General features: G+C 51.1%; 81 protein-coding genes, 1 riboswitch and 1 other annotated feature (1 of these 83 running past the window's edge). Of the genes, 58 read left to right on the top strand and 23 right to left on the bottom strand.

The window, feature by feature from the left end:
• Together ACTJKB_RS27595 and ACTJKB_RS27590 are read left to right on the top strand one after the other, a co-directional pair.
• Positions 1–3,737: invasin domain 3-containing protein (locus ACTJKB_RS27595; RefSeq protein ID WP_440837519.1), on the top strand; the 3,737-nt coding region annotated here is incomplete at its 5' end.
• A 79-nt stretch (positions 3,738–3,816) separates the two neighbouring features.
• Complete coding sequence (locus ACTJKB_RS27590; RefSeq protein WP_440837518.1) at positions 3,817–3,987, top strand: hypothetical protein; 171 nt, start codon at positions 3,817–3,819, stop codon at positions 3,985–3,987.
• 5 nt (positions 3,988–3,992) lie between these two features.
• On the opposite strand, the gene ACTJKB_RS27585 is transcribed toward ACTJKB_RS27590, so the two are convergent.
• From ACTJKB_RS27585 to ACTJKB_RS27575, 3 genes are read right to left on the bottom strand one after another with little or no spacing between them, the layout of a single operon-like run.
• Positions 3,993–4,496, bottom strand: a complete 504-nt coding sequence (locus ACTJKB_RS27585; RefSeq protein WP_440837517.1) for an arsinothricin resistance N-acetyltransferase ArsN1 family A — start codon at positions 4,494–4,496, stop codon at positions 3,993–3,995.
• 20 nt (positions 4,497–4,516) lie between these two features.
• Positions 4,517–5,299 carry an arsenite methyltransferase gene (locus ACTJKB_RS27580; RefSeq protein ID WP_440837516.1) on the bottom strand — a complete coding sequence of 261 codons (783 nt, stop codon included), beginning with the start codon at positions 5,297–5,299 and terminating at the stop codon, positions 4,517–4,519.
• A gap of 58 nt (positions 5,300–5,357) precedes the next feature.
• Positions 5,358–5,807 (bottom strand): MarR family winged helix-turn-helix transcriptional regulator, encoded by a 450-nt coding sequence (locus ACTJKB_RS27575; RefSeq protein WP_440837515.1) that lies wholly within the window; start codon positions 5,805–5,807, stop codon positions 5,358–5,360.
• A gap of 132 nt (positions 5,808–5,939) precedes the next feature.
• Here ACTJKB_RS27575 and ACTJKB_RS27570 point away from each other — a divergent pair, with 132 nt between their 5' ends.
• The 5 genes from ACTJKB_RS27570 to ACTJKB_RS27550 all read left to right on the top strand — a co-directional run bounded on the left by ACTJKB_RS27570 (position 5,940) and on the right by ACTJKB_RS27550 (position 9,187).
• Complete coding sequence (locus ACTJKB_RS27570) at positions 5,940–6,293, top strand: ArsR/SmtB family transcription factor (protein WP_440837514.1); 354 nt, start codon at positions 5,940–5,942, stop codon at positions 6,291–6,293.
• 30 nt (positions 6,294–6,323) lie between these two features.
• The gene (locus ACTJKB_RS27565; RefSeq protein WP_440837513.1) at positions 6,324–7,613 is read left to right on the top strand and encodes an arsenic transporter; all 1,290 of its coding nucleotides are present in this window, start codon (positions 6,324–6,326) and stop codon (positions 7,611–7,613) included.
• A gap of 21 nt (positions 7,614–7,634) precedes the next feature.
• Positions 7,635–8,054: an arsenate reductase (thioredoxin) gene (arsC, locus tag ACTJKB_RS27560; RefSeq protein WP_440837512.1), complete on the top strand. Its 420-nt coding sequence runs from the start codon at positions 7,635–7,637 to the stop codon at positions 8,052–8,054.
• 12 nt (positions 8,055–8,066) lie between these two features.
• Positions 8,067–8,498 (top strand): protein-tyrosine phosphatase family protein, encoded by a 432-nt coding sequence (locus ACTJKB_RS27555; RefSeq protein ID WP_074085050.1) that lies wholly within the window; start codon positions 8,067–8,069, stop codon positions 8,496–8,498.
• A gap of 203 nt (positions 8,499–8,701) precedes the next feature.
• A complete protein-coding gene (locus ACTJKB_RS27550; RefSeq protein WP_440837511.1) occupies positions 8,702–9,187 on the top strand; it encodes a DUF2975 domain-containing protein in 486 nt (161 codons plus the stop codon).
• 136 nt (positions 9,188–9,323) lie between these two features.
• On the opposite strand, the gene ACTJKB_RS27545 is transcribed toward ACTJKB_RS27550, so the two are convergent.
• Positions 9,324–10,397: an LLM class flavin-dependent oxidoreductase gene (locus ACTJKB_RS27545; RefSeq protein ID WP_074111059.1), complete on the bottom strand. Its 1,074-nt coding sequence runs from the start codon at positions 10,395–10,397 to the stop codon at positions 9,324–9,326.
• 139 nt (positions 10,398–10,536) lie between these two features.
• The gene (locus tag ACTJKB_RS27540; protein ID WP_440837510.1) at positions 10,537–10,752 is read right to left on the bottom strand and encodes a hypothetical protein; all 216 of its coding nucleotides are present in this window, start codon (positions 10,750–10,752) and stop codon (positions 10,537–10,539) included.
• Between the two features lie 136 nt (positions 10,753–10,888).
• Between ACTJKB_RS27540 and ACTJKB_RS27535 the strand changes: the two genes are divergently transcribed.
• The 8 genes from ACTJKB_RS27535 to ACTJKB_RS27500 all read left to right on the top strand — a co-directional run bounded on the left by ACTJKB_RS27535 (position 10,889) and on the right by ACTJKB_RS27500 (position 25,253).
• Entirely contained in the window at positions 10,889–12,673 is a 1,785-nt protein-coding gene (locus tag ACTJKB_RS27535) for a sensor histidine kinase (protein ID WP_440837509.1), read from the top strand.
• On the top strand, positions 12,673–13,761 hold the full coding sequence (locus ACTJKB_RS27530) for a response regulator transcription factor (RefSeq protein WP_440837508.1): 1,089 nt from the start codon (positions 12,673–12,675) through the stop codon (positions 13,759–13,761). Before ACTJKB_RS27535 ends, ACTJKB_RS27530 begins: the two co-directional genes overlap by 1 nt.
• A gap of 105 nt (positions 13,762–13,866) precedes the next feature.
• Positions 13,867–15,180: an ABC transporter substrate-binding protein gene (locus ACTJKB_RS27525; protein ID WP_440837507.1), complete on the top strand. Its 1,314-nt coding sequence runs from the start codon at positions 13,867–13,869 to the stop codon at positions 15,178–15,180.
• A gap of 34 nt (positions 15,181–15,214) precedes the next feature.
• Positions 15,215–16,102, top strand: coding sequence for a carbohydrate ABC transporter permease (locus ACTJKB_RS27520; protein WP_440837506.1), 888 nt, complete (start codon positions 15,215–15,217; stop codon positions 16,100–16,102).
• Positions 16,102–16,932 (top strand): carbohydrate ABC transporter permease, encoded by an 831-nt coding sequence (locus tag ACTJKB_RS27515; RefSeq protein ID WP_440837529.1) that lies wholly within the window; start codon positions 16,102–16,104, stop codon positions 16,930–16,932. Before ACTJKB_RS27520 ends, ACTJKB_RS27515 begins: the two co-directional genes overlap by 1 nt.
• A gap of 32 nt (positions 16,933–16,964) precedes the next feature.
• Entirely contained in the window at positions 16,965–18,575 is a 1,611-nt protein-coding gene (locus tag ACTJKB_RS27510; protein ID WP_440837505.1) for a cellulase family glycosylhydrolase, read from the top strand.
• A 275-nt stretch (positions 18,576–18,850) separates the two neighbouring features.
• Entirely contained in the window at positions 18,851–22,498 is a 3,648-nt protein-coding gene (locus ACTJKB_RS27505; protein ID WP_440837504.1) for a discoidin domain-containing protein, read from the top strand.
• Between the two features lie 34 nt (positions 22,499–22,532).
• Positions 22,533–25,253 carry a glycoside hydrolase family 3 N-terminal domain-containing protein gene (locus tag ACTJKB_RS27500; RefSeq protein WP_440837503.1) on the top strand — a complete coding sequence of 907 codons (2,721 nt, stop codon included), beginning with the start codon at positions 22,533–22,535 and terminating at the stop codon, positions 25,251–25,253.
• A gap of 38 nt (positions 25,254–25,291) precedes the next feature.
• Here ACTJKB_RS27500 and ACTJKB_RS27495 read toward each other — a convergent pair whose 3' ends face one another.
• Positions 25,292–26,482, bottom strand: coding sequence for an oxalate decarboxylase family bicupin (locus ACTJKB_RS27495; protein WP_440837502.1), 1,191 nt, complete (start codon positions 26,480–26,482; stop codon positions 25,292–25,294).
• A gap of 171 nt (positions 26,483–26,653) precedes the next feature.
• Between ACTJKB_RS27495 and ACTJKB_RS27490 the strand changes: the two genes are divergently transcribed.
• From ACTJKB_RS27490 to ACTJKB_RS27475, 4 genes are all read left to right on the top strand, one after another.
• Positions 26,654–28,210 (top strand): tetratricopeptide repeat protein, encoded by a 1,557-nt coding sequence (locus tag ACTJKB_RS27490; protein ID WP_440837528.1) that lies wholly within the window; start codon positions 26,654–26,656, stop codon positions 28,208–28,210.
• 51 nt (positions 28,211–28,261) lie between these two features.
• Positions 28,262–28,527 (top strand) — a binding site (T-box leader).
• Between the two features lie 84 nt (positions 28,528–28,611).
• Positions 28,612–30,297 carry a glutamine--tRNA ligase/YqeY domain fusion protein gene (locus ACTJKB_RS27485; RefSeq protein WP_440837501.1) on the top strand — a complete coding sequence of 562 codons (1,686 nt, stop codon included), beginning with the start codon at positions 28,612–28,614 and terminating at the stop codon, positions 30,295–30,297.
• Positions 30,298–30,394: 97 nt separating this feature from the next.
• Positions 30,395–30,589, top strand: a complete 195-nt coding sequence (locus ACTJKB_RS27480; protein WP_440837500.1) for a DUF2933 domain-containing protein — start codon at positions 30,395–30,397, stop codon at positions 30,587–30,589.
• Between the two features lie 364 nt (positions 30,590–30,953).
• Positions 30,954–32,216 carry an Nramp family divalent metal transporter gene (locus ACTJKB_RS27475; RefSeq protein ID WP_440837527.1) on the top strand — a complete coding sequence of 421 codons (1,263 nt, stop codon included), beginning with the start codon at positions 30,954–30,956 and terminating at the stop codon, positions 32,214–32,216.
• A gap of 167 nt (positions 32,217–32,383) precedes the next feature.
• On the opposite strand, the gene ACTJKB_RS27470 is transcribed toward ACTJKB_RS27475, so the two are convergent.
• The 3 genes from ACTJKB_RS27470 to ACTJKB_RS27460 form a co-directional block, all read right to left on the bottom strand.
• Positions 32,384–33,691, bottom strand: coding sequence for an ABC transporter substrate-binding protein (locus tag ACTJKB_RS27470; protein WP_440837499.1), 1,308 nt, complete (start codon positions 33,689–33,691; stop codon positions 32,384–32,386).
• A 108-nt stretch (positions 33,692–33,799) separates the two neighbouring features.
• Positions 33,800–34,636: a carbohydrate ABC transporter permease gene (locus ACTJKB_RS27465; RefSeq protein WP_440837498.1), complete on the bottom strand. Its 837-nt coding sequence runs from the start codon at positions 34,634–34,636 to the stop codon at positions 33,800–33,802.
• Complete coding sequence (locus ACTJKB_RS27460; protein WP_440837497.1) at positions 34,636–35,526, bottom strand: carbohydrate ABC transporter permease; 891 nt, start codon at positions 35,524–35,526, stop codon at positions 34,636–34,638. The genes ACTJKB_RS27465 and ACTJKB_RS27460 overlap by 1 nt, the downstream gene beginning before the upstream one ends.
• A gap of 141 nt (positions 35,527–35,667) precedes the next feature.
• On the opposite strand from ACTJKB_RS27460, the gene ACTJKB_RS27455 reads away from it, so the two are divergent.
• The 3 genes from ACTJKB_RS27455 to ACTJKB_RS27445 all read left to right on the top strand — a co-directional run bounded on the left by ACTJKB_RS27455 (position 35,668) and on the right by ACTJKB_RS27445 (position 40,203).
• Positions 35,668–37,485, top strand: coding sequence for a sensor histidine kinase (locus ACTJKB_RS27455; protein ID WP_440837496.1), 1,818 nt, complete (start codon positions 35,668–35,670; stop codon positions 37,483–37,485).
• 27 nt (positions 37,486–37,512) lie between these two features.
• The gene (locus ACTJKB_RS27450; protein ID WP_440837495.1) at positions 37,513–39,093 is read left to right on the top strand and encodes a response regulator; all 1,581 of its coding nucleotides are present in this window, start codon (positions 37,513–37,515) and stop codon (positions 39,091–39,093) included.
• A gap of 102 nt (positions 39,094–39,195) precedes the next feature.
• A complete protein-coding gene (locus ACTJKB_RS27445) occupies positions 39,196–40,203 on the top strand; it encodes an HD-GYP domain-containing protein (protein WP_440837494.1) in 1,008 nt (335 codons plus the stop codon).
• A gap of 19 nt (positions 40,204–40,222) precedes the next feature.
• Here ACTJKB_RS27445 and ACTJKB_RS27440 read toward each other — a convergent pair whose 3' ends face one another.
• On the bottom strand, positions 40,223–41,377 hold the full coding sequence (locus ACTJKB_RS27440) for an N-acetylmuramoyl-L-alanine amidase (protein WP_440837493.1): 1,155 nt from the start codon (positions 41,375–41,377) through the stop codon (positions 40,223–40,225).
• Between the two features lie 171 nt (positions 41,378–41,548).
• Between ACTJKB_RS27440 and ACTJKB_RS27435 the strand changes: the two genes are divergently transcribed.
• The gene (locus ACTJKB_RS27435; protein ID WP_440837492.1) at positions 41,549–42,550 is read left to right on the top strand and encodes a TIR domain-containing protein; all 1,002 of its coding nucleotides are present in this window, start codon (positions 41,549–41,551) and stop codon (positions 42,548–42,550) included.
• Positions 42,551–42,554: 4 nt separating this feature from the next.
• Positions 42,555–42,794, top strand: a complete 240-nt coding sequence (locus tag ACTJKB_RS27430) for a hypothetical protein (protein WP_074085027.1) — start codon at positions 42,555–42,557, stop codon at positions 42,792–42,794.
• A 71-nt stretch (positions 42,795–42,865) separates the two neighbouring features.
• Here the strand turns inward: ACTJKB_RS27430 and ACTJKB_RS27425 are convergent, their stop codons facing one another.
• A complete protein-coding gene (locus ACTJKB_RS27425; protein WP_440837491.1) occupies positions 42,866–43,564 on the bottom strand; it encodes an ArsR/SmtB family transcription factor in 699 nt (232 codons plus the stop codon).
• Positions 43,565–43,658: 94 nt separating this feature from the next.
• Between ACTJKB_RS27425 and ACTJKB_RS27420 the strand changes: the two genes are divergently transcribed.
• Positions 43,659–44,279: a flavin reductase family protein gene (locus tag ACTJKB_RS27420; RefSeq protein ID WP_440837490.1), complete on the top strand. Its 621-nt coding sequence runs from the start codon at positions 43,659–43,661 to the stop codon at positions 44,277–44,279.
• Between the two features lie 12 nt (positions 44,280–44,291).
• On the opposite strand, the gene ACTJKB_RS27415 is transcribed toward ACTJKB_RS27420, so the two are convergent.
• Positions 44,292–45,398 (bottom strand): LLM class flavin-dependent oxidoreductase, encoded by a 1,107-nt coding sequence (locus tag ACTJKB_RS27415; RefSeq protein ID WP_440837489.1) that lies wholly within the window; start codon positions 45,396–45,398, stop codon positions 44,292–44,294.
• A gap of 359 nt (positions 45,399–45,757) precedes the next feature.
• Between ACTJKB_RS27415 and ACTJKB_RS27410 the strand changes: the two genes are divergently transcribed.
• The 12 genes from ACTJKB_RS27410 to ACTJKB_RS27355 all read left to right on the top strand — a co-directional run bounded on the left by ACTJKB_RS27410 (position 45,758) and on the right by ACTJKB_RS27355 (position 60,550).
• Positions 45,758–47,350 carry a copper amine oxidase N-terminal domain-containing protein gene (locus ACTJKB_RS27410; RefSeq protein WP_440837488.1) on the top strand — a complete coding sequence of 531 codons (1,593 nt, stop codon included), beginning with the start codon at positions 45,758–45,760 and terminating at the stop codon, positions 47,348–47,350.
• A 163-nt stretch (positions 47,351–47,513) separates the two neighbouring features.
• The gene (locus ACTJKB_RS27405; RefSeq protein ID WP_440837526.1) at positions 47,514–48,797 is read left to right on the top strand and encodes an SLC13 family permease; all 1,284 of its coding nucleotides are present in this window, start codon (positions 47,514–47,516) and stop codon (positions 48,795–48,797) included.
• A 165-nt stretch (positions 48,798–48,962) separates the two neighbouring features.
• Complete coding sequence (locus tag ACTJKB_RS27400; RefSeq protein ID WP_440837487.1) at positions 48,963–49,637, top strand: Na-translocating system protein MpsC family protein; 675 nt, start codon at positions 48,963–48,965, stop codon at positions 49,635–49,637.
• A 148-nt stretch (positions 49,638–49,785) separates the two neighbouring features.
• Positions 49,786–50,175 (top strand): response regulator, encoded by a 390-nt coding sequence (locus ACTJKB_RS27395; protein WP_440837486.1) that lies wholly within the window; start codon positions 49,786–49,788, stop codon positions 50,173–50,175.
• A gap of 136 nt (positions 50,176–50,311) precedes the next feature.
• Positions 50,312–52,576, top strand: coding sequence for a PAS domain S-box protein (locus tag ACTJKB_RS27390; RefSeq protein ID WP_440837485.1), 2,265 nt, complete (start codon positions 50,312–50,314; stop codon positions 52,574–52,576).
• 476 nt (positions 52,577–53,052) lie between these two features.
• Complete coding sequence (locus ACTJKB_RS27385; RefSeq protein WP_440837484.1) at positions 53,053–54,129, top strand: bifunctional 3-deoxy-7-phosphoheptulonate synthase/chorismate mutase; 1,077 nt, start codon at positions 53,053–53,055, stop codon at positions 54,127–54,129.
• Between the two features lie 224 nt (positions 54,130–54,353).
• Complete coding sequence (locus tag ACTJKB_RS27380) at positions 54,354–55,805, top strand: SulP family inorganic anion transporter (protein WP_440837483.1); 1,452 nt, start codon at positions 54,354–54,356, stop codon at positions 55,803–55,805.
• Positions 55,806–56,007: 202 nt separating this feature from the next.
• Entirely contained in the window at positions 56,008–56,145 is a 138-nt protein-coding gene (locus ACTJKB_RS27375) for a hypothetical protein (protein ID WP_440837482.1), read from the top strand.
• Positions 56,146–56,299: 154 nt separating this feature from the next.
• Positions 56,300–56,977 (top strand): deoxyribose-phosphate aldolase, encoded by a 678-nt coding sequence (gene deoC, locus ACTJKB_RS27370; protein ID WP_440837481.1) that lies wholly within the window; start codon positions 56,300–56,302, stop codon positions 56,975–56,977.
• 128 nt (positions 56,978–57,105) lie between these two features.
• A complete protein-coding gene (locus tag ACTJKB_RS27365) occupies positions 57,106–57,612 on the top strand; it encodes a GNAT family N-acetyltransferase (protein WP_440837525.1) in 507 nt (168 codons plus the stop codon).
• A gap of 247 nt (positions 57,613–57,859) precedes the next feature.
• Positions 57,860–59,152, top strand: a complete 1,293-nt coding sequence (locus tag ACTJKB_RS27360; protein WP_440837480.1) for a homocysteine synthase — start codon at positions 57,860–57,862, stop codon at positions 59,150–59,152.
• A gap of 207 nt (positions 59,153–59,359) precedes the next feature.
• Positions 59,360–60,550 (top strand): hypothetical protein, encoded by a 1,191-nt coding sequence (locus ACTJKB_RS27355; protein WP_440837479.1) that lies wholly within the window; start codon positions 59,360–59,362, stop codon positions 60,548–60,550.
• A gap of 97 nt (positions 60,551–60,647) precedes the next feature.
• On the opposite strand, the gene ACTJKB_RS27350 is transcribed toward ACTJKB_RS27355, so the two are convergent.
• The 3 genes from ACTJKB_RS27350 to ACTJKB_RS27340 all read right to left on the bottom strand — a co-directional run bounded on the left by ACTJKB_RS27350 (position 60,648) and on the right by ACTJKB_RS27340 (position 63,145).
• Positions 60,648–61,169 (bottom strand): hypothetical protein, encoded by a 522-nt coding sequence (locus ACTJKB_RS27350; protein ID WP_440837478.1) that lies wholly within the window; start codon positions 61,167–61,169, stop codon positions 60,648–60,650.
• Positions 61,170–61,382: 213 nt separating this feature from the next.
• Entirely contained in the window at positions 61,383–62,183 is an 801-nt protein-coding gene (locus ACTJKB_RS27345) for a polysaccharide deacetylase family protein (RefSeq protein ID WP_440837477.1), read from the bottom strand.
• A 95-nt stretch (positions 62,184–62,278) separates the two neighbouring features.
• The gene (locus tag ACTJKB_RS27340) at positions 62,279–63,145 is read right to left on the bottom strand and encodes a helix-turn-helix domain-containing protein (RefSeq protein ID WP_440837476.1); all 867 of its coding nucleotides are present in this window, start codon (positions 63,143–63,145) and stop codon (positions 62,279–62,281) included.
• Between the two features lie 9 nt (positions 63,146–63,154).
• On the opposite strand from ACTJKB_RS27340, the gene ACTJKB_RS27335 reads away from it, so the two are divergent.
• The 8 genes from ACTJKB_RS27335 (at position 63,155) to ACTJKB_RS27300 (ending at position 74,784) form a co-directional block, all read left to right on the top strand.
• Entirely contained in the window at positions 63,155–63,328 is a 174-nt protein-coding gene (locus ACTJKB_RS27335) for a hypothetical protein (RefSeq protein ID WP_440837475.1), read from the top strand.
• A gap of 49 nt (positions 63,329–63,377) precedes the next feature.
• On the top strand, positions 63,378–63,911 hold the full coding sequence (locus tag ACTJKB_RS27330; protein ID WP_440837474.1) for a hypothetical protein: 534 nt from the start codon (positions 63,378–63,380) through the stop codon (positions 63,909–63,911).
• 3 nt (positions 63,912–63,914) lie between these two features.
• Positions 63,915–67,964, top strand: a complete 4,050-nt coding sequence (locus ACTJKB_RS27325) for a glycoside hydrolase family 2 TIM barrel-domain containing protein (RefSeq protein ID WP_440837473.1) — start codon at positions 63,915–63,917, stop codon at positions 67,962–67,964.
• A 29-nt stretch (positions 67,965–67,993) separates the two neighbouring features.
• Positions 67,994–70,468 (top strand): GH36-type glycosyl hydrolase domain-containing protein, encoded by a 2,475-nt coding sequence (locus ACTJKB_RS27320; protein WP_440837472.1) that lies wholly within the window; start codon positions 67,994–67,996, stop codon positions 70,466–70,468.
• A gap of 375 nt (positions 70,469–70,843) precedes the next feature.
• Positions 70,844–72,799 carry a heavy metal translocating P-type ATPase gene (locus ACTJKB_RS27315; protein ID WP_440837471.1) on the top strand — a complete coding sequence of 652 codons (1,956 nt, stop codon included), beginning with the start codon at positions 70,844–70,846 and terminating at the stop codon, positions 72,797–72,799.
• Positions 72,800–73,003: 204 nt separating this feature from the next.
• Positions 73,004–73,945 carry a thioredoxin-disulfide reductase gene (gene trxB, locus ACTJKB_RS27310; RefSeq protein ID WP_074085008.1) on the top strand — a complete coding sequence of 314 codons (942 nt, stop codon included), beginning with the start codon at positions 73,004–73,006 and terminating at the stop codon, positions 73,943–73,945.
• Between the two features lie 93 nt (positions 73,946–74,038).
• A complete protein-coding gene (locus ACTJKB_RS27305; protein ID WP_074085007.1) occupies positions 74,039–74,272 on the top strand; it encodes a glutaredoxin family protein in 234 nt (77 codons plus the stop codon).
• Positions 74,273–74,370: 98 nt separating this feature from the next.
• Positions 74,371–74,784 carry a GNAT family N-acetyltransferase gene (locus tag ACTJKB_RS27300; RefSeq protein ID WP_440837470.1) on the top strand — a complete coding sequence of 138 codons (414 nt, stop codon included), beginning with the start codon at positions 74,371–74,373 and terminating at the stop codon, positions 74,782–74,784.
• On the opposite strand, the gene ACTJKB_RS27295 is transcribed toward ACTJKB_RS27300, so the two are convergent.
• Both ACTJKB_RS27295 and ACTJKB_RS27290 read right to left on the bottom strand, forming a co-directional pair.
• Entirely contained in the window at positions 74,765–74,962 is a 198-nt protein-coding gene (locus ACTJKB_RS27295; RefSeq protein ID WP_440837469.1) for a hypothetical protein, read from the bottom strand. The genes ACTJKB_RS27300 and ACTJKB_RS27295 overlap by 20 nt on opposite strands.
• 132 nt (positions 74,963–75,094) lie before the next feature.
• Positions 75,095–76,255, bottom strand: coding sequence for an ROK family protein (locus ACTJKB_RS27290; RefSeq protein WP_440837468.1), 1,161 nt, complete (start codon positions 76,253–76,255; stop codon positions 75,095–75,097).
• A 393-nt stretch (positions 76,256–76,648) separates the two neighbouring features.
• Between ACTJKB_RS27290 and xylA the strand changes: the two genes are divergently transcribed.
• The 9 genes from xylA (at position 76,649) to ACTJKB_RS27245 (ending at position 91,088) form a co-directional block, all read left to right on the top strand.
• Entirely contained in the window at positions 76,649–77,968 is a 1,320-nt protein-coding gene (gene xylA, locus ACTJKB_RS27285) for a xylose isomerase (RefSeq protein ID WP_440837467.1), read from the top strand.
• Positions 77,969–78,096: 128 nt separating this feature from the next.
• Complete coding sequence (xylB, locus tag ACTJKB_RS27280) at positions 78,097–79,593, top strand: xylulokinase (protein ID WP_440837466.1); 1,497 nt, start codon at positions 78,097–78,099, stop codon at positions 79,591–79,593.
• Between the two features lie 91 nt (positions 79,594–79,684).
• A complete protein-coding gene (locus ACTJKB_RS27275; protein ID WP_440837465.1) occupies positions 79,685–81,226 on the top strand; it encodes a response regulator transcription factor in 1,542 nt (513 codons plus the stop codon).
• A 151-nt stretch (positions 81,227–81,377) separates the two neighbouring features.
• Complete coding sequence (locus ACTJKB_RS27270) at positions 81,378–83,150, top strand: sensor histidine kinase (protein ID WP_440837464.1); 1,773 nt, start codon at positions 81,378–81,380, stop codon at positions 83,148–83,150.
• A gap of 127 nt (positions 83,151–83,277) precedes the next feature.
• Positions 83,278–84,258 carry an ABC transporter permease gene (locus ACTJKB_RS27265; protein ID WP_440837463.1) on the top strand — a complete coding sequence of 327 codons (981 nt, stop codon included), beginning with the start codon at positions 83,278–83,280 and terminating at the stop codon, positions 84,256–84,258.
• A gap of 13 nt (positions 84,259–84,271) precedes the next feature.
• Complete coding sequence (locus ACTJKB_RS27260) at positions 84,272–85,171, top strand: carbohydrate ABC transporter permease (RefSeq protein ID WP_440837462.1); 900 nt, start codon at positions 84,272–84,274, stop codon at positions 85,169–85,171.
• A gap of 198 nt (positions 85,172–85,369) precedes the next feature.
• Positions 85,370–87,118, top strand: a complete 1,749-nt coding sequence (locus ACTJKB_RS27255) for an ABC transporter substrate-binding protein (RefSeq protein ID WP_440837461.1) — start codon at positions 85,370–85,372, stop codon at positions 87,116–87,118.
• Between the two features lie 112 nt (positions 87,119–87,230).
• Entirely contained in the window at positions 87,231–89,633 is a 2,403-nt protein-coding gene (locus ACTJKB_RS27250; protein ID WP_440837460.1) for a glycoside hydrolase family 95 protein, read from the top strand.
• Between the two features lie 315 nt (positions 89,634–89,948).
• On the top strand, positions 89,949–91,088 hold the full coding sequence (locus ACTJKB_RS27245; protein ID WP_440837459.1) for a transglutaminase domain-containing protein: 1,140 nt from the start codon (positions 89,949–89,951) through the stop codon (positions 91,086–91,088).
• Positions 91,089–91,091: 3 nt separating this feature from the next.
• Here the strand turns inward: ACTJKB_RS27245 and ACTJKB_RS27240 are convergent, their stop codons facing one another.
• The 3 genes from ACTJKB_RS27240 to ACTJKB_RS27230 all read right to left on the bottom strand — a co-directional run bounded on the left by ACTJKB_RS27240 (position 91,092) and on the right by ACTJKB_RS27230 (position 94,643).
• Positions 91,092–91,403: a DUF3889 domain-containing protein gene (locus tag ACTJKB_RS27240; protein ID WP_440837458.1), complete on the bottom strand. Its 312-nt coding sequence runs from the start codon at positions 91,401–91,403 to the stop codon at positions 91,092–91,094.
• 163 nt (positions 91,404–91,566) lie between these two features.
• Complete coding sequence (locus ACTJKB_RS27235) at positions 91,567–93,060, bottom strand: amino acid permease (protein WP_440837457.1); 1,494 nt, start codon at positions 93,058–93,060, stop codon at positions 91,567–91,569.
• A gap of 135 nt (positions 93,061–93,195) precedes the next feature.
• Positions 93,196–93,410, bottom strand: a riboswitch (Lysine riboswitch).
• A 99-nt stretch (positions 93,411–93,509) separates the two neighbouring features.
• Positions 93,510–94,643: a virulence factor gene (locus tag ACTJKB_RS27230; protein ID WP_440837456.1), complete on the bottom strand. Its 1,134-nt coding sequence runs from the start codon at positions 94,641–94,643 to the stop codon at positions 93,510–93,512.
• 238 nt (positions 94,644–94,881) lie between these two features.
• On the opposite strand from ACTJKB_RS27230, the gene ACTJKB_RS27225 reads away from it, so the two are divergent.
• Both ACTJKB_RS27225 and ACTJKB_RS27220 read left to right on the top strand, forming a co-directional pair.
• Positions 94,882–95,871: an MBL fold metallo-hydrolase gene (locus ACTJKB_RS27225; protein ID WP_440837455.1), complete on the top strand. Its 990-nt coding sequence runs from the start codon at positions 94,882–94,884 to the stop codon at positions 95,869–95,871.
• A 120-nt stretch (positions 95,872–95,991) separates the two neighbouring features.
• The gene (locus tag ACTJKB_RS27220) at positions 95,992–97,617 is read left to right on the top strand and encodes an ABC-F family ATP-binding cassette domain-containing protein (RefSeq protein ID WP_074084993.1); all 1,626 of its coding nucleotides are present in this window, start codon (positions 95,992–95,994) and stop codon (positions 97,615–97,617) included.
• A gap of 104 nt (positions 97,618–97,721) precedes the next feature.
• On the opposite strand, the gene ACTJKB_RS27215 is transcribed toward ACTJKB_RS27220, so the two are convergent.
• Positions 97,722–97,907 carry a hypothetical protein gene (locus ACTJKB_RS27215; RefSeq protein ID WP_036694961.1) on the bottom strand — a complete coding sequence of 62 codons (186 nt, stop codon included), beginning with the start codon at positions 97,905–97,907 and terminating at the stop codon, positions 97,722–97,724.
• A gap of 138 nt (positions 97,908–98,045) precedes the next feature.
• Here ACTJKB_RS27215 and ACTJKB_RS27210 point away from each other — a divergent pair, with 138 nt between their 5' ends.
• Together ACTJKB_RS27210 and ACTJKB_RS27205 are read left to right on the top strand one after the other, a co-directional pair.
• On the top strand, positions 98,046–98,915 hold the full coding sequence (locus tag ACTJKB_RS27210; RefSeq protein ID WP_440837454.1) for a cation diffusion facilitator family transporter: 870 nt from the start codon (positions 98,046–98,048) through the stop codon (positions 98,913–98,915).
• 212 nt (positions 98,916–99,127) lie between these two features.
• Entirely contained in the window at positions 99,128–100,204 is a 1,077-nt protein-coding gene (locus ACTJKB_RS27205) for a C40 family peptidase (RefSeq protein ID WP_440837453.1), read from the top strand.
• A gap of 312 nt (positions 100,205–100,516) precedes the next feature.
• On the opposite strand, the gene ACTJKB_RS27200 is transcribed toward ACTJKB_RS27205, so the two are convergent.
• Both ACTJKB_RS27200 and ACTJKB_RS27195 read right to left on the bottom strand, forming a co-directional pair.
• On the bottom strand, positions 100,517–100,891 hold the full coding sequence (locus ACTJKB_RS27200; protein WP_440837452.1) for a hypothetical protein: 375 nt from the start codon (positions 100,889–100,891) through the stop codon (positions 100,517–100,519).
• Between the two features lie 314 nt (positions 100,892–101,205).
• On the bottom strand, positions 101,206–101,334 hold the 3' portion of the coding sequence (locus ACTJKB_RS27195; RefSeq protein ID WP_025709419.1) for a DUF1328 domain-containing protein. The gene runs 39 nt beyond the window's last position; 129 of the gene's 168 nt are visible here — the last part of the coding sequence; the start codon falls outside the window, past its right edge — the gene reads right to left on this strand; it ends in the stop codon at positions 101,206–101,208.

Here is a 101,334-nt window from a genome sequence, read left to right as displayed (position 1 = left end):
GTACGAGTCAGACGGCAGTAACGGTGAAGCTGAAGGATGCACAGGGCAATGGGCTGACGGCCGGAGGGGCGACGGTGTCAATCACATCGACCGCGGGATCGGTGAGCACCGTAACGGACAACCATAACGGAACCTATACAGCGATGCTGACGGCACCGGTAACGGTGGGGACTGCAACGGTCAGTGCCACTGTCGGTGGAACTGCGCTGGGCAGTACGGCAACGGTACAGTTCGTGCCCGGAGCACCGTCCAGCGTGAAGAGCACCATAGCCGTGGGCAATAGCTCGCTGGCAGCAGATGGGACGAGTCAGACAATCGTGACGGTGAAGCTGAAGGATGCGCAGGGAAATGGGCTGACGGCCGGAGGGGCGACGGTGGTAATTACGTCGACCTCGGGATCGGTGAGCGCCGTAGACGACAACCATAACGGGACTTATACGGCGATGCTGACGGCACCAACAACGGTGGGGACTGCGACCGTAAGTGCCACCGTCGGCGGCAGTGCGCTAACTGGAACAGCAACAGTCGAATTTGTAGCCGGAGCACCATCCAGCGTGAAGAGCACTATAGCAACAAGCGATAGCTCCCTGACGGCCGACGGCACGAGTCAGACGGCAGCGACGGTGAAGCTGAAGGATGCACAGGGTAATGCGTTGACGACGGGAGGGGAGATCGTGGCCATTACGTCGACCTTGGGATCGGTGAGCGCCGTCACGGATAACCATAACGGGACTTATACGGCTACGCTGACGGCACCGGTAGCGGTGGGGACCGCGACCGTAAGTGCCACTGTCGGTGGAACTGTTCTGGGCAGTACGGCAACGGTACAGTTCGTGCCCGGAGCACCGTCCAGCGTGAAGAGCACCATAGCCGTGGGCAATAGCTCGCTGGCAGCAGATGGGACGAGTCAGACAATCGTGACGGTGAAGCTGAAGGATGCGCAGGGAAATGGGCTGACGGCCGGAGGGGCGACGGTGGTAATTACGTCGACCTCGGGATCGGTGAGCGCCGTAGACGACAACCATAACGGGACTTATACGGCGATGCTGACGGCACCAACAACGGTGGGGACTGCGACCGTAAGTGCCACCGTCGGCGGCAGTGCGTTGCCGGGAACGGCAACGATACAGTTTATAGCTGGCGCACTTTCACCAGAGACTGGCATCATCGCGGCGGGTGATTTTTCGCTGATCGCCGACGGGACGAGTCAGACAGTGGTAACGGTGAAGCTGAAGGATGCACAGGGAAATGCCTTGACCACAGGAGGGGCAGTGGTGTTGATCACATCGACCTCAGGTACGGTGAGCACCGTCACGGACAACCATAACGGGACCTATACGGCGACATTGACGGCCTCAACTACGGTCGGGACCGCGAAAATAAGTGCCTCTGTCGATGGCATGTCGCTGGCCTCAACGGTAACGGTTCAGCTTGTACCAGGTGAAGTAAGTGCATCTCACTCCACAATTACCGCAAGTAGCCTGGTCGTTCGGGCGGATGGACAGAGCCAAGCCTTGATCTCTGTGAAGCTTAAAGACGGCTATGACCATCCGCTTGCAGGAAAACAGGTGCGGCTTCAAGCTCAAACTGGAAGCTCTGTCATTACAGAAGTTTATGGAAACTCTGTCACCAAAGAAGTGTATGGACTGACCAACGCGGTGGGCCTTGCCACATTTGCGGTCAACAATGTTGTGGCGGAGAAAGTGACTTATTTTGCAATGGATGAAGCAAGCGGTACAGCGCTGGATCAAACGGTGAATATTACTTTTACGTACGACCAGCCTCCTGTTATCGAACTGAGCATGGATCAGGCAGAACCAACCTTTGGCAGCGTAAATGTTGCGGTAACGGCGTCTGTATACGGTGAATTCAACCAGGTTTCCTCCATAAAATGGGCAGCAGGAAGCCGTTCGATCTCCTATTTTGATACACAGGGTACAGAAATTACAGACCACTTCACCGTACAGGAGAATGGAATTTATTCAGTCTATGTGGCAGATAAGGCAGGCAATGCGAATGTAAGCTTGATTGAAATCCGGAATATCGTTCCTTTGAGCAGCAATGCGGACTTGAAGGTCTGGCAGCTGATAGGACTCGGCGGGACGGTAAAGTTTGATTTTGACCCCGAGAAGTCAAGCAGCAGTCTGGAAGTAAACCATCCGGTGTATGGGTTGAAAATGCTTCTGACTCCTGCAGATGTCTATTCTGCCGTCTATGTGAACGAACTCCGGGTAGACAGTAATTCGCTAACCAGAGAGTATGTTCTTGCAACCGGTCAAAATAAGTTCGAGGTCCGTGTCAAAGCGCAGGACGATTCAATGAAAACCTACACGCTTAACGTGACACGCTTAGCCGACTCCAAGCCGGATTCAACACCAACACCAACACCAACACCAACACCAACACCAACACCAACACCAACACCAACACCAGCACCAGTCCCGATCCCAGTCCCAGTCCCGACGGCTCCTTCGAATTCCCCAAGCTCTTCGAATCCGCCATCACCGGATAAAATGCCTGTGGTTCGGGTTAATGATCAGAAAGTAACGGGGATTGTCACAGTTCAAACAGATACGAATGGAGCAAAATCCATCGACGCTCTGCTGGATTTGGATCACCTGCGTCAGGTAATCGATCCGCTGCCTAATGCCGCTGAAGCTAATCTCTCAATTTCAATCGAGGAAGGGGCAGACAATCTCGCACTAAGACTTTCCGGGGATACAGTCCCGATTCTGGCCGGGAAAGTAGCCACAATCACGTTCACAACCCAGCATGGCCAATATCGCCTGCCACTAAATGAAATCGTACATCGGGAGTCTGACTGGACGAAGGATATGGAAGTGAGGCTCTTGATGGGGCACGGCCCAGCGAAAGAAGGACTGCAGAAGGCGGTAAATGCCGGCGGGTATCAACTGGTGACTGATCCGGTCCACTTTACCGTCCAGATCAAGCGTAATGGCGAGACTGAAGAAATATCCAGCTTCAATCATTTTGTAGAAAGAGTTATTTACCTGCCTTTGGATGCCGGTGCTGCTTCAACGGCTGTGGTATGGGAACAGAATGCGGGTGTGCGTCCGGTGCCGACAACATTCATCACAGTGGATGGTCATCGGTCTGCTGTGATTCGAAGCCTTACGAACAGCACTTATGCAGTAATATACAGAACGTCCGAATTCACAGATATTCAGGGACACTGGGCTGAAAATGAAATTGCCAGTATGAACAGCAGATTGATCGTTCGGGGGACGGATGGGTCAGAATTTGCACCTGAAGCTATGGTTACCAGGGCTGAACTCGCTGCAATGCTGGCAAGGGCACTTGGGCTGCCGGAAGGAGGGAATCCAGCGGGTTTCCTCGACGTAAGCAGTGACAATTGGTACAGTGGCGCCGTAGCAGCATCACAAGCATATGGAATGATGGATGGCTTCGGAGATGGTACATTCAGACCGAATCAGGCGGTATCCCGGCAAGAAGCGATTGTAACGATTATTCGGGTATTGCGGCTGGCAGATGCAGCTCTGGTGATAAGTAATAGCGGAGCACAAGCCGATTTAGATGTCTATACCGACAGTGGCCGAATTGCCGGCTGGGCAAGTGGCGCTATACAGTCAGCCATTCAATCCGGCTTGATAAAAGGGTACGGAAATGAATTGCGGCCGCAGCAGTCATTAACCCGTGCTGAGACTACTGTCCTGCTGTACCGGATGCTGCTCCAAGCAGAACTGATGAATCACTAAAGCGTATTTTATAGATTGAAAACACCCCTTCGCACAGCCCTTGGAGTAAACCTCAGGTTTATCCAATGGAAGTGAAGGGGTGTTTTGGTATGACATGGGCGTGTACGCTTATCCGAGGAACTTGAAGGCATGTGGGATTTCGCTCCGCTGGGCGCATCGGCGGCAGATCCCCGCACAGCAGTCTATACGCACTGCCTGCCGGTACCCGGCTGCTGTTGTGAAGCATTATTACGGCAAGCTGCGAAGTTGATGGGGCTACAGCAGTTTCTCCATTACCATAACATCGATAAATGCTCCATCCATAACACCCTGTTTCTCAAACACCCCAACCTCGCGGTAGCCCATTTTCCGGTACAGGCCTTGGCCTGCATCATTGAAGGGAAAGGTGAACAATACAATTTTATGAAAAGCGTTGCCTTGCGCGGCGGCTTCCAGCTTCTCAAGCAAGGCGCTGCCAATGCCTTGCCCGCGAACGCTGCGCTCAATGTACACGGACAGGTCGGCTACCCCGCTATAAGCGCAGCGGTGAGAGTACGGATTGAGGGAGGCCCAGCCGATCACTGAATCTTCATGCTCTGCGACAAGTACACTGTAGCGCCCCTGATGATTCTGAAACCAAGTCTCCATATAGGCTGTATCCTTCAGTCCGGTTTCAAGTGTGGCTATCCGGTCTTCGATGCCCTGGTTGTAAATGCGGAGGATACTTGCTGTGTCCTCTTTCACAGCGGGGCGAACGGTAAGCGTAGAGCTTATCTCCATGTGTATCTCTCCTTGTCTCCTTATTTCTTCGCTTGGATTACTGCTGAAACGATATACTGATCAATACTTTCGCCCGGAATCCAGTCCTTAATAAAAGCTTTGGATTCATCCTTGGGCTCGATGGAAATCTCCGTGAACCCGCTCTCCCGCAGTATAGCCTCCAACTCCGATATGGAAGAAGCGCCGGAGATACAACCCGAATAAAGCTCGCCTAAGTCGTTCCTGATCTCAGGAGGAAGCTCAGCCGTGGTCACGATATCTGAAATGGCGAGGCGGCCGCCCGGCTCAAGGACCCGGAAGGCTTCACGGAATACCTGCGGTTTGTCCGGGGAGAGATTGATGACGCAGTTGGAAATGATAACATTCACGGAATGGTCGGCCAGCGGAAGATGCTCAATTTCACCCAGGCGGAACTCGGTATTTCCGAACTTCCCTTTCACCGCATTATTCCGGGCGCGGCTGATCATTTCGGGCGTCATATCGACACCAATGACATGCCCCTGGTCGCCTACCTGACGCGAGGCCAGAAAGCAATCGAAGCCTCCGCCGCTGCCGAGATCAAGCACGCGCTCTCCCGGTTTAAGCTCAGCAATAGCCTGGGGATTGCCGCAGCCAAGGCCCAAATTTGCACCTTCGGGAGCTGCTGCGAGCTCACTGCCGGAATATCCAAGCTTCGCGGAGATGGAATCGAAATCTGACGGGAAACCACAGCAGGAAGAGGCAGGCATCTCAGTTTTGACGGCAATTTGCGAATAGCGGCCCCGTACATTTTGGCGGATTTGGTCATCGGAAAGCTGTTTCATTCTTCAACACTCCTTTAGATGATAATATTTGCAAAATGCAAGTATAAGTCAAGAGAAATCACCCGGTAACGGGCGCACAGCATTTGCTGGATTTCCCCATGGCTTCATTGAAAAGCTTCACTGATCGTAAAAGAGTCTCTTGCTCGAATTCACTCATATACGAAAAGACCTCATCCAGATATGCATTCATTTGGGTATCAATGGTTGTAGCGGCCATCTTGCCGGGCACCGTAAGCGACAGTGTGTAGACTCGCCGGTCGCTGGGGTCCGGTGTTTTTTGGAGCAGATTCATTTTGATTAACGCTTGGACCTGCCGGCTGAACGTCGTGACATCTGTGCCCAGTGTTTCTGCGATCTGCTGCATAGAAGGATTATGTCTACGGTCCACCTCATACAGGATATGGCTCTGGGCAGGGGAGAGATCGCAGCCGCCGACGGTGCAGCAGTTCTTGTTCAGCAGTCCCAGGCGCCGGGTCATGATCTGAAATATCTCACGTGCATTTTCCAAGTAAGCTCACCTCGTAAATCAGTTATACAATATTTAATTGCACGTTGCAATGTTTATTTGAGGATTGTCAATGTTGCGATCCTGGTTTAGTATATAAGCACGGGCTTATATGTCTAGGATGGAGGGATTATCATGGAGGAAGCTGCCGGTATTGCGGATGTGACTGAGCTGGCTGATGACCTGAAGCTTTTGGGTGATCGGACGCGTCTCTTGATGCTGGCTTTATTAAAAGAGCGCGAATGGTGCGTATGCGAATTCGTTGAGATTTTTGACATCTCACAGCCTGCCATCAGTCAGCATCTGCGGAGATTGAGAAGCAAGGGCATCGTCAAGGAACAAAAAAGGGGCCAATGGGTACACTATTCGCTTAACATAGAAGATAAACCCCACATCCAGGCCGTGCTTCAGCTTACGCCGGATACTCCTGCGATTCTGGCCATGCTGAATAGAACGCCGGTGACGGTTTGCTGCGAAATATTGCATTAATCCAAGCGGATGTACACAGGAGGAAGAATTTTGGGAATCTTAGCAGGTCTTATCTTTATAGTAACGTTGATTTTTGTGATTTGGCAGCCCAGGAATCTGTCCATTGGATGGTCGGCCTGCGGCGGGGCGATTATCGCTTTACTTGTGGGTGTAGTCAGCTTTCACGATGTATATGATGTCACCCTGATCGTATGGAACGCAACACTTGCCTTTATTGCGATCATTCTGAATTCCTTAATCCTCGACAGAATTGGTTTCTTCGAATGGGCCGCCTTACATATGGCGAGAGCGGCACGCGGGAATGGCATCCGGATGTTCATCTATGTCACCATTCTTGGTGCGGTGGTGTCCGCATTTTTTGCCAACGATGGTGCGGCGCTTATTCTGACTCCAATCGTATTGGCGATGGTCCGTGCGCTGAATTTTGATGAGAAGAAGGTATTTCCGTTTATTATGGCCAGCGGGTTCATTGCGGATACCACTTCATTGCCGCTTGTTGTCAGTAATCTGGTTAATATTGTATCAGCGGATTTTTTCGGGGTAACCTTTATGGAATATGCCGGCCGGATGTTAATGCCTACTTTGTTTTCTTTGGGGGCAAGTATTCTGGTGCTATACCTCTTTTTCCGTAAAAGCATTCCGCGGTCCTTTGAAAGCTTACAGCTGAAACGTCCGGCAGATGCGATTAAAGACAAGAAGATGTTCAAGCTATCCTGGGTTATGCTTGCGGTCCTGCTGGTAGGATTTTTCGTCAGTGAATTCCTGAACATTCCGGTATCTGCCGTGGTGGGAGTGGTCGCAATCTTTTTCCTGCTGATGGCAAGAAGAAGTCCCGCAGTACCTACCATGGAAGTGGTGAAAGGTGCGCCATGGGCGATTGTATTCTTTTCGATTGGGATGTATGTTGTCGTGTATGGACTGCGCAATGCCGGTCTGACGGACGTTCTTGCCGATGTGATTCAGGCTGTAGCCGATCAAGGCCTGTTCGCTGCAACGATGGGGATGGGCTTTATTGCTGCCATCATCTCTTCGATCATGAACAACATGCCTACCGTGATGATTGATGCTCTGGCCATTGATGCTACGCATACCTCGGGACTGATCAAGGAAGCCTTAGTCTATGCGAATGTGATCGGCTCAGATCTGGGGCCGAAGATTACACCGATCGGCTCTCTGGCAACCCTGCTGTGGCTGCATGTGCTTTCGAGCAAAGGGGTGAAAATATCCTGGGGAGCGTATTTCAAAACAGGCATCATTTTGACCATTCCCACGCTGTTCATCACGCTGCTTGGCCTCTATATAACGTTGACCCTATTTTAAACTCAAAGGAGACTGAAACGCATGGATAAGAAAACCATTTACTTTTTGTGTACAGGGAACTCATGCCGGAGCCAGATGGCTGAAGGCTGGGCCAAGAAATACCTGAGCGATGAATGGAAGGTGTACAGTGCCGGTATTGAAGCTCACGGTCTGAATCCGAAAGCCGTTCAGGCGATGAACGAAGTGGGGATTGATATATCGGGACAGACGTCTGATATTATTAATCCGCAGCTGCTTAATAACGCTGACCTCGTGATCACATTATGCGGGGATGCCGCTGATAAGTGCCCGGTTACCCCGCCAAAGGTAAAACGTGAGCATTGGGGATTCGATGACCCGGCAAAAGCGCAGGGTACGGATGAAGAGAAGTGGGCTGTTTTCCAGCGGGTACGTGATCAAGTGGGCGCTCGCATTAAGCAGTTTGCGGAAACCGGCGAATAAAGGAGTATGATTATGGCGAATTATCACGAGCTCATTCCGGGCAAAGTCTATATTGGCGGAGAGAATGCACTGTTCGAGGCTCTGCAGGAGCAGGAGATTAGCGATGTATTCGATCTGAGGGATACCGGAACGGAAGCGGAAGGATTTCCGGCAAAGGTAACCCGTCATCATTATCCGATTGTGGAGCATGAGAGCGGCCAGGAGGCTTCGGTGCAGGCAGCTATCCATGCGGTTACAGCGGCTGTGAATAGCGGCAAAACGGTTTATTTTCACTGCGCTGGAGGCCGTAACCGTACAGGAACTGTAGCAACGGGAGTCCTGCTGGAGCTGGGGCTGGCATCCACGGTACAAGAGGCGGAAACACTCGCCACATCCAAACGTCCGGATATCCATATCAAGCAGGAAATGCGCGATGTGCTCCATGGCTTTTATCCGCCCCAATAAGCTATTTCGAAAGTTAGAGGCCGTCTCCCTGGGAGATGGTCTTTTTACTTCCGGTTCCTGCGAATCCGGAGGAAATGTCCGGAAATTACGGGCAGATAAAATAACAATAACAATATGATTAAATACAATATTAATTTGTTTTAAAACGATAAATCATATGCTAAAATCATGTTGTCATTACATAAGTGGAGGAGGTGTTTTAAATGAATGTTAGGCGAGGTTCAACCACTTTCTTAAAGGTGATTATTGTTCTGGCTGGAATTGCAGTGCTTGCTTTGTGTATATTTTTAGTACCCCGTATAGCGAATTTCGCAGCGGAGTTGTATCCAAATGTTTACCTAATGAAATATCTCCTTTTCATCGTGATGTATGGAGCGGCTGTGCCTTTTTATTTAGCGCTCTATCAGTCTTTCAATCTTTTACGGTACATTGACGAGAACACAGCGTTCTCTGAATTATCTGTGAAAGCGTTAAAGAACATCAAGTGCTGTGCGATGACAATCAGTGGTTTGTATGTATTAGGTATGCCGCTCTTTCGTTTTATAGCGAAGAAAGTTGACCCTCCTGTTGGATTTTTGGGACTCATCATCATATTTGCTTCGTTGGTTATCGCCGTTTTTGCTGCTATCCTCCAAAGGCTTCTACAAGAAGCGATTAACTTCAAATCAGAGAATGATTGGACGGTCTGAGGTGGCGAAAATGACAATTATCATTAATATTGCTGTTAGAATTTAACATAGCCATGTATTAAAAAAAAGGGATGCTGTACAGCCATTGATGATACGCATGGCGGATACAGCATCCCTTTAATTGTAGTTGCGGAGTTTACTGTGCAGCTGCTCCCCGGGCAAGCTCCTGGCGGACGATCGGCGCAACCTTGGTGCCCAGCAGCTCGATGGCACGCAGGACTTCACGGTGCGGCATAGTCCCGACGTTGACATGCAGGAAGAAGCGGGTAACGCCGAGATTCTTGTGCAGGAGCAGAATCTTCTCGGCGACATATTCGGAATCTCCTACATAGAGGGCGCCGCGCAGACTGCGGGCATCGTCATAGGTCGCACGGTTGTAGGCTTGTCCCCAGCCCCGCTCGCGCCCGATGACATTCATCTGGGCTTGCGTGGAAGGATAGAACAAGGCGGCTGCCTGCTCGGTGGTTTCGCCGACAAAGCCATGCGAATGTGTGGCGATCTGCAGTTTGTCCGGGTTATGACCGGCCTTGGCGGCAGCCTCTTTGTACAGCTTGACCAGCGGTGCGAAGCGCTCCGGCATGCCGCCAATGATGGCGAAGGCGATAGGAAGGCCAAGCATGCCTGCCCGGATTGCGGATTCGGGATTACCGCCGCTGGCGATCCATACCGGTAGCGGGTCCTGGACAGCACGCGGATAGACAGGAAGATTATTTATAGCCGGACGATGGCCGCCGGGCCAGGTTACTTTTTCCGAGGCTCTGATCTTCAGCAGCAGTTCCAGCTTCTCTTCGAACAACTCGTCATAGTCATCCAGACTATAGCCGAAGAGCGGGAAGGATTCGATAAATGAACCCCGGCCCGCCATAATCTCTGCACGGCCGTTAGAGAGGCCATCCAGGGTAGAAAAGGCTTGATAGACGCGTACGGGATCATCCGAGGACAATACAGTTACAGCGCTGGTGAGCCGGATCTTCTTCGTCATAGCCGCTGCAGCGGCAAGCACTACAGCGGGGGCACTGCCGGCGTAATCGGCACGGTGATGCTCCCCGATACCATATACATCCAGTCCGACTTGATCGGCAAGTACAATCTCTTCCACGGCTTCACGCAGTCTTTCGGCATGACTGATGACTTCGCCGGTCACCGGATCCGGTGTAGTTTCCAAAAATGTGCTGATGCCTATTTCCATACGGTTATCCATTTCGGGCATTTCAATCCGCCTCCTTTATTCGTATCTTTATATTACTATACTTTTTAATGTTTCTCAACTTTAGTAAGTGATTGTGAAACAAAAAAATACCCGCCACCCAAGGCAAGCAGGGGCGGCAGGCAGATGCAATAGTGCGGCTTTAGGATTTCTTTTTGCCAACGGCAAGCTGTACAATCATGATGACAAGAACGAGCAGGGCAATGAGCTGGTCTGTACTCATAGGGGTCCGACCTCCAATCCTTGGCAGGATGGCTCTTCGGACCGCATCTCCTCTCCCAAGAAGCTGCTTCGTTCCCCCTTTACAGACTATGAGCTCGTGAAGGAGAATATTACGTATATTGGATTCTATATCCATCCTCCTGATCTTGCTGTCATACGGCTATCAATATTGTACAAAAACAGATCAATATTTGAACCTATGTGATTAGGAATGAACCGTTTATACTAAAGGGAATAAGGCATTTTATCCGCAGGTTAGGAGGTAGGCATTTATGAAGCGAATCAGTCTGCGTTTTCGGCTTATGATCCTCATGACCTGTCTGACTACGCTTCCAGTTGTCACGGTTACCTGGATTGCGACGATAAACACTCGTGAGTCAGTGGAGAAGGAAATGATCGGTGCTAATGAATCTAGAATGCTGTGGGCGGATCAATATTTAAGTGAATTAATTGATCAGATTGACGTCCTGTTCTATACTCTCCAAATTAACAAGGAGTTGATTTACAAGATGACGGCGGGTCTCGATGACATGAACAGTGATACACAGTCACAGAACCATGAAAGATTACGAGACATGCTCATAACAACATTTTTCTCCAATGCGCGAAAGATAGACCGTCTCACCCTCTACAGTCACTCTACCGAAAAGGCGTTATCCGTGAGTTATGCTGATAGTGGCACCATTCGGCCCCTCAATATTCAAGAAAATGCCTGGCGTAGAATCGCCAAAGAGCCTGTAAGCATGTATTTTAAACAGACGCCTGAAGGGATTTACGCCTATCATAGTATTAATCGTTTCCCGGATAAGATGTTTTTGGGAGGCATATCGGTTGGCATACGTAATGAAGTTTGGCAGGAAGTCGTTCATATCTTGCAATCGGAAGCGGACAGCTATGTGTTCTTGATGAACGATGAAGGCGAGCTTCTGTCAGGATCAACACAGCGAATTGCTTCATCCGAGGTATTGGACGAACTGCATACGATGGACATACCTGCGAACGAACTTGTATCCCATCAGAGTGAACAATATTTTTACTTCATGGAGCGAATTGGAGACGGACAATTGACCGTCGTAAAGGCGATCCCTCTGTCTACCGTAAAGGCAAGCGCCTCTCCTACGATTCGAGCAGGAATGCTGACCGGAGGCATTTTTGTAACCGCTTCCATCCTTCTCTCTATCCTATTCTCCTTACGGATTACACGGCCGATCATAAGTCTGGCCAGGACCATGCGAAAGGCGCAGTTGCAAAGCTTCGAAATGAAATCGGTTAAAAGCTTTGACGAGATTGGTCTGCTGCAGCATGGTTACAATCTGATGATGCACAGAATTAAAGAATTAATCGAGCACGAATATCAATATCAAATTGAAGTAAAAAATGCGCAGCTGCTGGCACTCCAGGCTCAAATTAATCCCCACTTCCTCAATAATACGCTCAATCTGATCGGTGGGATGGCTCTCGTTAAGCAGGCTCCTGAAATTTATCAGATCACGAGGATGATGGGGGATTTATTGCGATATTCCATTAGATCTGAGAATGAAATGGTTTCCCTTCAGGATGAAATGACCCATACCCGCAACTATTTGTTCATCCAGGAACAGCGGTTCGCCGGCAGATGCCATACGGTCATCGAAACGGATCAGGAAGTGATGGATTGCCGGGTGCCAAAATTCATTTTGCAGCCGCTGGTAGAGAATGCCTTCGAGCATGGGCTGCAAGCCAAAGAAGGGGCTTGGCATCTGCATATCAGAATTCTGCTGATCGATAAAAGGGTCATTGTAATGATCAAGGACGATGGTGTTGGGGTGTTGCCCGAGAAACTAGCGCTCCTTCGTGCCGGTTTGAGAAACGGCAGTGACACCGATGAGTCATCCGTTGATCTCCCAGGGCCGCGGCGCCGTAGAAGTATCGGGCTTCGTAATGTTCATACGCGGCTTCGACTGCATTTTGGGGAAGCCTACGGTATCCGCATGTTTAGTAAATCCATGGCAGGGACCCTCATACTTATGAAATTGCCCTATGCTGACAACAAGGAAACAGAGAGGAGGGATTCGTGATGTATAACGTGCTGATTATGGATGACGAGCCTTGGTCAAGACAAGTGGTTAAATCGTTGGGAGAGTGGGACAGGCTAGGTCTGATGATTGTGGGCGAAGCGGAAGATGGCTATAAAGGAGTTCAATTCATAGCAGAGACTATGCCTCATATTGTTATTACCGACATGCGCATGCCGGGTTTGGAAGGGGTAGAGCTTCTTCAAACCATTCACGATCAATTTCCCTCTATTAAAATACTTGTCATGAGCGGTTATGATGATTTTGTTTATTTAAAACAAGCTATTCAATCCAGAGCGATTAATTACATGCTCAAGCCGATCAATCCGGAGGAGCTTAACGCTTCCCTGTCTCAGTGCGTGGAACAATTGAATGCGGAAATGATGTCGGGCATGAACGTCGCGCCGACAATCCCGTTCCAGCTGGGAGCTGCTATACAGGATCGGTATTTGTCCTATCGCAAGCTGATTTACGGATATTTGCTGGATTTGAATAGCCGGGCGATGGAACATGCCTTTACTCAATTGGCTCAATATCTTAGCCAGTCTCTTCAGGATGAAGCGGCGAGAAGGAAGATGCCGATTAAGCTTGCCTATGATTTTATTACGATATTAGAGGAGTTTCTGGCGAAGGATGAGTTTCAGCTTTCGGAGCTTGTAATGGATGTGGAAGAATACCGCGAACGGATCCGCCAGTCCTCCCTATTAGATGCGGCTAAGGAATTGTCGAATTTGTATACAGCTGTGATCACAATCGTGCAAGAAATACGCCAGACGAGAACCAGGCTGAATATCGATGAAGTGAAGGCCTATGTTCATAAATATTATCAGGATTCTATATCGTTGGAAACGATTGCGAAGGCTTTTGCTATCAGTAAGGAGCATTTAAGCCGGGCTTACAAGGCAGGAACAGGCGAGAATATTTCGGACGCTATTTTACGGTTACGTATGGAGAAGGCGCGAGATCTAATTGTAAAAGAAGGTGTCTCGATTAAACGGGCATCTGAGATGACGGGTTATTCGGATATCGCTTATTTTTACCGGGTGTTTAAGAAGCATTATGGAATTCCTCCCGGCAATTTAAGAAAGTAGATCCGGCATCAAAATAATGCAAATCAGGATGCTAAGATGCTGGAAAGACCCTTGCAACCGTTTTCTTTATACTGAAGATGCAACTCACTCAAGGGGGGATCGAACATGAAGAAAACGTTTCACCTGTCCGTCGTACTGATTCTCATGCTATCCATACTTGCGGCATGCAGTTCGGGGAACAGCAAGGGCAACACGTCAGCATCCAATGACAACGATGCAGCTGAGACGGTGGCAGTGGCAGAACCTGCCAAGAAAGTGGAACTAAAAGTATTTCTGACCTTGCCGCAATTCAAAGACCAGTTCGACCAATACTTCGAACAGTTTAAAGCCAAGGAATTGAAGGAAAAAAACATCGAAGTGAAAATCAAGCTTGAAACTCCAAACGCCGACCAGGCGAAACAAATTCTGCAAACCCGCTTGGCTTCGAATGATGCACCCGATGTATTTGCCATCCATGCTAACGACATTCCGACCTATTATAATGCAGGCTATTTGACGGATCTGTCGGATCAGCCGGCAGTAAGCAAGCTTTTCGACAGTGTCAAGCAGACCGTCACCTATGACGGTAAAGTGCCCGTTCTTCCGCTCGAAAGCCTTGCTTGGGGATATCTGTATAACAAAAAAATATTCAGCGATAACGGTCTGACGCCTCCGCAAACGCTGGATGAAATGAAAAAAGTGGTTGAAGCGCTGAAGTCCAAAAATATTCCGGCTTTCGAATTAGCCTTTCAGGAAGCATGGGTTCCCCAGTTAATGACTGCACTATCTCTCGGCGGTATTGTGAATTCTGAGCATCCGGATTGGGTCGACAAAATGAATAAAGGCGAAGCCTCTTATGCAGATGTAGCGGATATTTTCAATATCATTGATTTGATTATGTCCAATGGTACGGCTAAACCATTTGAGGCCGGCAGCGCGGCAGGCGCTGCGGATTTTGCGAATGGTAAGGCGGCTATGTGGGTTCAAGGACCTTGGATGGCAGATTCGATTCAAAAGACAAATCCGGACATGGAGTTTGGAGTAGCTCCGCTGCCCGTAAGCAATGATCCAAGTGGAACGATGATCAACCTGTCGGCTTCGACATCGCTTGCCGTATCCCCGGATAGCGACCATAAAGACGTTGCGCTTGATTTGCTGAACTATATGCTTGACGATACGGATTCTTCCGCTCTGTTCGAAAAACTTAAATTCAATCCGATTTCCTCTGTCCATACTTATAAATCGTTCCCTTGGATCGATGAAGCAATGAGCTATGTTTCGGAAGGAAAGGCTTATCAGGACCTGAAGCTGCCAAACGGCGTTACTGATGAGCAGGCAAAGCAGATTCAAAGCTACTATAGCAAGACAGTGACAAAGGACCAATTCATCAAGACGATGGACAATACTTGGGTAAAAGCGATTCAAGTGACAGCCAAGTAATCACCCAATAAAGTGAATAAGGAGTGAAGCCAAGGTGGCAGGCAACCATGTAACGAAACGAACGGTCATCCTCCTGGCATTCGTTCTTCCAGCTCTAGTCTTTTATGCATTCTTCGTACTAGCCCCCGCCTTCGGCGGGATCTGGTACAGCATGACGGATTGGAATGGCGTCAATCCTGCGTATTCGTTCATTGGATTGGCTAATTACCGGGAAGCACTGATGGAGGATGAGAACTTCCTGAAATCGATAGGCTTTACCTTGAAGTATGTCATTGCCATGGTCATTCTGCAAAATGTCTTTGCCATCATGCTGGCTGTTCTCATTGAATCGCGGCGAAAAACGAAATCGCTATTCCGCACGATCTTTTTTATGCCCAATATGATCAGTCTCATTATCGGGGGTATGATGTGGCTCTTTATTTTTACCAAAGTGCTGCCTGATCTGGCTGGTCGAACGGGTCTGTTATTTCTGGATCAGTCCTGGATTGGGGATCCGCGCTTATCCTTCATTGCGATTATCATCTTGTCGCTTTGGGGAGGCGTCGGCTATCTGATGGTCATCTATATAGCGGCGCTGCAAAATATTCCCGACCATGTGAAAGAAGCGGCCGCTATCGATGGCGCCGACGGCTGGCAAACCTTGCGTTACATTACAATGCCTATGATTCTCCCCGCGATTACGATCGGTGTATTCTTGACGCTAAACAGCTCGTTCAAGGTATTTGAAGCCGTGTTCGCTTTGACCAAGGGAGGACCTGGCCGTGCGACCCAAGTCATCGCGCTGAATATATTTGATGAGGCTTTCTCGCAAAGCAACCGATACGGCTATGCCAGTGCCAAAGCGATGATTTTGTTCCTGATCGTCATGGCGATCACCTTCATTCAGCTTGCCATTATGAAGAAACGGGAGGTGGAAGCATGATCAGAGGGCGCAACTGGAGGTCAGGCCTCATCCTCCTGGTTCTTCTTGCCGGTTCTGTCATTACGTTATTTCCCATTTACATGGGTGTCCTTAATTCATTCAAAACAGACGGCGAGCTGCTGAACGATGTTTTAGCGGCTCCCGCTTCCTTTCAATTTGGTAATTACGCCGCGGCCATGGACAAAATCAACTTTTGGAGAAGCTTGGGCAACACAGCAGTAATTGCTGCAGTGGGCCTTCTGGGAATTATCCTGTTTTCTTCCATGGCAGGCTATAAATTATCCAGAACGCAGGGCCGGTTAAGCCGCTTTTTATTCAGTCTATTCATTCTGTCGATGCTTATTCCGTTCCATTCGACCATGATTACGCTCACCAAAATAACGAGAGAGCTTCACGTTCAGGGTTCGATCTTTGGACTTGGCCTCATTTATATTGGCTTAGGCGTATCCTTCGCGATTTTTCTGTACCATGGCTTCGTGAAATCCATTCCGCGCGATTTGGATGAAGCGGCCGTGATGGATGGCTGCGGCGATTTCCGTCTGTTTTTTGTCGTCATTTTCCCATTACTTCTGCCTATTACAGCGACCAACGCCATTTTAAATTTATTGTGGATGTGGAATGACTTTCTGCTTCCTCTTCTGATGCTGACAGACAGCGACTCGTATACGCTGCTGCTGTCCACTAATATGCTGTTCGGCCAATATGGCAACAACGACTGGTCGGGTATTCTGGCCTCGCTCGTTATGGCTATGCTGCCTGTTATCATTTTTTACCTGCTTCTGCAGAAGTATATTTTGAACGGGATCGCAGATGGGGCGGTAAAGGGTTAATTCTTGCCAGAGAGAAGGAGCAGCGGATAAGAATGAACAAAGTCAGTGGATTTATTAAGGCAAAAGGCCCGAAAATTGTGAATGGTCATGGTGAGGAGCTGTTGCTGCGCGGTGTTGGCTTTGGCAGCTGGCTGCTTCCGGAGGGATACATGTGGCGATTCCCCGGTCAGGGAGACCGCCCTCGCCGGATCGAACAAATGATACGCGACTTGATCGGTGAAGAAAAGGCCAGGGATTTCTGGAAAGTATACTACAACAGGTATATCACGGAAGCTGATATTCAGCGGATTGCTGCGGAAGGCTTTAACTCCGTCCGAATTCCGATAAATTCGCGTTTTTTGTATGACGGGGATACAGAGCGTTATGATGAGGACCATCTTGTTTTGCTGGATCGTGTCATCGGCTGGTGTGAAGCCCATCGCGTGTATGTGATACTGGATCTTCACGGTGCGCCGGGCGGGCAGACAGGCACAAATATCGACGATTCCCCGAACGACAAACCGGAGCTATTCACCGATGCAGACAACCGGCGGCGTACGATCGAGATTTGGCGCATGCTCGCCGGACGCTATAAGGACAAATGGATTGTCGCGGGGTACGATTTGCTGAATGAGCCGCTGCCCGAATGGTTCTCGGCCTATAATAGCCTACTTATGCCGTTATATAACGATATCATTCGCGCCATTCGCGAAGTTGATGATAAGCATATGATTATTTTGGAGGGGGTCCACTGGGCGACAGACTGGTCCATTTTTGATGAGAAGCCGGATGACAACCTGATGCTGCAGTTCCATAAGTATTGGAATAGTCCGGACACAGAGAGCATTCAGAAGTTTCTGGACAAACGCACGGAGTGGGATGTGCCGATCTATATGGGCGAAGGGGGAGAGAACAACATCGAGTGGTATACCGGCGCTTTTCGCTTATACGAGGACCACGACATTTCCTGGAACTTCTGGACATGGAAGAAGCTCGATACGACCAACTCGCCTTGTTCGGTTAGGATGCCGGAAGGATGGGGGAAGCTTATTGGCTATCTCGAAGGCGGAGCGAAACCGGAAGCGGCTGATGCTGAACAAATATTAGAGGAATACCTCGCGAATCTGTCCTTGGATCGTTGCGTCTACCTTCCGGAGATCGTTCATTCCCTGCTTTTCCGGCCTCCGGTTCGCATCCCGGCTATTTTCTATGGATATAAAGGACAAGGCATCAGCTTTCATGTCGAGGAATTCGTCGAACGGGAATTAGGCTTCCGGGATTCGGATGGAACCGATATCCGATTTACATCGGGGAACCGCAAGCTTACTAACTTCCAGCATACGCGGGGTGAGGATTGGGCTGAGGATGAATGGATGCATGTGTATGTAAGACCTCGTGAATGGCTGGCTTATGAGGTGAATCATGTACCCCATCATGGTGAAGGACATCTGGTTGCATTGCGTGTTTGCGGGATGGGCGATAAACAATCAAAGGTCGAAATTTCCATCAATGATGGCATTTCTGTTATTCTCCCTGTCACTGGAGGGTCATGGCATACGATTAGAACGGCTGATCCCCATCCACTTCTTCAAGGGAATAACCGGATTGTCATCAAGGCGCTGGAGCATCCGCTCGCTATGGAGTGGATTGGGGTTGGAAAATAAGAAGGTGTGACCAAATAACCCTCCAATTTAATGTTGGAGGGTTGTTTGATATCCTAAAGAGCTGGATGAATAACACATTGTCAATATTGTACATCTGCGGATGCTAATATGATCAAAAGATTTACATTCCTTTTTTTTCTATAATAGAAAAAAAAGGAGAAGAAGGTGATATATGTACACTGAAAAAATGTAAACGCTTTTTTGGGGCGGGGGATTACCGGTGTTATCAAGTCAGGTTATTTTAAGAAAAAGAATGACTACTAGGAGGAAAAATGATGAAGAAGAAACGGGGCTTTCCACTCTTCTTGGCTTTGGTTCTCGCACTGGAGTTCCTTATTGTTTTGCCAAGAGCTGAGAGGGCCGAAGCTGCGCTCACATCAAGCGATTTCTTGAAAACGGACGGCAAATTTATTAAAAACAATTCCGGTTCCGGGGACGTTGTGACTCTAAGGGGGACAAACTTCGGAGGGTGGTTGAACTTTGAGGATTGGATGTCGCCTGCCGGGGAATTTGCTTTTGATCGGACAGGCTGGATCGCTTCAGCTTCAATCAACAGCTCTAACGCCGGAAATGCGATTGACGGCGACCAAGCAACGAGCTGGAAAACAGCAACCGCTCAGACTAACGGTCAATGGTTCCAGGTGAATATGGGGTACACGGGTTATTTCAACCGCATTTATGTCAATGCAGCAGGCTTCACGGGAGAATATCCGGTAAATTATCAGGTCCTCGTATCAAATGATGGGACCAACTGGAGAGACGTCGCAACGGGTTCAGGCACGGTACAGAACACGGTTATTCGTTTCATACCGCAGGTGGCACAGTACATCCGGGTGGTTCAGACCGGATCGAGCTCTTCAAATTTGTGGTCTGTGGCAGAGTTTAATGTATTCTCAGATCCAACTATGAACAATACGAGCCTTAAGGCAACGGCATCTTCAACGGGAGCGGGTACTACAGCAGCTAATGCGCTTGACGGAGATGTGAATACCCGCTGGACGAGCGGGGCTGCGCAGACCAACGGACAATGGCTTCAAATTGATCTGGGATCAGGTCAGGATATAAGCAAGGTAGTTATTGATGCCGGTCCATTATCTGCAGGTGATTATCCGCGCAGCTATGAGGTTCTTGGCTCATCAGACGGAACCAACTGGACCAAATATGCAAGCGCTTACGGAAATTCGCGAATTACGGTTGCGGAATTTTGGTGGTCTTCCTATATGCGGTATGTCCGAATTGTACAAACCGGGAGCAGCTCTAGCTGGTGGTCGATTGCTGACGTCTCGCTTTTCTCCAACAACGCATTGGAGAGAACGGGATGGTCGGTTTCCGCATCCTCCAGCGGTTCTGGAACGACACCTGGCAATGTTAAGGATGGAAATGCAAGTACACGGTGGACGACCGGCGCGGCTCAGGCGAATGGTCAATGGTTTCAGGCCGATATGGGGGCAAGCATCCCATTTAATCAAATCATTCTGGATACCGAAAAGAATTCAAACTCTGAGCAGGATTACCCGGTTGGTTATACCGTCCAAGTATCCAGGGACGGGACCAACTGGACAACAGCAGCAAGCGGCCAAGGACGCCGCAAAGCAACCCCGATTAACTTTCCAGCCGTAACTGCGCGTTACATTAAAATTACACAGACGGGCATCTCCACGAACTGGTGGTCCATCGGAGAGATGAACGTCTATCTGAATAACGACGATCTGTCGATGAACTCCACTTATAAACAACGCTTTGGCGCTGCTGCGGCAGAAACCATTGTCACAACGCATCAAGATACATGGATTCAGTCCGGTGACCTTGACAATGTCGAGAACATGGGCCTAAACATGATCCGTCTTCCGATCGGCTGGAACGAGCTCCTCCATGATGACGGTACCTGGAAAGCCAATGCTTGGACGAAGATCGACTGGCTGGTAAGCGAAGCAGCCTCCAGAAATATTTACGTCTTGCTGGATCTTCACACGCTGCCAGGCGGAAACTGTCCTTTTGCCAGCTGTGGACGCTCTGGACCGAATCCTAATGAATTCTGGACCAATACGACGTACCAGGATTGGGTTGTCGATATCTGGGAAAAGATCGCGAACAGATACAAAAATAACCCCGCCATTGCAGGCTATGATCTTATGAATGAGCCATTAATTGATTATGGCGAAGATACGGACGATGTGAATCAGAAAGTGGATTTCTACGATCGCATGTATGACGCCGTCCGGGCCATCGATCCTGATCATACGATTTACATTGCGGCTTTCTTTGACTGGGGTAATATTGTACCGCCAAGCGTCAAAGGCTGGACGAACGTTGTATATGAAGTGCATCCGTACGATATGCCAAACGGGAAAGATTGGACCGCGCAAAACACATTGGCCGAAGATAAAATACAATCGATGGCGGTCAAGCAAAAGGATTGGGATGTCCCTGTATTGCTCGGCGAATATTCGCTCTATCATTACGATGATGTATGGTCTAAATGGATGGGCGGGCTGAACGCCATTCATGCAAACTGGACCAACTGGACTTACAAGGTTAAAGGCGATATGAATGAAGGCGTTGGCGGCTACTGGGGATTGTATAACAGCAACTCTGCACCGGTACCAGTCATCAATAATGATTCTGTGTCCACGATTACATCAAAGCTGCAGCAATTTGCAACAAGCAACTTCCAACCGAATACCAGCTTTATCAACACGGTGAAAAAGTTTGCCAAGGGTGGTCCATGGCTGGCAACCGTACCGCTTGATCAAACAGGCTGGACGGCAAGCGCTTCTTCCACGGAGCCCGGCAGCTCTCCTTCCAATGCGCTTGATTGGAGTGCAAGCACCCGTTGGAGCGCCGGGGCGCCGCAGGCGAACGGTCAATGGTTCCAGGTGGATATGGGATCGAAGAAGGTGTTTGACCAGATTTCGTTCGAAACGAAGTCTACAGAAAAGTGGGATTATCCGAGAGGTTATGATATCCAGGTATCCAATGACGGGACGAACTGGACGACGGTTAAGAGCGGCAAGGGCTTTGGCTGGAAGCAGGCGATAACCTTCACGCCGCAGTATGCACAATATGTGCGTGTTGTCCAAACCGGCACCAGTCCCGATTGGTGGTCGATCGCCGAGTTCCATATTTATAACGAGCAGATGCTCAGTAAATCGGGCTGGACCGCCACAGCATCGTCGTCGGACCCTTCTGGCAACGTTCCTTCCAAAGGTATTGACGGCAGCGGTTCCACCTGGTGGGCCAGCGGAGCCGGGCAAACGAACGGCCAGTATTACCAAGTGGATTTCGGGCGGAACGAAACGTTTAATCGTGTATTAATCGATGCAGGAGCTCATACGACCGATTATCCGAGAGGGTATCAAATTCAGGTGTCCGCTGATGCTTCGACATGGACGACTGTAGCAAGCGGAACCGGCAGCAGCCCTTCGGTTCTTGTGGATTTCGCTCCGCAGACCGCACGTTATTTGAAAGTCGTTCAGACGGGCAACGCGTCTAATTGGTGGACAATTGCAGAACTGAACGTTTACGGCGAACTGGAGAGGAACCGTACGGGTTGGATAGCCTCTGCATCTTTAACAGAATCGGGCAGTTCAGCGGCAAATGCCTTGGACGGAAACACCGCGAACCGTTGGAGCAGCGGTGCGGCACAAGCAGATGGACAGTCGTTCACAGTAGATATGGGATCGAATCAATGGATTAACCATATTGTCATGGATTCCAGCACCAGCACAAATGATTATGCGAGGGAGTTTGTTGTAGAAATGTCGTACGACAATACGAACTGGAAAACGGTAGCGAATGGCGAAGGAACCAGTCCTAATGTAGCGGTCAACTTCCCGATAACCGAAGGCCGCTATATTAAGGTCACCTTGAAGCAAAGCTCCGCGAGCTGGTGGTCGATTTCTGAATTCAGAGTGTATGAGTAATCGTTAGGGCTTCTCCATGAACAGGAGGGATCGTATGAAACATGTTAAGCCATTTTTCATTTTTCGGAAATATGCTTCCATTGCGCTTATCAGTTGCATGATATTTTCATTGTCAACGGCGTTTCCAACTACTGTTTCTGCAGACGTACTACCTTATCAAGATCCCGCTCGATCCATTGATACTAGAGTAGCGGATCTTATTTCACGGATGACGCTGGACGAAAAGGTTGGCCAAATGCTACAGGTTGAACGTCTAACTGCAACTACGGCGCAAGTAAAAGATCATTTCATCGGTTCCGTCTTGAGTGGAGGCGGTTCGAATCCAACTCCGAATACTCCAACTGCCTGGGCGGATACGGTGGATGCTTTTCAGACTGCTGCGATGCAAACCCGGCTTCAAATTCCAATCATCTATGGGGTTGACGCGGTTCATGGCCATAATAACGTCTATGGGGCGACGATTTTCCCTCACAATGCGGGTCTAGGGGCGACCCGGGATACGGATCTGGTGAAGCGTGTTGCCGCAGCAACCGCTAAAGAAGTCAGAACGACGGGGGTGCAATGGGATTTCTCTCCATGCTTGTGTGCACCGCAAGATATCCGATGGGGCAGAACCTATGAAGGCTTCTCTGAAAATGTCTCGCTTGTCTCTCAAATGGGCGTTGCCTACACAGAAGGCTTGCAGGGTCTTCCTTCCGACAGCGGATTCATGAAAGGAACTAAAGCAGTAGGGAGCATCAAACATTGGATGGGTGATGGCAATACCGTAAACGGTGACGACCAAGGCAATGTTACCCTAACTGAACCGGAATTAGAGCCGTACATTCAGCCGTATCGTGAAGCGGTCGCAGCTGGTGCAAGAACGGTTATGATCTCACTCACCGCATGGAATAATGTAAAAGCGCATACGCATCACCATATGATTACAGATATGCTGAAACAAAACCTTAACTTTACAGGGATGGTCGTTTCGGATTGGAATGGTACGTATGCACTGTTCAATCAAGGCGTCTATTCCAGTTACTCCAGTGCCCTAAAGAATACGGTAAATGCGGGTATCGACATGTTTATGGAGCCGGATAACTGGCAGCAGTTTATTCCGACGCTCAAAGATCTTGTCAATACCGGACAGGTTTCCCAGTCCAGAATTGATGATGCAGTCAGCCGTATTCTACGTGTGAAATTCGAAGCGGGAATCTTTGAAGCGCCTTATACCGACAGAAGCTTGATTAGCGGCGGCACATTCGGCGGGACCGAACACCGTGCGATTGCCCGGGAAGCCGTACGGAAATCGGCGACGCTGCTTAAGAACGAAAACCACATTCTGCCTTTGTCCAAAGGGGCGAAAGTATTCGTAGCCGGTACCAAAGCAAACGATATCGGTTATCAATCTGGAGGGTGGACGATTACGTGGCAGGGCTCTCCGGGCAATATTACGCCAGGCACGACGATCCTGCAAGGCGTTCAAAACGCTGTCGCGAATTCCTCCAATGTCACCTATTCATCTACCGGTACTGGCGCGGCTGGGCACGATGCGGCAATAGTTGTTATCGGCGAATATCCTTACGCTGAAATGGTCGGGGATGTTGGAACCGGACAGCCGATAGCGGATTTGGAACTGAGCACGGATGATATCACCTTGCTGAACAATGTGAAAAGTTCCGGTGTTCCTATGGTTGTCATCATGCTCTCGGGGCGACCGATGATAATCACCAATCAACTCCCGGATTGGGCTGCTTTCGTAGCTGCCTGGCTGCCGGGAACGGAAGGCAGCGGGCTTTCGGATGTGTTGTTTGGAGATTATGAATTCACAGGAAAGCTTCCGCTTTCCTGGCCAAGAAGCATGGCGCAAATTCCGGCCAACTCGAATGATGCCAATTATTCGCCTCTCTTTCCATACGGATTTGGCCTGAACACGTCAGCGACCAACACAAAAGAAACGCCTGGCGTGATCGAAGCGGAAAATTACAACAGCATGTATGGCGTTCAAACGGAAGCAACGACGGATATTAACGGCGGATTGAATACGGGTTTTATGGATGAGAACGACTGGATGGATTACAGGGTGAACGTCCCTGTATCAGGAACTTACAAAGTCAGTTTGCGATTAGCAAGTTTATCAGGTGCGACGAATGGAATCCAACTGAAGAACGGTTCGACGACGCTTGCCACATTCAGTGTGCCAAATACGGGCGGATGGCAGACATGGACAACCGTTTCGAACAATGTCCCGCTGAGTGCCGGCGTTCAGACTCTCAGAGTTCATGCCGCTGCTGGCAACTGGAATTTGAACTGGCTAGAAGTGAAGCCGACCTCCTCTACAGCCGCCGGTAATCTCTTGACCAATCCAGGGTTGGAATCAGGGACAATGACAGGCTGGGAGCAGTGGAACGGAGGTACTCCGGCCCAATCGGCGGATACGGACAACCCCTATACAGGTACCTATAAGCTGACACATTGGGCGTCGACTGCTTATCAGCAATTAACCAAACAAACGGTAGCTGTAGCGAATGGCACTTATAAGTTCAGCGCCTGGGTACGTTCGAGCGGAGGGCAAAAGTCACTGCATCTGTTCTCCAAAACAGGTGGCAGGGAAGTGACGGCTGAAATTACTTCTAACGCTTCGGATTACTGGCAGAAGTATACAATAGACAATATAAAAGTTACGACAGGGCAAATTGAAGTGGGCGTATGGTCCGACGCCTATGCAAATAACTGGGCAGCATTCGACAGCTTCGAGTTAACTAAACTATAAGATTAAACTCTTGGTCCATGCGATTATGCATGGGCCTTTCATTTCCCCGGGCCGCCGTACCCTGGATAGGTAACGACAGGCCATTTCACCTTACGCAGCGCGTCCATCAGCTCAGGCCCCACGTTTAGGTTGCTGCTGACGAGTTCCTCAGGTGTGAGCGCCATCCACTGATTCAGCGAGACGTCGGCGAAGCGGTCGCTCTTGAACATTTCCAGGAACCATAAGGGTTCTGTTCCGGTATTCTGGATATAATGTCCAAAGGCGAAGGGGACATAACCGACATCCCCAGCCCTATAGTTGAACGTACGTGCTGCCCCGTTGCCGCCAAAGACAGTCATGCGGCCCTCTCCGGTCAAATAATACTGCCATTCATCGTTGTTCGGATGCCAGTGCAGCTCTCGCATCGCCCCCGGCTCGATCTCAACCAGTGCTGCAGCTATCGTCCTGGAGATGGGGAAGTTTGAGCTGTCCACAATCCGCACGCTTCCGCCCGGAGTTTTCAGTGGGGGCTGGGCCAGCAGCTGATGCTTGAAGCTCAGCGGAATTTCACCGAAAGGGGAATGGACCCTTTGGCTCTGTATGGAGCCAGGAACCTGGTCCTGGTAGATATAGACTTGATCCTTCGGGAGATAGTCAAAGGCCGAAGGCGGCACCCCGAAGTTAGCGGACAGCACCTCTTTTGGGGTATGGGCGAACCAGTCGGAGATGGACAGGGTATTGAGATCGGAGAAGCTGCCATCATCAAAAACAAGTAAAAATTCGCAGCCCTCCGCCAGCCCCTGAATGGAATGGGGGATTCCCGGAGGGAAGTACCACAGATCACCCGGTCCAATGTCAGCAATGAAGTTCCGGCCATTCTGATCTACCGCGGTAATCCTTGCACTTCCAAGCAGCATGTAGGACCATTCGGCCTGCTGATGCCAGTGTAGCTCCCGTACACCGCCCGGGGTCAGACTCATGTTGACCGCCGCAAGAGTGGTGGCAATGGGCAACTCTCTGGCCGTGACCTCTCTGGACCAGCCGCCCTGATTCAGCTGCATGTGGGCATCGGAAAAAGAAAATTTCAGATTGGGAATGAGTCCGTTATCTGTAACTGGAGGGACGAACATATCCGGGTTCTCCCGGTCCCGCATCACATCGCGGGGGCCGAGATCAACATTGCCTGCGCCGTCACTGCGTATCGGCTGGGGGATCTTTGAGTAACTCGCTGAGTGTTCAGCGGATTCCATGGGCCTGACTCCTTTCCTGATCGCAATCGTTCAATAGAGAATATATGCCGTAAGGATGTTTGAAGATGCCCACAATTGCAAAAGAGTAATTGACAGAGGCCGCCTGAAGATGGATTCTTAATAGTGGATAAAGCATCAATCAGAAGATTACAGAGAGCAGGGTATACACATATGACAGACAGCGGACAAGAACGCTACCGCTTCAGCGAAGCGCCGATATGGGAGCTGCAGCGCAAATATTATGAAGAACTGGGCATGCAAGCCTGGAAGAACGACCAGGTTCCCCAGTATATAACGAGCAATCCGATGATTGGAACGGGCTATGCGGAGATGATCTTCGGCTTTCTGCAGGACCGGGCGGCGATGGGGCAGACGACAGAGCCGGTGATTATACTGGAGCTGGGTGCGGGGGCAGGACGCCTTGCGTTCCATGTACTGCAGAAGCTGTGTGAATTGATCGATTATGCAGGGCTGACCCTGCCCCCTTTTACCTATGTCATGAGCGATCTTCCCTGGAAAAATATCACCGGCTGGCAGCAGCATCCCGGCCTGATTCCATTTGCTCAGCAGGGTATCCTTGATTTCGCGCGTTTCGATGCCGTTGCGGATACAGAGCTGCATTTGACACAGAGCGGAAAGGTGATTATACCGGGAACGCTTGAGCAGCCGCTGATGGTCATTGCCAACTACTTTTTTGACAGTATCCCGCAGGAGCTGCTCTATGTGGATGAAGGGAAAATATATGAATGCGAGGTATCCCTGAAGTACCCGGAGCAGTCAGCCACCATGGGCCCTTCAGAGGTGCTCAGGGATCTTATCCCGGAATATTACTACCGCCGTGCAGAGGGATACGAAGAGAAGTCATACCCGTACCGCGATGTGATCGCCTTCTATCAGGAAAAGATGGAGGATGCGCATGTGCTCTTCCCTGCGGCTGCGCTGGGATGTATGGAGCGGCTGAGTGCGCTGTCCAGGGCGGGCTTCCTGCTGCTGACCGCCGATAAAGGCGATCACCGGCCGGAGAACTGGGAGTATGCCGAGCCGCCGAAGCTCATTCATCATGGCAGTATCTCGCTAACCGCCAACTATCATGCACTGGTGTGTTATTTTGAACAAAAAGGTGCAATATCTTCATTTACCGAGCATCATTACAAGAACCTGAACGTTGGCTGCATCTATATGCTGGAAGAGCCGATGCGTCATGTCCAGGCCCGCTTGGCCTACCGCAGATTTATCGAGCGCTTTGGTCCGGATGATTTCTTCAGCCTGAAGCTATGGATTGATCAGAATTTTGATACCATCGGAATGCAGCAGATCCTGGCCTTCTGGCGGTTGGGCGGCTATGATGCGGAGCTGTTCATCCAGAGTGCGGAGCGGATCTCCAGCCTGCTGGAGGATGCCAGCGACGAGGAGATTCTCGATCTGAAGCTGGGGATCGACCGGATGTGGACAGGCTTCTACCCGATGCCGCAGAAATACGATTTGGCCCTGGACAGCGGTCTGCTGCTGTTCGAGATGGGACTGTATGAAGATTCCCGGCGCTTCCTTACGCAATCGCTGAAGGAGACGGAAGACGAGCCTGTGGTTACAGTTCTCTACTGCCTGGCGATCTGCAGCTATGAGCTTGAGGATCTGGAAGCCGCGCTGGAGTATACCCGGCAGGCGCTGGTTCTGGAACCGGAGCATGAGGAAGCGCTGGATCTGCTGGCGGCACTTAGCGGGGACTGATGCCTGCTTTACATTACGGCAGTTTTTTGGTAATAATATAAGCAATTATAATGAAACGCAATGAAGAGAAGAGTAGATAGATCCATTCTTTCACAGAGAGCTCCGGACGCTGAAAAGGGGCAAAGAACGGTGTATTGAACCAAGTCTCTGAGCGGCGTATCGGAACGGGCTGATGAAGCTGGGGATGGTACGACAGGAGCTCCTGTTACAGAGCTAGAGTATAAGCCTTGCCTGCCCGGCAATGCCGTACTCGATGAGATTAATATGGCGACATATTAATAAACCTGGGGTGGTACCGCGAGAATCTCGTCCCCAAGACCATACGTCTTGGAGGTGAGGTTCTTTTTTGCATGGGCAAAGGTTGGTAAAAGCGGTAATCACATACACAGGAGGTTTCGGGCATGAGTAACGACTTGGAAGCCGCGGCAGCGGAGAATTATATGGATAAGCTGATCAGGGAAGATATAGAGGCCGGAATCTACAGCAGAGAGATCTGCACAAGGTTCCCCCCGGAACCAAACGGGTATCTGCATATCGGCAGTGCGTTCGCCATTCACACCAATTATGGGATAGCACAAAAATATGGCGGAACCTTTCATCTGCGCTTCGACGATACGAATCCGCTCAAAGAGAATATGGAATATGTTCAAGCGATCATCCGGGATATCGAATGGCTGGGCTGCAGTCCGGGAGAGCATATCTACTACGGCTCGGACTACTCGGAGCGCATCTACAGCAGCGCGCTGGACTTGATCCGTATAGGCAAAGCCTATGTCTGCGATTTATCACCAGAAGAGGTGACCGCCTATAGAGGCACACTTACGGAACCGGGGAAGGACAGCCCTTACAGGGAACGTTCCGTGGAGGAGAATCTCCGGTTATTCAGCGGGATGAGAGAAGGGGTGTACCCCACCGGCTCCCGGGTGCTGCGTGCCAAAATCAATATGGCTTCACCGAACATCAATCTGCGTGATCCGGTGCTGTACAGAATAATTCATGCGGAGCATTACCGTACAGGGGATGCGTGGTGTATTTATCCGATGTATGATTTTGCCCACCCGATTCAGGATGCCATTGAAGGCATCACCCATTCCTTATGCTCGCTTGAATTCAAGGATCACCGGCCGCTCTATGATTGGGTGCTGGAGGAATTGGGAGTTGAAGAAGCGCCCAGGCAAAGGGAGTTCGGCAGGGTCAACCTGACGGGTGTCGTCACCAGCAAGAGGTATCTCAGAGCACTGGTGGCAGGGAACTATGTGGACGGCTGGGATGATCCGCGGCTGCCCACCTTGCGGGGACTGCGGAGACGGGGCTTCACCCCGGAGAGCATCAAGAGCTTTGTCCGGGAGATCGGGATGGTTAGGAACCAGACGATGGTGGATTTCTCCATGCTGGAGCACTGCCTGAGACAGGATCTAAAGGCCAGTGTGCCGAGTATTATGGCCGTGCTCGAGCCGCTTAAGGTCGTAATTACCAACTACGAAGCGGAGGAGACAGAATGGCTGACCCTTGCCAATAATAGCGAAAATGCGGAGCTGGGCGAGAGAGCGGTGCCGTTCTCCGGTGTGATCTACATGGAGCGTGAAGATTTCATGGAGGAACCTTCTCCGGGTTTCCGCAGGCTGACTTTGGGCGGCGAAGTGCGGCTGAAGGGGGCCTATATCATTAGATGTAATGAAGTGATTCGAAATGAAGCTACCGGTGAGATCAGTGAGCTCCGCTGTACCTACGATCCACTGACGAAAAGCGGCGGGGCCCTTAGCGGGCGCAAGGTGAAAGGCACAATCCATTGGGTTTCGGCCTGTCACGGTATACCGGCGGAAGTGTACCTGTATGAAAAGCTGCTGGAAGACAACGATGGCCCCAAGGCAGAAGGCGAAACCTGGGAGGGGTACTTGAATCCCGATTCTATAAAGCTTATGAAGAGTTGCCTGCTGGAGCCTTATGCGGCTAATGCCAAGTCTGAGGACAAATTCCAATTTATGCGCCAAGGCTACTTTTGCGTAGACAACAAGCTGACCCGTGAAGATCGGCTGGTGTTCAACCGCATCGTTCCGCTGAAGGATACGTGGAAGGGCGGAAAATAAGCGGCAACACATGCGGTAATTCACGCAGCAACACAGTTTCTTCACAACCCCTCTTTATAATGAACTCAGCACCCTGAATTCTGGAGGAGGTAGAGCGATGAACTGGTCCTGGTTAGTTACACTGGTCTGTCCACTGATGATGATCATCATGATGTTCGGCATGCGTGGAGGACATGGGCACGGCATGCATTCACGGCGGCAGCCGAAGGTTGAGGATCTGCAGCAGGAACTAAATGAGCTGAAGGCGCAAAATGAACAAATGCGGGCGGATCTTAACAGTATTATTTCTTAACGGCATGAAGAAAAGGCATAAAATAATAGCGGGCGAGTGTCAGGGGATCCTGAACCTCGCCCGTTTTCTTTTGTGAGAATGCTTTTTCGCCAAAGCCTCACTTTGCGGGGCTTTTTTTCATATAAATAAGGTAGCCTAGATTAACTTATTAAGCATGAATGGCAGGCAGATCGGGTTAATAATAGGGTATGGAAATGATGCCAAGCATTTGTTTGCGTAAATGCATTTACATTTTTCACAACGCAGATTATAATAAAATTAAATTAAATGTTGCATCAGGGAAACTTTCGTGTGTATAGACAACTTTTCCGGGCAAGAGGAGGGATTTAAAATGATGGAGCAAAACTTAGCAGAAGCACCTCCAATGATACACAGACGTAAAAACAGACTCACTGCACAGGCTGTGCTAGACGGGGATGTCAAAGGACTTAAAAGACTCCTTCCTTTCCTGGGCCCGGCTTTTATCGCTTCCGTAGCGTATCTGGACCCCGGGAATTTCGCCACCAATATTACAGCGGGTTCGAAATACGGTTATCTGCTGTTATGGGTAATATTTGCATCCAATCTGATGGCTGTTCTTATTCAGTCTTTATCCGCTAAGCTTGGCATTGCTACTGGTAAAAACCTACCCGAAGTGGCGCGGGAAAAATTCCCGAAGGGTGTATCGATTTTCTTGTGGATTCAGAGTGAGCTGGTGATTATTGCTACGGACCTGGCAGAGTTTATCGGGGCGGCTCTCGGACTGTATTTATTATTCGGTATTCCGATGCTGCCAGCCGCACTTATCACTGCTGTCGGTTCATTCGCCATACTTGAACTGCAGCGGCGCGGGTACCGCACGCTTGAGGCGGGAATTGCCAGCATGGTGCTTATCGTCGTTCTGGCCTTTGCGTTCCAGGTAATCATGGCAAAACCGGATGCCGGGTCGGTTGTCGCCGGGATCTTTACTCCGCAATTCCAGGGTGTGGACAGTATTCTGCTGGCGGCGGGTATCCTTGGTGCCACGGTAATGCCGCATGCGATTTATCTGCACTCCTCGCTGACACAGAGCCGCGTGGTCGGAGTCGATGACAAGGAGAAGAAACAGATCTTCAAGCTGGAGTTCATCGATATTCTGATTGCCATGCTGATTGCGGGTGCGGTCAATATGGCGATGGTGATTGTGGCTGCCGCGTTATTCTTCAAGAACGGCTTAGTGGTCGAGGATTTGGATGTTGCCTTCGAGCAGTTCCGCCATTTAGCCGGACCGGTTACTGCGGTGTCCTTCGGACTGGGCCTGCTGATTGCCGGCCTCTCCAGCTCCTCGGTAGGGACAATGGCCGGCGATGTGGTCATGCAGGGCTTCATTAACAAAAGAATCAATCTCTACCTGCGGCGGGCGATTACGATTATTCCTCCGCTGGCCATCATTGCCTTCGGCATCAATGCTACAAGCGCGCTGGTTATGAGCCAGGTCGTTCTCTCCTTCGGGATCGCTTTTGCCTTGATTCCGCTGGTGATCTTCACAAGCGACCGCAAGATCATGAACGGACTGGTCAATCACCGGATCACTACAATCCTGGGCTGGATCATCTGCGCGCTGGTTGTATCGCTGAATCTGTTTCTGATTGTGGAGATGGTTATCTGAGAGGGAAGTTTCATCACTCGCTTTGGTGAGGGTCTTGGGGCTAATTCTGTACAATTTCCGCCCTTGCAAGTACCCATTTTGAATAGCTGCAAGCAAATAACGGGGCCTCCTACTCAGGAGGGCCCCGTTATTTATGTTTGAGCAAGGATTACCCTGTCTTGTTATTGTTATTGCTTCACGATATCTTGTACAGCTTTGTCGAGCTTTTCCAGAATCTGATCATGATTCAGCTGACCGCCCAGGTATTCCTGCATGGCTGCACCGAAGCCTTGGGTTACACCGTCAGGGAACATATCCCAGTTCCAGCCGAGTGCGGAGGCGGATTGCTTCTGCACAGCAACGGCAACCTGACCGATATCTGCGGCATCGGCTTCCACATTGGTTTCAGCCGGAATAAATTTGAATTCCTTGGTCAGATACTTTTTACCCGTTTCCGAAGTCACAAGCCAGTTAAGGAAAGCTTTGGCTTCTTCCGGATGCGCCGATTTGCTGTTCACCACATAGTTGTTAGGCACACCTACGAGGATCGTTCCTTCTTTGTCGCTGATCGGGAGCGGCAGGAGGCCGAGGTTCATCGCTGGGTCAATTTTGTCGATATCCCCTTGTGTCCAGTTGCCCTGCAGCATCATGGCCGCTTTGCCGGATGCAAATTCAGCAACCTGGGTAGCATAGTCTGTAGTCATTTTGTTATCCTGTGCGTTGTCGAAAATAACGTCTACCAGGTTGAGCCATTGCTCGAAGACCGGGTTGCCTTTGATGGTTGCCGTGCCGGCTTTGACATCCTCGATGAATTTCTTCGGATCCGGCTGGTGAGCCAGGCCTACGTTAACCAAGTGAATCCCCATAGACCACCATTCATTGGTAGCTTCAAAAGGCGTGATGCCTGCAGCTTTCAATTTGGCCACTGCATCTTTCAGCTGGGGAAGTGTTTTGGGTTCTTCGGTAATCCCTGCTTTGGTGAACAGGTCCTTGTTATAGATCAGTCCGTAGCCTTCAACGTTCATCGGCATGCCGTACAGCTTGCCGTCGACAGTTGCCGGGGTTTTGGCGGTTGGAATCAGATTGGCCGCCCAAGGCTCATTCGACAAATCAGTGGCACGGTCCATATAAGGAACCAGGGCTGTGTAGCCGCCGTTATTGAAAATCTCAGGTTCGGAGCCGGAAGCGATCTCTGCTTTGAGCAGTGCGCCGTAGTCTTCACCACCGCCATGCGTTTCCACTTCAACCTTAACGCCGGTTTCTTTCTCATATTCTTCAGCAAGTGCGTTCAGCTGCTCGGCAATTTCAACCTTGAACTGGAACATTTTGATCGTTACATCTTTGGCCGGAGCTGCGGTTGCCGCTGGTGCCGCTGTCTCTGTTCCTGAATTGACAGCGTTCCCATTGCTTGCGGAATTATTATTGCCGCCATTACCGCAACCTGCGATAATAAGTGTGCAAACGGTTGCGATAACAAATGCGAACTTTCTTTTCATAGTATAACCTCCCTGGTCTAGTGGTTCCTGCAACTTGATCGTAATGGATATACGAATGGACTTACACTTAATATTTTGCTCGAAAAGGTGGATATTGTTGCAAAGGAGTTATCCCTTAATGGAGCCGGCGGTCACACCTTCAACAATATAACGCTGCAGCGACAGGAAGAACAAGAGAATTGGCGTAATCGCCATAACCAGACCCGCGAGGGCAAGATCCCACTTCTTGGTGTACTGGCCGAAGAACTTGGTCACAGCCACCGGCAATGTGGTCAGATCCTTATTGCCTCCAATCACAAGCACCGGAAGCAGATAGTCATTCCAGATCCACAGTGTGTTCAGAATAATAACAGTTACGATAATAGGCATCAGCAGCGGGAAGACGATTTTGAAGAACACCCCATACGGGCTTGAGCCGTCGACCCGGGCCGCTTCCTCCAGCTCAATGGGCACGCTCTTGATGAAACCGTGGAACAGGAACACGGACAACGGCATCCCGAAGCCGAGATAGCAGGCGACAATGCCGTATAGTTCACCGCGCATCTCCAGTATGCTGGTTACCCGGACCAATTGCAGCATCAGGGACTGGAATGGGATGATCATTGCCGATACGAGCAGCAGGAATACAAAGGAATTGAAACGCGACGGCTTCCGGACGATCTGGTAAGCGGCCATGGAGCTGAACATCACGATGAAGATCACGCTCAGGACCGTAATTTGCAGCGAGTTCCAGAATGCCTGCGGGAAGTTGATGGCGTCCCATACCTTTGAGTAATTATCCCACTGGTAAACCTGCGGGAAGGATGCGGCATCCATCAGAATTTCCTTCAGTCCCTTCACCGAGTTGCTCAGCACCAGGTAGAACGGAGAGAGGAACACAAGAGCCAGAAGAATGGCGGCGATCTCTAGAATGAAATTTCGGAGACGGTATCTGCTGTTCTGCATTATGCCGACACCTCCTTACGTTTAGTGATCCAGACCTGGGTGACAGTGATTAGGGAGACGGCGAAGAAGAAGAGCAGGGCTTTGGCGGTGCCGAGTCCATAACGGTTGTTGATCAGCGCTTCCGCATAGATGTTATAGGCGAGCGATTGGGTGGAGGTACCCGGTCCGCCTTTGGTCAGTGACAGATTGAGATCGAACATTTTGAAGGCATTCGAAGTGGTCAGGAACAGACAAATGGTGATGGCGGGCATGATCAGCGGGACATAGACGCTCTTGAACAGCTGTGGAGCGCGTGCGCCGTCGATTTTAGCTGCTTCGATCAGGTCCTTCGGAATTCCGGCCAGTCCGGCGATGTAAATCACCATCATATACCCGGCAGTCTGCCAGACGAATACGATGACCAGACCCCAGAATCCGGTGCCCGGCGTACCCAGCCAAGGGAGCTTGAAGAAGGAAATGCCGGTGATGTCGCCAATCGTGGCGAAACCTTTGGTGAAAATAAACTGCCAGATGTAGCCCAGCAGAATACCGCCGATCACATTGGGCATAAAGAAGATGGTACGCAGTACCTTTTTGGTCTTCAGCGTCGTCATTAGCAGGAATGCGAGCAGGAGTGCCAGCACGTTAGCGGCGATCACGGATACGATGGTGAAGCGCAAGGTGAACAGCAGGGATTCCCAGAATTTGTCGTCATTCGTAAAAATCCGTTTCCAGTTGGCCACACCCGTCCAGACCGCTTTGTCCAGATCAAGCCCGTTCCAGTCGGTGGAGGAGTAATAGAAACCAAGGATGAAGGGTGTGACCACAATGGTCAGGAAAAAGAGCAGGGCGGGCCAGAGGAAAATAATTTGCTGTCCCCAGCCTCGTTGCAGGCGCAGAGCTTTTCTCATATGGAGTCTCCTTTGTAAGTTAATCTACGGGTTCACACCTTCATTATAGGAACAGGCAGGAATGATCAACACTCAATTTGATGATGATAAAAGTGGATTATATTGCAGCGGATGCTAACCAAATTTCCAGGAGGCCTAATCATGTTCAAAAACAGCATCCGGACCCGGCTAATGGCGCTTGTGCTGCTGGCCTCGGTGATTCCGTCAGCCATTTCGGTTACATTCTCTTATCTATATACCAAGCAATCGGTTACCGAACAGTCAGTGAAGCAGAACACAAAGCTGCTGACCCTCGGGGAGGCTAATCTGAGCAGCTACTTCAGCGGCATGAGTCAGCGGGCCCTGTCGCTGTATAGCGGGATCAATGTGCCCAGCTCTTTTTATACCACACTGCTCACCTCCAAAAGCCAGAAAGACGTTCCGCCCGGCACCGCTGTTCCCGATACCCGGGCAGTGATCTCCACCCAGATGTATAACCTGTTCCTCTCCGACCGGAACACCTTTCAGATTCATCTGTATGTGCGGGCGGTCCAGCAGTCCAATCTGCTGCTCGGCGGATATTTCCGCCGGGAGGTAAACAGCAGCTATGCCCTGGAGAAGCATCTGGAAGGAACATACCGTCCTTACATTGAGGTCACACATATGGATCACCAATTCGGGATGAAGTCCGGGTTCCCTAATTTAAAGCCGGGGATTGAACCGGTATTTACTGCCCATTTCCCCATTTACAAAACTCCAAGCGCGGACGTTTTGGCTGATCTCTCCATAGACTACCGTCTCACAGAGCTGGAGGGGATCGTCAAATCCATGTACAATTCCGATACGGAACGCCTTTATGTGCTGAATGATCAGGGTCAAGCACTGTTCGCCTCCGACCCCGAGTGGATTGGCAAACCGTTCAAGGCAGGCTGGAGCCAGCTTCCTGGAAACAAGGGCAGCGGCCATTTTACCTGGAAGAAGGATGGATTTGAGGGGATTGTCATGTATCGGCATATAGAGGACCCTCTGTTCAAGGGCAGTATTATCAAGCTGGTTCCCTACGAGGATCTGTACGGCGATGCCAGGATCATTACCCGGTTCAATGCCGGAATTGGCGTATTGTTTCTGTTTGTGGGCGGAATCAGCGCGGTGCTCATCTCCATTGGCTTCACCAGACCGATCAAGAAGCTGATCTCTTTCACCCAGAAGGTGCAGATTGGGCAGCTCGATGCGCATATGGATGTGGAACGGGAAGATGAATTCGGCCTGCTGACGCGCAAAATCACCGGCATGACCCGGACGATCAATGATCTGATCCTCAAGGAATACAAGCTGGAGCTGGCGAACAAGACCAACCAGCTGAAGGCCCTGCAGGCCCAGGTCAATCCGCATTTTCTGTATAATGCCCTGCAGTCTATCGCCAGTTTGTCCTTGCGGTACAACGCGCCCAAGGTATATGACCTCATCTATTCACTTGGCAGTATGATGCGATATTCCATGAATACAGAACGCACGCAGGTGCCGCTCCGCGACGAAATCGAGCATGTGCAGAACTATGTTATTCTACAGACAGAGCGGTTCGGGGAAGAGAACCTGCACCTTGATGTCGATGCTGAAGAGGAAGCGCTGGAGGTAGTGGTGCCCAAGATGATTCTGCAGCCTATCGTGGAGAATATCTTCAAGCATGGCTTTGCGGACGGCATCCGGGGCGGGCTCATTTCCATCGCCTGCGTGGTGGATACTCAGGGCCGGTTAGTGCTTGCCGTCAAGGATAACGGCAAAGGGATTGCACCTGAGCGGCTGGAGGAAATCAATGCTTTACTTGCAGGCAACAGAGGAACAGAGCATGAAGAGATTGGACTGTACAATGTGTTGGCCCGGCTCCGTTTGCAGATGAGCAGCGGGGCGGAGCTGCTGCTGCGTGATAATGGGGACCGGGGCCTAACGGTCACGCTCATGATTCCGCTGGACAGCATATAAATCACTTACACAAAGGAGCGGCGGGCAATGAAGGTGCTGATAGTCGATGATGAGAAGCATGTTAGAGAGGCAATCCGCTATTTTGTACCGTGGGAGAAACATCATATTACCGATATCTATGAGGCTACCAACGGGCAGGAAGCGATGCGGATCATGCAGGAGCATCAGCCTGCGATTGTCTTCACGGATATGCGGATGCCGCTCATGGATGGAGCGGAGCTGCTGGAATGGCTGCACACCCACTATCCGTATACGAAGACCATTGTGATCAGCGGTTATCAGGACTTTAACTATGTGAAGCCTGCGATTGTTTTCGGCGGAACCGATTATTTGCTGAAGCCGCTGAACAGCAAGCAGCTGATCGCTGCGGCCGAGCATGCCTTCAAGTTGTGGCTGGAGGAGGAGGAGGGCCGGCAGCAGGCGCAGCGTCAGAATATGCAGCTAAATGTGCTGCGTCCGCTCTACTGGGATAAGGTACTCTCGGATCTGGTGGCTGGACAGGCTTCCTTTCAGGAGCTGAAGCATTCGCTGAGCGAAGAACTCGGCATGCCGCTGTTTGCGGCAGAGTGCAGAATTGCGGTCATCTCGCTCCAGGGAGCGGACTGCCGGCTGCTGCAGAGATTTCACGGCGATGTGGGTCTGACCTCTTTTGTGCTGGCAAATGTCTGCAATGAAGTGCTTGCCCCGAAGCAGATCGGCTTCGCTTTCCGCAGCTGGCAGAGGGGGGCGGACCTTGTCCTTCTGTTCTGGGCAGCTGTCGCGGAGGTGGAGGTAGAGATGCGCCGCATTAACGAGTCCATTAGGCAGACCTATGGTGTGCAGATGGATATCGGGCTCAGTCTTCCCGCGGCCTTTCCAGGAGGATTGCAAACGGCGTTCTACCAGGCAGGACAGGGTCTGAACGAGCGGAATCTGCTGCAGCGGGAAGGGCGGATTCACCTGTACCGGGAGTATTTGGAGGAGAGTGGGCCTGCACGGGACTACGCCTCCGAAACTCAGCTGGACAAGCTGAGAGTAGCGGTTCTCTCCGGAGACTTGGACAAAATGGAGCGGGTCGTAGACGAATGGTCAGACCAGTTGTCCGGTCTGCCTCTGTTAACGGAGAGCCGGTTCCTGCAGCTTCAGCAAGAGATTGCAGAGGTGCTGAAACGTTGGCGGCCGGATGAGGAGATTTCGTTAGACATTTGCTATGACAGCGAGGGCCTCTTCTCCGTGGAGAATTGGCGGGATCAGCTCAAGGCGGTGATTCAGCGCTTGTCCAAGGGGAACACCCAGGCACCGGACAGCCGGCTTGTGGAGGAGATCAGGCAGTATCTCCATCAGAACTATGCCCGGGATATGACGCTGCAGCATATTGCGGAACAATTTTTTATCAGCAGGGAGAATGTCTCACGGAAGTTCAAACAGATCACCGGGGAGAATCTGTCTGATTATTTGACCGGCCTCCGGGTAGACAAAGCCAAAACGCTGCTGCAGAATACGAATCTCCGGCTGTCACAAATTTCGGAGCTGGTCGGGTATGAGGATGAGAAATATTTCAGCCGTGTCTTCAAAAAGTCCACCGGGCAAACGCCCAGAGAATACCGTAGGCAGGGAGAAACCCTCTAGTAAATATTTCTGCCGGGCCTTTCAGCTTTTCCCAGCTTTTAACCGATAGTAAAAGTGTAGGCAAATGTACATATTTATTCGGTCGATTCGGGAGGACGGGGTATGGAAAGGTATTTAGGCAAAAAAATAAAAAATGACTTGATCAATGCCTATGGAGTAACAGTAATCCCTGCGAACAGTGTTCTGAATGCAGAGCATCTGGAGCTTATCCGCAAGCAGAAGATCAATGTACTCGACATCATCTTTGCAGGTGAGGCGGGGCAGGCACCTTCCTGCAAAGAGATGACATATAACGTAGTGAACGTATCAAAGAATTTGTTCGAGTCCGTAAGAATCTCGCGTAAGGTTCCTCTGGCAGATATCCGCAAAGAGGTCGTGCCTGTTGTTCAGGAAATATCTAGGAATCCGGATATTTTTGCGTTGTTCAGTGCGATTCAGGGCAAAGATGATTATACATACCAGCATAATATTGGAGTGGGTGTATTATCCACGCTTATCGGCAGATGGCTTAACATGAGTGAGGCAGAGCTGTCCGTGCTATCTTTGGCCGCGACTCTTCATGACATCGGCAAGCTGAAGATTCCCACGGAGATATTGAACAAACCAGGCAAGCTGACCCCGGACGAATACGAATTAGTCAAAAAACATACCATTCTGGGTTATGAAATGCTGAAGGAAACCACGGGGGCCAATTCCCATATTACACTGACGGCATTGCAGCATCATGAGCGGAATGACGGCAGAGGCTATCCCTTGGGTCTAAAAGAAGAGCAGATTGATTCTTATAGCAAGATCGTGGCTGTGGCCGATATATTTCACGCTATGTCCTCCAGACGCCCTTATCATGAACCGGTTCCTTTCCATGTCATTGTCGATCAGATGAGAAGGGGGAGCTTCGGTGCGCTTGACCCGAATATCGTGTCAGTATTTCTTGAGAATATCGTGAAACGCACCGTGGGCCGCGAAGTGGTTCTGACAGACGGGCGGATCGGTGAGATTGTCTACTTGAACCCGCATGATATTGAAACCCCTTTAGTGAAGATTGATGACGAGTATATAGACTTGAGTAAGCTGAAAACCATTAAAATTAAAGAGATCAGTATCGAGTAATGCGTTAGATGCTGCGTTTTTAGTCAAAATAGTCTGCCAGCCCATCGGCAATCGCCTTGGCAGCCTTTTTCTGATAAGACGCTTTGCGGACGATGGACTCGTCGGAACGGTTGGTCAGAAAACCAAGCTCCACCAGCGTTGCCGGGAGGCTGTTCTCCCGCAGAATATGATAATCCCCAAAGGATAGTCCATTGCTCTTCAGGCCAATCCCTTGCCGGAGCCGGTTCTCAATGGAACGGGCCAGCCGCAGATCATTATTCTCTGAGTAAAAAAAAGTGAGGGTCCCCGATACCTTCTTCGGAGAAGAATTATAATGAATGCTGACAAAAGCGTCTGCCCGCAGTTGCTGCCCGATCTGTACCCGCCGGGCGAGGGAAGGTTTCTGGTCTCCCCGTGTACGGGTCAGCTCCACCTGTGCTCCTTTGGCTCTCAGATAATCCCGCACATAAAAAGCGGTCTGCAGCGTCAAGTCCTTCTCCATCGTGTCAAAGCTTGTGCCCAGCATGCCGGGATCACTTCCCCCGTGTCCGGGGTCAATGACGATAAGCTTTCCGCGGATGCTCCCGGAGGTCTTGGCATTACTGCTCCCGCCGCCCCAGCTTGTACTTCCTCCGGCAATATATTGACCGGATACCCAGCCAATCTCTCCGCTCGTGGTACGAATGCGTGCCCAATCTCCTTGACGAAGCAATACAGTAATGGAATCCCCTTCTTTCAAAGATCCCAGCACGTGATACCCGGTTCCCGGGCCTCCCCTGATCCGCAGGGAAGAGGCGGTGACGTGAGCACTTCCGCCGGCACTGCCAGAGGGTTTGTCCGTAGTCTTGACGGAAGCCCCAGCTGTTGTGGTCCCCGAAGCAGCGGCGCTTGTTCCACCGGTTCGTTTGAGATAATATCCGGCGACCCAGCCGGAGACGGAACCGGCCCGCACCTTGAGCCAGCCGTGCTGCTCGTCTGTTACGGTGACCAGCGCTCCGCTTTGTAGCGTTCCGTTCACAGACGCGCTTGCGGCCGGCTCACTGCGGACGTTCAGGGAAGAGGCGTAAACCTTTGCCGTATAGGCTCCGGCAGCATGGGCTGATTCAGTCTGCAGAGCGGTGGATAGTAATAAAGTGACGGCTAGCATGGATGCAGATATTGTTTTTTTGAAAATGTATGAATTTATTGGTTTCACGCTATAAACTTCCCTTTCTTGTTTCAGGAATAGATTAAAGGTTTATTACCCGCTCCGGCGGGAGAGAAACCGCAGATAGTCAAAATTTAAATTGAAAACTGTCTCTGTTCCAGGTCCGCAATCACCTGTATAATTATTACATATCGGGGAAGACGACAAAGGAGTGCCGACGTGACCAGACCGAAATTATTTATTGGATCTTCCAGAGAATCCATCCGTTACGCACGGGCGATACATGAGCAGCTGAAACGGGAAGCTCAGGTCAATCCGTGGTATGCCAATGCTTTCCGGGCAAATGAATATACCATGGAAGCGCTGGAACGAAATCTTGATGATAGTGATTTTGCCGTATTTGTGTTCTCGCCGGATGATGTAGCCAGAATCCGCGGTAAATATTATTATGTGACCCGTGATAATACACAGTTCGAAATGGGCTTGTTCTGGGCCCGGCTGCGCCGGAGCCGTGTGTTCTGTCTGCTTCCGGACCAGGTGCCTGTCCGTAAAGATTTAATTCCGGGAGAGAATATTGAGGAGTATCACTTGCTCTCGGATCTATCCGGCCTCACCCCGCTGGAATACGAATGGCAGCATGAGAACCCGGTGGCAGCCGTAGATGTCAGCTGCGGCAAGATTATCGACAGCATTCAGGAGCTGGGAAGCTTCCGTGATCCGCAGAGGGAGCTGGAACATCTGAAGCTGGAACTTAGGCGGAAAGAAAGTATCCTTCACTTCTTCTGGCAATATAATAGTAATGTGTCTACTCCCGATGACAGGGAGAAATATCAGGCGCTCAGCGAGGCGGTCCGCAATTCCTTTCTGCCGCCCAAGCATTGCCGGGTGATTGGCGCAGCTATGTGGCAGGCCCGTGAGCAGGAGGGGCTGGTGCAGGTGGGCGGTAATGTGGGGCGCGGACATTCCTATCCTTTTTCAATGACTGAAGAAAAGGGCTCCCGTCCGGGTGTGGTGGATGCTTTTTTAGCCAAAGAATGGACCTTTTTGCAGCGTACCGAAGTTGCTGAGGTATATATCCTATGCTATCCTTTAGGTGAGAGGCATGTCCTTTCTGTTCATTTTTCCGGAAACGACGGATTGTCTGCGGATGATCTGACCGAGGTTGTGTCGTACAACCGGGATTTGTTCCGTACCGTCAATCATTTAGTGGGAGGGGACTGACACGATGAAGAATATGAAGAATGCAGTCAGTTTATCCAGTGCTGTCCGCCGAACCGCGAACAGCAGCACCGGCAGTGAAGGCGGCAAAGGCCGCATGAAGCGAAAGACAGGAGCGGGAAGGCCCACTAAGCTGTCACCTTCGACCATGAACGTATATATTGCGCCTTCTCTTGAAGGCGGAGACGACGAATACAAGAAGCTCATCAGCGGGAAGGTTGACAATACCAAGCCTTCGTTTGCTTAACCGGTGCTTCACCAGGATAGGTCCCCAGTACATACTGGGGACCCTCTTTTTGTGCTAACGGGTTGATTCGTTTACAAAGTATCTGAAAAGGTGGACGGAAACGCAGCCGCCAATCCTTTTTTTCCTTCTGCAGTTATAACAATGGCTCTTGTACGAGGGAGTCTGTTCACCCAATGGTGTTCCAGCAGAAGCTGAAGAATAGCAGCTCCCAAGGCCCCGGCAAGATGGTAACGCCTTTCGCTCCAGTCCAGACATTTGGGGGCAAAGGCGCGCCTGCATTTTCTAACCTCATCCAGGTTTATTCCCAGCCTGCCCAAGACAAGTTCACCTGTGGTTGTAATGGAGAAGCCCTTTGCTTCCTCCGCTATAATCCCCTCAAGCAGCAAAGCTTCTGTTAACTGCACCCCGAATTTTCCGGCCAGATGGTCATAACAGGTTCTGGCTTCGCGCATGGCATGATCCTGTACGGAGTGGCGAAGGGAATTAACCTTCACTGGAGGCGAGATGGATAACAACAGCTCTACCACTTGGGCGATTTCCGGACTGGCGATGCCATAATAACGGTGTCTGCCCTGGGTATGAACGGTGAGTACGCCACTTTCAGCCATTTTGTTAAGATGGAAGCTGGCGGTCTGAGGTTTGATTCCGGCTACATAAGCCAGCTCCGTGGCAGGGTGGAGTCCGCCGTCCATCAATGCTGTCAATATGCTTGCCCGGGACGGTTCACTGATCAGGGATGCCACTCGGGCAACGGCTGGATTAGCTTGCATCGTATATCCTCCTTCTGTATTCCATATTTCGATGAATATTGTAAGATCTCTATTTTACAATAGAATCGAATATACTTGCAGAGGAGCTTAAATGATGAATAATTTTGCAGAAACCCACCGAACGGTACCGATACATCCGAAAATTCTTTATTACGGGACGCCGGTCATCCTGTTGACGACACTAAATGAGGATTTAACCGTTAATATAAGTCCGATTTCCTCTTCGTGGGCTTTAGGAGATCATATTATTTTGGGACTGGGAATCAACGGAAAAGCATTGGAAAACCTCAAACGGATGCCTGAATGCGTGATCAATCTGCCTGATGCTTCCCAATGGGAGCAGGTGGAAGCATTAGCTAGACTGACAGGGAAAAATCCGGTCCCTGTTGAAAAGAAGGGAGCCGGATTTATTTTTGAAAAGGATAAATTTGCTCATTCAGGCTTTACGCAGGTTGTATCCACTACGGTACAAACAGCCAGAATCGCCGAATGCCCGATCCAGATTGAAGCGCGGGTGAAGCATATCCGTATTCCGGAGGATTCACCGCATTTTGCTATTGTTGAAACGAAAAGCACACAGGTGCATGTCCATAAGGAACTGGTTACCGGTGAACATCATATTCTTCCGTCAAGCTGGAACCCGCTGATCTATAATTTCCGCCATTACTTTGGATTAAGTGCGGAGCTTGGTAAATCATACCGGTCAGAGACGTAAAAATTAACGGTGTTAAAGTTCACGGGCTGGCGAAATTCCGCTGCTCTTCTTGGCAATTTCTCTGCGTACAACCGGGGCTACCTCAGTAGCCAGCAGTTCAATCGACGTAGCCACCTTATTGTAGGGAATTCCGCCGATATCCAATTGGGTCATGAAGCGGTTGTGGCCGAACAGCTCGTGCTGGTAAAGGATCTTCTCAATAATCTGCTGTGGGCTGCCGACAGCCAGAGTGTTGACCGGAGATACGAAGTGGCCAAAATCGCTGCGGGAGACGCGGTATTCCTGGTTACGGCTTGGACTAATGGCATTGCGGTAGCTGTAATAGTAGGGATAATATTCGTCCAGCGCCTGTTGTGAAGTCTTGGCAATGTAGCCATGGCTCGTAATGGCGATCTTAAGGTCTGCTGCTGCATGTCCGGCCGCAGCTCCGCTCTTGCGGTAAGTATTGGCAAGGTTCTGGAAAGGCTCCGGGCTGCCGCTTAGAATGGCGATGGCCATACCTATGCCGAGACGGCCGGCCTGTTCGGCGCTTTCGGCCGAGCCCCCGATGCCGACCCAGAGCGGAAGCCTCTGTTGTAGAGGACGCGGGGCGATCTCGGCATTGTGCAGCGGTGAGCGGAAATGCCCTTTCCAATTCATGACCTCCTGCTGGTTGAGCTGCAGCAGAAGCTCCAGATTCTCAGTAAAGAGCTGTTTGTAGTCTTCCAGTTCATAGCCGAACAGCGGGAAGGATTCCAGAAATGCACCCCGTCCCGAGATGATTTCCGCGCGTCCGCCGGACAGCAAGTCAAGGGAAGCAAAATCCTCAAACACCCGCACCGGATCGATAGTACTCAGCACGGTGGTTGCGCTGGTCAGCTTGATCCGCTTCGTCACTTGAGAGATGGCGGCGAGCACCACGGGAACTGAGGAGATCACAAAGTCCAGCCGGTGATGTTCACCCACCCCGAATACATCAAGCCCCGCTTCATCAGCCAGCTTGGCGGCCTCGATGACTTCATTCATACGCTGCTGAGGGCTGATGCGCTGCCCTGTGTGGCAGTCGGTTACAATATCCCCCAATGTGTAAATGCCAAATTCAAATTCCGGTAAGGTTTCTTCTATAGTATTGTTGTCCATCGTTCAAACCCCTTGTTATTTAAGTGTTAGTGTTTTCCTATCCGATTGAGAGGAAGAATATAAGTTATTGTATCACAATAACTTACAAAATGTAAGTACATGAGTGTAAGTTGGCAGATGTGTTTGAATCCATGATTTTGCTTAGGATTAGTGTATTGGATTTTTCCGTTTTCATCCATGAACTGCTGCTGCCCTGGGTTTTGATTTAAATTTTTTTGTGAAAAAGGTGATCCAAAAATATAAACTCTGCGATTCATTAGAGTAGGCAGGATTTAGCACATGCGTTGATGAGAGAGAGTTTCTCCAATTTGGCCCATTCACATGAGCCCAGGCTCACCCCATTCCAAGGAGGTAAGAAGATGAAGCTGAAGAAATTGCTAGCCCCTGTACTTAGTTTGTCCCTGATGCTGCCTGTGATGGCGAATGCGGCAGCCGCCCCGCCTCAAGCGGTTGTGGATACACCGGCCGCCCAGCTCAGAGCGAGTCTCGACTACCTGCTGTCCGAGCATTTCGCCCTTGCCGTTACCGCGATGACCAAAGCCTATGACGGTTCCAGGGATGCTGCTGCCGCTTATCAGGCACTGGACCAGAATGCGCTGGACATGCAGCCGGCGATTACCTCGCTGTACGGCAAAGCCGGAGGTACGGAATTTGAACGGATCTTTCGCGAACATAACAAATATACGGATGATTTGGTCAAAGCCGTCAAAGCGAATGACACCGCCGCCCGTCAAAAGGCAGAGCAGGAGGTTCAGGGCTTCGTCACGGAGTTTGCTGCTTTTCTGAGTACCGCAACTGCCAGCAAACTTCCGCAAACAGCGGCAGAAGAAGCGATTCGCAGTCATGAAAATCATGTACAGCAGGTATTCGATGCTTATGTAGCCGGTGATTATAACAAGGCCTATACGACCTATCGCACAGGTTTTCAGGAAATGTTCACGATCAGCAAGGTGTTGTCTACAGCAATTGCCACGCAAATGCCGGATAAATTCCAGAACACCCGTCCGGATACCAAGGCTGCTGACCTCCGTTCAGCGCTGAACAGTGTAGCTGCCGAGCATTTTGCGCTCTCGGTACTGGAAATGCAGAAGCAATTTGACGGAAAAGCCGACTACCAGGCTCTCATTAACGCCGAAGCGGGCAACACAGCTGATTTCAAAGCGGCTGTTGCCTCGATCTACGGCACTGCTGGCGGGGATGCTTTTGAACAGATATGGGTGGGTAACCATATCACTGCCCAAAGCGATTATGTGAATGCGGTGAAGAACAATGATGCTGCCGCGCGTGCAGCCGTTCTGGCCCGGATCGACGGTTTCACTATGGAGCTGGGCAAATTTCTGGGCACTGCAACGGCCGGGAACCTGCCGGCAAGTGCGGCACAGACTGCACTGAAGGCCCATGAAGGCCAGGTGCAGAGCACGTTGGATCAGTATGCTGCCGGAGATTATACGGCTTCTTATACCACAAACCGTGCAGGCTATAAAACGATGTTCGGCGTAGGATTGGCCCTGTCGGGAGCGATTGTCGCACAGTTCAACGACAAGTTCCAGGAAGCGGCAGTTCCGGCCAGCATGACCACGGTATGGATGAAGCTGAACAGCAAAGAACTGAACATTAACGGAATCGTAACGATGATGGATACAAGGCCTTCGAATAGGAGTGGTACAACATATATCCCGCTGCGTTACCTTGGTGAGGGCATTGGAGCAAAAGTGAAATATGATCACCAGACCCGCACCGTATGGGTAATGGCGGGCAGCGATACGTTGAAGTTCTGGATGGACAGCAATGTAATGGAAGTCAATGGTATGCAAAAATCTGTCGGCGCCAAAGTCATCATTAACAAAGATGGCAGAACGATGGTTCCCCTTCGCTTCATTGCTGAACTTCTGCAATGGAATGTAACCTGGAACCAGACGGAAGGTCTGATTACGCTGACGAAAGAGATGTAAAACAAAGGAGGAAATCCTTCCAAACGAATCTCTTAAGCCCGGATGTGCGTGAACCTGTTCAGCTTGCTGCTGCGAGGCGCATGGCCTTCGGGCTTTTTTTTTGCCGCCAAGGAAGATATGATATGCTTTAGGACAAGCCATGCGAAATTTTACGGGAGGTATTATGGAACAGCAAGGGATTTGGGCAATAAGTATTTTTCTGCTTACATACGCATTGATTATTTCCGAGAAGGTTCACCGCACGATTGTGGCGATGCTGGGAGCCTTGATTATGATTGGGGTAGGAATTGTCTCGCAGGACACAGCTCTGGAGCATATTGATTTCAATACGCTTGGCCTGCTGGTGGGGATGATGATGATGGTGGGGATTACCGCGGAGACTGGTTTGTTCAGTTACGTGGCGGTAAAAGCAGCCAAGCTGGCTAAGGGTGAGCCAAGGCGGATTCTAGTGGCTTTGGTGCTCGTTACAGCGCTATGCTCGGCATTTCTGGATAATGTGACCACGGTCCTGCTCATGGTACCGATTACCTTCAGCATTACGAGGCAGCTGCGAATCAAACCAATGCCGTTTCTGCTATCGCAGATCGTTGCCTCGAACGTTGGCGGTACAGCGACACTGATTGGAGACCCGCCGAATATTATGATCGGCAGTGCCGTGAAAGAACTGACGTTCATGGCGTTTATCAACAACCTCACTCCGGTGATCCTGATCATCATTCTGGCATATTTGCCGCTGTTTCTGCTGATGTTCGGCAAACAGCTCAAGACTTCCCCTGAACTGCAGCGGAGAATAATGGAGATGGATGAACATGCGATGCTTAAGGACCGCAGGCTGCTGCGCAAGTGTCTGTGGGTGCTGGGACTGACGATTCTGGGCTTCTTCCTGCATCAGTCGATTCATCTGGAGTCGGCAACAGTGGCGTTGGCTGGAGCTTTTGTGCTGCTTCTCCTGACTGGAGGAGAAAAGATGCTGCTTAAGGCTTTTAAAAGTGTGGAATGGATTACGATATTTTTCTTTATCGGTCTGTTTGTGCTCGTATCTGGCCTAGTGGAGACGGGTGTGATCGCTGAATTGGCAGGGAAAGCGATGGAGCTTACCGGTGGAAATCTGGTAGCCAGCTCGATGCTGATCTTATGGCTGAGCGCGCTGGCCTCGGCTTTTCTGGACAACATTCCTTTTGTCGCAACGATGATTCCTCTGATTCAGGAGATGGGAACGCTGGGTATCCACAACCTGGAGCCTTTATGGTGGAGTCTCGCACTCGGGGCATGTCTGGGAGGGAACGGGACGCTGATTGGCGCAAGTGCGAATCTTATTGTAGCAGGCCTTGCGGCAAAAGAAGGACATCCGATCACCTTCATGAGATATTTGAAATTCGGCTTTCCTCTGATGCTGCTGTCGATTGTAATCTCAAGCGTGTATATCTATCTGAGATATCTGGTCTAACCTTTGCCATTTGATTAGTATTCCAACTGATCTGGTTAATTTTACTGTATACGCAGAAGCTGGATAATATTATACTTAAGAGAACTGGCCATTTCTTTCAGCAGGCGGAGTTCTCTCCACACTAACAAACCATACACAAAAGAATATAATGCTGGAGGAAATTGAATGAGCACTACGGAACTTACTAGCCAACTATCCAGTTATACAGGAAGACTGCTTCGGGAGCGTTTCGGGAAAGGACCCGAGTCTATCCATGCATCTATAGGGAAGCAATGCATAGCCCTGCATATACGTAATTTTATCGGACCTGTGGAGCGGTTTCTGCTGAACAAGGAAGAGGAACAGGCTTTCCGGTACACACGTGAACTTTTAATGAAATCGCTGCTTCCGGAGCTTTCAGCGTACCTGAAGGACATGATGGCTATTGAGGTCGGCGAGCTTTTTTATGATTGGGGGATACATAACGCTTCAGGAATGATCGTTGCGCTCACCAAGCAGGATGGAGCAGGAATTGACGATTATGCTGGACGGGATGAGGTTCATGCCCAAATTAACGAGGTAAGCAGAAAGGTGCAGAAGGAGCCGGTACATACCGATTCCTGGTGGCTGGGCCCCCGCACCCTGATTATTAAACGTGAAGGTATTCTGATTCCTTTGGAGAAGGAATTAATTGGCCTTGGTTATGAGAACACACTCAAAACAACCAAACGCAAGATGGAAAAACGATACTTGGAGGATACCACCACGATTGCGCCGATGCTTGGCAAAGAGCTTGCCGACATTTATGTGGATTGGGATTTCGACAAAGATACCAGCGTAATAGCCTATACTTTTCTATAGTCACCATCATATGAGGCGGAAATGAGTCGGACATGCGAATGAGCCGAACATGAGCCGGAGAAGGGGGATTTATCCCCTTTCTTCGGCTTTTTATTTTTTCTGCTGTCTCATAGGGAGAGTTACGCTGGACATTTAGGGGGACATGCTGGTGGAGGAATCTAAGCAGACAGTGCTGTACGTGGAAGATAATCAACTCAATATGGCTTTAATGCATCATATCTTCAAAAAAAATCTGCCCTCTGTAATATTGCTGAAAGCTGAGACGGCAGCGCTGGGTCTTCAGATCGCCCGGCAGACACTGCCGGATCTGATTATTCTGGATATTGGCCTGCCCGACCTGAATGGATATGAAGCGATGGACCGGCTGCAAAATGATGAATTAACACGTCCGATACCGGTGCTGGCGATCAGCGCCTTTGCCCAGAGTTCTGATATCGAACGGGCGCAAAATGCAGGATTTTCCGGTTATATGACCAAGCCGTTTCAGGTTAAGGCCCTTACAGAGGCTGTGGAGAAGTTTTTATCCGGAATTGACTGATGCTGCAGACATTTCAGAGGAGAAGAACCAGCTTAGATTACCATTTGACATTCGCCTGATAATGCAAGATATTAATACTGAAGATTTTAACTAAAATTCTTGCGTTTGATACTCCACAAACGGGCGGTGAAATTACATGTCAAAACAGCATGAAGAAGCCTATTCCTACTTTGAATATGCATGCAGAACGGGAGTGGTTGGAGTAGCTTTCCTTTCCATTGACGAGCATTGGACCAGCGTAAATCCGGCGGTAACCTCGCTGCTCGGGTTTACGGAGGAACAGCTCCTGGGACAGCATTTCAGAGAGCTTCTATACGGGGATTCACTAGGGAAATATATAAAGATGGCAGGTGCTCTAGACGCTGGAGAGACACCTTTTTTTGAGTGCGAAATCAATTTGTCCACCGCCTCCGGACCGCCGGTACCGGTGCTGCTCCATATGACCCTCATCAGCGATCCCTCGACGGGAAAAAGGCTGTATTATCTGCTGCATTTGGCGGAGCTGGCTGCTGAAGAAGAAAGTGATGAGCTGAGTTCTCCTGCGGACAGACTGTATAAACAGATTGTGGCCAATATTTCCGATGTAGTCTATTATGCAACACAGGACAGTATTTGCAGGTACTGCTCGCCTTCGGTAAGTGAGGTGCTCGGCTACGATCCTGAACAGCTGGTGGGCCGGGATATCCGTGGGCTGATCCATCCTGATGATCTTGAGGGTCTTGATTTCCCTGAAACTCAAGATTTTCAGAGGGTTCAGATCCGGATTCAACATGCCGACGGCCGCTATTTGTGGATTGAGTTCACCCTTCGCCTGATCGAAGAGGGATCCCAGCACAGCGTGCTCGCTGTCGGACGGGATGTGACGGAACGCAAGATTGTGGAACAGAAGTTGCAGGAATCCGTCGAAAGATATACATCCCTTAAAAAGTATAACCATGATGCGATTATTTCCCTTGACCTTGAGGGTAGAATTATTAACGGGAATGAGAAAGCCTGCCAGCTTACTGGCTACAGCATTCCGGAGCTGGTTGGAATGAATGTGGGGCGGATTATTGGGGCAGACCATCTGGAGGAAGTGATTACCTATCCCCAAAAAGCCAGTTCCGCTGAGGTGGACATTAGCCACATATGGCATCGGGAGGGGCATTCTGTTGAGGTGCTGACGACCATTGCCCCGATTATTATCAATAACATCACAGTAGGATTCTATATTATCGTTAAGGATATTACCGAACAGAAGAAGCTGCTGATTGCCAAAGAGTCTGCCGAAAAAACAAACCGCGCCAAAAGCGAGTTTCTGGCGATGATGAGCCATGAGATCCGTACGCCCATGAACGGTGTTATCGGGATGACGGATCTGCTGCTGGATATGTGTGAGCCGGGTTCGCAGCAAAGAGAGTATTTGGATATCATCCGTCAAAGCGGAGATACCTTGCTCGCAATCATCAACGATGTGCTGGACTTCTCCAAAATCGAGGCAGGCAAAACCGTCCTTCATGAAGAGCCGTTTATGCTGATGGCCTGTGTGGATTCGGTGCTTGAGCTGCTGCAGCATAAAGCAGACAAGAAAGGCCTGAAGATTGACATGGACATTGGTCCGGATGTACCGCATCATCTGATTGGCGACGGTGACAGGCTGAAGCAGATCCTGCTTAATTTGGTGGGAAATGCGGTGAAGTTTACTTACAGCGGAGGAATAAAGGTGACGCTAATGACAGTAGCAAGAGCCGAGGGAAGGGTCACGCTGGAATTCACAGTGGCCGATACCGGTATTGGGATTCCCGAGCGTTCGCGCAGCCGGCTGTTCGAGCCCTTTTATCAGCTTGATCATTTCATGAACCGGCGCCATGAGGGGACAGGATTGGGACTAGCCATTACCAAGCAGCTTGTGGAGCTGATGGGAGGCACAATCGCTCTGGACACTTCAGTGGAGTCAGGATCATCCTTTGTGTTCACAGTCGTGCTGCGGGAAGAAACCGGCAGGGAAGCTGGTACAGAGACCGGCAAAGAAGAGACTGAACCGCTTTCGGGCGAACATCCCTTGCGGATTCTTGTGGCTGAGGACAACGAGATCAATCAGATCGTATTACGTAAAATTCTGGAGAAACGCGGTTATTCTGTCGATGTTGCGGGTGACGGGCTCCAGGTCATGCAGATGGTTCGCGGGGAGAACTACGATCTTATATTTATGGATGTGCAAATGCCGCGCATGAACGGTCTGGAAGCCACACAGGCAATCAAAGAAATGCTGCCGCCGGAGAAGCAGCCGGTCATCATTGCCGTTACTGCTAATGCGCTCAAAGGAGACCGCGAGTTATGCCTGGCTGCCGGAATGGATGAATACATCAGCAAGCCGCTGAGAAGTGAGACGGTAAGCGCAATGGTAGGCAAATTTTTCTGAAGCAGGGCTGCGGAACTGTATACAATTCATTGTACTGCATTAAAGCTGAGATGCGGTGAACGGATATCTTGCATGTGTTATCTATTTTGTTTAAGATAGCAGAAACTGGTACAAAAGTGGTGCCAGCCATAATGAAATGATGATGACGAAGAGAGTAAGCGCGAGAAACGGATCTTAACAGGGAAGGTGTGCCGGAGACTGAGAGCACCCTCAAGAGACGATTTGCGCTGAAGTTCACTTCCGAGTTGGCCCCTGAAGTACACTGCTGCAGCAGGTATGTGTAGGACGGCCCGCGCTCCGCGTTACCGGGTATAAGACAGAGTTGATTCCAGCCTGGTTTGAAGGTGTTTTTTGCCAAAGCCTCAGAATGGATTGAATTCTAAATTAGGGTGGTACCACGGCTCCTCGTCCCTTGCGACGGGGGGCCTTTTTGCGTTCATATTTTAAATTCAGCTGACAAGAAGGAGTGGAAGGTAATGAGCAACGTGGAACTTAATGGGCTGAGAGCCCGCCTGGATGAGATCAATGGACAACTGCTGGAGCTAATCTCCGAGCGGGCCCAGGTCGTGCAGGAAATTGGAGCGGTAAAAGAAAAACAGGGTGTCCCAAAGTTCGATCCCGAACGGGAAAAACAGATGCTGGAGAAGCTGGTAGCAAGCAACAAGGGTCCTTTCACAAGCGGAACGATCCGCACCCTCTTCAAGCAGATTTTCTCCGCATCGCTTGATCTGCAAAGTACGGAGCATAAGAAGTCCCTGCTGGTAGCCCGGAAAAACCACGCGGAGGATACCGTTATCGTTCTGCCGGGTAATGTTACGGTCGGCGGATTATCGTCGTTGATGGTAGCAGGTCCATGCTCTGTGGAGAGTGAACTGCAGACCCGTACCGTTGCTGCCGCTTTGCAGAAGGCTGGAGTAAAGGTTATGCGCGGCGGAGCCTTCAAACCCCGTACCTCCCCTTATGATTTCCAGGGACTCGGAATGGATGGCCTGAGAATTCTACGGGAAGCAGCTACGGAGTACGGACTTCTCACCATTAGTGAAATCGTAGACCCCCGCCATATTGAAGAGGCACTTGATTATGTGGATGTGATTCAGGTTGGCGCGCGGAATATGCACAACTTCGAACTGCTCAAAGCAGTAGGGGAAGTGAACAAGCCGGTGCTCCTGAAACGCGGACTATCTGCTACGCTGGATGAATTCATCCATGCGGCGGAATATATTATGTCCCGGGGCAATATGGATATTATGCTGATTGAACGCGGTATCCGCACCTATGAGAAAGCGACCCGCAATACGCTCGATATTTCGGCCGTGCCGATTCTCAAGCAGGAATGCCATTTGCCGGTGCTGGTCGACGTTACCCATTCAACCGGACGCAAGGACATTCTGATCCCTTGTGCCAAGGCTGCACTCGCCGCTGGAGCCGACGGCATTATGGTGGAAGTGCATCCTGATCCGGCTACTGCGTTGTCCGATGCCGCGCAGCAGCTGAACATTGAGGAGTTCAATACGTTCTTCAATGAAGTAAAAGCTTCCGGGTTGTACCGCTAAAACCGCCTGAATCTGTCCAACTCAAATCATTTGAATATATAGAATTTGGACGGATAGTGCAGTTAAGACGAGGATAACGCAATAAACAACGCTTACAAGAGCAGATTGAACTTTTGTGGAGGTTATGGATGGTCAGGTACAATAAGTAGCATTGGAGCTGCACCGGACCCGGGCTTATACAGAAAGTGCCTCATCCCATAACAGTCACAGGAGGAACAAAAGATTTGAAGCAGCTTAGTTTGAAGAACGTGTGGTTTTTGAATACGAGGAACGATATTTTGTCCGGGATGACGGTGGCTATTGCCCTGATCCCGGAAGCGATTGCCTTTTCTATACTTGCGGGAGTCAGCCCCATGGTAGGTCTGTACGCTTCGTTTTGCATTGCGGTGGTTACGGCATTCGCGGGTGGAAGGCCGGGTATGATTTCGGCAGCTACGGGGGCCATGGCTCTTTTGGTCGGTAGCCTGGTGCTGAACCACGGCATAGAGTATTTGTTCGCAGCTACCGTGCTGGCCGGAATCATTCAAATCCTCATGGGGATGCTGAAGCTTGGCAGATTTATTACCTTTTTGCCGCAGCCGGTGATGACCGGTTTTGTGAATGCGCTGGCGATTCTGATTTTTATGGCGCAGTTGACGCATTTCAGCGGACAAGGGTGGGTAATGTATGCGCTGGTGGCACTCACGCTGCTTATTATCTATACGGTTCCCCGTTTCACTAAGGCGGTGCCTTCGGCGCTAGTGGCGATTATTGTGGTGTCCGTGCTCAGCATTGTTCTGGATCTGGATGTGAGAACCGTAGGTGATATGGGAGAGATCACGTCGGCGTTGCCAGTATTCCACCTGCCGGAGCTTCCGTTTACCCTGGATACACTGCTGATTATTTTGCCTTATTCGCTGTCGCTTGCCGTAGTAGGACTGCTGGAATCATTGATGACCGCGACCCTGATTGACGATATTACCGGCACCGGGAGCGATAAGAACCGTGAAGCAAAGGGGCAGGGTCTGGCGAACATAGTCACCGGCTTCTTCGGGGGTATGGCTGGCTGCGCGATGATCGGCCAATCCATGGTGAATATGAAATCGGGCGGACGCACCCGGCTGTCGACCCTGGTGTCCGGGATTTTTCTGCTGTTCCTGATTCTGGTCCTTGGCGATGTGGTGAAGCAGATTCCTATGGGAGCGCTGGTCGGGGTGATGTTCATGGTATCCATCAGCACCTTTGAATGGAAATCCCTGACTTCATTGACGAAGGTTCCGCTAAGCGATGCTCTGGTTATGCTCGTCACCGTCGTTACAGTGGTTGTCACCGATAATCTCTCAATTGGTGTATTGTTTGGTGTCCTGCTCAGTGCCCTTACCTTTGCCTGGAAAATCGCCTCCATCCGTATGACTATTCATACAGCGGCGGTCTCTACCCGGTATACGGTGCATGGTCAGCTGTTCTTCGGCACAACAAGCCAATTCATCCATCATTTCATGGTGGACAGCGATCCGGAGCAGATTATTATTGATTTCACCCATTCGCATGTATGGGATCAGTCCGCAGTAGATGCAATGGCCAAGATTATATCCAAGTATCAAGCCATTGGCAAGAAAGTAACCATTACCGGTTTGAACGAACAAAGTGCGCTGCTGGTAAAACGGATCGGATTGTCGCCATCTGGCGGTCATTAGATGAATGATGTTAAATATAGAGGTTTTCTCCAATGCCAGACTCCTGGCGGCGGAGAGGACTTCTTTTTTTATCTTTTGCCCGTATCTCCTGTATCATGACCGCGGTCATCATCTGTATCGCGGTAGGGAACATAGCCATCCAATGGGTGAATACCGGCTCGGCTGTGAAGGGTACGATTAACAGCTACAACATGAAAGCGGCGTGTCGGATCAGACCCGGCAGATCCGGGAGCTGACCAATCTTCAATTGGAGAAAATCAAAGAGGTGTACAAGGCTTCAATGGTTATCAGTGCGAATACGAATGATATGCGGGAGGCCATCCGCCAGGTGAAAGTGTAGGCAAGGCTTTGTTAACTGTAAATTGACTAAAGGGACGCTCGGCGGGGTTCAGAGCAGTTGGAGCTCGTCTGCACAGCTTTCCAAAGTGTCTTACTATTGGTATGATTACAAGGAATGAGAACGTCTACTACCGATTATCATGGAGGAATTAATAATGAGCGAAAAAACACTATCCGGGATCATTGACCATACGCTGCTGAAGGCGGATGCCCGTAAAGAAGATATCATCAAGCTGGCGGAAGAGGCCAAAACCTATACATTCGCTTCAGTTTGCGTGAATCCGGCGTGGGTAGCTACTGCTTACGAGGTGTTGAAGGATACACCTGAAGTGAAGGTCTGCACGGTTATCGGGTTCCCGCTGGGCGCTTCGACACCGGAAACCAAGGCATTTGAGACCACGAATGCGATTTCGAACGGTGCGGGAGAAGTGGACATGGTCATCAACATCGGAGCATTGAAGGATGGCGACAATGAACTGGTGAAGCGGGATATCGCTGCGGTAGTCGATGCAGCACACGGTAAAGCGCTGACCAAAGTAATTATTGAGACCTGCCTGCTTACAGATGAAGAGAAAATCCGCGCCTGCAAGCTCGCCGTAGAAGCCGGAGCTGATTTCGTGAAAACCTCGACCGGATTCTCCACAGGCGGTGCGACTAAGGAAGATATTGCATTGATGCGTGCGACTGTAGGTCCTGATATTGGTGTTAAGGCTTCCGGCGGCGTGCGTAGCGCAGAAGATGCGCTAGTTATGGTTGGAGCAGGCGCAACCCGAATCGGCACCAGCGGCGGAGTGGCTATTGCCAAAGGCGAACAGAGCCAAAGCAACTATTAATAATCGTTAGTTTCAAAAAGCGGCTGCGGCGTCATTGTATCAGGGACGCTGCAGCCGCTTTTTTATGGTATGAGAGATTATTGGATCTCTCTAGGAAATGAGAAGGAGGAAAGAGGCTATTGACGAAGATGAATTACCCTGTCATTGAAACAAATAGACTGAGGTTAAGAGTACTTACGCTGGAAGATAAAGAGGCTGTATTCCAGCATTTCTCGGATGAAGAAGTAACGCGCTATATGGATATTCCGCCTTGCCGGGATATTGCCGAAGCCGTTGAAATGATCCAGTTTCACATCGACGATTCGGGCTGCCGCTGGGGAATATTCGATAAGCAGCAGGAGCGGATGGCGGGAACCTGCGGATATCATTGCTGGACAACTGGACCCTCAGGCAAAGCGGAAATTGGCTACGATCTGTCCAGAGCCTTCTGGGGCAAGGGTCTGATGAGGGAAGCACTTAATCCGGTGATCCAATTTGGATTTGAACAGATGGGGCTTGAGGTCATCGAAGCTACAGTTGATCCCGGGAATGACAGATCCATACGCCTGCTGATGGCGTTGGGGTTCTCTAGAGAGGCGGAGCTTATAGACAATCTGATATATTTCTGTATGCGGCGAAGCCAATTTACCGGATGAACACTTTTACCGCTTATGTAGCTTCATCAGAAGATGGAATTCCGAAGGAGAGCCTTGAGCTTGGCTTCGATAAATTGGAGAGCGCTTACCATAGCGGGACGTTGCGAATCACAGTTTTTCTCAACTGAATAAAACACATTGGAATAATGAGATATTTTTCTTCCCAAATAACATAGATTGTGAGAGAATAGGTACAATTCTTAGTTGTTAAGGTTTACCATTACACAGATCAAGGGAGGAAAACCCATTGTCAGAAGACCGCAAGCTGTCATTTGAAACGTTAGCCGTGCATGCAGGCCAGGAGATTGATCCCACTACCTTCGCACGTGCAGTGCCGCTCTACCAGACCACTTCCTACGGATTCCGTGACGCCGAGCATGCTGCCAATTTGTTCGCGCTGAAGGAGTTCGGCAACATTTATACCCGTCTGATGAATCCGACCACCGATGTTTTCGAGCAGCGCATTGCTGCCCTTGAAGGCGGGGCGGGTGCGCTTGCGACAGCTTCCGGGTCAGCGGCAATTTCCTTTTCCATCCTTAATATTGCCGGGGCCGGAGATGAGATTGTCTCTTCTGCCAGCCTGTATGGCGGTACTTATAATTTGTTCTCCACTACACTTCCGAAGCTGGGAATCAAGGTGCACTTTGTGGATTCCGATGATCCGGAGAACTTCCGCAGTGCGATTACGGACAAGACAAAGGCCCTGTACGCCGAAACCATCGGCAATCCGCAGGGAAATGTGCTGGATATCGAAGCAGTGGCGGCTATCGCCCATGAGCATGGAATCCCGCTGATTGTGGACAATACGTTCCCAAGTCCGTACTTGCTTCGTCCTATTGAATTTGGTGCAGATATTGTTGTCCATTCTGCTACCAAATTTATTGGCGGACACGGTACCTCCATCGGCGGGGTGATTGTGGACAGCGGCAAGTTTGATTGGAAGGCAAGCGGACGATTCCCCGGCCTGACCGAACCTGATCCAAGCTATCACGGACTGGTCTATACGGAAGCTGTAGGACCGGTTGCCTATATCATCAAAGCACGTGTACAATTGCTGCGTGATTTGGGTGCAGCGATCTCGCCGTTCAACTCCTGGCTGCTGCTGCAGGGCCTCGAAACCCTTCATTTGAGAATGGAGCGTCACAGTGAGAATGCACTGAAGGTAGCCCGGTATCTGGAGCAGCATGAAGCTGTGGACTGGGTCAGCTATGTGGGACTTCCAAGCCATCCATCGTATGAGCTGGCCCAGAAGTATCTCCCCAAGGGGCAGGGGGCTATTCTCACTTTCGGGATCAAGGGCGGAGCGGCTAACGGGGTCAAGCTGATTGAGAACGTGAAGCTGTTCTCCCACTTGGCCAATGTCGGGGATTCCAAATCGCTGATTATTCATCCGGCGAGCACCACGCATCAGCAGCTTTCGGATGAGGAACAGATTGCCGCAGGGGTTACCCCGGAATTAATCCGGCTCTCCATCGGTACAGAATCCATCGACGATATTCTGTATGATCTGGAGCAGGCCATCGCAGCCAGCCAGCAATAAGTCAGAGACTGTACAGGCCACTATCCAAATACGCAATCGTTCATCGGTCGATGAGCGGCGTAAATGGATAGTGGCCTTTTTCATGAAATCCAGCTACTTGCTTATCCGCTGAAATGATGCAGAATATCGCTTGCGCTGTATGCATATTCCTTAAAAAGGGGATAGCGGCAGAGTTGCACGGTTCCCCGGTTTGTTGCCTCTAATTAATTGGTAACGCTTGCATATTTTGCTACAGGTTCCCGTATTTATAAGATGATGTATGCAGACGATGCCGGTGGCGGTATGAAGCCCGAGGGAAGCCGGCTGCAATCCAAAGCTAAAAAGGTGGGTGCGGAAATGAAGGGTGAACGCGAGCAGGAGCATAACCGGAATAAGGAAGAGCGTCCGTTCAAGTATCTTGCCGGAGATCGGGCAATTGGGGTAGAAATGAGCCAATCTGCGTCTGTGGCTTCCGCAGCTGCAGAATTTATTGCTGAAGGAGAGCGCACAAGCTTACAAGAGCCGATGCGTCGTGCTTATTTCAGACGTCCGGGTGAACGTCCGGCTTTTCTGGTGCTACGGGATGGGCGCGAGGAGCGGACGGTTCTGCGGGAAGAACCCGGAGTATTGCCTGCGGGCCCCTGCCTGATCCGCAGCGGGGAGTGGCTGTTTGCTCCTGAGGTGAACGAACTCTACGCGGGCTGGTTGTTCAGCGAAACCGCCGAGCAGGAGGAACGGATTCTGCAGCGGATTTATTATCGGCTACGCGCGTCAGCAGCAGCGCTGCTGGAGTCAGCGGACGGGGCCTGGGCCGCCGTTATGCTGCCCTTCATGCCGGAGCTGGCCGATCAGCCGGTCAGGCAGGCTGCGCTGCAGGATGCGCAGCTTGAAGCGCTTTTCGCTGCGGTCGCGGAGCGCCAGCGCCTGGGCGGCGACTGCCGCGTGGACCTGCTGGCGCCGTATCCCGCCAGCGCAGCCGAATTCGCGGCGCAGCGCGAATTCATCGAAGGTGTGGCCGAACAGACCCTCGGCCACGCTTACGCGGCGGCGTGCCGCATCGGGGCGATGATTCCGCCCGATGTGGAGCGCGCCGCCGCGGGGGAAATCGCGCGCATCGCCGATTTCCTGGTGCTGGACGGCGCGGCAGGCGAAGCCGCGCCGGAAGACGCCGCCGGAGGCTTCGCCAAGGCGGCGGAAGAGATCCTCGCCGCCGTGCAGCGCGTGAAGCCGGCGGCGGCACTGCTCGCCGCGGGGGCACCGGCGGCGTATGCGCTGGCCGATCTGTACCGGATCGGCTTCGGCGGGATCTTTTGCAGCGCGGGCCAGCGGACGGAAGCGCTGCTGCGGGCAGCCTGCCTGACCTGGATGGCCCGGCAGGATCATGCCAAGCCAGCCGCCGGAGGATGGCTGAGCAGCTAGACTATCTGTGTGTTTGATAACACACACTTTAACAAGGAAACCCGATCTCCTCTGCGGCCAGTGCGCGAAGGAATCGGGTCTCTTGTTATTTAGGGAATTATGATCTGTTGCTGGGAATAAAAGCTGAATCGTCCAAAGGACGGGTTCTCTCCGAAACAACGGCAGAAATGCCGTTGTTGAAGTGCCTTAGGTGGATCTGCTCCGAAACAACGGCAGAAGTGCCGTTGTTAAAGCGCCTTAGGTGGATCTGCTCCGTAACAACGGCAAAGGTGCCGTTGTTGAAGCGCCGCAGGTAGATTTGCTCCGAAACAACGGCAGAAGTGCCGTTGTTAAAGCGCCTTAGGTGGATCTGCTCCGAAACAACGGCAGAAATGCCGTTATTGAAGCGCCGCAGTTGGATCTGCTCCGTAACAACGGCAAAGGTGCCGTTGTTGAAGCGCCGCAGGTGGATCTGCTCCGTAACAACGGCAGAAGTGCCGTTGTTGAAGCGCCGCAAGTAGATCTGCTCCGTAACAACGGCAGAAGTGCCGTTGTTAAAGCGCCTTAGGTGGATCTGCTCCGAAACAACGGCAGAAGTACCGTTGTTGAAGCGCCGCAGGTTAGTTTGTATCGGCGTCACGTTGCTCTTAATAAAACTGCGGTGTGCTGAACATTACCCATTTATAACTATGGAAATGCCTCACTCCCCAAATATTCCTATTTTTGATCCCTTTGATCCGCTCCAGCCCCGGCCATTATCGTTGGAAACACTCCGCTTGCTTATGCAGTACTGCTCTATTCCATTTCCCGTTGAAATTCAGCCTTTGTCTGCAAGCTCCTGCCGCATCCTGCGTTAATCCAGCCGCACCGTAGCACCTGCGGATATCTGGCGGGGCTGGTCCTTTGCCGTGATCCATACATCCACTGCTGACGGATTATACACGATGGCTTGGGAAGCGGAGAAGCGTAACCCCCGGACAGCGGACAGATAGTCGGCAATCTCGATATTGGTGGCATACCAGATCTCCTGACGACCGCCCATCAGGCCGGCGAACTGCTCTAATTCCTCCCAGTTGTGATTGTCATTGAACTCGTAGCTGTGCCCCCAGACATATAGGAGCTGCATCCGCGGATGTCTGGGCTTCTCCTCCAGGAATCGTTGTCCAAGCGGCAGCATGTCACGGTGATGACAGGTAGGGTGCCAAGCCAGCAGATTATCCGGCAGGTTGAAGCCGCCGTGGGATTGCACAGTGCGTGAATACTCGATTCCCAGTGCAGGAAGAACGCTCAACACCTCATCGCTGTAGTCGCCGAACGGATAGGACATGCCTCTCACGGGATAGCCTGCAAGGGTTTCCAGATGCCCGCGGTCCTTCAGAATTTCTTCAGCAATACCCGCCCGGGGGGTCATGGAGAGAAAGGGATGAGTGCTGGTATGTGCGGATATTTCATGATCCTTATAGAGAGATGACACCTCTTCTCCGAGGATATAGCTTTCCTTGCCGAAAAACCCTGAATTCAAATGAAAGGTGCCCTTCAGACCATGCCGGTTCAGTATCGCCACAAGCTGTCTGTCATAGATTCTGCCGTCATCCCAGCTCGTTGTTAGCGCTTTAGTAACACCGCCCGGAAAAAGGTCAAGCTTGACTCTCATAACATTTCAACCTCCTGATTATTCAATACCTTCATTATGAACAATGCCAGAGACAGCGGCGATTAGCAAGATTCTTGTTCATAGACGGCCTGCAATCACAGCACGGCCTTATGCACCCGATATTCGGAAGGCGAGCACAGGAACACTTTTCTGAATTGCCTGGAATAATAATTATGATCCCTGAAGCCGCTGTCCATAGCCACCTGCGAGATGGACAGCTCTGGATTGCGCAGCAGCGTGCAGGAGTAGTCCAGCCTTTTGCGGATAACGTAATCCATAGGTGTCGTATGATAATTCCGGGTGAACACACGGAGGAACTGGCGCTTGGACATATAAGCCAGATCGGCCAGACCCTGCAGAGAGACAGGCTGCAAAAAATGCTCCTCAATATAGGTGATCGCCTCCCCGATCCGCAGCGCCTTGTTCTCGGTCCCGCCGCCATTCTGCCGGTAATACCTTGACAGCGTGCCGACGAGCGCCGTGAAATAGGTGCGGATCATCAGCCGGTAGCCGTCAATTTGCCGGTCATGCTCCTCCAGAATCCGGTCCAGCAAAAGATTCACCTCATCAAGCTGCGCGGGCTGCAGAGAGAGCATGCCTTTGAAGAACATTTCCTTGCGGAAAAAGGGCTCCAGATAAAACAGCGCCTGGAATCCCGGCAGAAGCTTAAGCTCTGGCAGCTGGAGCAGCTGGTCGGGATGGAACATGACATTGACGTATTGAATATTCTGCACATTTTTGTAGCCGTGGGAGATATCACTGTGTATAAAAAACACCTGACCCGCAGAAACGGGGTACTCCTTTCCTTCAATGATATGAATTGCGCTTCCCTCCAGAATGACCACCAGTTCCGAGAAATCATGGCAGTGCACATAATAATCATGCGTCAGCGGGCATTTTTGAATGCGGAAAGTGAAGCCGGGTTCGAGTCCCAGATCCCTTGAATAGAGTTTTTTTGTCATGTCGTTATTATGCTAAAGATGGTCCTGATCGTCAAGGAAGCAGCCCGCCGGATGCGCTACTCTGAAGAGGAAGATGACATAAGGCTGGAGGGTGACTATGCAGCGCTGTTTATACAGGGCCGAGTGCAGGGAGGGCGGGATTCCAGAGCACTTTTTCCAATCCCGGCTCCCATTGCTGAATGAACGAATGGAAATGTTGGATATCTCGCGGCTAAGCGTATTCCAGAGAGGTATGGAGCTATTTCTTTATTACGAATGCGGCGGAGAGCGGCATGAACCGGAGCGGCTGTTTGCAGATGCGGAGGAGCTGCTCAAGGTCTGGCCGGGAGGACTGCAGCCCAGATGGTGGGTGCCCATGATGGACATTTTCCACTACCAGCAGCCGGTTTCCGGGCAGCATTGGAAGCGCACTCAACAGGAGAGTGTTCCCTTTGGAAGGGTGGCGCTTTTGAAGCCGGAGCAGGTTTCAAGCTATATCTATTATCACTACCAATATCAGGAGGAGCGCCCGGGAGACGGTGACAAATACGGAATCATCGGACTTCATGAGAACCTGCTGTTCTTTTATGCCGAGCTGCCCACTACGGTGGAGCCGGCGCCTTATGCGGGAAAGCTCGCAACGAATCTCAGGCCGGATCGATGGGGGGAAGTGATGGACCCGCATTTTATGAAATGGAAGGATGCCCCGGCTGACCAGGAAATTTGGAAAAAGCTCACTATCGTGCTTAACGTACCGGTCCCTGCCGGCAAAAAGGAGAGTGAATAGAGGATGCACACCTCGTTATGTTTAAACGGTGAATGGGATTTCATGCCGCTCTACGATCAGCCGCTCTGCCGGACACTTCCTGAGAGACTGATGTATGAAGCCCGCAAGATCCAGGTTCCTTCAAGCTGGCGCCACAGCTATCCGCAGCCATTCGGCAGAAGGTTCGGGGAAATCACGGAGTACGGGTTCGCCCCGCTGGATGTATACGGCTATCCAAGCGAATGGGATGCAGCGGAGGCCGGTGTGCTGCACCGGTCCTTTCAGATCCCGGAGGACATGCTGGGGCAGCGGGTGGTCTTGCGTTTCGATGGAATGATGCAGAAGGCGGCTGTGTATCTGGACCGGGAGCGGGTCGCCATCTGGGAGGACGGGTACCTGCCCTTGCGGCTGGATATCAGCTCAAGGGTGAAGCCAGGTCAGGAGCAGCATCTGCATGTGGTCTGTGGAAGCTTTGATCAAACGGTGCTCCCCTCCGGGGATAAGAAGATTACGGGACTTGCCGGCTCCTGGTTCGGCAGGATTTCAAGGGGGATATGGCAGGATGTATTCCTCGAAGGTTATCCGCCTGTAACGCTGGAGGATATCACGATCCGTACCCTTTTCCGCCAAGGTCTCCTGGAGGTGGATGCGCTGATAGGTATGGAGCCCGTTACTTCAACGACGGATTCACTGCAGGTCGTCCTTAAAGTGAAGGAGCATCAAACGGGTACCTTGCCTATGGATGGAAAAGGGGCGCTGCCGGTTCTTGAAGCAGAGGCTGGTGCAGCAGTGGTGTCTCAGGAGGCTGCGAAAGGGCGGCAATTATGTGAGAACACAGATCACCGGAAGTGGCAGGAAGCCCGGTTTGTGCTGCCCTGGCAGGATGCCGAGCTGTGGAGCCCGGAAACTCCGGTTCTGTATGCGCTGGAGCTGGAGCTTCGGGCAGGGGAGGAAATCCTCGACCGCCGGACAGAGACGTTCGGCTTCCGGGAATTTTGGTGTGAAGGTCCGCAGTTTATGCTGAATGGAATTCCGGTCAACCTGCGCGGAGACTCCTGGCATTTCCAGGGGGCGGCACAGCAGACAGAGGACTACATCCGCAATTGGTACCGTATGTGCAGACAGGCAGGTGTCAACAGTATCCGGCTGCATGCCGAGCCATATCCTGCGGATTATTTGCGGATTGCCGATGAAGAGGGGATGCTCATCATTGATGAGAGCGCTATCTATGGCTCTGCCAAAACAATGGATGCCGCCCATCCGGATTTCATAGCCAATTGTAAGGATCATATACGGCGGCTGGTGCAGCGGGACAAAAACCATCCCTCGGTCATCCTGTGGAGTGTGCAGAACGAGATGCGCTGGGTGGACGGGCGGGATGACTATAAAACGTACATTCCGGGTCTGATAGATATTATGAGAGCGCTGGATTCCACCCGTCCGATTATGGTGGAAGGGGATAACCGCCTGCTCTCCAAGGAGCTTACAGAGGTGGAGAGCCGCCACTATAACATTGACGGCACGATCTCCCAGTGGGACCGCACAGTCCCGCTTACCTTTGGAGAGCATGGCAGCTGGTGGTACATTTGTCCGCAGAACAGCAGCATGTATACGGGACTTGGCGCATATCGCGATACAGACGCGAGTGCTACCGGCCTAGCACAGAAGGAGCGGCTGTTCATTGAATACGCGCGGCGACAGGGGGTATCCGGCATCGCCACCTTCAACTTCGCCCATTATTTTATGCGGGCAATGCCTGACCGGAATATTTTCCTGCCGCCTGCCGATCTGACAACGCCAGGCCCTAAGCCTGCGCTTATTCCGGCATACTCACTTTCACTGAATAACGGGCTGCTGCCGGAGGAATATCCGGCCTATCGGGTCAATCCATCCTTTGCGGTTATGTCGGAGGCCTTCAAGCCGGTAACGATGATTGCTGCCGAGTATAACCGCTGCTTCTTCGACGACGCGAAGGTCCGCCGCAGCTTCGATGTCTATAACGATACGCTGGCCGAACAAGCGGTGACTATTGAATGTACTGTACAGCAGGAAGGACGGGTGGTTCATACACAGAATTTCGGGTTCCGTCAAGAACCTGCCGAACGCCGGAGTATCCGCCTGGAGTGGATGCCGGATGCCGTCGCCCGCGATGGGGAAGCAGTGCTCACAGCCAGGCTGTTCCACGGCAGAGAGCTGAAGCATGAGCTTAACCTTAGTTACCGGCTGTTGTCCGGCAGCCTTAAGACCAAGCCGGTGGCCTTAGGACTTCCCGCTGTTTATATAGGTTCTGAAAGGGACTATCAATCCATCTGCGTTCTGGTCCCCAACCTGATCCGGGTGGAGGCAGAAGCTATAGAGCAGTTGCCGGGCGGTATCCTCTTGATCGTCGGCAGTAAAATGCAGGATGGGGACGGGGAGCTGGACCGTCAGCTGCGAGCTTTTGTAGAGAAAGGCGGCAGGCTGCTGCTGCTGGAACAGCTTCATCTCTCTCTTGGCAAGCTTCCGCTGGTCCGCAGAGAATTCATCCGTGCTCATGCTGGGGATTATGGACATCCCGTGCTCCAAGGTCTTGGAGATGAGGATCTCATGTTCTGGCATGAGGAGCTCCGCGAGGAAGGACCGGTGCCGATTATTAAGGCTGCCTTTGAAAAGCCTGTAACGGGAGACTTTACCCTCCTGCTGGAGTGCAGCAGCGGTGATTTCGGGGACGGCGGAGACCTGTGGTCGCCGCTTCTGGAATACCGTAGCGGAGCAGGAATGTTCCTGGCCAATCAGCTGGAGATTATGGACCATATCCAGCAGATTCCCCAGGCCTGTCTGCTGCTGCGGAGTCTGCTCCAATACGCAGGCCGCGCCGATTACGCGGCTGCGGCACCCCTGCCCGCTGCGGTATGGGTCCGCAGCGGCGGGGCGGCGGAAGCTTTGCTCGGCAAGCTTCGCCTGAAGGGCACAAGGCTGGATAGCGCCGCAGGCTTATCCAGCCTGAATCCCGGCCTCCTCGTGGTGGAGGCAGGGCTGCTGAACGGCCCGGGCGCGGCGGAAGCCGTCCGGCAGGCTGCAAGTGCCGGCAGCAGAGTGCTCGTGCTGCCGGCAGAACCCGGCGGGCAGGAGGCGCTTGCCCGCCTACTGGACCGCCCCGTGCGCATCGCACCGCACGGGACGTACCACCTGGAGGCGGACTACGCTCACGCCGCCGTCCGCGGAATCAGCCCTGTCGACCTGTTCGGGTTCGACAAAGTGCATCTCTCGCCCCGGGACGTAGTGAACCGGGAGCTGGCGGCGTACAGGCTGGAGGTGCCGGACGCTGAGGTACTGTGTACCAGCGTGGAGGGGACCGCCTGGAAGGATTATTTTGCCGGGCAGCACACCGGAGAATACAGCAGGCTGGCGCTGGTCGAGCTGAACCGCGACAAGGCCTGCGAGCCTGGAGCCTTTCTGATCCGGCTGACCGCAGGGGAGGGGGAGGTCATCTGCTCACAGCTGCTTATGGACTCTGACAGCGAGAAAAGCCTGCGGCTCTATACCCGCCTGCTCGCCAATCTCGGAGCGGACTTCACGGACGAATTGCTGATCCGCGATAAAGGCGATGCGGAATGGGCGGTGGAAGCGGCAATGACGCTGTTCTGCCCGCCTTATGTGGATTATCAGGCCATGAAGGAATACTACACCGATCCGGAATTTTCCTTGAACAATCTGGGCGAAGGCCTGTACGGCTGGATGAAGAAAAAAGAACGGCGCGAGGGAGGAACACTGCTGATTCCTGACCCGGCAGGCCGTCCGCTGTTCCTGAGCTGCTTTGTACATCTTCCTGAAGCGGGTACAGGGACTTCAGCCATCCGCACCGGCTCCCTGCGGGTGAAATCGGACTGTGCATTTGAGATATATATGAACGGTCAACAGGTTGCCGCACCGGAAAAGGAAATTGAGCTGAGATGCGGAACCAACCGGCTGATTGCCATTGTGCAGGGAGGCGAGGAGGACATTGCTTTTGGCATGGTCTTCTTGAACAGGGACGGAACGTATATGAACGATTTGGAGTTCCGCATGACGATGGATGAGGTTGAGCCCAAGTAAGCATTGCGAACCCGAGAGGAGCCAAACCAATGATGAAGCACCCAGGACCCTTAAGTCCAGCCGGCCATTCAGGCCGCGAAGAGCTCAAGAAGACTGCCGCGAATACCGCCGGGGAAGCTAAGCTTGCCCGCAAGGAGGAGCTGGACGCGTATTTCTCGTTCCGTGACGAAGCGAAGGAAGTGGAGTTCAAGCGTCATGATATGCCGACGCCATGGATGAATTACTTGTCCAACGGCACGTTCCATACCATGTTGTCCCATGCGGGCGGTGGAGTCGCTTTTTATAAGTCGCCCCAGATCTGGCGGATTACCCGCTACCGTTTTTTTCATCTGCCAACCGACCGCTCCGGTCCTTACATTTATCTTCAGGATGCCGGAACGGGCAGTTACTGGTGTCCTACCTATGAGCCAGCCTTCCAGAAGCCGCAGGAGTGGAAAAGCAGCCACGGTCTGGGCTATACCCGTTTCGAGGCGAGGGAGGATGAAATTTCAGCACAGACGGTCTATTTTGTCGGACCTTATGAGAACTCATTGATCTGGAATCTGACGCTGACCAACAACAGTCCCGCGGTGAAGATACTGAATGTGTATGCCTACGCCGAGTTTGGGATGATGGAATTCATGCGGGAGCTGCAGTGGCAGTGCTACAACAAGCATCAGGTATCCGTGCAATATCACCCGGGGGAAGCACTTGTCTACAAATACGGTGTGGAAAATCAGCCGAAGCCGGACGAGACACCGCTGGTGTATATGATGTCCGATGCGCCGCTGTACAGCTATGACGGTGACCGTGAAGAATTTATCGGCAGCTACCGGAGTGAGTCCAATCCTGTTGCCGTTGAGCAAGGAGGCTGCAAGGGCTCAACACTCCTGGGCGGGGACCCCTGCGGTGCGCTTCAGGTACAGGTGACCCTGCAGCCCGGCGAAACCCGCACCGTGAATTTCTTTCTCGGGACGGCGATGAACGAAGCAGAAGTGGCGCGGGCCATCGCACATTCGCGTGAGAAGGATTTCGTCACCCGCTCTTATGCGGGACTTAAGGAGAACTGGGACCATTATCTGGGCGGATGGAATTGCGAGCTGCCGGATCAAGATGCGCAGCGGATGATCAACCTATGGAATCCGTATCAGGCACAGCGGAACTTCCTCTTTTCACGCAATATCTCCTTCTATGCCACCGGTACCTTCCGGGGAGTGGGTTTCCGCGACACAGCCCAGGATATATTAGCTGTCGTCCCGCTTGATCCCGAGGCGGCAAAAGAGAAAGTCCGTTTGCTGCTGGGGCAGCAATATCAGGATGGGCATGTGAACCATTATTTCTTCCCGAATGAGGGATGGGACCCGGTGACCAGCATTCATTCCGATGACCATCTGTGGACGGCGCTTGCCGTATGGGATATTCTCGCGGAGACCGGCGATGCAGGGTTTCTGATGGAGGGCCTTCCCTTTTATGACGGCGGTGAAGGCACGCTATATGAGCATTTGAAACGTGCCATCGATTACACTGTTTCTCATAGGGGACCCAACGGCTTTCCGCTGATGCTGCGCTCGGACTGGAATGACCAGCTTTTCCGGGTCTGCCGCCAGGGCAAAGGGGAGAGCATCTGGACTGCGATGCAGCTCGGAACAGTGCTTCTGCGCATGAAGGATCTGGCTGTGGCCTCCGGTCATCCGGAGCATGTGGCAGACTATGAAGCTCTGTACGAGAATCAGAAGCAGCTGGTGAACAGTCTGGGCTGGGATGGGCGCTGGTTCCGGCGGGCGGTGATGGATGACGGACGTTTCCTGGGGACAGACGAGCATGACGAGGCCAAAATCTGGCTGAATGCGCAAACCTGGGCCACCCTGTCCGGCATGGCCGACCCGGATAAAGCCGTGCAGGCTATGGACAGTGTGCGTGATATTCTGGATACAGAGCTTGGTATTAAGAAGCTGCATCCTTCCATCACGACCTTCCCGGATCCTGCGGACCCGCTGACCAATTATAATAAAGGCACGGGGGAGAATGGAGCGGTCTTCTGCCATGCCAACACCTGGGCCATTATTGCCGAATGCCTGCTGGGAAGAGGGGATCAGGCCTACAAATATTACCGCCAGCTGATTCCTAACGTCGCTATGGAGCAGGCCGGGTTATGGCGTTACAAAGCAGAGCCGTTCGTCTATGCCTCCAATCTGTTCGGACCTGAATCTGACAAGTTCGGACTGGCTAACGTTTCCTGGCTGACCGGTACTGCCGCATGGATGTATATCGCCGCAACCCAGTATATTATGGGGATTAAGCCTGTATTGGAGGGACTGTCCATTGATCCATGCATTCCCTCGGAGTGGAAAGGCTTCAAGGTGAGCCGGAAATTCCGCGGCTGCCTGTACGAGATTTCCGTGACCAACAGCACTCACAGCTGCAAGGGAGTAAAGGAAATCCGTGTGGATGGCCAGCGGCTGGAAGGTAACATCGTACCCGCCTATCCGGGGAAAACTGCAGTAAAGGTAGAAGTTACACTATAGTCTCCATAAACCCATGCAGCAGGCAGCCCGGCATCTAACCGGGCTGCTTTTTTACATAATATTAGTTAACTGTATATAGCTGTTCATCCTGTTAAAGATTAATAGCCTAAAAGGGTGAATTACGCACCTGGGGTTTAAGAATAAGCATCTCCAATCAGGTCTGTCTGCGGCTTTACTTTTTTGCGGATCGTGATATATTATAGCTATAAGTTGCACTAAGGAAATAAAATTGTACAATGGCAACAACGATTATCATTCTCATTTACCATGCTGTCCCGGCTGAGCCGGGGCAGCATGTGTCATTTTAAGGGCCTTAAGAATGGCTCTCATTCTCAGCCAGTATTTCAAAAAATGAATCAGGAGTGTGATTTACTTATGCAAGCTACATCCAAACAACTGCCTAAATCCATGGCGCGGGGAGAAGGCGCGCAGCAGCCGCGTACTCCGCAGCCGCGCCGTTTCGATCCCAAAGCCATGCTCCACAATGCCGAAATGCAGGCTGCACTTGGCAGCGGGCTACTCATGCTGATCGCCTGGGCCGTCAGTGGCTGGTCGGAGGTATTCTCGGTTCTTCTGTATGTGGTTTCTTACACGGTAGGCGGATGGATCAAGGCGAAAGAAGGCGTGGAGACACTTGTCAAGGAACGTGATCTGGACGTGAACCTTCTGATGATTGCAGCCGCACTGGGCGCTGCATCCATCGGGTACTGGAATGAAGGTGCAATGCTGATCTTTATTTTTGCGCTGAGCGGGGCTCTGGAGAGCTATACGATGGAGCGCAGCAAGAAGGATATTTCATCACTGCTGGCTCTGAAGCCGGCCACCGCCGTTCGTATCGAAAAAGGGGTCATGAGTGAGGTAGCGATTGATCTGCTCGCTGTAGGAGATCTGCTGCTTGTGCGTCCGGGTGAGCTTATTCCGGCAGACGGCACGGTCTACCGGGGAGAATCGGCAGTCAACCAGGCATCCATCACGGGTGAGTCCCTGCCTGTAGAGAAAAGTACGGGCAGCGATGTGTTTGCCGGAACGATCAATGGAGAAGGCCCGCTTTATATAGAGGTGACCAAGTCTGCGGAGAACACCTTGTTTTCAAAAATTATCAAAATGGTAGAAGAAGCCGAAACCGAGGTGCCTGAATCACAACGCTTCATCAAACGGCTGGAGTCCATTTATGCCCGTGTAGTGGTCGCTGCGACGATCGCTCTGATTGCACTGCCGCCGTTTGTTCTGGACTGGAGCTGGAGTGCTACCTTCTATAAGGCAATGGTGTTTCTTGTAGTGGCTTCTCCTTGCGCCTTGGTTTCATCCATTATGCCAGCCATGCTGTCAGCAATCTCCAAAAGCGCCCGTAAAGGCATTCTTTTCAAAGGCGGTGTCCATTTGGAGAATATGGCGAAAACCTCAGTAGTTGCTTTTGACAAGACCGGGACGTTGACTGCTGGGCTTCCGCAGGTGACTGATTTTATTGCCGGAGATGAGTATGACCGCAATGAACTGCTGAGGGTTAGCGCGTCGATTGAGAAGCTGTCCCGCCATCCGCTGGCGGAGGCGATTGTGCGCAAGGCAGAGGAAGAACACCTTGTGCTGCATGTGATTGAAGAGAGCACATCCGTTACCGGCTGGGGGATTGAAGGGCTGATCGCAGGGCGGCTGTGGAGAATCGGCAAGTCCAATCTACTGGATGAACGTAATGAACTCCAGGATGAGCAGTGGAGATCGCTCCGCAAGCAGCTGGAGAGTGAAGGCAAGACGGTATCGCTGATCCTCGACGGCGAACGCATTGCCGGGATGATTGCGCTGCAGGATACGGTGCGTCCGCAGGCGGTTGCGGCGGTTCGGAAGCTGCAGCAGCTGGGCATTAAGGTGGCCATGCTGACGGGTGACCGCGCGGCGACAGCAGAAGTGATAGCCGGGCAGACCGGTGTGGATCTTGTATTCGCAGGACTGCTGCCTGAGGACAAAGTGACGCATATCAAGGCACTGCGTGAACAATACGGAAATGTAATAATGGTGGGGGACGGGGTGAATGATGCTCCGGCACTCGCTACAGCCACAGTTGGCATGGGGATGGGAATGAACGGAAGCGGCGCAGCACTGGAGATTGCCGATGTGGTACTGATGAATGACAATATTGAGGAAATCGCCTCAACGATTAAGCTGGCCCGCCGCACCCAGCGGATCGTGAAGCAGAATATGATCTTTGCCGTCACAGTCATAGCTTCCTTGATGCTGAGCAACTTTTTACAGGGAATTGCCCTTCCGTTTGGAGTCGTTGGCCATGAGGGCAGCACAATCCTTGTCATCCTGAACGGACTGAGACTTTTGCGTTGAAAAAGTCCGGAATCCATATTTTTTACCCATTCCAAAAATTAGATTGCTTAAAATTGAATTGTTCACAAAATAGAGCGATTACATCGTGTCTGGCATATTGACAGATTCCCTTGAGATGAGCATAATTAGTACTACATTATAATAATTTTAATTAAGGAAATATAGAGCGGCGCCTTAGCCGTCCATCTCAAGGAGGATATAGTCATGTATAAATCAATTATTATCGGTACCGGCCCTGCCGGATTGACTGCGGCCATCTACCTGGCCCGTGCTAATCTGAACCCATTGGTTATTGAAGGGCCTCAGCCGGGCGGACAGCTTACCACCACCACGGAAGTGGAGAATTTTCCGGGATTCCCCGATGGCATCATGGGTCCGGAGCTCATGGATAATATGCGCAAGCAGGCTGAACGCTTCGGTGCCAAGTTTGTTACAGGCTGGGTGAACAGTGTAGAGCTTGGGGAACGCCCTTTTAAGCTGAATGTTGAAGGGATGGGCGCACTGACTACGGATACCTTGATTCTCTCGACAGGTGCAACAGCTAAATACCTGGGCATCCCGGGTGAACAGGACAATATCGGACGCGGTGTCAGCACTTGTGCGACCTGCGACGGATTTTTCTTCCGGGGCAAAGAGATCGTGGTGGTCGGCGGCGGCGATTCGGCTCTTGAAGAGGCAGGCTTCCTGACCCGTTTTGCTTCCAAAGTAACTCTTGTGCACCGTCGTGAAGAACTTCGTGCCTCCAAAATCATGCAGGACCGGGTCCGTGACAATGAAAAGGTTGCCTGGGGCCTGAACCGCACTCCGCTGGAAGTAACTGCCGGCGACAGAGGTGTGAATGGAATCAAGGTGCTTAATAATGAAACCGGGGAAGAAGAGTTCATTGAGGCCAGCGGTGTGTTTGTCGCTATTGGGCATCATCCGAATACGGCATTCCTTGGCGGACAGATTACAACGGATGCAAACGGCTATATCGTCACGAATCCAGGCACTTCCGAAACCAACATTCCCGGCGTCTTCGCTTGCGGAGATGTACAGGATACCCGTTACAAACAAGCGATTACCGCAGCGGGCAGCGGATGTATGGCGGCTATGGATGCTGAGAAGTACATTGAGAGCCTGGAGCACAGTGCAGTTATTTTGTAATATGTCCTTGGTATTGCAGGCGCCACGGTGCTATAATATAGTAAGCTGATGTTTTAGTGTAAGTCGATAAAGCTTTTAGGAGGAGATTAGAACATGGAAAACGTAATTGTGTACACCTCGACCAACTGTCCGCATTGCCGTCAGGTTAAAAGCTTCCTGAGTGAGAAGGGCGTCTCCTACGAGGAGCGCAACATCGAACAAAATGATGATTTCGCCCAGCAGGTATGGGATATGGGAATGCGGGCTGTACCTGTAACCGTCATCGGCGATTTCAAAATCGTTGGCATGAACAAAACCCAATTCGACAAGGCGTTGGCCACTGTATAATCGTCAGATCAGGTACTCCTCTGCTTGAGGAAACAAGGGCCGCTTCCGCGCTGGAGGCGGTTTTTTGTATGAATATTTAGATAAGGAGGCGATAGAGAATGTTGATCAGCTTAATCAATTATTGGGACAGGAATGCTGTAGAGCGGCTGCTGGCAGAGTGCATGATGGCGGACGATGAGCGTGTACGGGAGGAAGTGGACCGCTATCTAGCTGATGATTCACGGGAACTGCAGGGCACCTTCATAGATGGTGAATTGGCGGGACTGATCGGCATCCGGCGAGGTCCGGGAACGGAAGCGGAAATCCTGCATATCGCCGTTCAGACCCGCTGGCGGGGCCGTGGAATTGGTGCCGCAATGATCGGAGAACTCCGGAAATGCGGTGGCATCGAAACGCTTCAGGCTGAGACGGACCGGGAAGCTGTGGGTTTTTATAGCCATTGCGGATTTAAGATTAGCAGTTTGGGCGAGAAGTACCCGGGGGTGGAGCGGTTCAGCTGTAAATATACATAATGATTTGAAAAAGGACATAGACAGCAATTCCGCAGGTAATAAGCAGCAATCCTGATTTTTTTTTCGACTGGAACAGGCGTAGAACGCCGAGGCTAATGAGTGGAGCGATGATGAGCAGCAGCAGCAGCACAGTGATGAACATCTGCGCTGAAATATCAGACGTATCAACATAAGTCATGGACTCTCTCTCCATTCAGAAAAAAGGATTGTAGTGACATTTATCACACTTTTATCCCCTATTATAAAGGATTGATCTTCCTTTTTCTGTACTGCTGCCACTATAATTGCGGCAATTTTACGTCAATTTTGCCTAGAGCGTCACCCGGATGTTTCCAAGGAAATGCATCACTGCCGAAAAACCCGCCCCGACCATGGTCCCGCGGCTGCCCAGCCGTGAAAAGATGATTTCGAGCTGCTGCTTATGATACGGAAGGGTCCGCTCGGCAACCACTCTGCGCAGCGGCTCGCCCAGCCAAGGTTCGGCTTCAGATAGAGCACCGCCAATCACGATCAGCTCGGGGTTAAAGCTGTTAATAAGATTGGTAACGCCGATCCCGAGATATTCGCCGATGGTATTGAAATGGCGCAATGTGTCTTCCTGCCCCTCCAGTGCATGCCGGACCAGCTCGGATGTGCTGCGGGCAGGCAGCGCCAGCCCGGGATTGTCGTAAGTTTTCTCTGAAGCGTATAGTTCCCAGCATCCCCGGCTGCCGCAGCTGCAGGGTTTGCCTTCCGCCTCTATGGTCATATGGCCAGTCTCTCCGGCATATCCGCGTGCCCCCTTGTACAGCTCTCCGCCGATAATAATTCCAGAACCAATCCCCGAGCCTGCACTGATATAGAGCAGATGGCGCACATCTCGCGCCGCTCCGAAGTTCAGCTCCCCTTGCGCGCCTGCATTAGCCTCGTTGTCGATCGTAACCGGGACTTCGAAAGACTGCTCCAGAATCCCCCGCAGATCCACCATTTCCCAGCCCAGATTGGGTGCGAACAGCACCACACCATGCTCATCCACCATCCCTGGCACCCCTACCCCAATCCCCACTATGCCGTAAGGCGAGGAAGGGGCTGCTGCAATCAGCTCCGAGATCATGCTTTTCATTTTGTCCAATACATAAGACAGGTCATGCACTTCCAACTGACGGTCCAATTCGTGAAGAATGTTGCCGTCCAAATCGCATAAGACCGCCTTCAGCTGCTTCACCTGCAGTTCGATACCGATTACACTGCCAGCCATACTGTTGAAGTGCAGCATCAGCGGTTTGCGGCCGCCGCTTGATTCGCCCGGCCCAGCCTCGGTGACCAGTTCCTGCCCGCAGAGCTCGGCCACGAGATTGGATACGGTGGCTTTGTTCAGTCCGGTCATTTCGGATACCCGGGCCCGCGATACCGGAGACTGCATCCGAATCGTATGTAAAATAATCGATTTATTGATTTTTTTGACCAGCGCCTGATCACCCGTAACCTTCACAAACTACACTTCCTTCTTGGCAACGTTCTCATAAGAGTATGCCACTTAGTCTAGTGCGATGCGCGGTAAAATGCAACAGTGGCGCTGGATATGTTTAGGCTGTAAGAGTTCTTGCAATCATGGCAAACAAGGGGGAAGCGGAAGAGGCAAACTAGTGCTTGCAAGACTACGAGCCTAGTGTAATAAACGCATAGACGTCGGGGCCGGAGGGTACTTTATGTTAGTGAAGAATAAGAGAGCTGATTGCTGGAAGGGGCTGACCGGCGGTCAAATCCGTCGAAATAAAAAGTCGTAAAAAACTTTGTTTAACCAATATACAAAGTCAAAAAGATGTGTTAAGATGATGCTGTAAACGCTTGCGGACAAAGCAAAATATCGAGGAGGATTACACAAATGGCTTATTTTGAATCAGTGAGCAAGATCTCTTACGAGGGAAGCCGTTCCACCAACCCTTATGCATTCAAATTCTACAACCCGAAAGAAATCGTAGCCGGCAAAACCATGGAAGAACACCTGAAGTTTGCAATGGCTTATTGGCATACACTAACAGCTGGCGGCGCAGATCCGTTCGGCGCTGAAACTGCAGTCCGCGCTTGGGATAAGCTGAACACGATTGACAAGGCAAAAGCCCGTGCAGAAGCAGCATTTGAGTTCATGGAAAAAATGGATCTGCAGTACTACTGCTTCCATGACGTGGATATCGCTCCTGAAGGCGCGTCTTTGCGCGAGTTCTACAGCAACATCGATACCATCGTAGACATTCTTGAACAAGGCATGAAAGCATCCGGCAAAAAATTGCTGTGGAACACTGCCAACATGTTCACCAACCCGCGCTATATGCACGGTGCAGGCTCCACCTGCAACGCTGATGTGTATGCACACGCAGCTGCACAGGTTAAGAAAGGTCTGGAAGTCGGTAAACGTCTAGGCTCTGACAACTATGTATTCTGGGGCGGCCGTGAAGGCTACGAAACTCTGCTGAATACAGATATGGGCCTTGAGCAAGACAACATTGCCCGCCTGTTCAGCATGGCTGTAGACTATGCTAAGGAAATCGGCTTCGACGGCCAGTTCCTGATCGAGCCTAAACCGAAAGAGCCTACCAAACATCAATATGACTTCGACGCAGCAACAACGATCGCGTTCCTGCAGAAGTACAACCTTGATAAACACTTCAAGCTGAATCTTGAAGCTAACCATGCGACACTTGCCGGCCATACTTTCGAGCATGAGCTGCGTGTAGCCCGCATCAACGGCATGCTGGGATCGCTGGATGCGAACCAGGGCGATCCGTTGCTCGGCTGGGATACAGATGAATTCCCTGCAAGCATCTACGATGCTACCCTGACCCTGTATGAAGTGCTGAAGAATGATGGACTGGGTAAAGGCGGAATTAACTTTGACTCCAAGGTACGCCGTCCTTCCTTCGAGCCTGAGGATCTGTTCCTGGCACACATCTCCGGTATGGACATCTATGCCAAGGGTCTGAAAGTTGCCGCTAAGCTGATTGAAGACCGCGTATTCGAGGACTTCATCGCTAAACGTTACAGCAGCTTCACTGAAGGCGTAGGCGCTGACATCGTATCCGGCAAAGCAACATTGGCTTCGCTGGCTGATTATGCATTGAACAATGAAACTCCGCGTCCGAACCAATCCGGACGTCAAGAGCTGCTCAGAGCTACTTTGAACCAGTACATCCTGACAGCTGAGTAAGTTTACACCGGATTTCCGGCACTGTCCGTAGACTGGCAGATCACTAACGCAACGGGGGTTGCTGAAGAGAGCATTCTTCGGCAGCCCCTTTTCTATTGAATAGACAAGCAATTTTGAGGAGGATAACGATGAAATATGTAATCGGTGTCGATCTTGGAACCAGTGCTGTAAAAACTGTATTGGTAGACCCGCAGGGAAAGGTGGCTTTTGAGCACTCCGAATCCTATCCCTTAAGCCGTCCCCAGCCGAACTGGAGTGAGCAGAATCCTGAGGATTGGGTGCAGGGGACGCTGGTCAGCTTACACCGTCTGATTGAAGTATCCGGAGTGGACCCGTCGCAAGTGGACGGCATCAGTTTCTCCGGCCAGATGCACGGACTGGTGCTGGTGGATCGTGAAGGCAAGGTGCTGCGTCCGGCGATTCTCTGGAACGACACCCGGACTACGGCGCAATGCCGGAAGATCGAGAAGACGCTCGGCGCCAAGCTGATCGAAATTGCCAGAAACCGTGCTCTGGAAGGCTTCACTCTGCCTAAGATTCTGTGGGTGCAGGAGAACGAGCCGGAGGTGCTGGCACAGGCTGAGCTATTCCTTCTGCCGAAGGATTATGTTCGTTACCGGCTGACAGGTGATTACGCCATGGATTATTCCGATGCCGCAGGCACACTGCTGCTGGATGTGGCCTCCAAAACATGGAGTGCGGAAATCGCTGAGGCCTTCGGCTTGCCGGTATCCCTTTGTCCGAAGCTTGTGGAATCATTCGACCAGACCGGCACGCTGCTTCCGGAAATTGCTGAAGCATCCGGCCTGCTCCCTTCCACCAAAGTATTCGCCGGTGGCGCAGACAACGCATGTGGTGCACTCGGTGCCGGCATTCTTGGTGAAGGCCGGACCATGTGCAGCATCGGGACCTCCGGTGTGGTGCTGTCCTATGAGAGCAATAAAGACCTGAACCTAGAAGGCAAGGTCCATTTCTTCAACCATGGGGAGAAGGATGCCTATTACATCATGGGGGTTACACTGGCTGCTGGTTATAGCCTCACCTGGTTCAAAGAAACCTTTGCAGGGGACAAAAGCTTTGATGAACTGCTTCAAGGAGTCGATTCCATCCCAGCCGGCAGCGGCGGCCTTCTGTTCACACCATACATTGTCGGTGAGCGCACTCCGCATCCGGATCCTAATATCCGCGGCAGCTTTATCGGCATGGATTCCGGGCATACTTTGGCTCATTTCACCCGTTCGGTGCTGGAGGGAATTACGTTCTCGCTGCGGGAATCTATTGATATTGTGCGTGACTCCGGCAAGGAAATTACCGAGGTTGTAGCGATTGGCGGAGGTGCCAAGAATGAAGCCTGGCTGCAGATGCAGGCGGATATTTTTAACGCCTCGATTATCAAGCTGGAGAGCGAGCAGGGACCGGCTATGGGTGCGGCTATGCTGGCAGCTTATGGCGCCGGCTGGTTCGCATCTCTCGGTGAATGCGCAGAAGCCTTCATCCGTCCTGCAGAAGTGTATAAACCGAATGCTCAGCAAGCCGCAACCTATGATGGATTGTTTGGGCTGTATCAGGAAGTTTATGGGCAAACACGTTCACTAAATGATAAACTGGCACAATACCGTAAATAGTCAGAGCCTGGGCAAGCTCGGGCCTATATCTTGGAATTGCCGGAAGGTCCGTAAGGGCCTTCCGGGATTCTGCCTTAGGGGTTGACCGCAGATGATAAAAGTGCTGATTGTAGATGACGAGCCCAAACTGAGGGAAGGGATGCGAACACTGATTCCATGGGAGGAGCATGGCTATACTGTAGTCGGGATAGCTGCGAGTGGCCTGGAAGCACTTGATAAATTCCGGACACTTGCACCCATGCTGATAATTGCAGATATCCGTATGCCGGGCATGGATGGTCTGGAGCTGGTTGGCGAACTGCGTAAAGAAAACGCTAACTGTCATGTGCTGATCCTTAGCGGTTATGCGGACTTCGAATATGCCAAACGGGCAATTTCCTATCACATTGACGGGTATTTGCTGAAACCGGTGGATGAAGAGGAATTGATCTCCTATTTGCAGGAGCTTCGGGACACCATATCCCGGGAGGAACGTGCCAGCGAATGGCAGAACAATGAAACTGTGCGCAATGAGGATACTTTGCTGCGTCATTTGCTGCAGCCGCAGGAGGAAGATGCCGTCAGGGCTGAAGCTGCTGTGGAGCTTGGTCTGGAAGGGCATAGCTGCGAGGTCGTGCTCCTGGAGTTCAAGGGACTGCAAAAGGGCGGAGATATTCGTGAAGAGCAGGTGAGAAGCGAACTTGAGCAGCAGTGGCAGCCGGATACGGGATTAATATTCACTTTGCCACCTTATTTAGGCATCCTTCTGAAAGAACCGCTCCAGGATGATACCGGCCGTGCCGCCTTGTGGCGGAAGCTGAATGCAGTCATTACCGGATATGGACTAGAATTCCGCGCCGCTGCAGGGGGGAGCGCAGCCGGACCCGAGGAGGCATCACGGTCTTTTACAGCGGCCGCCGGGCTGCTGGAAGAGGCTTTTTTTGGCCGGAAGGATATCATTCTGAGCGGAACACCTGATGATTGGGCGGAACCTGAACCGGAACCGGAGGAGGAGCCGGACCCCGAGCGTGATGTAGAGGTGCAACTGCTACTGGCCATAGAAACCGGAAGCAATGAGGCCATTCCCATGCTGGTGGGACAAATTGTCCGCAAGCTGGTTGCAGCAAGGCGTGACGAAACCTATATCAAGGAAAGTCTGATGCGTATCGTAAGCAGTACCATCGCCCGTCTCGAAGCGGCTAACCCGGATTTCCGCAGCTTCATCCTTAGTCATCCTTCTCCCATGGGCGAGGTATACGGCAGCGATTATCTAATTGACGTGGAGAAGCAGGTCGCAGACTATATGGAGCAAATCTCCAGACAGATGAACAGCGGCGGCCGTGGCGACGAGATCAAACGGATTACCGATCTGATTCAGCGCCGCTATAATGAGAACCTGAAGCTGGGGTCGCTTGCCGAAGTCTTCAATTACAACAGCGCTTATTTGGGTAAAATGTTCAAAAATCAGGTAGGCGAGCACTTTAATACTTATTTGGATAAAGTCAGAATCGAGAAGGCCAAGCAATTTTTGAATCAGGGAATGAAAGTATACGAGGTTGCTGAAAGAGTTGGATATATGAATTCCGATTATTTTAATGCCAAATTCCGCAAATATGTCGGTGTGTCCCCAACCGCTTTCCGTAAGGAACAATAAATGGATCTGCTGAAATGAATATATATCTGTATAATAGTCGTTAAGAGGTACAGGCTGTTCCCATGCTGCAGCAGATGCGGGGAGCAGCCTGTTTCTCATGGTTTGGGCGGAAACATTGGGAGGAGGGATTGGCATTAAAAGTCTGGTGCGAATGATCAATAATTTAAAGCTGAAGTACAAGCTGATTTTTTTCTATATTATTGTGGTGATGATCCCCGTATTGATCGTCGGGATTATACTGACCAGTTATTTCCGCAGTGCGGCCTTGGACAGAGCCATTGAACAGGCAACAAATAATGTGGAGAAGATCAAGAGTCAAATGGTAACCAAACTGCGGGTGCCGACGGACATTTCCAATCTGCTTTATTTTGACAGTAATCTTGAAAAGCTTGTCAATACAAGATACCCCGGCATATTGGAGTTGACGAAGGCCTATCTGAATTATACGGATTTCCAGGATTATATTCTGCAGTATAGGGAGATATCCAACATCCGCTTTTTTATAGATAACCCTACGCTTGTAGATAACATGTCTATCGCTCCGCTGACTCCAGAGATCAAATCGAAGAACTGGTATAAAAGTGCCATGGAGGGCCCGGGTCTTAATTGGATGTATATCCCGGACAAAGAGGCCTATATCAACAGTACAAAAGGAACGATCAACAAGCTCAGTCTGGTCCGGCAAGTTTTTTACCCCGAATATCAGAAAACGGGAATATTGATGGTGCAGGTGGTACAGGATGAACTGAACCAGATGCTCTACCAGGAGCCGTTTGAGACGATTATTACGGATGAGCAGGGATATATTGTGGCCGCTAAGAATCCGCATCTGGTGGGCAGCACACTCGCCGCGTTTGATATCGGGATGGATCTGAAGAAAACGGACAAAAATGTCATCCGCACAACAGTCAAGGGCAAGGATTCTTATGTAATCGTCGATGAGATCAGACCACAGCTTAGTGTAAGCCGGCTGAAAGTAATCTCTGTCTTTGAGACCAAGAGCATACTGAGCTCCGCGAACAAGGTAAGTCTTCTGGGGCTGCTGATCATTGGTGGTGTCCTGCTAATTGCACTCGTACTGGTGTATGTTATTTCTTTTCTAATGACCAATCGTCTGCTGCGGCTGAGCCGTCAATTGAATCAGGTCGCCCTCGGCAATCTGAACGTAGTCTCGCAAATGGACGGGACCGATGAAATCGGCCAACTCTCTCGCCAATTCAATTATATGGTAGCCAGTATTAACCGACTGCTGTCTCAAGTCGTGGAGAGCAATGAGAAAAACAACAAGCTGGAGATCGCCCAGAGAGAGATCAAGCTGAAAATGATGGCGAGTCAGATTCATCCGCATTTTCTGTTCAATGCGCTGGAATCGATCCGTATGAATGCCCACCTTAAGGGGGAGAAGGAGATCGCCAACATTGTGCGGCTGCTGGGCAAGCTTATGCGTAAAAACCTGGAAGTGGGCCGGGACCGGGCACCGATCAAAGAAGAAGTGGAAATGATGCGTTCGTACCTGGAGATTCAAAAGTTCCGCTATGAAGAGCGGCTGGAATATGAGATAGAGTTCGATACCAAAGCCGCAGATATTCTGATTCCGCCCCTGATCATTCAACCTATGGTTGAGAATTCGGTGGTTCATGGGCTGGAGAACAAAGCAGGCACGGTGCATGTCCATGTCAGCATATCACTCCATGAGGATGAAGTTAAGGTATGTGTTACCGACGATGGAATCGGGATGACGGAGGAGCGTCTTACCGAGATTGTCTCTGTCATCTCCCAGGCAGAGGAGGAACCTCAGAGCCGCATCGGGCTGCGTAACGTTCATCAGCGTCTGGTACTATATTACGGGGAATCACACGGGCTCAATATATCCAGTAAAAAGGGAGCGGGAACAGAAATCTCCTTCTCGATTCCCCGATTGTGAGGTCTCAAGGGTAGCGCTTTCACTGAATGTCTAATTTGCACTGATTTTACGTAAAATCTGTCGGGTATTCTCTCCAAGTGGCGTACGTTATGATATGTGTATACAAAACGAAGGGGGAATATTGAACGTGAAAGCGCTCACGGAGAATGGTGTTACAGTTAATGAAAGCGTAACCCCTGTCCCACCTACGAAACGGAATAGTGGATTTTGGAAAAGCGTACTGCAGCAAAAGTACTTGTATCTGATGTCTCTACCGTTCGTGATCTGGGTATTTGTTTTCAGTTACGTGCCCTTATGGGGATGGTTGATGGCATTTCAGAATTATAAACCGATCAAGTCGTTTAGAGATCAGAAATGGGTAGGGCTTAAGAATTTTAAGGAGCTTTTCCATGATGAACGTTTCTATCTTGTTCTGAGAAATACCCTGGCCATGAGTGGACTTGGACTCGTATTCGGATTCGTTGTTCCGATAATGTTTGCGGTAATGCTTAATGAGCTGCGGGGGAGTGTATTCAAGAGAACGGTTCAGACCATATCCTATCTGCCTCACTTTGTATCCTGGGTTGTTGTTGGCGGGATTGTTTATAAGACACTCGCGATCGACGGAGGGATTGTCAACGATCTGTTGACACATCTCCATATCATTGATGAGCCGATTCAGTTCATGGCGAAGGCCAAGATGTTCTGGGGTGTTGTAACGGCAGCGGATCTGTGGAAAGAAACGGGTTGGAACGCGATTATCTATTTGGCAGCGATTACAGGGATCGATAAAGAACTCTATGAAGCTGCAAAAGTAGACGGTGCCGGAAGAATCAAGCAAATGTTCAATATTACTTTGCCGGGTATTCGTACCACTATTACGGTATTGCTGATTATGTCCATTGGACATCTGGTCGGTATTGGCTTCGAAAAGCAGTTCCAGCTCAGCAACAACCTCGTTACCGATTATTCCGAAGTGTTGGATATCTATGCACTTAAGTACGGGATTCAGATCGGGCGGTTCTCCTATGGTACAGCCATTAGCATGTTCACCTCGGTAGTCAGTGTAATCTTGCTGCTTACAGCCAACGGTGTTATGAAGAAATTCACTAAAGAAAGCATCATGTAAGGAGGGGATAAGGGTGGCAGGCAAAGCTTTTCAAATGACAAAGTCTGAACGTGTGTTCGACATCTTTCTATACATTTTTCTTGGGATCATAATGCTCGTGACGTTGTATCCCTTCTTGAACGTGCTCGCGATTTCTTTAAATGAATCTACAGACACCGTCCGAGGGGGCATTTACATTTGGCCGAGGGTTCTGACGCTTGAGAACTATAAACAGATCTTCAGCTACACGGGGCTGATTCAAGGCTTCAAAATCTCTATTCTCCGAACTGTATCCGGTACGATTCTAGGGCTTATAAGCTCTTCGATGCTGGCCTTTACACTAAGCCGTCCGGAGTTCAGAGCAAGGAAATTTGTTTCGTATTTCCTGGCAATGACGATGTATTTCTCTGGCGGTATGGTACCTATGTACATTCTGATGAGAGATTTGAATCTGATTGGAACGTTCTGGATTTACATTTTGCCGGGTGCGGTTTCTGCTTTCAACGTGTTCGTCATCCGTTCCTTCATGGACGGACTGCCTTTCGCCCTGCAGGAATCAGCGAAGCTGGACGGCGCCAATGACTTCGTGATTTATTACAAGATCATCATGCCGCTCTGTATGCCAGTACTAGCAACAATCACTTTGTTCCTGGCTGTAGGACAATGGAATGAGTGGTTCTCCACCTATCTGTATAATGGCAATAAGCCGCATCTGACTACGCTCCAGTATGAGCTGATGAAGGTGCTGGCAACAACCAACCAGGGCAGCGGCATGGTAAATGCAAATGATATGGCGAAACAGATGGCGCAAATATCGCCTGAATCCATCAAGATGGCTATTACCATCGTAGTTACAGTGCCAATTCTTGTGGTGTATCCGTTCCTGCAAAAGTATTTTGTTGGCGGTATGACGTTAGGCGCAGTTAAGGCGTAGGCCGATAAGAAATAGATTGCACATGGGAACGCGTTTCCTGATTCAGCTATGGACGGATCAGGAAACATTCCCAATGATCTTTTTCAAAGAGTAATAATTGGCATTATATTTATATTGGTTTTGCAAGCGTTATCAATGGTATATTCAGGACTATCCTGATATGCATAGATGAAATACACATTACAAGGGGGATAAAAAATGAAAAGCAAGAGTATCAAGACTGCTTTCACGCTCATGCTCATGAGCTCCATGCTGATTGCTGGCTGTGGCGGAAACAATAATGCTGACAGCAACAAAAATGCGGCTAACACCGGAAATAATTCGTCAACTGCAACGGCGACCGATAGTGCAGCGAATACAACTGCAGATACCAGCCCTGTTACATTCTCATTCTTCGGTGCTGATGCCAGCCCTAACTGGAACAAAATGCAGGATGAAGTAGGTAAAGTGATTACGGAAAAAACCGGTGTAACCCTGAATGCTGAATATGATGTAGGCAGCGGCGGCGGTGAACAAAAGATTTCTCTGATGGCAGCCAGCGGTGACGTGCCTGATCTGATCTTTCCTAAAGCTAATCTTAGTAAACTGGTTGATGCAGGCCTGATTATCGATATGACAGATTTGATCGACAAGTATGCGCCAAACTTGAAAAAGGTCTACGGCGATAATATGAAGCGGTTGAAATACAGCAAAGACGATCAAAAAATCTACTCCATTCCTACAAATGCCGGGGTTGACCAACAATCCTTTGACGCCGGAGGCGGTTTTGAAATTCAGCAGCGTGTACTGAAAGAACTTGGATATCCTCAAGTGAAGACCGTTCAAGATTATGAAAAGGTACTTAAAGACTATGTAGCCAAACATCCGGAAACCGACGGTCAGCCAACCATTCCGCTCACCTTGAATGCAGACGACTGGAAAATCATGATTACCGTTACCAACCCTGCATTCATTACTACCGGCGCACCGGATGATGGTGAATATTATGTAGATCCAACGACATACGCAGCACAACTTCACTACAAACGTCCAGCTGAAAAAGAATATTTCCGCTGGTTGAATCACATGTACAGCGAAGGGCTGCTGGACAAAGATACTTTTGTACAAAAAGATGACCAATATAAAGCTAAAGTGGCCAGCGGACGCGTACTCGGTCTGATCTCCCAGGAATGGGAATACCAAGACGGTGAGAATGCTCTGAAGGCAGCAGGCAAAGACGAGTATACTTATGCTCATTTCCCTGTGACTTTGACCGATGAGTACAAAGACCACTCTTTCCAATCTGCAGGTGTTGATGCATCTGGAATTTCCATTACTACCGCTTGTAAAGATCCGGTTCGCGCCATTAAATTCCTGGACTGGCTCGCTTCTGACGAAGGCCAGGTGCTGATGAACTGGGGGATTGAAGGAAAACAATATACTGTTAACGCAGACGGCAAACGTGAAATTCCTGCTGATGTTCAAAAGAAGAAAACAGATGACGCTAACAATTTTGCCAAAGAAACAGGTATTGGCCTGTACACAGCTTTGACTGCTCACTATGGTGACGGTGTGAAGGATTCCACAGGCAACTACTACACTACTAACTTCCCTGAACAAATCGTAGCTGCATATTCAGATGCTGAGAAAGAAACCTTGAAGGCTTACAAAGCTACAACATGGAAGGACTTGTTCCCTAAGGAATCCGACTTCCCGGTTAAGGAATGGGGCGCGTTGTACAACATGCCTACTCCTACAGATGGCGATTATCAGGTTACCTTCAAGAAAACTCAGGATATTATCCGTAAACGTATCCCTGAAGCCATCCTGTCCAAACCAGCTGACTTCGACAAGGTATACGACGCATTCATCGCTGAGCTGAACAAAGCCGGTGCTGAAAAGATGGAAGCAGAATACACTGATCTCGTAAAAGCAAGAGTATCCCTGTGGACTGGCAAGGATTTGTAATCTAACAAATTAGTAATTGAAGCATTTATCTGCTATCTGCTAATGTAAAGCAAAGGCCCGACTTTGGTCAGGGCCTTTTGCCTGTAGTTAGGGACTTGGAGGAGGAGAGGGAATGGCGGAGGAGAGCAAAGCACACACCTGGATATTGAAATATGACCAGCCTGCGGCGGTCTGGGAAGAAGCGCTGCCGCTCGGCAACGGGCATATGGGAGCTATGGTGTTCGGCGGAGCAGCCAAGGAGCGCATTCAGCTTAATGAGGATACATTATGGGCAGGGTTTCCCCGTGACAGCAACAACTACGAAGCTCAGCGTTATTTGAAGAAAGTGCGCGGGCTGGTCTCGGAAGGCAACTATGGCGAGGCTGAGGATCTTATTAACACGCGTATGCTTGGTGTAAACACACAGCCGTATTTACCGCTGGGCGATCTGTATTTGGAGCATCCGGGAGTGGAGAATACTGAGGGGTACCGCCGGGATCTGGATCTGGACAACGGCATTGCCACCGTGTCCTATCGAACGGATGATTGTACATTTTCCCGTGAGGCTTTTATCAGCGCTCCGGATGGAGTCTGCGTGGTTCGGGTGGCAAGTGAGATAAAGGGGAAGCTTGAGCTGGTCATCACATTGGATAGCCTCTTGAAACATAGTGTACAAAGCAGCGGACAGCAAACGCTGACGATGCGCGGGCAGTGTCCTACGTATGTAGCCGATAATTATTTTGGGGATCATCCGTACCCGGTCCAGTATGAGGAGGGACTGGGTATTGGCTTTGAACTGCAGCTGGAGGCGAAGGTTACCGGCGGAAGTGTGCAGGAAGTGGACGGAAAGCTTGTAATCTCCGGCGCGGACAGCGCAGTACTGCTGCTTGCGGCGGGCACAACTTACGAAGAGCTGAAGCAAAAGGCGGCGCATATCCGCACCGACCTGGCTGAAATTTCTACAAAAGTTCCAAGTCCTGCGGAAATTTGTGCAGAGCGATTATCGGCGGCTGCGCAGAGGTCGCATGAGGAACTGCGGCAACGTCATGTGGATGACCACCAGGCAATCTTCCGCCGCGTGGACCTCAATCTCGGGGGCTGGGAAGCAGCTGTGCTGCCGACAGACCAGCGTTTAGCCGCATACCGGGAAGGTCAGGCCGATCCGGCACTGGAGGCTCTTTTATTTCAATATGGCCGTTATTTGCTGATGGCAAGTTCCCGGCCGGGTACGCAGGCTGCCAATTTGCAAGGAATATGGAACCATCATCTGACACCGCCTTGGAACAGCAACTATACCACCAATATTAATGCACAGATGAACTATTGGCTGGCCGAGGTCTGCAATCTAAGTGAATGTCATGAACCTTTGATCGATTTGATTCGTGAGGTCAGTGTCACCGGGTCAAGAACAGCCGCTATTCATTATGGGGCCCGTGGCTGGGTTGCCCATCACAATGTGGATTTGTGGCGTCATTCATCCCCTTCGGGCGGGGATGCCAGCTGGGCCTTCTGGCCGATGGGCGGGGTATGGCTCAGCAGCCATCTGTGGGAACATTATGCGTTTAACCCGGACCGCGAATACCTTACACAGACGGCATATCCGCTGATGAAAGGGGCGGCGTTATTCTGTCTGGACTGGCTGACGGAAGGGCCGGATGGCATGCTGATTACGAATCCCTCTACCTCGCCGGAGAACCGTTTTGTAACGGAGGATGGCCGGCCGTGCAGTATCTCTATGGGCTCGGCTATGGATATGAGCCTAATCCGCGAATTGTTCGGAAATTGCCTTACAGCCGCTAATATTCTCGCTGTTGACGAAGAATTCCAGCTTCAGTTGGAAGAGACGGCTGCCCGCATGTTCCCTCTGCAGATCAGCAGGGACGGGCGCTTGCAGGAGTGGTTCCAGGATTTCACCGAGTCTGAGCCGGGACACCGTCATGTCTCCCATTTGTACGGGCTGTATCCCGGGAATATGATTAATGAGAAGGAAACTCCGGATCTGCTGGAAGCCGCCCGTTTGTCACTGGAGAAGCGGATCGCCTCCGGCGGAGGCCACACCGGCTGGAGCTGTGCCTGGCTGATCAATCTATACGCCAGGCTAAAGGATGGAGCCGCCGCATACGGTTTTGTGCGTACGTTGCTAACCCGTTCCGTGTACCCGAACCTGTTCGATGCCCATCCGCCGTTTCAGATTGACGGGAATTTCGGAGCTGCTGCAGGGATTGCGGAAATGCTGTTGCAGAGCCATCTGGGTGAAATCAGCCTGCTGCCCGCACTGCCGGATCAATGGAAAAACGGCCGGGTAGAGGGGCTCAGAGCCCGGGGGGGCTTCGTGGTGGATATCGAGTGGCAGGATCATGTACTTGTCTCTGCCAAGATTACAGCCGGGCAGGATAGCTTATGCCGGTTGAGCTATTCGCGTGAGCTGAAGCTACAGCTTCAGGGCGGGACGGTGGCGGAACCTGGAAGCCCACTGTACATGAAGGCTGGAGACAGTATTATCGCACGCTGTAGAAGCGAATTCATGCAGAACTGAAGCCATGACAATATGGCGGCGGACATTGTATACTGCTTTCTGGTAGAGGAATTGCCAGGAAGCAGTTTTTTTTGCAATAATCAGGATTTATATCCTATATACTCAGGACATTCTTTAGTTGGGGGCCTTATTCTGCGGCCGTAACGAACCGATAATAGAGAATATATAGCAAGATTTTACGATGGGAAGATGCTCTAAGAATAAAATGCACTGAATATGGAATGTTACGGTTGTGCAGACTGGAATTTCGGCATCTACTATACAGTACATACTATTGGGTGAGCCATTACAAGGCATGCAGGAGGAACAGAATCTATGGGAAAAAAGCATCTGTCGCTGATGAAGGCCATTCTGGGAGGCATGCTTATATGTGCGGCTCTGCCACCTGCGCTATATTGGGGTTGGGACCAGGCTTATGCGGCCAGCACTCAAACGGTGCTTCAATCGGGAACGGAGATGGCCCAGAAGCTGACCGCCGCAATGAATAACCGGAGAGAGAACATCACATTCGTATATGAAGGAAAGACCACCAATTTGAAATCCTTGGTGCAAAAGGCCATTGACCAGGCTATGGGCAGCGACCCTTACCTCTACTATATTATTGACAGCTACGCTTTTTCTTACCAGGGGAGCAGCCGCTCAGCCAACGTAACGGTGCAGATGAAGTACCGGGAGACATTGCAGCAGACCGCTCTGGTGAACAAGCAGGTGAAAACGATTCTGCAGCAGATTATTACTTCTGGGATGAACAATCACCAGAAGGTGAAGGTTATTCATGACTGGGTGGTACTGCATCTGCAATATGATGCTACGTACCGTAAATATACAGCTTACGAAGGATTAGAGACCGGCAGTGCTGTCTGCCAGGGATATTCACTGCTAACCTATAAATTGCTTCTGGGTGCGGGTATCCCTAATAAAATTGTTGAAGGTACGGCAAGACCGGCAGGTAGACCTGCCCAATCCCATGCCTGGAACCTGGTGCAGCTTGACGGGCACTGGTACCACTTGGATACCACCTGGGACGATCCAACACCAAGCCCGGAGGGCGGTATCAGCACGCTTTACTACATGCGGACTGATGCCCAGATGCGGCATGATCACAGCTGGACCAAGTCCTATCCGGCAGCATCGGTCGGCTATGCGCAGACCTTGTCCGAAATGGTGAGCCGCGGAGGGCAGAACGTGTCTATATACCAAGACCTTCAGCAGAAGCTTGACTACCGGCTGTATGAGGAGGGACAGGTGGTTACTTCTGCGTCAGAGTTGAATGCCCTAGTGAAGGAAGCGGTGGCGTCAGGCAAACAGTCCCTTTTGTTCCGTTACCGGGGTACCGAAAGACTGCTCAAAATCGATCTGCAGGGATTGTACAGCTTAGGTTTGGAAAAATTATCGTATAACACTACTCCGTTTGATAACACCGGGGATTTGAAGGTGTATGTGACCTGGAAATAACCCTCAGCGGTTCATCTCCGTGAATTGTATGGTTTGAACTTGATCGGTTGACGGATCAAAGCGAACGGCGACAATTACACCGAATTCCTTGCCGGCTTTGTCTCTGATCCACAGTTTGAATTTCTCCTCTATGAGTCCAGGCTGTATCTGTGTACGCCCTACATGTGAATAATCAATAATATCGGCATTGTATTTCTGCTGTGTTGCCTTCACGGCTACGATCCCCCACTTGGCATAGTCAGGTACGGCTGAACTTGCCTGACTACTTATGACAAGAAACAGGGTCAGCAAGGATATCATCCATATTTTTTTCATGGCAGCCACCTTTTGTATGTGAATTCGGGTTAGCGTCTCCCCGGACAACACATTTTATGCGGCCCTGCCTTCATCATAGAAATGCCCAAAATAGTAAACAGGGATGCCACCGAGCCATTTGGCTGCGGAACATCCCTGTTTTGCTATAAAATATTAGTCTTTGTTAATCTGCGTGAGTGCTCAGGTCACATTGATCCAGCGGGATAATACGGCTTTTGCGGAACCAGCGGTAGCCGAACCAGATCAGCAGGAACAGCGGCAGGCTGACATAGGAGACGAGGATACCGTACCAGTCGATGCTGTCGCCTGTGAAAGCGCCAAGGTTCTGTCCGAATACGGCTACGAGACATAATGCCAGCGCGAACAGCGGCCCGAAGGGGAACCATTTGGCCCGGTAAGGCAGCTCATCCAGCGAATGGCCCTGCGCTACAAAAGCGCGGCGGAAACGGTAATGGCACACTGCAATGCCTAACCAGTTAATGAATCCGCACATCCCGGAAGCATTAAGCAGCCAATTATAGACCGCACCGTCACCAAAGAATGAAGCCAGAAAAGCCAGCATGCCGACCGCAGTGGTCACGAGAAGCGCACCTACGGGCACTCCGCGGCGGTTCAGTTTGCCGAGCGCACGCGGTGCCATGCCATCCTTGGCCATTGCATACAGGACACGGGTGGAGGCGTACATGCCAGAGTTTCCGGCCGATAGTACAGAGCTGAGGATGACAGCATTCATGACGGATGCGGCAATCGCAAGTCCTGCTTTATTGAAGACAATGGTGAACGGGCTGACACCGATATCATCGATACCGCCGCGGAGCAGATCCGGATTGGTGTAAGGGATAAGCAGCCCGATCACGAGAATGGCGAGGATGTAGAAGATCAGGATGCGCCAGAATACCTGGCGGATGGCCAGTGGAACATTGCGGCGCGGGTTTTCGCTCTCCCCTGCTGCAACCCCGACGAGTTCAGTTCCCTGGAAGGAGAAACCGGCAGCCATGAAGACCCCGACGAAGGCAAAGAAGCCGCCATGGAAGGAGCTCCCGCCAAGCTGGAAGTTGCTGAGGCCTACCGCTTTGCCGCACATAATCCCGAAGATCATCAGCATACCGACAGCCAGGAACACGACTACGGTGATGATTTTGATAATCGCAAACCAGTATTCCGATTCGCCGTAACCGCGTGATGACAGGAAGTTTAGTCCGAACATCAGCAGCAGGAACAGAAGGCTCCAGAGCATGGAAGGGCTGTCCGGGAACCAGTACTTTATAATCACTGTGGCAGCGGACAGTTCGGCAGCGATGGTGACGGCCCAGTTGTACCAGAAGTTCCAGCCGATGGCGAAGCCGAAGGCAGGGCTGACGAACCGCGTGCCGTAGGTGCTGAAGGAGCCTGAGTCCGGCAGATACGTTGCCAGCTCTCCAAGGCTGGTCATAAGAAAATACACCATAATGCCGACTGCTGTATAGGCCAGCAGCGCGCCTCCCGGTCCGGAAGAAGCAATAGCGCCGCCGCTGGCCAGAAACAGCCCGGTTCCGATGGAGCCGCCGAGTGCGATCATGGTTAAATGTCTGGCCTTGAAGGTTTTGCGCAGACCCGGAGCGGCAGAATTGCTGCTATGTCCTGTTATGTGCTGCTGTTTGTCTTTCTTAGCTTGCATGAATAAGACACTCCCTTAATTGTGATGTTTCTGTTCAAGGGCTCTAACCAAGAAGCATATCCATCCTGCAAGCACAAAGAAAACCGCAGACGGATTCTGCGGTTTTCTGTATTTACAGCTCCGCACCATACTCCCTGTTCAGATAGCGCAACACAGTGCCTGGCCGCAGTTTCCTGACGGGCCATGCCCTGTGACAGTTCCGTGCCTTTCGGCAACGGCCCCAGCCTGCACTGCTTAATAAGAGCAGCGGTGCAGACTTCGGCGGATATTCCTTTCGGCGGCGTTTCACAGACGGCTCTTATAGCGTCTCCACGCGCGTACTCTTTATATCCGCGACCTCTACCTCATCTTAGGTATGATGAGGCTATCTTGTAACGATATGAACACAACAGGGATTAGTATAATGCAACTTGGCTGGGCAAGCAATGACAATTTAAGGCAGGTTAACGTTAGGTTCGCCGGCGCTCCGACATCTGCTGCCAGACGGTACCGGCAGCCTCTTCACCAGATGCGATGCGCTCCAGCGCCATTCGGGCCTGCAGGCCGACCTCGAATTCCGGGTCGTCCGCAGCAAGGCTCAGCGCGTCCTGGGCTTCAGCTGTCCCGACCTCGTAGAGGAAGCGTGCCGCCCGCCAGCGGACGAGCTTGCTCTTGTCAGTAAGCGCCGCTGTCATCACTGGCGTCGCCGCCGGATCACCGATGTCGGAGAGCGTATCTCCAGCCGTGCGCCGCACGGCCGGGGCGCTGTCTGCCATCGCCTCATAGAGCAGCTCCATCGCCTCAGGCGTGCGGATGTCGCCCAGGTACACGACCACAAGCCTGCGGATATGCAGCTTGGGGTCGTGCAGCGCCGTGCGCAGCTCCGGCAGGAGCTCTGCCGTAGGCTGAAGATCCTCCAGCGCGGCGTAGCGCACGCGCCAGTCCTCGTCCTTCAGGTCTCGCAGCAGCTCGGCCTGTTCCTTTTTCTCCCGCTGCTCGATGAACTCGCCGCCAGCCCCGTGCGCGATGGCCTGCTGCACGAGGGAGTCGAGGCGCTCCTGCGGATACGCCGCTTCCAGCTCCTGCTCGACCTCGCGCGCGATGGCGCCTGGCTCGCCGTAGCGCACGCCGTAATCGGTGAGCTTGCGCTCCTTGATCATTACGGCGCTGGCCACATCCGTTACCGCCTTCGTAAACCGGGCGGCGAGGGCGATGCGCTCCTCACTCGCGCCGGTCTTGACGCGGATCTGGATCGGGATCCCGCGGAACATCTGCACGAATACCTGTGATTCCCCAAAGTGGGCACCGGCATTCTCATCCTCCAGATTGAAGTCGGCGATCAGACCTTCTGCGCCGAAACGGGTCTGGACCGCGCGGAGAATTGCCGCCCAGTCGGCACTGCCTTTGCGCTCCAGAGCGGCAAAGTCGGCCGCATGATAAATGCTGGTGACACCGGGGATGGTGAGCATCTCCCGTGCCCAGGAAGGGGCGGAACGCTGGCTCTCCGGTGTATAGGTACGGCGGACTCCAGACTCCAGAGTCTCATCGAGATGAAGCTTCATCGTATTGGGACTTGGAGTCGGTTCAATAAATGTAATCTTCATACGCTAGGCTCCTCTATAATCGGCATAAGAGCACCGTAAGTACTTTATCCGCATTTTACCTCATTTTGGGTACTCAATACAAAAGAGTTGCAGCACCATTCCGCTTAAGCCTGGTACCAAATGGTTAAACTTTGTAGCATAAGGGTTGTAGCATTACGCGATTTTGCAAAACCATTCGCAGAATCCTATAGTTAGAATAAAGTATATTTTCCGGCAACTTGTTAAGGAGAGATGCGGAATGGCCAGATTACGCTACAATAACATCGACAATGTCAGTACCGACAAGACGCTCAAGCAGCTCCGCCAGTGGCGCGAGGAACGGCGGATGAAGAAGAAGGACTACTCCTATAAAGTGCCGAATCATCCGCCCAAGCTGGACTATCTAGTGGAGAACCGTCTCGATACGACGATTACCTGGATTGGACATTCGACATTTTTGCTTCAATATGAAGGGATGAATATCATTACCGATCCCGTATGGGCACAGCGGCTGGGGTTTGAGAAACGGATCTGCCAGCCCGGTATTCCGCTCAGCGGCATACCCCCGGTGGATCTCATTCTGATCTCTCATTCGCATTATGATCACCTGCATCTCGCGTCTATACGTAAGCTGTATAAGACGGGAACCACGCTGGTGGTCCCGGTGGGACTGAAGCGCAAGATGGTGCGCAAAGGCTTTGCGAACTGCCTGGAAATGCAGTGGTGGGAGGAGCTTACCCTGGGAGCCGTGAAGCTGACCTTTGTTCCGACCCAGCACTGGACGCGGCGGACGCCATTTGATACCAATACCTCCCACTGGGGCGGGTATGTGCTACAGCCTGCTGAGCCCGGCAAGCATCCCCGGGGTGAAGGAGCCATGCATGAGCTTCCGCCCAATCTGTATTTTGCCGGAGACAGCGGCTTTTTCCCGGGATTCAAAGAAATTGGCAGCCGCTTCAAGCTGCATGTGGCACTGATGCCGATTGGTGCCTATGAGCCGGAATGGTTCATGAGCTCACAGCATGTGACCCCCGAGGAGGCCATTCAGGCTTTTATGGATGTAGGCGCGGAACTGATGATCCCCATGCACTTTGGGACCTTCCGGCTGGCGGATGACACGGCCCGGGAGGCACTGGACCGGATGGAGCAGGCCCGCCTGGCACATGGAATTGACGGGAAACGTATACGTACACTGGCTTATGGGGAAACGCTGATTGTACATCCGGAGGAGCGGACACCAGCCCAATAGAGATTACATGTATCCGTTTATTGGGTAAAACTATACTTTATAGGCGGATCTTCGGGCTTTTTTCCTTGTTTTTATGCTATAATGAGCCGGAACCCTAAGTGAAAAGGATGGTAATGCTTAATGATCAGTACAAGCGGCGTAACACTCCGCTACGGAAAACGCGCACTATTTGAGGATGTCAACATAAAATTCACACCCGGCAACTGCTACGGCCTGATCGGAGCGAACGGTGCGGGTAAATCCACTTTTTTGAAAATTCTGTCCGGAGAGATTGAAGCCAACATCGGCGATGTGCATATTACACCCGGCGAACGTCTGGCCATACTGAAACAGAACCATTTCGAGTATGACGAGTATCTGGTACTGGAAACGGTAATTATGGGCCATACCCGCCTGTATGACATCATGAAGGAAAAAGATGCGCTCTATGCCAAAAGCGACTTCACCGAAGCCGACGGACTTCGCGCCGGTGAGCTGGAAGGCGAATTCGCTGAACTGAACGGCTGGGACGCAGAGCCTGATGCTGCTGCAATGCTGATCGGTCTTGGTATTATGCGTGAAATGCATGATAAGAAAATGGCCGAACTCAGCGGCAACGAGAAGGTCCGGGTACTCCTGGCGCAAGCCCTGTTCGGACGTCCGAACAACCTGCTGCTCGATGAACCTACCAACCATTTGGATCTGGAATCCATCGGCTGGCTGGAGAACTTCCTCATGGATTATGAAGGCACTGTTATTGTCGTATCCCATGACCGTCATTTCCTGAACAAGGTATGTACCCATATTGCCGATATCGATTTCGGCAAAATCCAGATGTATGTAGGCAACTACGACTTCTGGTATGAATCCAGTCAGCTGGCCCAGGCGCTGCAGCGTGACTCGAACAAGAAGAAGGAAGACAAGATGAAGGAGCTGCAGGCGTTCATCCAGCGCTTCTCCGCCAATGCTTCCAAGTCCAAACAGGCGACCTCCCGTAAGAAACAGCTGGAGAAGATTACTCTGGACGATATCCGCCCGTCGAACCGTAAGTATCCATTCCTCAACTTCAAACCTGAGCGTGAAGCAGGTAAGCAACTGCTTACCATCAGCGGGCTGAGCAAATCGGTAGAAGGCGAGAAGATGCTGGATGAGATCAGCTTTGTGGTCAACAAAGGCGACAAGATTGCTTTTGTCGGTCCTTACTCTCAGCCGAAATCACTGCTGTTCGATGTGATTATGGGCGAGAAAGAGGCTGATGCCGGCGAATATACTTGGGGCGTTACAACAACGCAGGCATATTTTCCGAAAGACAACTCCAGCTATTTCGATGGGGTGAACATGAATCTTGTGGAATGGCTGCGCCAATACTCCAAGGACCAGGACGAAACCTTCCTGCGCGGATTCCTTGGACGGATGCTGTTCGCCGGTGAGGAAGCGCTGAAGAAAGCAAGTGTGCTGTCCGGGGGCGAGAAGGTTCGCTGCATGCTGGCCAAGATGATGCTGAACGGTGCCAACGTGCTCGTGTTTGATGAGCCCACCAACCACTTGGATCTTGAATCGATTACTGCACTCAATAACGGACTGATTGATTTTGATGGCACGATTCTGTTCACTTCCCATGACCATCAGTTTATTCAGACCATCGCCAACCGTATTATTGAAATTACACCGGCAGGGGTTATCGACCGCTCCATGACCTATGATGAGTATCTGGAGAATCCGGAAATCAAGGAAATGCGTGCCCGGATGTATCCTGTAGAAGTGTAAGAATGATATAGATTGAACAAGCACTGTTCATATGAAAAACGGCTGCGTCGTCCCGAAAGGGATAACGCAGCCGTTTATGTTCAAATATAAACAAGTACCCTTACTTAGGATCCGCCGGTACGGCGGCGCTGGTTGTTGGGCTTTTTGTTATTCTGGCTTTTCAGCGGTTTGGCAGAACCGGCTTGAAAGGTGGAACCAGGTTTGCCGGAAGCGTGCTGTTTCTTCTGCTCCAGTTTTTGACGGATGGCATCCGCCAGGTTGATTTTTGGTTTTTCATTGTTCTCGCTCATTATGTTAACCCCCTTAGGTAGCAAGTCCTTTCCTTTATTCTAATTGTTTTTAAATGCTGCCACAAGGGCAAGAATAATTCAAAGAATGATCTGCCGGGGCACGGGAACAGTATGGAGAGTAATATGGGGGGATGACGGTTGGTTGATATTTATGATGATATACGTAAAGGTGAACGGGGCGCTCTAATTAGTATTATCGCCTACCTTATTCTATCGGCCTTCAAGTTGATCAGCGGCTATGTGTTCGGTTCGAGTGCACTGCTTGCCGATGGGTTCAACAACCTCACCGATATTGTTGCTTCACTTGCGGTGCTGATCGGTCTGCGCATTTCACGGAAACCGCCTGATTCCGATCATGCATATGGACATTTCCGCGCGGAGACGGTGGCGGCGCTGCTGGCATCCTTTATCATGGCTATGGTTGGCATTCAGGTGATTGTGGAGGCCGTCCGCTCCTTGTTTGAGGGAGCCAAGGCCACGCCGCAGCTATGGTCAGCCGGGGTGGCAGTGGTGTGTGCAGCAGCCATGATGGGGGTATACATATATAACAAACGGCTCGCCAAACAGATTAATAACAACGCATTGATGGCTGCAGCGAAGGACAATTTCTCGGATGCGATGGTAAGTATTGGAGCTGCAGTAGGAATTGTCGGGGCACAATTCGGGCTGCCCTGGATTGATTCCGCGGCAGCAGTCGCTGTCGGTTTGCTGATACTGAAGACGGCATGGGATATTTTCCGTGATTCAACATACCGTCTGACGGACGGATTCGACCAGGATCAGCTGATGGATCTTCGAAGCACGATTGCCCGCACACCCGGAGTCGAAGGTATCAAGGACTTAAAGGCCCGTGTTCATGGGAATCATGTGCTGGTGGATGTGGTTGTGGAAGTCGATGCCCAGATTACAGTGAAGCAAGGCCACGCCATCAGTGACTCTATTGAGGAGCGGATGAGCAAGCTGCATAACATCATGAATGTGCAGGTTCATGTCGAACCGAAGCCTTGAGATTCCTTAATTTCTTCTAATTAGCTGTAATTTCCACCAAATCCAAGGAGAATTCAAGACTATAGACCCGGGAGTTACCATAAGTTGGCAAGCTTTTTTGTGAAATTTGGAGCATGTTCCATTTCCCGGTCAAGCCTATAATGAGGGCAGAAAGCAACAAACGAAGCGCGCGCCGTTGTTGAATTTCTCATTATGCTAAGCGGGGGAACGCTATGATCGTATCATATAAAGGGCTGGCATCGTCTTTGCTGGTCTCGGTATCACTTGCGGTATCACTGGGAGTGTTCAATCCGCAGCAGGCGCAAGCTGCTTCTGTATCTCCCCAATCATCCATCACAGCATCTGTAGCGCAAACAGGCGTTATTGTATCTTCAGTCCGTCTGCGTTCAGCTCCATCAACAAGCGGAAAAGTGCTGAAATATTTGAATAAGGGTGACCAGGTTGTTATCCTGGAAGAAGCGAACAGCTATTGGTACAAAGTCAGAACCGCAGACGGAGACGTTGGATATACGAGCAGGGGAGAGCAATATATCCTGGTGGCCGCAGCTCCGGCAGCACAAACAGCAGTGATTCAAGCTTCAGTCCGTCTTCGGGATACCCCTTCAACCAGCGGGCAGATTATGGGATATCTATATAAAGATGATCAGGTTGTCATCTTGGAAGTACCAAATAGCTACTGGTACAAGGTTAGAACGGCAAATGGCAATGTTGGATATACAAGCTCGTCGGATCAATATATTTTAGTGGATGGAGGTACGGCATTGCCGGCTCCTACTCCGACACCTGTGCCAACACCAGTACCGACGCCAGCGCCAACACCAGCACCGGTGCCTACGGATCCGCCACAGGCGGCAGTCATTGAGAGTGTAATTGCTGCAGGGATGGGCTACCTTGGGACCCCTTATGAGTTCGGCTCCAGCCGCAGCGATACCAGCACCTTTGATTGCTCCGATTTTATCCGGCAGATTTTTATGGATGCAGCCAATCTGAAGCTTCCTGCCGATTCCCGGCAGCAGGGTGACTGGATTAAGCAGAATAGTACGGTAGTCACCGATATTTCCGGACTGAAGCGTGGAGATTTGATGTTCTTCACGGATTATCAAGGCAGCTCGGTTTCCGCATATGCCGGAATTGACAAGTTGACGGCCAGAATTACGCATGTAGCTATGTATTTGGGGGATGGTCAGCTGCTTCAGACCTATTCAGTGGCATCAGGCGGAGTCCGGGTTGATAAATTAAGCGCTTCTTGGATGAATCGTTTCCTTTACGGGGGCTCGGTCATCCGCTAAAATATAGATTGTAGAGATGCGAAGCGACAGCAGTAAGAGTTTGTGACGGGTGAACTAGGGCGGGTGTTTTGTGAGGCTATCCCTTCAGTAGATGGATTCTACTGAAGGGATAGCCTCTATTTTTATGTTCATTGATATTCCCGTTGCAGGTCCCTGACATAAATAAGCCGTGCAGGATCTATTAGATCTGCACGGCTTATTGTATGTAGGCCCGTAAAGAGTATGAAAAGGCTGGGATTTACGGGCTCTCGGCCGAGCATAGAATATGCTTCATAGCATGTTCTGCCTGCCGGAGGTACAATTATAGAATCATTACATCGCTGGAGTAATTACATAAGCAGACGCAGGCACCTTGATCCAGGCTGTACCCAGCCATGTGTAAATCTCTCTCCATTCGTTGCCCCATCTGTCGGTCATGACCGCCCCAGTGGTATCAATGGTCTGTGCGCTCAACCAGCCCGCTGGAGTCATACTGTCCATGGAAAGGTGGAAAGGCGTTGCTTTGGTCAGGATAATCATAGGAGTGGCTGGCTTAATATCTGCTTGTGTGATTACGGTCTCGAACTGTCCACCGTATGTACTGCTTGTTACGGTTGTTGTGGTACCCTTTACTTCATCGGCTGAAGCCGTTGCGGCAAAAGAAGCTACAAGACCCATGGCTACTGCGATACTGGCGAATTTTTTCATCTGTGATTCCTCCTGGGATTGGTTTGTTTGTAGCAAGTTTTTCCTTACTGTGCTAATAAGCATGTAAACAGAAAGAGGGCCTTATGAACCAAACGTCATGTTTTTTTATTTTTGCAGTAACGGTCTTTGGTGCAAGGCCTACATTTTCTACAGCGTGAATAGGATAGAAGTGAATTCCGAAACGGGGATATGAGGTTCATTGGGGAAAGGGCCGCAGGATGCCGCTACACACACAATGAACCCGGATACTCCATCAGGAGTCCGGGCTCATTGTGTGTATATATAGAGAAGATCTTAAAGGCGGCTAGTGCCAATTACATCGATCTTCCCCTGCGTCCCATAAATAGTGAAACAATGAAGAGAACCAGGAAGATATAGAACAGTACTTTTGCGATGCCTACAGCGGCAGCTACAACATTGAAGAATCCGAAAATACCGGCGAT

This window comes from Paenibacillus sp. 22594, from assembly GCF_052044425.1.
Classification (GTDB): domain Bacteria; phylum Bacillota; class Bacilli; order Paenibacillales; family Paenibacillaceae; genus Paenibacillus_AQ.
Note: the sequence above shows the minus strand (reverse complement) of the source record. Positions and strands in the feature narration are given on the sequence as shown.

Coding starts and splice junctions, on each gene's coding strand:
- ACTJKB_RS27415 (WP_440837489.1), bottom strand. CDS start 45,398: ATGGACAACAATACTATAGAAGAAACCTTACCGGAATTTGAATTTGGC.
- ACTJKB_RS27330 (WP_440837474.1), top strand. CDS start 63,378: ATGGAGCTATTTCTTTATTACGAATGCGGCGGAGAGCGGCATGAACCG.
- ACTJKB_RS27570 (WP_440837514.1), top strand. CDS start 5,940: ATGGAGGAAGCTGCCGGTATTGCGGATGTGACTGAGCTGGCTGATGAC.
- ACTJKB_RS27345 (WP_440837477.1), bottom strand. CDS start 62,183: ATGAGAGTCAAGCTTGACCTTTTTCCGGGCGGTGTTACTAAAGCGCTA.
- ACTJKB_RS27450 (WP_440837495.1), top strand. CDS start 37,513: ATGAAGGTGCTGATAGTCGATGATGAGAAGCATGTTAGAGAGGCAATC.
- ACTJKB_RS27365 (WP_440837525.1), top strand. CDS start 57,106: ATGAATTACCCTGTCATTGAAACAAATAGACTGAGGTTAAGAGTACTT.
- ACTJKB_RS27340 (WP_440837476.1), bottom strand. CDS start 63,145: ATGACAAAAAAACTCTATTCAAGGGATCTGGGACTCGAACCCGGCTTC.
- xylA (WP_440837467.1), top strand. CDS start 76,649: ATGGCTTATTTTGAATCAGTGAGCAAGATCTCTTACGAGGGAAGCCGT.
- deoC (WP_440837481.1), top strand. CDS start 56,300: ATGAGCGAAAAAACACTATCCGGGATCATTGACCATACGCTGCTGAAG.
- ACTJKB_RS27430 (WP_074085027.1), top strand. CDS start 42,555: ATGAAGAATATGAAGAATGCAGTCAGTTTATCCAGTGCTGTCCGCCGA.
- ACTJKB_RS27550 (WP_440837511.1), top strand. CDS start 8,702: ATGAATGTTAGGCGAGGTTCAACCACTTTCTTAAAGGTGATTATTGTT.
- ACTJKB_RS27390 (WP_440837485.1), top strand. CDS start 50,312: ATGTCAAAACAGCATGAAGAAGCCTATTCCTACTTTGAATATGCATGC.
- ACTJKB_RS27475 (WP_440837527.1), top strand. CDS start 30,954: ATGATACACAGACGTAAAAACAGACTCACTGCACAGGCTGTGCTAGAC.
- xylB (WP_440837466.1), top strand. CDS start 78,097: ATGAAATATGTAATCGGTGTCGATCTTGGAACCAGTGCTGTAAAAACT.
- ACTJKB_RS27325 (WP_440837473.1), top strand. CDS start 63,915: ATGCACACCTCGTTATGTTTAAACGGTGAATGGGATTTCATGCCGCTC.
- ACTJKB_RS27200 (WP_440837452.1), bottom strand. CDS start 100,891: ATGAAAAAATTCGCCAGTATCGCAGTAGCCATGGGTCTTGTAGCTTCT.
- ACTJKB_RS27270 (WP_440837464.1), top strand. CDS start 81,378: ATGATCAATAATTTAAAGCTGAAGTACAAGCTGATTTTTTTCTATATT.
- ACTJKB_RS27405 (WP_440837526.1), top strand. CDS start 47,514: ATGGAACAGCAAGGGATTTGGGCAATAAGTATTTTTCTGCTTACATAC.
- ACTJKB_RS27505 (WP_440837504.1), top strand. CDS start 18,851: ATGAAGAAGAAACGGGGCTTTCCACTCTTCTTGGCTTTGGTTCTCGCA.
- ACTJKB_RS27465 (WP_440837498.1), bottom strand. CDS start 34,636: ATGCAGAACAGCAGATACCGTCTCCGAAATTTCATTCTAGAGATCGCC.
- ACTJKB_RS27230 (WP_440837456.1), bottom strand. CDS start 94,643: ATGAAGATTACATTTATTGAACCGACTCCAAGTCCCAATACGATGAAG.
- ACTJKB_RS27480 (WP_440837500.1), top strand. CDS start 30,395: ATGAACTGGTCCTGGTTAGTTACACTGGTCTGTCCACTGATGATGATC.
- ACTJKB_RS27555 (WP_074085050.1), top strand. CDS start 8,067: ATGGCGAATTATCACGAGCTCATTCCGGGCAAAGTCTATATTGGCGGA.
- ACTJKB_RS27275 (WP_440837465.1), top strand. CDS start 79,685: ATGATAAAAGTGCTGATTGTAGATGACGAGCCCAAACTGAGGGAAGGG.
- ACTJKB_RS27250 (WP_440837460.1), top strand. CDS start 87,231: ATGGCGGAGGAGAGCAAAGCACACACCTGGATATTGAAATATGACCAG.
- ACTJKB_RS27455 (WP_440837496.1), top strand. CDS start 35,668: ATGTTCAAAAACAGCATCCGGACCCGGCTAATGGCGCTTGTGCTGCTG.
- ACTJKB_RS27485 (WP_440837501.1), top strand. CDS start 28,612: ATGAGTAACGACTTGGAAGCCGCGGCAGCGGAGAATTATATGGATAAG.
- ACTJKB_RS27245 (WP_440837459.1), top strand. CDS start 89,949: ATGGGAAAAAAGCATCTGTCGCTGATGAAGGCCATTCTGGGAGGCATG.
- ACTJKB_RS27580 (WP_440837516.1), bottom strand. CDS start 5,299: ATGAAACAGCTTTCCGATGACCAAATCCGCCAAAATGTACGGGGCCGC.
- ACTJKB_RS27205 (WP_440837453.1), top strand. CDS start 99,128: ATGATCGTATCATATAAAGGGCTGGCATCGTCTTTGCTGGTCTCGGTA.
- ACTJKB_RS27305 (WP_074085007.1), top strand. CDS start 74,039: ATGGAAAACGTAATTGTGTACACCTCGACCAACTGTCCGCATTGCCGT.
- ACTJKB_RS27240 (WP_440837458.1), bottom strand. CDS start 91,403: ATGAAAAAAATATGGATGATATCCTTGCTGACCCTGTTTCTTGTCATA.
- ACTJKB_RS27500 (WP_440837503.1), top strand. CDS start 22,533: ATGAAACATGTTAAGCCATTTTTCATTTTTCGGAAATATGCTTCCATT.
- ACTJKB_RS27445 (WP_440837494.1), top strand. CDS start 39,196: ATGGAAAGGTATTTAGGCAAAAAAATAAAAAATGACTTGATCAATGCC.
- ACTJKB_RS27295 (WP_440837469.1), bottom strand. CDS start 74,962: ATGACTTATGTTGATACGTCTGATATTTCAGCGCAGATGTTCATCACT.
- ACTJKB_RS27420 (WP_440837490.1), top strand. CDS start 43,659: ATGAATAATTTTGCAGAAACCCACCGAACGGTACCGATACATCCGAAA.
- ACTJKB_RS27410 (WP_440837488.1), top strand. CDS start 45,758: ATGAAGCTGAAGAAATTGCTAGCCCCTGTACTTAGTTTGTCCCTGATG.
- ACTJKB_RS27425 (WP_440837491.1), bottom strand. CDS start 43,564: ATGCAAGCTAATCCAGCCGTTGCCCGAGTGGCATCCCTGATCAGTGAA.
- ACTJKB_RS27525 (WP_440837507.1), top strand. CDS start 13,867: ATGAAGAAAACGTTTCACCTGTCCGTCGTACTGATTCTCATGCTATCC.
- ACTJKB_RS27235 (WP_440837457.1), bottom strand. CDS start 93,060: ATGCAAGCTAAGAAAGACAAACAGCAGCACATAACAGGACATAGCAGC.
- ACTJKB_RS27495 (WP_440837502.1), bottom strand. CDS start 26,482: ATGGAATCCGCTGAACACTCAGCGAGTTACTCAAAGATCCCCCAGCCG.
- ACTJKB_RS27545 (WP_074111059.1), bottom strand. CDS start 10,397: ATGCCCGAAATGGATAACCGTATGGAAATAGGCATCAGCACATTTTTG.
- ACTJKB_RS27490 (WP_440837528.1), top strand. CDS start 26,654: ATGACAGACAGCGGACAAGAACGCTACCGCTTCAGCGAAGCGCCGATA.
- ACTJKB_RS27530 (WP_440837508.1), top strand. CDS start 12,673: ATGTATAACGTGCTGATTATGGATGACGAGCCTTGGTCAAGACAAGTG.
- ACTJKB_RS27460 (WP_440837497.1), bottom strand. CDS start 35,526: ATGAGAAAAGCTCTGCGCCTGCAACGAGGCTGGGGACAGCAAATTATT.
- ACTJKB_RS27335 (WP_440837475.1), top strand. CDS start 63,155: ATGCTAAAGATGGTCCTGATCGTCAAGGAAGCAGCCCGCCGGATGCGC.
- ACTJKB_RS27400 (WP_440837487.1), top strand. CDS start 48,963: ATGAGCACTACGGAACTTACTAGCCAACTATCCAGTTATACAGGAAGA.
- ACTJKB_RS27320 (WP_440837472.1), top strand. CDS start 67,994: ATGATGAAGCACCCAGGACCCTTAAGTCCAGCCGGCCATTCAGGCCGC.
- ACTJKB_RS27220 (WP_074084993.1), top strand. CDS start 95,992: ATGATCAGTACAAGCGGCGTAACACTCCGCTACGGAAAACGCGCACTA.
- ACTJKB_RS27510 (WP_440837505.1), top strand. CDS start 16,965: ATGAACAAAGTCAGTGGATTTATTAAGGCAAAAGGCCCGAAAATTGTG.
- ACTJKB_RS27470 (WP_440837499.1), bottom strand. CDS start 33,691: ATGAAAAGAAAGTTCGCATTTGTTATCGCAACCGTTTGCACACTTATT.
- ACTJKB_RS27585 (WP_440837517.1), bottom strand. CDS start 4,496: ATGGAGATAAGCTCTACGCTTACCGTTCGCCCCGCTGTGAAAGAGGAC.
- arsC (WP_440837512.1), top strand. CDS start 7,635: ATGGATAAGAAAACCATTTACTTTTTGTGTACAGGGAACTCATGCCGG.
- ACTJKB_RS27225 (WP_440837455.1), top strand. CDS start 94,882: ATGGCCAGATTACGCTACAATAACATCGACAATGTCAGTACCGACAAG.
- ACTJKB_RS27385 (WP_440837484.1), top strand. CDS start 53,053: ATGAGCAACGTGGAACTTAATGGGCTGAGAGCCCGCCTGGATGAGATC.
- trxB (WP_074085008.1), top strand. CDS start 73,004: ATGTATAAATCAATTATTATCGGTACCGGCCCTGCCGGATTGACTGCG.
- ACTJKB_RS27215 (WP_036694961.1), bottom strand. CDS start 97,907: ATGAGCGAGAACAATGAAAAACCAAAAATCAACCTGGCGGATGCCATC.
- ACTJKB_RS27540 (WP_440837510.1), bottom strand. CDS start 10,752: ATGGATATAGAATCCAATATACGTAATATTCTCCTTCACGAGCTCATA.
- ACTJKB_RS27300 (WP_440837470.1), top strand. CDS start 74,371: ATGTTGATCAGCTTAATCAATTATTGGGACAGGAATGCTGTAGAGCGG.
- ACTJKB_RS27535 (WP_440837509.1), top strand. CDS start 10,889: ATGAAGCGAATCAGTCTGCGTTTTCGGCTTATGATCCTCATGACCTGT.
- ACTJKB_RS27255 (WP_440837461.1), top strand. CDS start 85,370: ATGAAAAGCAAGAGTATCAAGACTGCTTTCACGCTCATGCTCATGAGC.
- ACTJKB_RS27315 (WP_440837471.1), top strand. CDS start 70,844: ATGCAAGCTACATCCAAACAACTGCCTAAATCCATGGCGCGGGGAGAA.